Genomic DNA, 113,986 nt, shown 5'->3' on the forward strand with positions numbered 1-113,986 from the left:
CACCCCGCTGGGCATCGGTCACCGACAACGGCGGAATCTTCGGACCCGGACGACTCATACCGAACTAACGCCAAACCTCAGACTCAGGTCACTAGGCCACTGCACCTCTGTCAGCGGTAACGAGGGAAGCGAGCCGTGTCGACGAGCCAGCGCCCCATGGAGACCTTGTCCCCGAACACGTAGCGCCTGTTGGTGCGGTACTGGGGCTCGCCGCTGAGGGTGTCCGGGTCGGTGTGGACGGAGATCGTGCCATCACGCGGGTCGATGATTGCGTAGGCGGGGACGCCCATGCGCGGGTAGTCGCGGAGCTTGGCCACGTAGTCGTTGCCCGGGTTCGACTTGGAAACCACCTCAACGGCGAGATCGACGGTCGGGGCGAACGCCGCGGCGTCGTCGTCCTGTGCGTCGAACGCTTCCTGCGACATGGCGAGGAGGTCGGCGGTGCGGCACAGTCCCAGGCCAGGGTGCTCGACCCTGGTCTCAGCCATGGTGACTGCCTGCTCGTCCTGGCCTTCGATCTGCACCGTCAGCATGCTCACGATGCGTCCGTGACGGGTGGACGGGCTCATCACGATGACGTTGATCCTCTGGTCTGCGATGTCAGCCCGCACCCTAGTGCCTCGCCGGTCCGCCGTGTCGGTGATCTCGTCAGCGAGGTCTCGAAGCTGGTGGTAGGCCGCTTGAGGGGTCGGCTCGACGGGCTGAGCGGTCAACGGTCTGCCTCCTGGCTCCGAGGGAGGGCGGTCACACCCACATCATGTGTGCGTGTCCAACGTACTGCGATGGCCTAGGCCATCGCAGTACGCGCCCTCAGGGCGACCCCCGAGCCCCCTACGGGGCGCTGACAATCGCGTCCCGCAGTGGCGTCGTCCCACGCACCCGATACTCCTGGATCGACCACCCATTGCCATCCGGATCCGTGAAGTACATGAACGTCCCGCCGTCCTGCGGTGAATGCGCCACCGGCTCCGAGACGTCGAGGCCCCGCGCGGTCAGCTCCGCATACGCGGCCTTCGCGTCGGCGACGCACAGTTGGAGGCCCTGGTAGGAACCCGCGGCCGGGGACGGTCCTGCGATCGTCTCCCAGAGGGTGTCGGCGAGGGCGATGGAACAGCCGGAGCCGGGCGGGGTCAGTTGGACGATGCGCATACCCGCCATGACCTCCGCGTCGATGTCCACATGGAAGCCGAGCTTGTCGCGGTAGAACTCCTTGGCCCGGTCGATGTCACTGACGGGAAGCGGGATCACCTCAAGTGTGTATTCCATGAACCGAGTACATCAGGGAGCCACGGGCTTGTCAGCGCGGAAGCGCCACCGCGTCTGGCTGAACGGTTCGCCCTTGCCGAAGCCGAAGGCTGTGCGAGGGGCCACCTCGAAGACGTACGCGTGGCCGGGGCCGTGGTGGAAGCAGCCGTCCCGCACCTCGTAGTGCCAGAAGCTGCCGTATTTCGCCTCCCATGCCGCGGCCAGGCGCCGCAGTCTGTCCTCGGCGGTGATCCGGACCGCGGGGCCCTCGACGACCAGGTCGTACCCCTTGTCCCAGAGGTTGGTGCCCGTGGTCAGGATGGTCTCGGGGTTCGCGGCCAGGTTCCGTGCCTTGCGCTCCTCGGGGCCCGTGCAGAAGTGCAGGGCGTCGTCCAGCCAGACCGCGGGCAGCGGTGTGACGTGGGGGCGCCCGTCGGGACGTACGGTCGAGATCCAGAACAGCTCGGCCGCCTTGAGCTGACGCACGGCGTCGGGCCACGGGGTCGCCGTCGCCCCGGTGCTGCTGTATCGGGCGTCCAGTTCCGTACGAGGTTCCCTGCGGGGCATGGTCCGCCTCCTGATGCTGCCGTGCGCGTTCCCGTCCATGGTCCTGTCCAAGGACGGACTCCGCGCGCGGGCAGAACTCATCGGTCAGGCCGTAGGCTCGGGCTCGGGCCAGGAGTGATCGAACGGAGGCGCGGGGATGACGGTGCCGCAAGGGCGCAGAAGCAGTACGTTCACGCGGCTGCTGCGCCATGGCTTCACTGATCCGTCCGCCGCCGAGCGGCTGCTCGGCGCCCCGGAGCTGTCGGCGGTGCGGTCCGACCCGGTGCTGCTCGACGCCCTGGGCGCCTCCGCCGACCCCGATCTGGCGCTGCTCGGCCTCGTCCGCCTCGTCGAGGGGCAGCCCGACGACCTCAGCCGCCGGGAGCTGCTCGACACCCTCGTCAGCGCCAAGCCGCTGCGCGACCGGCTGCTCGGCGTGCTCGGCGCATCCGAGGCGCTGGCCGACCACCTGGCCAGGCACCCCCGCGACTGGCACGCTCTCGTCACGTACGAAGCGGTCGACCTGCACCCCGGCATCGAGGAGTTCGAGCGTGGCCTCGCCGACGCCACCGACCCGGTCTCGCTCCGCGTCTCCTACCGCCGCTGCCTGCTCGCCATAGCGGCCCGTGACGTCTGCGGCACGACGGACGTGGCCGAGGCGGCGGCCGAGCTCGCGGACCTGGCGACGGCGACCCTGCGCGCCGCGCTCGCCATGGCCATGACGGAGGCCCCCGCGGACGCCGCGCAGTGCAGGCTCGCGGTCATCGCGATGGGCAAGTGCGGTGGCCACGAGCTGAATTACGTGTCGGACGTGGACGTCATCTTCGTCGCCGAGCCCTCAGGCGGTGCGGGGAGTGTGGGCAGCACGGACGGCGCCGACGAGGGCAAGGCCATCCAGGCGGCCACGCGGCTCGCCTCGCACATGATGCGGATCTGCTCGGAGACCAACGTCGAGGGCACGATCTGGCCGGTCGACGCCAACCTCCGCCCCGAGGGCCGCAACGGCCCCCTCGTACGCACCCTCTCCTCGCACCTCGCCTACTACCAGCGCTGGGCCAAGACCTGGGAGTTCCAGGCGCTGCTCAAGGCCCGCCCGGTGGCCGGCGATCTGGAGCTCGGCGCTGAGTACGTGGCCACGCTCGCGCCCCTCGTCTGGCATGCCGCCGAGCGCGACAACTTCGTACCCGATGTGCAGAAGATGCGCCGCCGGGTGGTGGAGAACATCCCCGCGGGTGTGGTCGACCGTGAGCTGAAGCTGGGCCCCGGCGGGCTGCGGGACGTCGAATTCGCCGTACAGCTCCTGCAATTGGTGCACGGCCGCGGCGATACGTCGATCAGGTGCGGCTCGACGCTCAAGGCCCTGGAGGCGCTCGCGTCCGGTGGCTATGTGGGGCGCGTGGACGCGGTCCAGCTCGACGACGCCTACCGCTTCCTGCGTTCCCTGGAGCACCGCATCCAGCTCTTCAAGATGCGGCGCACCCACCTGATCCCCGAGGACGACGCGGACCTGCGCCGCATCGGCCGCTCCCTGGGGATGCGGACGGAACCGATCACCGAACTGAACCGTGCCTGGAAGCGGCACACATCGGTGGTCCGCCGCCTGCACGAGAAGCTCTTCTACCGCCCGCTCCTCGACGCCGTGGCCCAACTGGCCCCCGTCGAGACGCGGTTGAGCACGGAAGCGGCCCGCGAACGCCTCGTCGCCCTCGGCTATCACGACCCCGCGGCCGCCCTGCGCCACCTGGAGGCGCTGGCATCGGGCGTCACCCGCAAGGCGGCGATCCAGCGCACCCTGCTGCCCGTACTCCTCGGCTGGTTCGCGGACTCGGCGGACCCCGACGCGGGCCTCCTGAACTTCCGCAAGGTGTCGGACGCGCTCGGCAAGACGCCCTGGTATCTGAGGCTCCTGCGCGACGAGGGCGCGGCGGCCGAGAACCTGGCCCGCGTCCTGTCCGCGGGACGCCTGGCCCCCGACCTCCTCCTTCGCGCCCCCGAAGCGGTGGCCCTGCTCGGCGATCAGCGGGGCCTCGAACCGCGCGACTACGCCCACCTGGAGCAGGAGACCCTGGCCGCGGTGGGCCGCGCGGACGGCGCCGAAAAGGCGGTGCGGGCGGCCCGAGGTGTCCGCCGCCGCGAGCTGTTCCGTACGGCGGCGGCGGACATCATCGGCTCGTACGGCACGGAGGAGAGCCCGGCCGAAGCGGATCCAGGCACCCTCGTGGACCAGGTGGGCGACGCGATCTCCGACCTGACCGCGGTGACGATCGCGGGCACGCTGCGGGCGGTCGTCCGGGAGGGTTGGGGCGACACGCTCCCGACCCGTTTCGCGGTGATCGGCATGGGCCGCTTCGGCGGCCACGAACTGGGCTACGGCTCGGACGCCGACGTCCTCTTCGTCCACGAGCCGCGCGAGGGCGTCGGGGACGAGGAGGCGGCGAAGGCGGCGGCCCAGGTCGTGTCGGAGATGCGCAGGCTCCTCCAACTCCCCAGCGCCGACCCGCCGTTGCTGATCGACACGGATCTGCGCCCGGAGGGCAGGTCGGGCCCGCTGGTGCGCACGCTCGGCTCGTACGAGGCCTACTACCGCCGCTGGTCCCTCGTCTGGGAGTCCCAGGCGCTGCTACGGGCCGAACCGGTCGCGGGTGACGCCGAGTTGGGTCGCGCCTTCATCGACCTGGTGGACCCTCTCCGCTACCCGCCGGAGGGCCTCGGCGAGGACGCGGTCCGCGAGATCCGCCGCCTCAAGGCCCGGATGGAGGCGGAACGGCTGCCGCGCGGCGCCGACTCCACCCTCCACGCCAAGCTGGGCCGCGGCGGCCTCTCGGACGTCGAATGGACCGTCCAGCTCATGCAGCTGACCCACGGCTGGGCCGAACCGGGCCTGCGCACGACCCGCACCCGGGAGGCCCTCGCGGCGGCCTGCGCGGCCGAACTGATCCCGACGGAGGACGCGGCGATCCTCGATGAGGCGTGGGTCCTTGCCACACGGGTGCGCAACGCGGTGATGCTGGTGCGCGGCAGGGCGGGCGACACGTTCCCGTCGGACGGCCGCGAACAGGCCGCTGTGGGGCGGTACTTGGGGTACGGCCCCGGGCATGTGGGGGACATGCTGGACGACTACCGGCGGATCACGCGGCGGGCGCGGGCCGTGATGGAGGAGAGGTTCTACGGGGCGTAGAGCCGCTATCCGTCACCGTGCGGCAACAGGCACCGCACCTGCTTGCCGACGGGCGTCCGGGTCACGTCCCACCCCGGGGGTCTGGCGCAAGGCATCGGCCAGCGGGTCACGTTCATCGGTGGCGTGACGAAGTAGCGCTACGTACCGTCCGACGCAAGCATGGCCCGCGCATGGGCCAGGAACCCCGCGAGCGCCAGCTCGAAGGCACGGTCGGCGTGGCCCTCCGGCGCCGCGTCCAGCGCTTGTGCGAGGCGCGGTGTCGACGTCTCGTCCGGCAGCTCCCACATGGCCTCCGGCGCCGCCAGGTCGAGCGCCGAGCCCAGGACCGTGTTCTCCAGGGCGATGATCACCGGCATGACGTCGGCGATGGTGAACCCCGCGTCGATGAGCAGCGTCACCGCGCGTTCGTACTGGTCGAGGACGCGCGGTGCCCGCACCGGTGAGGTCATGAGGAGCGGGATCGCCCTCGGGTGGGCCGCGAACGCCGCGCGGTAGGAGCGGGCCCAGTCGGACAGGGCCTCGTCCCAGGGGTGCCGCGGGTCCAGCGTCCCGGCGTCGATCGCCTCGCTCACCCGCTCCCGCAGCAGTTCCACGATGCCCTCGCGGCCATCCACGTGGTGGTACACCGAGCCGGTCTGCGCGCCGAGGCGCTTGGCGATCTGCGGGATGCTGAAGTCGCCCGTCTCGTCGACCAGGGCGAGCGCGGTCGTGGTGATGCGCTCCCTGTCGAGCAGGGGTGTGCGCGGCCGTCCCATGTTTTCGATCTCCCCGTGAAGCCTTCCCGGATGCCCGTCGATGAGGTTACATTGCGAAAACCGAAAGCCTTTAGGTTTCGGGTTCGCGGCGACCACTCCCCCTGCCGTGCCCCCTGCCCCCGCCTGCCGCAGAAGGGCTTCCCTCCGCATGTCCACCACCGCCCCACGACCAGCCGTCGAGGACGAACCCACCCTCAGGACCGGCTCGCTCGGCACCGCCGAAATCGCCTTCTTCGTCGTCTCGGCCGCCGCCCCGCTCACCGTCATGGCGGGCGTCGCCCCCATCGCCATCTCCCTCGGCGGCATCGGCGCCCCCGTCGGCTATCTGCTCGCCGGGATCACGCTCGCCGTGTTCGCCGTCGGATTCACCGCGATGAGCCGCCACGTCCGCAGCGGCGGCGCCTTCTACGCGTACATCACCCGCGGCCTCGGCCGCCCCGCCGGAATCGCCGCCGCGCTCCTCGCCATGCTGGGCTACAACGGCATGGAGATCGGCGTCTACGGCCTGCTCGGCACCGCCACGCAGGACACCGCGCAGGCCCTGTTCGGCGCGGACATCCCCTGGCTGCCGGTGTCCCTCGCCGGGCTGCTCCTGATCTGGTACGCCGGATACCGGTCGATCGACTTCGGCGCGAAGCTGCTCGGTGTGCTGCTCGTCGCCGAGACCGGGATCCTGGTGCTCCTCGCGGGCGGCGTCCTGATCAAGGGAGGCGGCGGGGGCGGACTGAGCCTGGACGGCTTCGCCCCGGGGAACGTCTTCGTGCCCGGCACGGCCGCCGTACTCGCCTTCGCCTTCGCGGCGTTCACCGGATTCGAGTCGACCGTCATCTACCGGAGAGAAGCGCGCGATCCCGACCGTACGGTGCCGCGCGCGACGTACATCGCGGTGGCGTTCCTGGGGCTCTTCTACGCCTTCGTCGTCTGGACGGTGATTCAGGCCTTCGGCGACGAGGCGGTGGTGAAGGCTGCCGGGTCGGACCCGGCCGGGCTCTTCTTCTCGGCCATCACGACGTATGTCGGGGGATGGGCCGCCGACCTGATGCACGTCCTGATCGTGACGAGTGTGCTGGCCTCGCTGCTCGCGTTCCACAACGCCATCAACCGGTACGGGCTCGGGCTCGCGGAGGAGGGTGTCCTGCCGAAGGCCCTTGGCCGGGTGCACGGGCGACAGAAGTCGCCGTATGTGGCGGGGGCGGCGCAGACCCTGCTGGGGGCGGTGGTGGTGCTCGCCTTCGCGCTGGCGGGCGCGGATCCGTACCAGCAGCTGTTGCTGTGGGTCAACACCCCAGGGATGATCGGGTTGTTGGCGCTTCAGTTGGTCGCGGCGATTGCTGTTCCTTTCTACTTCCGGCGAATAAGCCACCGGGAGGGAGTGCTGCGGACGGTGGTGGCTCCCGTGGTCGCGACGGTGCTGCTGAGCGCGGCGCTTGTCCTGGTCGCCACCCACATCGATGTCTTCACCGGAGCGTCGCCCTTTGTGAACACGATCCTGGTGGGCGTTGCTCCCGCAGTGTTCGTCCTGGGGCTCGTCCTCGCGATGCGGCTGCGTCGGCGCCGTCCTGAGGTGTACGAGGGCTTCGCCGGCGAGCCGAACTGATGCGTCCCCGACCCCTTTCCCAGCCCGTCCGGCGCTTGAGAGCCTGTGTCATATCCCCGGTCGGGCGCGCGGGGATATGACACAGGCTCTGAGGACGAACTCGGCGAAGCCGGTGACCGATAACCCACCCACCCGAACGGAGCCCCCCATGCCCCCCGCAGACCTCATCCTCACCGGCGCCCACATCCGCACCCTCGGCCCCAGCCGGCCGCAGGCCACCGCCCTCGCCGTCCTTGACGGACACATCGCGGCAGTGGGCGACGAGGCCGACGTACGCGACTGGCGCGGCCCCGGTACCGAGCTGCTCGACCTCGGCGGAGCCACCCTCACCCCCGGTCTCGTCGACTCCCACAGCCATCCCGTCATGGGCCTGGACATGGCCACCGGCCAGGACCTCAGCGGCGTACGCGATCTCGACGAGCTCCGTTCCGCCCTGCGCACAGCAGCCCGTGTCGACGGGTGGGTCATCGGCTGGGGGCTCGACCACAACGCCTTCGGCGGGCGGCCGGTCCATCGGGATCTCGTCGAGGACGTCCTCGACGGTGCCCCCGCCTTCATCCGCCTCTACGACGGCCACTCCGCCCTCGTCAGCGCCGCCGCCCTCCGCGCGGCCGGCGTGGCGGGGCCCCGCGAGTTCGTCCAGCGGGCGGAAGTCGTCTGCGACGCCGAGGGGAGCCCCACCGGGCACCTCATCGAGCACGCCGCCATGGACCTCGTCACCCCCGTCCTGCCCAGGCCCTCCCGCGCCGAGCGCCGCACCCGCCTGGTCGAGCTGCTCTCCGCGATGGCGGCCACCGGTCTGACCGGCGCCCATGTCATGGACCTCGGCGGCGATGACGTACCCGGACTGCTCGCAGCGGTCGAGGACGAGACGCACCTCCCCCTGCGGCTGCGGTTCGCCCCCTGGTGTATGCCCGGCATCGACAAGGAGGGGATCGAGGAGCTCGTCGCGTTGCAGGCGATGCGCGGCAGGCACTGGCTCGTCGGCGGCGCCAAGTTCTTCATGGACGGCACCGTCGAGGGCGGCACCGCCTGGCTCGAGCACGCGGACTGTCACGGGCAGGGGACGGACGCCTTCTGGCCGGACCCGGCGGCGTACGCGGATGCCGTACGGCAGCTGCACGCGGCCGGGGTGCGCACGGCGACCCACGCCATCGGGGACGCCGCCGTACGGCACGTGCTCGACACCGTCGCCTCGCTCGGCCCCGGCGGGCGTCTCGTCCACCGGATCGAGCACATCGAGACCGTCCCGGACGACACGATCCCGCGCTTCGCGGAGCTGGGCGTCATCGCCTCCATGCAGCCGCCCCACACGGCCTACACCCGTGCCGACCACACCGACGAGTGGTCCAAGCGGCTCGGCGACGTAAGGGCCGCAAGGGCCTGGCGGACCCGCGAGCTGCGAGACGCCGGAGCCGTCGTGGCGCTGGGCTCCGACTGGCCCATCGCGCACTACGACGCACGTCAGGTGCTGACGACCGCGCGTAAGCCTCAGGGGGCGGCTTCAGCGGGGGAAGGGCTCACCGGGCTCATGGCCCTGGAGGGCTGTACCTCCCACGCCGCGATCGCCGCGGGCGAGGCAGGCGTCGCGGGGCGGATCGCCCCGGGGTTCCGGGCGGACCTCACGGCCTTCGGCCTTGATCCGGTGACCGCCCCCGCCGACGAAGTCGCTCAGGCGCCGATCCGGCTGACCGTGTCCGGAGGACACGTCACCTATCGCCAGCCGTGAGAGGTGCAGCCTCAGCCTTTTTCTCGCCCCGCACTTTCTCGCCCCGCACTGCCACCTCACGCGGCAGCTTGTACGGCATGGACCCGTACCAGGCCCACGCCACCGCGAACCCGAACGCCAGGCAGATCATGCCGCCCACCGCGTCCAGCCAGAAGTGGTTGGCCGTCGCCACGATGACGATGAGGGTCGCGGTGGGGTAGAGCAGGCCGAGCACCTTCACCCACGGGACCGAGGCCAGGGCGAAGATCGTCAGGCCGCACCACAGGGACCAGCCGATGTGCATCGAGGGCATCGCGGCGTACTGGTTCGACATGTGCTTGAGGTCGCCGGAGGCCATGGAGCCCCAGGTCTGGTGGACGAGGACCGTGTCGATGAAGTCATGGCCGTTCATCAGGCGCGGGGGTGCCAGCGGATACAGGTAGTAACCGAGCAGGGCCACCAATGTCGTCGCGAAGAGGGCGAGGCGCGTGGCCGCGTACCGGCCGGGGTGGCAACGGAACAGCCACACCAGGACACCCAGAGTCACCACGAAGTGCAGCGTCGCGTAGTAGTAATTCATGCCGACGATGAGCCATGTCACCGAGTTCACCGCGTGGTTGACACTCTGCTCCACGGCGATACCGAGGTGCTGCTCCGCTTTCCAGAGCCAGTCGGCGTTGTGCAGGGCCTGCGACTTCTGTTCCGGCACGGCGTTGCGGATCATGGAGTACGTCCAGTAACTCACCGCGATCAGCAGGATCTCGAACCAGAGGCGAGGGCGTCGGGGCGTACGCATACGGCGCAGGAACCTCCGCCCATTGCGGTCGTCCCGCTCGCCCGCGACGGGTGGCGCTGTGGTGGTCCCCTGCTGGCCCTGCCGGCCTTCCAGTGTCGTCACCGTCATCTCACCCATAGGCACAGAGTCTGCCAGATACCCACCCCTCGACCGATCATCCCAAGGTCTGGTTCAGGTCGCATTCTCTACGTCCTGCGAACGACTGCGACCCCCAGGGGATGAAGCAGTTGAACCCCGAACCACCAGCTCCGGCATGAAGACGAATTCGCTGTGCGGGGCGGGCGTGCCACCGATTTCCTCGAGGAGCGTGCGCACCGCCGCCTGCCCCATCGCAGGCACGGGCTTACGCACCGTGGTCAGGGGCGGGTCGGTGAACGCGATCAGTGGCGAGTCGTCGAAACCGACCACCGAGATGTCGTCCGGGACCTCGAAACCGCGTTGCCGCGCCGCCCGTATCGCCCCCAGCGCCATCATGTCGCTCGCGCACACGACGGCCGTGCAGCCGCGGTCCATCAGCGCGGACGCCGCGGCCTGCCCGCCTTCCAGCGTGTACAGCGAGTGCCGGACCAGATCCGACTCGATCTCCTCGGGGGTGAGTGCGAGCTGGTCCTGCATCGTGCGTACGAAACCCTCGATCTTCCGCTGTACGGGTACGAATCGCCTCGGCCCGAGGGCGAGGCCGATGCGTGTATGACCCAGGGAGATGAGGTGGGTGACCGCGAGGCGCATCGCCGCGCGGTCGTCCGGTGAGATGAAGGGCGCCTGCACCTTGGGGGAGAAGCCGTCGACGAGCACGAACGGCACGCCCTGCGCACGCAGCTGTTCGTAGCGCTGCATGTCGGCCGAGGTGTCCGCGTGCAGACCCGAGACGAAGATGATGCCGGAGACGCCGCGGTCCACCAGCATCTCCGTCAGCTCGTCCTCCGTCGAACCGCCCGGCGTCTGCGTGGCGAGGACCGGCGTATACCCCTGCCGGGTCAGGGCCTGCCCGATGACCTGGGCGAGCGCGGGGAATATCGGGTTCTCCAGCTCCGGCGTGATCAGCCCGATCAGGCCCGCGCTGATCCGGCGGAGCCGCACCGGCCGTTCGTAGCCGAGCACATCGAGTGCGGCAAGCACGGATTGACGGGTGGCCCCGGCGACGCCCGGTTTGCCGTTGAGCACCCGGCTGACCGTCGCCTCGCTGACCCCCGCCTGTACTGCGATGTCTGCCAGCCGCGCGGTCACAGGATTGGACTGTACCGGTCACATCTCAGGCTGCCCACCAGACCGTTGAAATCTCAGGCCGCCCACCAGACCGTTGCATCCGCCGGGATGCTGACCTGACCGGCGGCCCCTACGGATTCCGCGCTCGACAGAAGCACCGTGCCCGGAGCAGCGATCGTGACCGGCTCGGCGGTGAGGTTCACCGTGCAGACGACCGTGCCCCGAGCCGTCGTGCGGCGGAAGGACAGGACGCCATCCGGGGCGTCGAGCCACTCCACGTCGCGGCCCGCCCCGAGGGCCGGGTGCTCGCGGCGCACGGCGAGCGCGCTGCGGTAGAACTCCAGGGTGGACGCGGGGTCGCCCTCCTGGGCCCGGACCGAGAACCTCTTCCAGGAGGCCGGCTGCGGCAGCCAGCTCGGGCCGCCGTCCGCCGGGCCGAAGCCGAACGGCGCCTGCTCCCCGGACCACGGCAGCGGCACCCTGCATCCGTCCCGTGTCCCGTCCTGCCCCGCGCTGCGGAAGAACGCCGGGTCCTGGCGCACCTCGTCCGGCAGCTCGGTCACCTCGGGCAGGCCGAGCTCCTCGCCCTGGTAGATGTACGCAGAGCCCGGCAGCGCGAGCATCAGGAGCGTGGCGGCCTTCGCCCTGCGCAGGCCCCGCGCCTCGTCCCCCTCGGAGAAGCGGGTGGAGTGGCGTACGACGTCGTGGTTGGAGAGCACCCAGGTGGCGGGTGCTGCCACGGAGTTCATCGCGTCGAGGGAGCGGTCGATGACGGCTCGCAGTTCCGCCGCGTCCCAACCGGTCGTCAGATACTCGAAGTTGAAGGCCTGGTGCAGCTCGTCGGGCCGCAGGTACAGCGCGCTGCGCTCCACCGTCGGTGTCCACGCCTCGGCGACGGCGATCCGCTCACCGGCGTACTCCTCGAGGATCCGCCGCCAGCTGCGGTAGATCTCGTGCACGCCGTCCTGGTCGAAGTAGGGGACGGCCTGGCTGCCGAGCAGCTTCACCTGCTCCTCGTGGCCGATGTCGGGCAGGCCCGCCGCCTTGACCAGGCCGTGCGCCACGTCGATGCGGAAGCCGTCGATGCCGAGGTCGAGCCAGAAGCGCAGGATGGAGTGGAACTCGTCGTGCACCGCGCGGTGTTCCCAGTTGAAGTCGGGCTGCTCGGGCGCGAAGAGATGGAGGTACCAGTCGCCGTCCGCCACCCGCGTCCAGGCCGGACCGCCGAAGACGGACTCCCAGTCGTTGGGCGGCAGTTGGCCGTCTTCACCCTTGCCGGGACGGAAGTGGAAGCGTTCCCGCAGCGGCGAATCCCTGCCGTCGCGCAGCGCCTGCTTGAACCACTCGTGCTGCTCCGAGCAGTGGTTGGGCACCACGTCGACGATCACCCGCAGGCCGAGCGCGTGCGCTTCCCGTACGAGAGCGTCGGCGTCCGGCATGGCGCCGAACATGGGGTCCACCGTGCGGTAGTCGGCCACGTCGTACCCGGCGTCGGCCTGTGGCGATGTGTAGAAGGGGGAGAGCCAGACCGCGTCCACGCCGAGCCGCTTCAGGTAGGGGAGGCGGGCCGTGACACCCGGCAGATCGCCCATGCCGTCGCCGTTCCCGTCGGCGAAGCTGCGCGGATAGACCTGGTAGATGACGGCGTCGCGCCACCACTCCCGGTGCGCGATGGTGTTGGAGGTGTCGGGGGTGTGAGCGGTGGTGACGTGCTGGGGCATCGAGGTCCCTTGGGGAGTGGGGGGCGGAGTGCGGAGTAGGTAGTCGGATACTCCGGTGAACGCCCCACGGAAGACGAAGGTCACCGGACGGCGTACCGCGATCTGCTGATGTCCCGTGCGACGGACCCCGCATCCGCCCTCCGTACAGCGAATGGGAACAGCAGGTCACAGCGGCGGCGGGCGCGGATCTTACCGTCAAGCAAGCTGTCTACGAAGGGGGTTCGGGGACCTCTACCGATCCGGGGCGCACTGTCGCAGTCTCCTCCCGGGGTGTGCGGCAGGGCGCTAACTTGGTGAGGCAGGCCCGAGGCGGTCTGTTCCGTCCCGCTCTGAGGGGGCCGCCCCGCGTGAGCGTCATCGGCAAGTCGGTGAGTACGACCAGCACGGTCCTCGTGGTCGACGACGTGGCCGCTAGCAGGTATGCCCTGAGCGCGGTTCTCCGCAGGGACGGACACCGGGTCCTGCTCGCCGCGAATGCGAGCGAGGCCCTCGTCGAACTCGACGTACGGATGCGTGCGGGGGACCTGCCCGATGTGGCGCTCGTCGACGTCGGCCTGCCCGACATGAGCGGCTACGAACTCTGCCGCCGCATGAAGCAGTCGCCCCCCATCGCCGCCCTGCCCGTCGTCCACTTCTCGGCGGCGGCGCGCGCCCCCGCCGACCGGTGCAAGGGGCTCGACGCGGGCGGCGAGTCCTATCTGACGGTGCCCGCCGAACCTGAGGAGATCCAGGCGGTCGTCCGGGCCGCGGCACGCGGGGCACGCTGCCGCGCGGATGCCCAACTCCGGGTGGATCAGCTCGCGTTGCTTGCCGAGACGATCCTCGAGGTGCAGTCCGCGCGCTGCCTCGGCGAGCTGGCCGAAGCGGCGGCGGTGGGCACGGCACGCCTGACCGGCGGTCCCGCCGCCGTGTTCGTACTCGGCGAGGACGGCGAGATCCACCGGGGGCTCTCCCGGCGCCGGACCGCCGCCTCGCTGCCGGACGCCGGGACGCACGAGGCGGTGGCCCGGCTGATGCGGCGTGTCATGGCGGGGCGCACGGGGGTGCGCCGCAGGGTCGTGCCCGCGCCGCTGTGGCCGCCGGGGTTCTTCCGTCCGGCGGGGTCCTTCCGTTCGTCGGGGTCCGCCGGACAGTGGTGCGACAGGACGCCGGAGGACGCCGAGCTCGTCGTGGCCGGGCTGCGCGAGGGCCGCATGTTGGTGTGCCTCACGACGCCCGCGGGCCAGGAGGAGATCCCCCGTGAACCGGGCGACCTCGTGGCCCGGCTCGCCCAGGCCACCGCACTCGCCGCGGAGCCGCTGCTGATGTACGAAGAAGAACGCCACGTCGCTCTGACCCTCCAACGCAGCTTCCTGCCGCAGCGGATGCCGGAACTGCCCGGCGCGGAAGTCGTCGTACGCTACGAACCGGCCTCCCGGCACGCGGAGATCGGCGGCGATTTCTACGCGGCGCTCCCGACGCCCGCCGGTGTCCTCACCGGGATCGGCGATGTCGTCGGGCACTCGCTCGACGCGGCCACCGTGATGGTCGAGATCCGGCACGCACTGCGCGCGTACTGCGTCGAGGACCCGGGACCCGGCGCGCTCGCGCGGCGCATCGACCGGATGCTCCAGCGCTACCACCCGGAGGTGACGGCCACGATGTGCCTGAGCCTCGTCGACCCCGGCACCGGGCTCACGCGCATCGCCAACGCCGGACACATCCCGCCCCTCGTGGTGCGGGACGAGGGGACGGCCGCGTACGTCGACGCGCGAGGACCGCTGCTCGGGCTCGGCCTGGACCGGCCCCCTCCCACGGAGGTGACCCTCGCGCCCACGGACCGGCTCCTGATGGTGACGGACGGGCTCATCGAGACGCGGGGGACCGACCTGGCGGTGTCGATGGAGCAGCTGCGCCGGGCGGCGGAGCGGTCGCCGCTGGGTGTCACGGCCCTCTGCGACACGCTCCTCGCGTGCTTCGGCCGTGAACGCGAGGACGACATCGCGCTGCTCGCGCTGCGCCGCCGCTGAAAAAGAATCCCTCCGCACACACCTGTACCGGCTCCTTACTCATCAGTACATTGACAGCATGTCTAATACGCCGAGCCGGGCGGCCGAGCCCGTCGCGTCCGAGCACATAGCGCTCAAGGCACGCAACGTCTCCTTCTCCTGGGAGAACACCCCGCTGCACTGGGTGCCGGGCGACCCCTTCGCCACGCACACGATCAACGTCCTCCATCTGCTGCTGCCCGCGGGCGAGCGGTGGTTCGTCCATGTGTACAAGCAGGTGCTTCCGTACATACGAGACGAGCGGCTCCGCGAGGACGTGATCGGCTTCATCGGTCAGGAGGCCATGCACGCACAGGCCCACGACGAGGTCCTGCCCCACCTCAAGGATCTCGGCCTCGACCCCACGCCCTACACCGCCCAGGTCGACTGGCTCTTCGAGAAGATGCTCGGCGACAGGACGCTGCCACCGGGCAAGGCCCGCAAGTGGTGGCTGATGGAGCGCGTCGCGATGATCGCGGCCATCGAGCACTACACCGCCTTCCTCGGCAACTGGGTCCTGAACGCGGACGAGCTCGACCGCAGGGGCGCCGACCCGACGATGCTGGATCTGCTGCGCTGGCACGGCGCGGAAGAGGTCGAGCACCGCTCCGTCGCCTTCGACCTCTTCATGCACGTCGACGGCAGCTACCGCCGCCGCGCCCGCACCTGGGCGACGGCCTTCACCGCCCTGGTCTTCCTCTGGCAGCGCGGCGCGCGCTTCTTCATGGAGAACGACCCGACGCTGACCGGCGGCAAGGCATCCTTCAAGGACTTCTACCAGGGCGGCAAGAAGGGCACGCTGCCCACCACGCAGGACATGATCCGCTCCATCCCCCGCTACTTGAGCCGCGCCTATCACCCCTCCCAGGAGGGCAGCACCGCACAGGCCGTGGCCTACCTCTCCTCGTCCCCGGCGGCCACCGCCGCCGAAGCCGCGACGGGCCCGCACCCGCTGCCCGCACCGAAGGGAGCGCGCTGACATGCCCCGCATCCGCACCGTCCTGCTCGTCGCGGGCGCGGCCGTGCTCGCCAAGCGGGCCATGCGCCGCCGCATCGACGCCTCCCCGCTGTGGCCGCTGCCGACCCTCGAAGAGCCCGTATCCGGCCGCCCCCGCTCTCGCGCGCTACGCCTCCTCATCACCCGGCGCGAGACGGTCGCCGAAGGGGTCGTACAACTGCGCCTCGAGGGCGAGAACCTGCCCGCCTGGCAGCCGGGCGCCCACCTGGATCTGGTCCTGCCGTCAGGGCTCGTCCGCCAGTACTCGCTGTGCGGGGACCCGGAGGACACCTCCTCGTACACCGTCGCGACCCGCCTCATCGGCGCGGAGCAGGGTGGCCGCGGCGGTTCGCGCGAGGTGCACGAGCAGCTTCAGGAGGGGGCGGAGATCGAGGTGCGCGGCCCGCGCAACCGCTTCCCGCTGGCCGAAGCCGATGCCTACGTCTTCATCGCGGGCGGCATCGGCATCACCCCGATCCTCCCCATGCTGCGGGCAGTTGAGGCATCGGGACAGGACTGGCGACTGCTGTACGGGGGCCGCTCCCGCGCCTCCATGCCGTTCCTGGAGGACGTGGAGAAACTGGCGGGTGCTGTGGCGGGCCGGGTCACGGTCGTCGCCGACGACGAGGGCGACCGCCCGGACCTCGCGTCCTTCCTCCACGATCTCCCGGCCACCACCGCGGTCCACGTCTGCGGCCCGGAAGGGCTGATGGAGGCGGTGGCGGCGACGCTGCCCGCGGATGCCGACCTGCACCTGGAGCGATTCACGCCCCGCACCTCCACCGACGGCAACGGCCCCTTCGAGGTGGAGCTGCGCCGCAGTGGCCGGACCATCGACGTGCCCGCCGACACCACCGTCCTGTCCGCGGTGCGCGCGGAGCTGCCCAACACCGCGTTCTCCTGCGAGCAGGGATTCTGCGGTACGTGCCAACAGCGGGTCCTGGAAGGGGAGATCGACCACCGGGACGAGCTGCTCACGGACGGGGAGCGCGCCGACTCGATGCTGATCTGCGTATCGAGGGCGAGCGGTGACCGAATCGTCCTCGACATGTGAGGCACGGGACGGAGGCACGGGACGGGAGATGTGAACGGTCGGGGTGGACCGGCCCCTTGGACGGCCGGATCTGCTCGGTAAGGTGTTCGCATGACTACCGGGGTGCGCCGCAGGATGGGTGTCGAGGAGCGGCGGCAGCAGTTGATCGGGGTCGCGCTCGACCTGTTCAGCCACCGCTCGCCCGACGATGTGTCCATCGACGAGATAGCAGCGGCCGCGGGCATCTCGCGCCCGCTGGTCTACCACTACTTCCCAGGCAAACTCAGCCTGTACGAAGCGGCGTTGCAGCGGGCGGCCGACGACCTGTCCGAGCGCTTCGTGGAACCGAAGGAAGGCCCGCTGGGCGCGCGGCTGCTTCGCGTGATGGGCCGCTTCCTGGACTTCGTGGACGGCCACGGTCCCGGTTTCTCCGCGCTGATGCGGGGCGGGCCCGCGGTCGGCTCGTCCACGACCAACGCCATGATCGACTCTGTGCGCCAGGAGGCGTACGTCCAGATCCTCACGCACCTGGGCATCACGGACCCGCCCGCGAGGCTTGAGCTCGTGGTCCGCTCCTGGATCTCCCTTGCCGAGTCCACCGCACTCATCTGGCTCGACGGCCGCCGCATCCCGCGCGTCGAGCTCGAGCTGCAACTGGTCCACGACTTCGCGGCGCTCGCCGCGGTGAGCGCCGCGTACGACGAGGAGATGGCGGCGATCCTGCGCCGCATCCTCGCCGAGGAACCCCCGGAGGGCCCCTTCGGCGAACTGATCACCCGCCTCATCGCCCTGGCCCCGCAGGAGCCGAGCCGTTGACCCACCGCCTCGCTGACGAACGGGACATCCCCACCCTCGTCGCGCTCTACGAAGGCGCCGCGCGCTGGATGCAGGACCGGGGGATCGACCAGTGGAAGCCGGGCGAGAAGGGCGAGGCGCACTTCCGTGGGCGGATCGCATCGGACGAGGTCTGGCTCGCGTACGACGGCGAGAGCGTCGCCGGGGCGTACGAGGTGTGGTGGGCGGACGAGCCCGCCTGGGGCGTGCAGCCACCCGTCGCCGGCTACGTGCACCGCCTGATGACGAGCCGCGGCGCCCCGCCCGGAACGGGCCGCGCGCTGCTTGCCCACGCCGAGCGCCGGATCGCGGAGGCGGGCCGGGAGCGTTGCCGCCTGGACTGCGTGTCGTCCAACCCGCGGCTGCGGGAGTACTACGAGGCGGTGGGCTATGCGGTGGTGGGGGAGCTGCCGGGGAAGGTGGCGGCGGACGGGAGTACGTACGGAGTGATGCTCCTGGAGAAGGAGCTGAAGGGGTTGAAGGAGCTGAGAGGGGCATAGCCGGGGGCTCAACGCAGCGTCGGCACCTTCGTGCCGTCGGCCAGACGTCCCGTGAGCCCGGTGCGCGCGTCCCGCTTCGTAGGGACGGCCAGTGTGTTGCCGGTGGAAGGGACGCCTCCCGACATCGCCACCGAGACAACCCCCCTGCTTCCGCCGCCGAGCAGATACCAGTTCCCGCCCCGCGACTTCCACCGCACTCCCGCGAGCACCAGTGGCTTCCGCGGCCCGCAGGCCGCGGAGTCCTCCGCCTTCGCCGCGACGGCGGCAGCCCCCGCCGCCTTGAACTGCGCGAGCACCCGGCTTCCGGGGCCGCGCCAGGTGTCGGCCCGCGTGCACAGCCATGCCGCCGGGCCGTTCGCCTCGGGGAGCACCTGACGTGCGTACTGCCAGGAGTTCACGGACCGCACTCCGTTCGACCGCGCTGCGGTCAGCGAGCACGCGGTCCCGGACCAGTCCGCCGCGGTCGCCTCGCGCGGGGCCTGCGGGCGGCCCGCGGTCAGGTGGGCGGGGACGAGCTCGCCGAGGTCGGACGAGAGACGGTTCACGCCCGCGTCGTCCCGCAGTTGCAGGGTGTTCCAGGACGTGCACGCGCGGGCCTGCGCCGGACTGGCGAACGGCGCCGTGACACCGTCCCCGTCCCGCTTTACGGGGGTGGCGCCGGCGCCCGGCTTCAGCAGGTCCCGCAGCGAGACACCGCCCACCCAGGGCGCGGTCAGATAGCGCACATTGCCGTCGACCCGGTTCACCACCACGGCACCCGCCTCGGCGCTCGTCGCGCCGTCCACGCGCGCGAAGTCGAGGGCGGCCCCGCTGGTGCCGTCCTTCGGTTCGGCGTACCGCACCACGCGCAGACCGTCGTAGAGCAGGACGACCCGTGCCGCGTCGACCTCGCCCGCGAAGAGGAGCTGGGCGGGTCCTGGCGGCGCACCTGCCGCGGTGCCGGGCGTGGCGGAGACCTGCACCGACTCGCCGGGCCTCGCCCAGACGGCGAGGGCCCGCCGCAGCAGCGCCTCGTCACCGACGAGGCCACCCCTGGCGGGCCACACGGAGAAGTCGGTCCTCGCGGACTGCTTCCACGCGGCGGGGGCGGCCCTCGTCAACTGCCCCGGATCCAGCGCGGCCTGCCCCGCCGGGTTCTTCGCGTAGGGCGGTGCGGCGGCCCCGTCCGGGTTCCACCCGCCGCCCGGAAGACCGAGCAGTGCCCCGCACACCAAGGCGGCCGCGAGCGCGACACCGGCGGCCTTCATGTGCTGCCTGCGCCGCATCAGATCGGTGGGCCTCGCCTGCAGTGAGCAGGGGTCGAACTCGGGTGACTGGAGGAGCTTGTACGACGCGCCGACGCCGTCGGCCTCCGCGAGCGCGGCCGCCGGATCCTCGACGCCCGTGGCGGCGAGCACGTTGCGTACGTCGCTGTCGGTGAGCCGCTCGAGGCCGCGCAGCACGTACGCCGCACGGGCGGGCCCCGAGAGTGCCGAGAGGCCCTGATCCAGGGCGAGTTCGTCGGCACCCCCCGACCTGGGGAAGAGCCGGAGCCCCCACACCTGCGGAAGCAGCGGCGGCAGCTGGGACCGCTTGGGCCAGGCCCTCCACCGCAGCGGAAGCCCGGCGTCGAGGGCTGTGCCGATGACCCGGAGCCGCATGTACGCGTACCCGGGGTCGCCGCTACGCCCGTCCCCGCCCCGCTGCACCGGAATGACCTCGGACTCGCCCGACCTGCGGCTGCGGGGCAGCGCACGCTGGGTGAGCGCGTGGGCGGTCAGGACCCGCCGGTTGCGCCCGAGGCTGGGCGGCAGGACCAGATAGGCGAGCCGCACCAGACGCGGGTAGTGCTCGACGAGGGCGGCTTCGGCCTGCTCGACATCGACGACGCCGGAGAGATCCTGGGACGGGGAGGGTGACTTCACATTCGACGACACGTTCAGCAAAACGAGCGAATCGTCAGATGGTCACCTCTCCGCTCGTCACCTCTCCACGAGCTCCCGCGCATAGTTGCCCATGGACCTCTGGTATCGCGGCAGATGGGGCGCCAGGGCGCCCAGAACCAGGGCGAGACCTTCCCGCTCCCGGCCAAGACCGGCCAAGCACAGAGCCAGGGTCGCGCGAATGGCATCATCCAACTCGTCGTGCGGGGCGTCCAGTTCGGGTGTAAGGAGCGCGACGCCGTCCTCGGGCCGCCCGATGTTCCGGAGCGAACTGGACAGTTGGATCACGGTCCGCCGCCGCCGGTACCCGTCGAGCCCCTTCTCCAGGGCTTCTTGATAAAGGGGCACGGCCCGATCGGAGTGCCCTGTGGAGTCAAACGCACAGGCCTGCTCGAAGGGCGCGATGGGACTGCCGTCGGGCAACTCACCGACCAGTTTGTCGATGACGTCGCGGAAGTCCCCGGCGTGGGCCTCGTCGTATCCGTCGAACGAGGCCCAGGCCTGGGCCAACCGCCGCTCCCAGTCACGATCCATATCCATGGCCACAGCTTCGCATGACGAAGGCGCATGAGCAGGGCGTTCGCACCCTCTTCCTGATCACCCCGCAGTCGGCGGCGCGCCCCCGCCCCCAAGACGCACCCGGTACCGCACCCGGTACCGCACCCGGTACCGGGACCGCCCGCTCAGTCAACCCTCCACCCGCTGAACTCCACCGTCCCGTGCCCCCCACCACCCCCATTGGTCGCACTCATGAACAGCCCCACATCCTGCGCGGCCGCCACCCCCGGCACACTCACACTCGCCACCACCCGCCAACTCTCCCCGCCGTCCGTGGAGCACGCCCCGGTGACCACGTCCCCCGCCCGCCCCAACCGCAGCAGCACCGGCGCCTTGATCCCCGTGATCCGCTTGTAGGTGTCCAGCGTCCCGTCGCCGTTCGTGTCGTACGAGAGCACCACCCCGTTCGCCGGAGTGACCGCGAGGTCGACGAACCCCCGCGACCCCGCCACCCCCATCGCGTTGCGGGCGATGAGGCCCGCCCTCGCCCAAGGCCCCGTCACCGCCTGGGAGTCCACCCGTACCGTCACAGAGACCCCGTCCCGCAACGCGCCATCGCGGTACAGCGCGCCGAACTCCGTCGTGCCCTTCCACAGGTCCGCGCCCGCCCCGTCGATCGCGTAACGCCCCTCCAACTCACCGAAGACAGCCGCACTGTTGGTGTACGTCTTCCATCCCGCACCCAGCGGCCCCGCCTCGAACAGCTGGTCCTCGTGGACGGAGCTGACCCGTTCCTCGCCCTCCGGCCCGTACCGCACTGAGATCTTGTAGGGAAGCGCCCGCAACGGCCGGTCCAGCGGTGTCCCCGGCGCGTTCACCCGCCACGCCACCTTTCCCGTGCCCGCGGGAGCGACCCGGGGCAGGGACACAGGCCCGGAGGGCTCCGCGTCGACCCCGCTCAACTCGAAGTCGACACGCCCCGTGCCCCGCAGCCCGTTGACGTTGCGGAAGACGGCCTCCACGCGCGCGTGCCCGCCGGGCGGCAGCGCCGGCGGCTCCGCGGCCACCTCCAACGCCCCCTGGTAGGGCGCGCGGGCCAGCACGTCACGCACCCGCGAGGCGGTCCGATACGGATCGCCGACGCCCCGCAGGGGATAGTCCTTGCGCTCCCGTGTCCACGGCTCTTCCACCGCGAACCAGTCGACCGCACGCGGCTCCCGCCCAGCGGCCAGCGCGTCGGCCAGCTCATCGAGCCACTTCTGCCACCGAGGCACGTAGAAGTCGGCCATCAGACCGGCCCATTCACGGTTCCCGTACTCGTGCAGGTTCCCGGCGTCGGAGGTCGCCCGACCGCCCCACACCGTGATCAGTACCTTGGCGGTCCGCTCGAACTCGGCACGCTCCGCATCGTTCGTCCCCATCCGCCGGGCCGAAGCCACCCAAGGGCCGAGCAGAAACGCCGAGTTGGTGCCCGCCACCTCCTCCGACAGGCGCATCAGACGGAGCCACAACGTCGACAGGGCACGGAAGGCGGCCTCGTCCTTCCGCCCGTACGCGGCCCGAAGCTGCGGCAGCAGCTGCCGGCTCCGATGAGCCAGGGCCTGCCGGGCCACGTCCACCAGGTCGTACCGGTAGGCGGCGCTGCGCCGCAGCCCGCCACGGACCCCGAGGAGCCCCGAGAGTGCCGCGTCGAACCGCCCCGGGTCGTACGTCAGCGCACGCGGCGCGTACTCGGCGGCACGGTTCGCCGCCAGGTCGGGCCGGGCCGCGAAAAGGGAGTCGTGCGGGTCGCTCCGCTCGACCGCGGTATGCCGATAGGCGGTGTCGGACAGCGCGTCCCACGCCCCCCGCGCATCGGCATCCCGCCCGCCGTACCGGAACCCGGCATAGCCACCGAACCACGCCCCCAGGTCGAACTTCCCCTTGACCCACGCCAGTTCGGAGAAGAGCTCGAAGGCCGCCGGATCACGGTCCGTCGCCTCCGGCATGAACGCCGTACCCGCGAGCGCGCTCCCCTCCTTGTCCCGCCACGCGAAGAACTTCTCGTTCCACACATGGGTCCGCGCGCCGATGGTCGTACGCCCTCCGAAGTTCGGGATGGTCCCGAACGCGTACGGAGTCCCGCCCCAGTCCTTCTCGCGATTGGTGACGCTCGTGTAGCGGTCGGAGACCCCGTCCACGATCAGCATCCGCCGCCGGTCGATCGCGTCGAGCAGCGCGGGCAGCGGATTGGCCTCCCAGCCGAGGATCACCCAGGTCGCGCCGGGGCGGGCCTTGCGCAGGGCCGCCTCGACACCGCGGGCCGCGTCCGGCACCGGGACGTCGCCCGCGGTGCCGCCCTCGTGCAGCAGGTCCATCTTGAAGTGCTCGGCGGCACCGAAGAGCTCTTCCTGGTGCCGGTAGAAGGACGCGGCGACCTTCGCGAAGGACGCGGTCCGCGGGTCGAGCCAGTCGGGCCGCTTGAACCCGTGCCAGTTCCCCTGCGGGACGACCCGCGCGTCCCCGCCGTTACGCGCGACGAAGCCGTCCGGGACATGGCCGTAGTAACCGGGGAGCACCGGCGCCATCCCGAGCTCGCGCAGCCGGTCCACGATCTTGCGGCCCAACTCGGCTCGCTGGGCGATGAGTTCGGGCGACAGTGGGCCGCCGTAACCCGACAGATTCTGCAGCAGCCACCACGCCTGGTGCGTCGGCGCGGGCAGCCACGCGCGCGCCTCGGTGTCGCTGTAGCCGAAGTCCTTGAGCACCCGGTGGTAGACGGCCTCGGCGCCCGCGATCACCAGGACCTCGTTGCAGCCGTGCAGCGCGAGTACGTCGATCATGCGCTCCCAGTACGCCCAGTCGGCGTGCGGCGCGGTGTACCCGTCGTTCGTGTCGTTCAGGGCGAACCGGTGCGGCAGCGCGGTGGACCGCTCCAGCGCCCGTGACGGCGCGGGCAGTCTCCGCGGCAGGTCCAACTGGCTGCCGTTCCAGGCGATATGGGCCCCGCAGACGTACTTCAGATACCAGTGGACGCCGGTGAGCAGTACGGCTGGAGTCGTACCGGACACGTCGATCCGTCCCGTCGTGCCCGTCACCCGGAAACGGTCCACGCCGCCCTCGGCGGGCGTGAGTCTGAGACGGAACTGTTCCGCGTGATGCGGCAGGAGTCTGTTGAGTGCTGAGCGCGCGGAATCCGTATCGAAGGCGGAGGCGGGGCCACCGGCGGTCCCTTCGGCGGCATGGGACGGAACCGCCACCCCGCCGACGGCGGCACTGAGGCCGATGGCCCCGGCGGTGCCGAGCACGGAACGTCGGGACGGATCGGACATGTGTACCCCCTGGGTCGATTGGTGCGGCGCACGGTATCCGTGCGACGGCCCACGCTCAACGGTGCATACGGAGATGGCGAGTTCACCTCGCCTGAAGGGACTGATGGGATCGATGGGACTGATGGGACGATGAGGACAGCGCGGAAGACGCTTATGGGCATGGGTACGGCGGGAGTGCTGCTGACGCTGACGCTGACTCTGGTGGCATGTGGCTCGGACGGCGACGACGCACCGCCGGACACGGCGAGCGGCAGCCTGGAGCAGCTGGCGGCCACGGCGAAGTGCGAGCCCGACATCCAGACGGACGCGGCCGAACTACGGCAGGCCACCTGCGATAAAGGTGCCCGCCGTTACGTCCTCGTAACCTTCGCGACCGCTCGTGGCCAGGCCGAATGGCTGGACGAGGCGAACGACTACGGCGGCACGTACCTCATCGGCAAGAAGTGGGTCGCGGTCGGCGACGGCAAGGTGGTCACGCGGCTGCGCGGCCGGCTCGGCGGGACGGTGGAGAAGTCCTCACACCACTCGGGGAGTAGCGGTGGTGGGGATCACGAGGACGGAAGCCCGGGGCACTCGGGCCACTCCGGTCACCACACGAGCTGACCGCGCAGCGGTACGGGGGTCAGCGCGACAGTTGTTCGGATCGACTCAATTGCAGCGCTGACCACTGTTGATGCATTTGGCCACGCGCTGCATCAACTTGTCGTCGAAGGCATTGATGAAGTCACCGTGATCGGTGACCGGTTTGTGCAGTTGCTCGGGGAACGAGTCCACGGCGAATCCAGGGCCCGGCGGCACGTCGTACACGATGCGCTGCACCAGCTGCGGAATGGCCTTGAACCCTTGCGGGCAGGCGCCGCTCTTGGGGTCGGCGAAGGCCACGTGCGTACGGTGATTGGCGCTGTCGGTGTTCTGACCGTCCCAGCAGCTCTGGAATTTGAAGGACCGGACGACCTGGCTGCCTTCGGGGCAGATCGGATATTTGTCCTTCAGCTGGCGGTCCTCGAAGCCGGTGCAGCTCCAGGACGCGTTGGCGTTCGCGTCACCATTGGTGAGCGCCTTGGCGTCACCGGTGATGATGCGCAGGAAGCGCGGCATCGCGACGACCTTGCTCGTCGCGTTCCCGGCGAATTTCAGCGTGACGGAACTCGGGGTCTGGATCTTGCCGACATTCTGGTCCTTGCCGCCGCCGTCCGCGCCGGCGTCGTTCTCGTTCTCTCCGTTCTGAAGCCTCAGGACCGGCCAGTAATAGGTCGACTTGTCCCCTTGGTTCTGGCACGTGGTGTCGCCGTTCGCGAGATCTTCATCGCTGGAGAAGGCGTCCGTGGCCTGATTTCCTACATAGTCGTGCATATGGTGAGCGCCATTGCTCACGCCGGGCGCGGCGATGACATTGTCCGGATTGAACTTGCCGTTCTCGTTCGTCCCGCATTTCGTGGTGAAGGTTCCGCGCGATGCGCCGCGCTGCTTTCCGGGCCGGTTGACGTTGGGCTGTACGGAGTTGATGTCGACGAAGTCGCCCGCCTCGGGACCATTGCCGTTCTGCTGGTCCGGCGGCTGCTCTGCGCCGTCACCGGGCGGCTGCTGCTGGTCGCCGCCGTCCTGCGGGGGCTGCTCCTGGCCGTCGTCCCCGCCCTGCGGAGGCTGCTGCCCGGCCGAGTCGTCGGCCCGCATGGTGCACGGCGCCATGCCGTCGATCCCCTGGGGCGGCTGACCTCCCGCCTGGTCGATCGAGGAGCCGATGCCCTCGATGGTCGGCCGCCGCTGCTCCTCGAGGGGGCCGAGCACCGCCTCGGCCTGGTCGGTGTCCTTGGAGTCGGCGAACTTCTCGTACGCGGCGGTGATCTGGGTGTCCAGCTCCGCGAGCCGCCGGTCGACGTCCGCGCGGGCACCGTCCGGCACGTCCGACAGCTGGGTGCCGACGTCCGGGCAGCTGATGGTCGCCATCCCCGGCCAGCCGCCCTGCTCGCCGGACTGGGTCTGGGCGGGCGGCGAGCCGTTGCTTTCCTCGGCGTTCGCGTAGACATTCACCGCGACCATTCCGCCGCCGCCCAGGATGAGTGCCGCCGATGCGGCGATCGCGCGCCCGGCGAGTTGTGATCGTTTTCGTGATGTGCGTCGTGGTGTGCGTCCCATGGGACTACGTACGCAACAGGAGTCGGCCCCGTTCAATCACGCACGGAATTGCTCGGCGATCGCAGTGGCGATCTTCCCCGGAATGACCTCAACGCCCTTGATCCAGATAAGCGAGTACGGCAAGAACCCGCCGGTTGTCGTCGTCCGATACCGAAAGGTCCAGTTTCCCGAAGATATTGGAGGTGTGCTTGGCGATCGCCCGTTCCGTGACGACGAGTTCTCCGGCGATCGCCGCGTTCGACCGCCCCTGCGCCATGAGTTCGAGCACCTCGCGCTCGCGCGGCGTCAGTTTGCCCAGCGGCTGGTCCGCCGAGCGCCGCGACAGGAGCTGCTGGATCACCTGCGGGTCCATCGCGGTGCCGCCCGAGGCGACCCGGCGTACGGCGTCGATGAACTGGTCGGCGTCGAAGACCCGGTCCTTCAGGAGATAGCCGACCCCGCCGTTCCCGTCGGCGAGCAGCTCGCGCGCGTACAGCTGCTCCACGTGCTGGGAGAGCACGAGAACGGGCAGGCCGGGCCGGGCCCGCCGCGCGGCGAGCGCGCATTGCAGCCCCTCGTCCGTGTGGGACGGCGGAAGCCGGACATCGACCACGGCGATGTCCGGCTCCAACTCGGCCAGGGCCTTGGTGAGTTCGGGCCCGGTCTCGACAGCGGCGGCGATCTCGAAGTCGAATGCCTCCAGCATCCGGACCAGACCGTCACGCAGCAGGAAGAGATCTTCGGCTAGGACAACTCGCAAGGGATCTCCATGGTCACCATGGTCGGGCCGCCCGCGGGACTGCTGACGGCCAGTACGCCGTCGAATGTACCGAGTCGGCGTTCGATCCCGCTCAGTCCCGACCCCGCCCCGATGGACGCGCCGCCCTTGCCGTTGTCGGTGACCGAGATCCGCAGCATTCCGTCCGCATGGTGCATGTCGACCCAGACGCGGTCGGCGCCCGCGTGCTTGATGGTGTTCGTCAGGGCCTCGCTGACCGCGAAGTACGCGGCCGACTCCACGGGCTCATCGGCCCGGCCGAACAGTTCCACATCGACCTCGCTCTCCACGGGAAGCCGCAGCGCCAGGGCCTTCACCGCGTCACCGAGGCCGCGCTCGGCGAGCACCGGCGGGTGGATGCCGCGGACCAGGTCGCGCAGTTCGGTCAGCGCCTCGCCGGAGTTCTGCCGGGCCCTGCCGATCAGCTCCTTGGCCTTCGCCGGGTCCTTCTCGATCATTGCCTCGATGGTGCCGAGGTCCATGCCCATGGCGACGAGGCGGGCCTGCGCGCCGTCGTGCAGATCCCGCTCGATGCGGCGCAGTTCGGCGGCCGAGGAGTCCACGGCGTCGTGCCGCGTCTCGGTCAACCGGTCGACGCGCTGGGTGAGTTCACGCTCCCGCATGGAGACGGTGGGCGCGAGGAGGGACCGGGTGAGGAGGAAGTGGCCGCGCAGGATGGAGGGGTTGGCGAAGAGGCCGGTGATGCCGAGCGCGGTGCCGAGCAGGGCGGCCATGTTGGCGCTGCTCTGCGAGGTGACGTGGATGAAGCCGAACCAGTCGCCGCCGCCCGCGTCGACGATCGGCCGCCAGACGCCGAGTGCGAGGACATAGCCGTACAGCATGTAGAGCGGCAGCGCGGGCGCGAAGATCACCGTGATGAAGCCCGCGGTCATGTCGACAAGGAGCCACTGGAGGTCACGCCAGGTCGCCGGGTCCTTCAGCATCAGCGAGGTGCGCTCCACCTGGCCGGTGACGCCGCCGCGCAGGTCCGCGGGGAAGGGGCGGTAGGGGGTGGGAATGCGTACGTCCGACCAGGCGGCGGCCTGGGCGCGGCGCAGGTCGGCCCACTTGCGTACGCCGGTCAGGACCACCGGAGTCGTGAAGACACCGATGCCGAGCAGGATGAAGGCGATCGAGAGGACCGACAGCACAAAGAGAGTGATCGAACCGGCGAGCGTGACGATCGCCAGGTAGAGCCCACGGGCTCCCGCGATCACGGATGCACGAACCCTCGTCATTTTCTGATCCCCATCTCTTCCAGCGGCATGGACCCATTCTCGCCGCCGGGAGCGGCGGTGGTCATTGGGTTCCGCACCCGAGCAGGGGTGTACCTGACGACACCCCCGTACCTCTCCTTCTGCTTCAGGCGGTGGGTGTCTCGGCGGCTGGGTGCGCGGGCCGCGGATTTCTAGCGTTGTCCCCGTCAACAACCGGCTTATCCGAAGCTTACTTATGGGGGCGAAACGCCATGGACGCCATGAGGCCGAACCTCGCGGCTCGACTCGGTGTGTGGAGCGCACACCATCGCAAGACAGCCATCCTCGGCTGGCTGCTCTTCGTCGTGCTCGCCACGACCATCGGCGGGGCCTCGGGCATGGTCACCGCGTCCGACGACGAGATGGGGGTCGGCGACTCGGGCAGGGCCGCGTCGATCCTCAAGGACGCGGGCGTCGAAGAACCCGCGGGCGAGCTCGTCATGGTCAGCTCCAAGACCGCGGACGGCTGGCGGGGCGCGGCCGGCGACCTCTCCAAGGCGCTGACCGCGACCGGCGACACACGGGAGATCCAGGCGCCGCTGCCCTCGAAGGACGGCAAGGACGCACTGCTCCGCTTCGAGATGAAGGGCGCGTCCGACGACGCCGCCGACCGCGTGCAACCGGTGCTCGACGCGGTACAGAAGGTGAAGGACAAGGGCGCCCAACAGGGCATCTCCGTCTACCAGTTCGGTGACGCCAGCTCCGAGAAGCAGCTCGGCGACCTGCTCTCGGACGACCTCACCAAGGCCGAGTTCACCGCGGTGCCGCTCGCGCTCGGCATTCTCCTGGTCGCCTTCGGTGCCGTGGTCGCGGCGCTGCTCCCGGTCGGTCTCGCGCTGACCGCGTGCGTGGGCGCCTTCGGCCTGCTCTCCCTGGCCAGTCACCAACTGCACCTGTTCGAGACGACGTACTCGGTGATGTTCCTGATGGGGCTCGCGGTCGGCGTCGACTACTGCCTCTTCTACCTGCGGCGCGAGCGGGACGAGCGGGCGGCGGGACACGACGCCGAGACCGCGCTCCGGATCGCGGCGGCCACCAGTGGTCGTGCCGTGCTTGTCTCCGGCCTGACGGTGATGGTCGCGATGGCGGGCATGTTCCTCTCCGGCCTGCTGCTCTTCAAGGGCTTCGCGGTCGCCACGATCCTGGTGGTGTGCGTGGCCATGCTGGGCTCGGTGACGGTGCTTCCCGCGCTGCTCTCCGCACTCGGCGACCGGATCAACGCAGGGCGGATCCCGTTCCTCAACCGCAAGAACAAGAAGGGCGCGCACGCCAGCGGCGGCATCGCGGGCAAGCTCCTGCACCCCGTCCTGGCCAAGCCGAAGTTCTTCGCCATCGGCGCGACGGTCCTGCTCCTCGCCCTCGCCGCGCCCGCGCTCGGCATGAAGACCGAACAGCTGGGCCTGGAGAAGCAGTTCGGCTCCGACGCCCCGCTCTCGGTCTCCTTCCGGAAGATCACCGACGAGTTCCCCGGCGGCCCCGCCCCGGCCCAGGTGGTCGTCAAGGCGGACGACATCGAGTCGAAGCAGGTGCGGGACGCGCTGGCCGCCGTGGTGCGGGACGCGGGGAAGGGCGCCGAACTCACCGTTCACAGGGGCGCGGGCGTGGCCGAGATCGACATACCGCTGCCCGGTGACGGCAGTGGCGCGGAGTCGAAGAAGGCGCTCGGCGAACTGCGGGACGACGTGGTCCCCGCGGCCTTCGCGGACGTGGACGCCGATGCGTACGTGGGCGGTGACCTGGCCTCGTCCGAGGACTTCAGCGACCAGCTCGGCAAGGGCATCGTGCCGGTGTTCGCCTTCATCGCGGCGGTGACGTTCCTGCTCATGCTGTTCAGCTTCCGCTCGGTGGTGATCGCGGTGACGTCCATCGCGCTCAACCTCCTCTCGGTGGGCGCGGCATACGGCGTGATGACCGCGGTCTTCCAGCACGGCTGGGGTGCGGAGCTGATCGGCTCGGAGAAGGTGGGGGCGGTCGAGAACTGGATGCCGCTGTTCGTGCTGGTGGTCCTGTTCGGCCTGTCGATGGACTACCACGTGTTCGTGGTCTCACGGATCCGTGAGGCGCGGGACCGCGGCCTGGACAACCGCGCGGCGATCCGTGAGGGCATCACACGGACCGCGGGTGCGGTGACCGGGGCGGCCGTGATCATGGTGGCGGTCTTCGGAGTCTTCGGCACGCTGTCCATGCAGGACATGCAGCAGATGGGGGTCGGCCTGGGCGTGGCGGTCCTGCTCGACGCGACGGTCGTACGGATGGTGCTGCTTCCGTCCCTGATGACGCTGCTCGGTGAGCGGAACTGGCGTACGCCGAGGGGGCTTTCCTGGCTGCCGCGGATTTCGCACAGCGAGGGGCCGGTGTCGGGGGCGGCAGTCGATGCGGGGCGTCCGGTTCCCTCGGGCAAGGTGTAAGCACTCCGATGCACCTGCGGGGCGCCGGACGGGCTGTTCATAGCCCGTCCGGCGTTTGAGGACGAACTCGGCGAAGCCGGTGATCGACGGTGCGCCCGAGCCGGCGGAGCCGGGGATTCCGGGAAGGGGCGGGATCGGGGAAAGGAAACTACGCCCCCACCACCTTCGCCTCCTTCTCCGGGGCAAGCCCCACCACCGGCCGGTCCGGCCGCTGCGGAGCCACCCCGCCGATGGACCGGAGCCAGGCCCACGTATCAGCGACCGTCTCCGCAACCGGCCGCGCCCGGAGCCCCGCGGCCACCGCCTTCTCCGTCGAGGACTGGTGCATGGTCTCGTGCAGCTCACCCGGCGGGAGCCACACGGGGAGCTCCATCCACGGCTCGATACCGTGCTCGGCGATCACCGAGGGTTCGGTCCACCGCAGCTCCACATCGGCCGACCCCGCCACGGCCACGCACGCCTCAAGGAACTCCCCCATCGTGGTGTGCGCGATGGGGGAGACGACGTTGTACGCCCCATGCAGCCCCGCGAAGGCCGCATCGAGGACCCACTCCGCGAGGTCCCGCGCGTCGATGTACTGGAGATCCAACTCCCTCGGCCCCGGGGCCAGTACGGGACCGCCACGGGCGACCCGGCGCAGCCACCACGGCAGCCGCCCGATGTTCTCGTAAGGGCCGAGAATCAGCCCCGCACGGGCGAGCACCGTGCGCTCTGCCCCGAACTCCGCCACCGCTGCAAGCTCCCCGCCCCGCTTGTCCTCGGCGTACGCCACCGCGTCCGCGTCGGGATCTCCCTCGACCAAGGGGTAGCTCTCGTCCGAACCCGCCGCTCCCGGATACCGGTACACCGAGCAGCTCGACACATACACGTACCGCCCGGCCCGCCCCGCGAGCAGCCGCGCCGCTTCCCGTACGACATGCGGCGCCCCCGACCAGGTGTCGACGACGACGTCCCACTCCCCGTCGAGGGCGGCGGCGAGCGCGTCCAGGCCGCCCTCGGCCGTACGGTCACCGAGCAGCGACACCGCACCCGCGGGCGCCTCATGACGCCCGCGATGGAAGACCGTCACCTCCCAGCCACGCGCGAGCGCCGCCTCGACGACGGCCCGCCCCACGAACTCCGTACCACCCAGCATCAGAAGTCTCATGCCGACGACTCTGCACGCACCGCCCGGCGGGGGGAACCGGGTTCTGCTAGCGGCAGAGCCCGGCCCCACCCGGGAACCCGGAGGTCAGCGGGACGCCGGCGGTGCGTACTTGTAGCCCACCCGCCGCACCGTCTGGATCGTCTGCCGGTGCTCGGCCCCCAGCTTGCGCCGCAGCCGTGCGATGTGGACGTCGACGGTGCGCCCGTCGCCCACGTGGCCGTACCCCCACACCGTGGTCACCAACTGGTCGCGAGTGTGCACCCGGTGGGGGTGGGCGACGAGATGCGCGAGCAGCTCGAACTCCAGGTAGGTGAGGTCGAGCCCACGGCCGTCGACCTGCGCCGCACGCTGCACGGTGTCGATCCACACGGGTCCCGCGGAAGCCTGCTCGCGGCCGGTCGGCTGAAGGGGCTCGGGCTCGGCGGTGACGGGCTCCTGCCCGGCCGGTACGAGCACCAGGTAGCCGATCATCGGCGGCTGGCCCGGCAGCGTCGGCAGCGTGTGCTGGGGCGCGGGCAGCCAGGTCGCGCCCGGCGGCAGGAAGTCGGTGATCTGCGCCACCTCGTCCGGCGCGACGGCCCGCAGGCGGCCCCGGGCGGGGCTGGGGCTGGGCAGCGGCGTGGCGGTTGCGGTGGCGGTGGATGCCGAGAAGGAACGGGAGTTCGCCATGAAGGTCAGCTCTTTCGCGCGGAGGAGTCGTCGAGGACGTACGTCGTGCGCGTCAGGCGAAGGCCGGGTGAACGGCTTTAGCGGGCCTGCGCGTTCGTCGCGCGGCAACACACCCGGTCGAAGTCATGGTGCTGACGGGAAGGCCAGAACGGCTCGAGGTCGTGGTGACGACCTGTCGCGGTGTTCCCGTAGCTGCCCATGCCCCCATTGAAGCAGATGGGAGGGGCGGTGGTCGTTCCCTCTCGCACGCTGATACGCCTCCTTGGTGAACCCTTGGCGTGAATTCGCCCTTCCCGGCCGCTATGCCGAAGGGGGCGCCCACCGATTCGGCGGGCGCCCCCTTCAGGAACGTACGAGATCACATCAGAAACGTACGGGTTCAGACCTGACCGGCCTTCTCCAGGGCGGTGCAGCACGTGTCGACAAGGAGACGTGTCACGACGTACGGGTCGACGTTCGCGTTCGGGCGGCGGTCCTCGATGTAGCCCTTCTGCTCCACCTCGACCTGCCACGGGATGCGGACGGACGCGCCGCGGTCGGAGACGCCGTACTTGTACTCGTCCCACGGGGCGGTCTCGTGCAGGCCGGTCAGACGGTCGTCGATGCCCGCGCCGTAGTTCTTGACGTGGTCGAGCGGCTTCGAGCCCTCGCCGAGGGACTCGCAGGCGGTGATGATCGGCGCGTAGCCCTCGCGCATCGCCCGCGTCGAGAAGTTCGTGTGCGCGCCCGCGCCGTTCCAGTCGCCCTTCACCGGCTTCGGGTCGAGCGTGGCCGACACCTTGAAGTCCTCGGCGGTGCGGTAGAGCAGCCAGCGGGCGATCCACAGCTGGTCGGAGACCAGGAGCGGCGCGAGCGGGCCGACCTGGAACTCCCACTGTCCGGGCATGACCTCGGCGTTGATGCCGGAGATGCCGAGGCCCGCCTTGAGGCAGTTCTCCAGGTGCGCCTCGACGACGTCACGGCCGAATATCTCGTCAGCGCCGACGCCGCAGTAGTAGCCGCCCTGCGCGGCGGGGAAACCGCCGACGGGGAAGCCGAGCGGGCGGTCGCCCTCGAAGAACGTGTACTCCTGCTCGATGCCGAAGATCGGCTCCTGCGAGCCGAACCGCTCCTCGATCTCGGCGAGCGCGGCACGGGTGTTGGACTCGTGCGGCGTCATGTCCGTGTTGAGGACCTCGCACAGCACGAGTACGTCGTCGCCGCCGCGGATCGGGTCGGGGCAGGTGAAGACCGGCTTGAGTACGCGGTCGGATGCGTGACCCTTGGCCTGGTTGGTGCTGGATCCGTCGAAGCCCCAGGTGGGGAGCTCCGCGCCGTCCGTCATGATCTTCGTCTTCGAACGGAGCTTGGCGGTCGGCGCGGTGCCGTCGATCCAGATGTACTCAGCCTTGAAGGTCACGGGGTCCATCCTTAAAACGCTCGGTACGGCGCAGAACGTGCGGGTGCTGCGGTGCCGTGGTGATGCCGGGGAGCATGTCAACGGGCGATTTCCCGTCCATTGCTCGAATGTGAACCCCGTGTTACCTGCGGTGGATGTGGCTCACGTCACGCACATGCCCCGCTCGTCACTTGATGACCGCGTTGGCCGCCGCGATCAGCAGGCCGATGGCGGCGTCCGCGACGCCGAGCAGCACGGCCGAGCGCCGCCGGTAGCCCGCCCTGAGCGCGGCGAAGGTGCCCCAGCCGAGGAGCAGGGCCGCGTTCAGGAGGAGCACGGTGCAGGTGACGGGCGGCTCGGACCAGCCGAAGGCACCGGCGAGCAGGAGGAGCCCCACAGCGGGCCAGCAGGCGACCACCACCGGCCACTCGTCCATGAGTTCCCGGACCAGTTGCCGCCACCGGTGCAGGCCCGATCCCGGCCGGTGTGTGGACATGTGGTGGGCGTAGCCGTGCGCGAGGGCGGCCGTGCCCGCGGTCACCATGATCCAGGCCGCGTCGTAGTACGGCGTGTAGACCTGCGCCTCCGAGTGCAGCGCCGCGATCAGCGCGCTCGCGAGGATCGTGCCGTATACGCCCTTGGACATCAGGTCCCGCACGGTGCACTCCTTTCCGTTCCCCGGAGCCGTCGTCCGGCCGGCGGTGTGGAGTGCTCAACGCTATGGAGGTATATGTAACGATTTGACAGAGGTTGCTCATCGTTCGGCGGTCATCTGTGCCGCGCTCGGCAGGCGGTCATCTGTGCCGCGCTCGGCAGGCGGTCGTCGGCTCGCTAACGGGACAGCGCGTCCCGTACCGCGTCCTCCGTGCGCGCCACCACGGCCGTGCCGTCGTCGGCGGTGATGATCGGCCGCTGGATGAGCTTGGGGTGTTCGGCGAGCGCCTTGATCCAGCGGTCGCGGCCCGAGGCGTCGCGCGGCCAGGCCTCGCCGTCCTTCAGGTTCAGCTCCTTGGCTGCCGCCTCCTGGGTCCGTGTGATGTCCCAGGGCTCGAGGCCGAGCCGCCCGAGCACGGCACGGATCTCGTCCTCGGACGGGACGTCGTCCAGGTAGCGCCGGACGGTGTAGTCGGCGCCCTCCGCGTCGAGCAGCGTGAGCGCGCCACGGCACTTCGAGCAGGCGGGATTGATCCAGATCTCCATGCCCCACAGGCTACCCGCGACGCCCCGGAGAACCCACCCGTCACACCCCCTCAAAGGCCGTCTGGCCAGCGGCGATTGTCAGTGCCCGGCAGTAGAATTGAAGCAGTGTTCGAGGGTTCCCGACGGGGGGTCCTGACCGCGACAGGAGGATGCCTGTGCCCGCTGCCGCACTTACTTCGAAGTCGTCCAAGCCATCGAATTCGTCCAAGTCATCGACGTCGAAGCGCAACGCTTCGCGGACCGTGCTGATCGACCTGACGTACGCACCACTGGAGAAGAGGCCGCTCCCGGCCGGACGGCCGCGTGAGTGGTACGTCATGCACAACCGGCGCCTGAAGGCCATGCGCCTGGCGATAGCCCTGCTCGACTCGGGCGTCTACATGCCCAACCAAGCGAACAACACCAGGATTCGGAGCATGGCGGAGGACGTGGGAATCCATCCGCCGTCGGACATCACCTGCCATATGGTGCGCGCGCTGATGCGGTACAGCCGCTGAGGCGTTGCGCGGACGCGTGCGGGTGGGCGCCCTCTGGGTTCCCGCCCGCACGCGTGGTTCATGCGTGGTTCATGCTGACCGCATGACTCAGCCGGAATCCGCCCCTTCCCGTCCGGAGCCCGTCGAGGAGCTGCCGCTGCTCGTCACCGCTCAACTCCCGGACGGCGCGCGGTTTCCCATCCGTGCGCTGCGTACGCTTGACGGCGCGTCGGCGGACCCCGCGCCCGCCGTCCTGATCCTCCCCGCCATGGGCACCCCCGCCCGCTACTACCGTGCCTTCGCGCGTCAGTTGCACGCCGAGGGGCTTACCGCCGTCACCGTCGACCTGCGCGGGCAGGGGGAGAGCACCCCGCGGGTGACGGACGCCGACGCCGTGGACCACGGCTACCGCACGATCGTGGAGCAGGACCTCGTGGCGGTCGTCGACGCGATACGTGCCGAACTGGGCCCGGAGCCCCCGCTGTTCCTCCTCGGCCACAGCCTGGGCGGCCAACTGGGTCTCGTCCACGCGGCGTTGGGCATCGGGCCCGGCGTGGACGGGGTCGTGCTGGTGGCCTCCGGTTCCGTCTGGTTCGGCGCGTACGGGCGCCTGCGCGGGCCCTTGCTGCTCCTCGGCGAGCTGTTCGCCGCTGCGACGGCGACGCTGCTCGGCCGGTGGCCCGGCGTGCGGTTCGGCTTCGGCGGCAACCAGCCCAAGGGGGTCATCCGCGACTGGGCGCGCCAGGGGCGTACGGGCCGCTACTCCGCGAAGGGCTCCGCCCACGACTACGAGTCCGCCCTGCACACCCTCGACCTGCCGGTCCTCGCGATCTCCGTCGAGGGTGACACCTTGGCCCCCGCGTCCGCGCTCGACCACCTGGTCGGCAAGGTGCCGCAGGCCCGCGTCACGCGCCGTGACTACACCGGCCAGGAGGCGGGCCGCGGGCTCGACCATTTCGCCTGGACGCGGGCGGGCGGTGCGCTGGCCAAAAAGGTGGCGGCATGGGCGGCGCCCGGCGGGAGCTGAGCCACGGCTCATGGCGGCACGGGTCACCCGTTCGCCGTATCCGGCATGCGTACGCGCCCGTGGCGGCATTGGCTGCTGCTGAGAGGAGGCTGTTGCCGAGAGCTGCCGACGGAGAGGGGAGTGGGGCGATGATGGCTTCGGTCGCGCGCGTGCGGGTGGTCGGGGCGGCTTGCGCGGGGGAGCGGCGGGATCGGTGGTCCTTGCGGGCGGTGCGGGTGAGGGGATGGCTCCATGGCCGCGCCGGCTGATCGCGCTGCTTCGGCTGATCGCGCCGCTCAGGTCGACCGCGCGATATCGGGCCCGCCGGCCTGCTCTTGGTCGGCCTGCTCGCGGCCGGTCCGTTCACGGCCGGTCCGCTCTTGGTCGGCCTGCTCTTGGTCGGTCCACTCACGGCCGGTCCGCTCACGGCCGGTCCGCTCACGGCCGGTCCGCTCGCGGTCGGCTAGCTTGCGGTCGGTCCGCTCTTGGTCGGTCTGCTCATGGTCGGTCCGTTCACGGCCGGTCCGCTCACGGTCGGCCAGTTCGCGGTCGGTCCGCTCTTGGTCGGCCTGCTCGCGGCCGGTCCACCCGCGGTCGGCCTGCTCGCGGTCGGACCGCTCGCAGGCGGGCTGCTTCTCGTGCGTGGTGTGGGCGGCGGGGGAGGGGGCATGAGCATCCCCGCGGCCGAGCGTGCCCGGCAGGGCAAGGCGGCTCGTAAGCGTGCCTCCCGTTCCTCGCACGGTGCCTGGATACCCGCGGCCGATCGCCCCGACCCGGTGGCCGTCCTCGAACGGCAGGGCGCGGACCGCGTCCAGGAGCTCCTGCCCATCCGCTACGCCCGGATGTCCGCATCCCCCTTCGCCTTCCTGCGCGGTGCCGCCGCCGTCATGGCGGGTGACATCGCCGCCCAGTGGCACTCCGGCCTGACGGTCCAACTCTGCGGCGACGCCCACCTGTTGAACTTCGGCCTGTTCGCCTCCCCGGAGCGGGCCCTGCTCTTCGACCTCAACGACTTCGACGAGACCTGCCCAGGACCCTTCGAGTGGGACGTCAAACGCCTGGCCGCCAGCATCGCCGTCGCGTCCCGCGACAACGGCCACCCGGAGAGCGGCACGCGCGATGCGTGCCTCGCGGCGGTGGCGGCGTACCGCACGTCGATGAGGCGTCTGGCGGGGCTCGGTGAACTCGCGGTCTGGTACGAACGCACCGACGCCCACGCCCTGTTGCCCCTCATCGACTCCGCGCGCACACGCGAGCGCGTGACGACGACCCTCGACAAGGCCCGCCGCCGCACGAACATGCAGGCGCTCGGGAAGCTGACGGAAGAGGTGGACGGCGTCCGCCGCATCATCCACGACCCGCCACTCATCGAACCGGCGGCCACCCCCGACCTGGCGGCCGTGCGCAAGATATTCGGCGACTACCGTTCCACGCTCTCCGAGGAGCGCCGACTCCTCCTGGACCGTTACCACTTCGTGGACGCGGCGCGGAAGGTGGTGGGGGTGGGCAGCGTCGGCACCCGCTGCTACATCGTGCTCCTCGTCGGTCGCGACGCCGACGACCCGCTCTTCCTCCAGATCAAGGAGGCGGTCCGCTCGGTTCTCGAGGAACACCTTCCGGCGGGCCCGTACGTCCACCCGGGTCACCGCGTGGTCTCGGGCCAGCGGCTGCTCCAGGCGGCGGGCGACATCTTCCTGGGCTGGATGACGGGACCCCAGGGCCGCGCCTTCTACTGGCGTCAGCTGCGGGACATGAAGGGCTCGGCGGACGTGGAGAGCATGTCCGCCAAGGAACTCCGCTCCTACGCCAAGATCTGCGGCACGGCCCTGGCGCGGGCCCACGCCCGCTCAGGCGACCGCATAGCGATAGCGGCGTACTTGGGCGGCTCGGACACGTTCGACCGGGCGATAGCGGACTTCGCGCTGCGCTATGCGGCGCAGAACGCGGAAGACCACGCGGCACTGACCGAGGCGATCACCTCCGGCGTGGTGAGCGCCGCCGGTCCACAAGACGCCGGTGCCTAAGGCCCTAAGCCACTCCCGCGCAATATCCGAGCACTCCCGTGGAAAGATCGAGCCGTGGCGAATCCAGTGACCGTATTCACGCTAGGCGGCACCATCTCGGCCCAGGGCGGCGGCAGTTCACCGCGGCTGACGGGGGCGCAGCTCCTCGCCGGAGTGTCCCCGGACGTCAAGGTGGACGTACACGACTTCCGCCGGCTCCCCAGCTCGTCCCTCACCATCGAGGACATCGCAGCCCTGGCGGCCCGTATCGACGAGGCCACCGCGGCGGGCCACGGCGCGGTCGTGGTCCAAGGCACCGACACCCTCGAAGAGACCGCCTTCCTCCTCGACCTCACCTGCACCCCGCACCCCCACACCACCGTCGCCGTCACCGGCGCCATGCGCCGCCCGGACCTCCCCGGCGCCGACGGCCCCGCGAACCTGGCGGCGGCCATCGCCGTGGCCGCCGACCCGGCCTGCTCCGGGCTCGGCGTCCTCACCGTCATCGCGGACGAGATCCACGCCGCGCGACATGTACGCAAGACGCACACCACGTCCATCGCGACGTTCGCGTCCCCCGGCGCGGGCCCCCTCGGCACGGTCACCGAAGGCGTGCCCCGCATCCACCTCCGCCCCGCGCACCCCACCGTCCGACGGCCCCTCCGCCTCGGAGCCCCCGCCCGCGTAGCACTGCTCACCCTCTCCATGGGCGACCGCGGCGAACTGCTCGAAGCCGTGGACGACCGCTTCGACGGCCTGGTCGTCGCGGCTTTCGGTGCGGGCCACGTACCGACCTGGCTCGTCGAACCCCTTGCCGCCCTCACCACCCGTATCCCGGTGGTGCTCGCGTCCCGCACCGGCGCGGGCCCGCTGCTCAGCCACACCTACCGCGGCCCCGGCTCCGAGTACGACCTGCTCGGGCGGGGCCTCATCTCCGCGGGCCCCCTGGACGCCCCCAAGGCCAGGCTCCTCCTGCATGCACTCCTGGCGGACGGCGCCGACCGTACGGAGACGGCCGACGCCTTCCTCACCCTGCGGGAGGGACAGGAGAGCTAGCCGATCTCGTCCGGCGTCACCGTCAGCCACCGCTTGTCCGCGGTCACCTTCTGGCCGAGCTCGCGCTGCCGGTCGGCGTTCTTGCGCTTCATGCCGTCCAGCTGCTTCATGTACGAGTCCTTGCGGTTGACCCACACCCGCACACCGCCGTGCGCCACATCCGCCGAGTGGAACATCATCGGGCCGTCGCTGAGCGGGGTGTCGCCCGCGGCGAGGATCGGCTTCTTCCACTCGTCGATGTACGTGTTGATGGCCGCGGGCTTGCCCTCGTACCAGGTCAGCGGCGCCCACAGGTTCGGCGTCAGCTCACGCCCGGCGAGCTTCTTCTCGTCGAAGCGGCCCTCGGCGATCTCCTTGCGGGAGCTGGTGACCTCGCCGGTCTTGCGGTTCTTGAGCTGCATGGAGACGCCGATGACGTTCTCGGGCTTCACGTCGTAGCCGTACTTGGGGTCGCCGAGGACCATCCGCACCAGGTCCTCGCTGGCCGCGCTGACGACGTACACCTCGATGCCGTGCCCCCGCAGCGTCTTGTAGAGCTCCTGCATACCGGGGGAGAACTCGGGCGCCTCGACCTCGGTCTTGGTCAGCTTCCCGTCCTCGTAGTACTCGGCGGGGATCGGCTTGTCGTACGCGAGGAGCTCGTCGACGTAGCCCTTGAGCTGCTTCAGCGTGAAACCGGAGAAGATCTGCGCGGCCCACGGGTAGCAGATCTGGTCGTCGACCTCGCAGAGCCGGTTGTAGTAGCTGTAGAGGCTCTCCTTGTGCTTCGCCGTGTCCTTGAAGGGGATGGTCTTCAGCGACGGGTCCATCGTCTTGCGGGTCAGCACCCCCTTCATCTCCAGGAAGGGGAGGAGGGATTCCTCCAGGTCGTTGCGGTACGTCGTGTTGTCCGCGTCGAAGACGGCGTACGCGCCCTTGTGACCGTTCTTCGCGATGACCTTGCCGAGCTTCTTCGCGACCGGCTCGGGCCAGTGCCGCAGCTCGGTGGCGGCCTTCGCAGCCGCCGCTTCGGTCTTCGCCGAGTCGTCGGCGGCCGTCGCGTCCGTGCTCGGCCAGAGCGCCGTCCCCGCGAGGACGGCCGCGGTGAGCGCACCCGCCGTGCCGAGGACGGCCAGCTTGCCCTTGCCCTTTGCCGTTACTGCCATGGTTTTGTGCCCCCTGAGAGCGGTCTGCGCCCCGTCCGAGGCGGCGGGTCATCGTATGGGGTCAGGCGGCGGATTCCCATGATCGACATCACCGGATGTGGCGGGAGTGGGACGCGGGGGAACGGGTAGCGGCATGGGACGGTCGGCGCTGCCCCGGCGCCCCGCCCGTCGCATACTGACTGCATGGAGAGTGCCGAGACCGCCTCCCGGGAGTTCGTGCGGGCCGTCCCGCGGCTCGACGGCATGGTGGTGTCAGCGGTCGGCTACCGCACCACGGGCGAGCGGCCAGGACTGCACCGCGGACTGCCGTCCCCGTATCTGACGCTGATCTTCTCGCTGGACGGCCCCGTCATCAGCGGCCTCACCCCCGAGCAGGCGCGCGGCAGCGACGCGTTCCGCGCGGACATCGTCACGGGTGGCCTGCACCAGTCCCCGGCGTACGTCGTCAGGCCCGAGCACGAGGCGGGCATCCAGCTCGCCGTGCATCCGCTCGCCGCCCGCGCCCTGCTCGGCGTACCGGCCGGGGAACTGGCGGGCGACCTGGTGACGCCGGGTTCGGAGGTGATGGGGCGACGCGCCGCCGACGTACGGGAGCTGCTGTGCGAGCAGTCCGGCTGGGAGGAGCGCTTCGCTTCCCTGTCCGCCTACTTGAGGCAGCGGGCGGCGGACGCCGATGCCGACTCCGGCGGCAGGGCTTCCGTACGCCCCGAGGTCGCCGAGGCGTGGGCCTGGCTGGCCCGGCACCGGGGCGTGGGCACGCTGCGCGGCCTCTCCCGGCATGTCGCGCTCAGCGAGCGCCGCCTCACCACGCTCTTCCGCGCCGAGACGGGCCTGAGCCCCAAGCAGGCCGGTCGTCTGATGCGTTTCCACCGCGCACGGAACGCCGTCGTACGTCCCGTGGCCGCGGGCACCGCCCCTGACCTGGCCCGCGTGGCAGCCGACTGCGGCTATTACGACCACTCCCACCTGGTGCGGGACTTCCAGCAGTACACCGGCGTCAGTCCCAGCGGCTGGCTGGCCGAAGAGTGCCGGAATATCCAAGCCGGAAGCTACGGAGGGGGAGAAGAGTAGGTCCCATGGACACCACCGAGAAGCAGCAGCAGCCCCAGTCCGCCTCCACCTCCGCCCCTGCCTCCGCCCCTGCCTCCGCCTCTGCCGGGCGTGCGCCCGACGTCTGGCCGACGCTCCAGGCCAATGACGCCCCCGCCCTGATCGACTTCCTGGTCGGCACGGTCGGCTTCCTGCGTACCGCCGTCTACGAGGACGGCGACCGCGTGGCGCACGCCGAGCTCGACTGGCCCGAGGGCGGTGCCGTGATGCTCGGCTCGTACGACGAGAAGTCCCAGGACTGGTGCCTGAAGCCGGGCACCTTCGGCGCGTACGTAGTCACCGACCACGTGGACGACCTCTACCAGCGCCTCACCGCCGCCGGGGTCGAGATCATCCGCGAGATCGAGGACCAGCCGTACGGCAGCCGGGAGTTCGCGATCGCCGACCCCGAGGGCAACAAATGGTCCTTCGGCACGTACCGCGGCGCACCGAGGCCCGAGCAGCCGTCCTGACCCTGCGTGATAGCTTGCGAGCGCCAGTCAACCCACACCAGGGCCAGGGAATCCGGTGCGAATCCGGAACTGACGCGCAGCGGTGAGGGAGGACGGGCGGGGCCATAGCCACTGGGCGTCCATGGACGCCTGGGAAGGCGTCCCGTCCGGCCGATCCCCGAGTCCGAAGACCTGCTGGCGCCTTCGCCCCCGCACCGGGCGGCGGAGGTGATGAAGCAGGCCAGGCTCCGCGTATGAGCCGTGAGACTCAAGGGATCGTGTGTCCTCCACAGCCCGTCGCGTATCAGTCCGTCGCGCATCAGTCCGGCGCGTATCAGCCCGTCGCGCATCAGCCTGGCGCGTACGTATGCCCGTCCTCGTCGCCGCAGGCCTGGCCGTCACGCTGACGTCCTGCGGCGGCTCGCAGGCCACCTCCACCACGGAAGAGAAGGCGGCAGGCTACCCGCTGACCCTCACCTCCTGCGGCAAGAAGGCGGAGATCAAGGCGCCGCCCAGGCGGGCGGTCTCCCTCGACCAGGGCTCCACCGAGATCCTGCTCTCCCTGGGCCTCGCGGACCGCATGGCAGGCACCGGCACCTGGACGGACCCGGTGCTGGAGGGCCTGGAGAAGGAGAACGACAAGGTCGACCGCCTTGCTGACAGCTACCCCTCCTTCGAAAAGGTGCTCGCCAAGGAGCCGGACTTCGTCACCGCGTCCTTCCTCGCGACGGTCAGCAAGGGCGGCGTCGCCGACCGCGCCAAGTTCGCCGAACTCGGCGTACCCGCCTATGTCTCGCCCTCCGACTGCGCGGGCAAGGACAACAGCGGCGACGGCGACGGCAGCCGCGACAAGACGCTGACCATGGACACGGTGTACGGCGAAGTGCGGGACCTAGCACGGGTGTTCGGCGTGGAGAAGCGCGGCGAACGCCTGATCGCGGAGCTCAAGGGCCGGGTGGCGAAGGCCATGAAGAACATCAACGCCTCCGACACGACGCTCCTTTACTGGTTCGCCAACTCCGACGCCCCCTACATGGCGGGCTGCTGCGGAGCGCCCGGCATCATCACCCGCGAACTGGGCGCGAAGAACGTCTTCGACGACACCCGCGAGGAGTGGCCCCAGATCAACTGGGAGACGGTGGCCGACCGTGACCCGGACGTCCTCGTCATCGGCGACCTCACGCGCAAGTCGCAGACGGCCGAGAGCGCGAAGAAGAAGATCGAGTTCCTGGAGTCCGACCCGGTCACCAAGAACCTGACCGCGGTGAAGAAGAAGCGGTACGTGCTGCTGAGCGGCCAGGCGATGAACCCGACGATCCGCACGGTGGACGGCGTGGAACAAGTCGCGGACGCACTGCGGAAGTTCGGGCTGGCCAAGTGAGGAGAGCCGTCCCGGGCGGTATAGGCCACGCCCTGCTCTGGACGACGGGCATCGGCGCCCTCCTCCTCTCCGTGGCGGTGGCCGTCACCATCGGCCCCGCGGACATCTCCGTACCGGACGTATGGTCGGCGGTGGCGGCTCACCTGGGCTGGGGAGAGGCGGAGCTGACGCCCATCAGGGACGGCATCGTCTGGAACCTGCGGATGCCGCGCACGCTCCTCGCGGCGGTCTGCGGCGCCGGCCTGGCCGTCTGCGGAACGGTCCTCCAGTCCCTCCTGCGCAACCCCCTCGCGGACCCCTTCGTGCTCGGCGTCTCCTCGGGCGCGTCCACGGGGGCGGTCGCGGTCGTCGTCCTGGGGGTCGGCGGGGGAGCGGTGTCGGTCTCGGCGGGCGCTTTCGCGGGGGCGGTCTGCTCGTTCGCACTCGTGCTGCTGCTCAGCCACACCCTGGGCGGGAGCGCGGACAGGGTGGTGCTCTCCGGGGTGGCGGCGATGCAACTCTTCTCCGCGATCACCTCGTTCGTGATCATGACGGCGGGCGACGCGGAGACGACGCGCGGGGTCCTGTTCTGGCTGCTCGGCTCGCTGAGCGGGGTGGGCTGGACCGACGTCTGGATGTGCGGGGCGGTCCTGGCTGTGACGCTGACCGTCTGCCTGACGCAGTCCCGCACGCTGGACGCGTTCGCGTTCGGCCAGGACGCGGCGGCGACGCTGGGCGTGCACGTCGCCCGTACCCGCCTGATCCTGCTCTCCACCACGGCCCTGCTGACGGCGGCCCTGGTCAGCAGCGCGGGCGCCATCGGTTTCGTAGGCCTCGTCCTGCCGCACGCGGCGCGCATGTTGGTCGGTTCGGGCCATGCGCGGCTGCTCCCGGTCACGGCACTGGCGGGCGCGGTGTTCCTGGTATGGGTGGACACGCTGGCGCGCACGGTCCTGGACCCGCAGGAGGTCCCGGTGGGAGTGGTGACGTCCCTGATCGGGGTCCCGGCATTCGTCCTGGTCCTCTACCGCACGCGGAAGACGACATGATTCCGGCGGCTCCCAGGGCCGATGGCCTACGGGCCGACCGGGTGAGCAGGACGGCCGGCGGCAACTTCATAGTCGACGGAGTGACCCTGGCCCCACCCCCCGGATCCACGGTCGGCCTCCTGGGCCCCAACGGCTCGGGCAAGTCCACCCTCCTCCGCATCCTGGCGGGCGTCCTGGCCCCGGCATCGGGAGTGGTCACCCTGGACGGCCACCCGCTGAGGGAGGTCGGCCGCCGCACGGTGGCACGCAGGGTGGCGGTGGTGGACCAGGACGCCACGACGCAGGTCGAGCTGTCGGTGGAAGAGGTCATACGCCTGGGTCGTATCCCGCACCGAAGGGCGTGGTCGCCCTCAACTCCCGCGGACGAGGAGGCGGTTCGCGATGCCCTGACCCGAACGGGCCTGTCCGACCGGGCCGCCCAGTCCTGGCACACCCTCTCGGGCGGCGAACGCCAACGAGTCCAAATAGCCAGGGCCCTGGCCCAGACCCCCCAGGAACTCCTCCTGGACGAACCGACCAACCACCTGGACATCCAACACCAACTGGACCTCCTCTCCCTGGTGGCGGACCTCCCCCTGACCAGCGTGATCGCCTTGCACGACCTCAACTTGGCGGCGATGTTCTGCGACCACGTGCTCGTCCTGCGCGAGGGGGTGGCGTACGCGTCGGGCACACCGGCGGATGTGATCACGGAGGAGCTGATAGCGAAGGTCTACGGGGTGAGGGCGGTGGTGACGACGGAGGACGAGGGCCGACGCCCATCGATCCGCTTCCTACGAGGCTGAGTTCCCCTCTGTCAGGCCAGCTGAAGACGGTCGGCGAGCCCTGCGGCGGCGAAGGCGGAAGCCAACTCCTCGCGCCCTTCGGTGAAGTGGGCCCAGCTGTCGAAGTGGACGGGAACGACGCGGCGCGCCCCGAGGATCTTGGCGGCTTCGGCGGCCTGGGCGCTGTCGAGGACGATGGGCGCCCCGTCGAAGAGGAACGGGAAGCGGGGAGCACCGGCGAAAAGGACGGCGGTGTCCACGGGCCCGAACCGTTCGGCGATCTCTTTGACCGCGGTGAGCGAGGCGTTGTCGCCGCTGACGTAGACGGTGGGAAGGCCATCACCGGTCAGGACGAAGCCGACAACCTCGCCGGTGATCGCTTCGACGTCCTCGCGCCTGCCGGGACCGTGGACGGCGGGCACGCCCGTCACGGTCACCTGCCCGCCGCCGGGCCGGTCGAGCTCGACGGACTCCCAGTCGCCGAGATCCTTCACTCTGTCCCCCAGGCTGTCGCGCAGGCGGCGTCCGCCACCGGGGGTGGTGAGGGTGAGGGGTATGTCGGCGAGCAGAGAACGGCCGGATTTATCGAGATTGTCGGGGTGTTCGTCGTGCGAGAGCAGGACCACGTCGACGGTGCCAAGATCGGAGAGGGTGCCTGCGGCGGGCGCGGTCTTGGTCAGGCCGGGGCGGCCGGGCGCCGGGTAGTCGCCGGGCGCATCGAAGGTGGGGTCGGTGAGGAACCGCAGGCCGCCGAACTCGAAGAGGGCGGTAGGCCCGCCGAAGACGCGTACGGGAACCTGCTCATTACTTGTGCTGCCGGAAGTAACCATGACAGAGAACACCACACCTCACGGATGGGGATCGAGTTATCCGTGAGGAACGGTAGTCGCTTCTCACGGATGAAGGCAAGGCGTACCATGAGATGCGTGACCGAAACCGTGACTGTGGACGTGACCGCGACTGCCGCCGAACCGGCACCACCGCAGGCGCCGGGCGCGGAGCGGTACGCGGCACTCGACTTCGCCAACAGCGCGATCGCCCTGCCGGGAGGCCAGTTCATCGACCTGCTGGGCACGCCTTCGGCCACGAACAGCTGGCTCACGGAGCGGGACCTGGCACCGCCCGACGCGGGCCTTCAGGAGATGTGCACGGCACAACTGCGAACCCTGCGGGAGCAGATCCGTTCGCTGCTGGCAGCCCGGGTGGACGGGTGCGAACCCCCGCCGAGCGCGCTCGCCGCCATCAACGAGGCCTTGACCAGGGCCCCCGCGGCCTCCCTCCTGAACTGGAACCCGGCCCGAGGCCTGTACCGCGCCGCCTCCCACCCCACAACGCAGATCGTGGAACACGCTCTGGCGACGCTCGCGGCCGACGTGGCGGACCTGCTCACAGGCCCGGACGCCGACCGCCTCACGGCCTGCGGCTCCCCGCCCTGCAACCGCTACTTGCTGCGCCACGGCCGCCGCCACTGGTGCTCCACGCGGTGCGGGGACCGGGCTCGAGCGGCGCGGGCTTATGCGCGGCGGGTGGGGGCGAAGGGGGACTGAGCCGCCCCGTGAACGCCCTCTCGGCTGAGCCCGTGGTCACCTGAGCCCGTGGTCACCTGAGCTGTTCGGCCCCGGGGGGCGCAACTCGGCCCCCGGGGGGCGCAAGTCGCGCGGGCAGGAGGCGTCCGGGCAGGAGACGTCCGGGCAGGAGACGTCCGGGCAGGTTCAGCCTTCCGGGAGACCCATCACCATGAGAATGATCAATAGCTGGGGTGCGATCGCGAGCATCGCGACCCACCGCCGCCGCACGACATGGCGAACCCTCCGAGGCAGCGCCCAGCAGATGACCAGTGAAACCAAGCTCACCAGTCCGCCGATGGGCAACAGCACGAAGATCGCGTCCAGGGTGCCCATGAGCTGAGGCGAGCAGTCATCCGGGCCGCAACTGTCCGTGGCCATGACCGAAAGTCCGGCAAGGCCGAACGCGATCGGTGCAAGGAGCATGAGCGCCAGCGTGGTCAGGAACGGCACCCACCAGGCCCCGCTCTCCCGAGCGTCAGGGTGCCGAGGCGCAACTGACGGCTGATAGTTCGCGGCGGCCCAGTCGGCACGCAGCTCAGCATCCGTGCGCGAGTCCAGGCCGGTTCGCGAGCTCTCTTCAGTCATACGGCCAGCCAACTACGGTCTGCCCAAGGGTGTATGCGCGCAGATACTCATATGCCAGACCGCTGCTACTCACCGCGAGCGGCGTTGATATCGAGGTGGACGACCGCCCGGCAACCCCCAGCTTCCGTCGCGGTCCGACGGAAGTTCAGACAGCGAGGGCCGCTTCCTCCGGGATCAGATCCGGAAGAAGCGGCCCTCGCTGCTTTTCTGACGTCAAGTCAGGGGACTGGCTGATCGGCGCACATCCGAGCCTCCCGCCCAGCTCACCCGACCCCGCGTTTTAGATGTCGAAGTACAGCTCAAACTCATGCGGGTGCGGCCGCAGCTGGATCGGCGCGATCTCGTTCGTCCGCTTGTAGTCGATCCACGTCTCGATCAGGTCGGGGGTGAAGACACCGCCGGCCAGCAGGTACTCGTGGTCCGCCTCGAGCGCGTCGAGGACCGCCGGGAGGGACGTGGGGACCTGGGCGACGCCCGCGTGCTCCTCGGGGGCCAGCTCGTAGAGGTCCTTGTCGATCGGCTCCGGCGGCTCGATCTTGTTCTTGACGCCGTCGAGGCCTGCCATCAGCAGCGCCGAGAACGCCAGGTACGGGTTCGAGGACGGGTCCGGCGCGCGGAACTCGACGCGCTTGGCCTTCGGGTTCGAGCCCGTGATCGGGATACGCATGGCAGCCGAGCGGTTGCGCTGCGAGTAGACCATGTTGACCGGGGCCTCGAAGCCGGGAACCAGGCGGTGGTACGAGTTCACCGTCGGGTTCGTGAAGGCCAGGAGGGACGGGGCGTGCTTGAGGATGCCGCCGATGTAGTAGCGCGCCATGTCCGAGAGGCCGGCGTAACCCTGCTCGTCGTAGAAGAGCGGGATGCCGTTCTGCCAGAGGGACTGGTGAACGTGCATCCCGGAGCCGTTGTCACCGAAGATCGGCTTCGGCATGAAGGTCGCGGTCTTCTCGTTGCGCCAGGCGACGTTCTTCACGATGTACTTGAAGAGCATCAGGTCGTCGGCCGCGGCGAGCAGCGTGTTGAACTTGTAGTTGATCTCGGCCTGGCCGGCCGTGCCGACCTCGTGGTGCTGGCGCTCGACCTGGAGGCCGTTCTTGTCCAGCTCCAGGGAGATCTCCGCGCGGAGGTCCGCGAAGTGGTCGACCGGCGGGGTCGGGAAGTAGCCGCCCTTGTAGCGGACCTTGTAGCCGCGGTTGTTCTCCGTCGACCCGGTGTTCCAGGCGCCTGCCTCGGAGTCGATGTGGTAGAAGCTCTCGTTCGCCGACGTCTGGAAGCGGACGTTGTCGAAGACGTAGAACTCGGCCTCGGGGCCGAAGTACGCGGTGTCCGCGAAGCCGGTCGACGCGAGGTAGGCCTCGGCCTTCTTGGCGATGTTGCGCGGGTCACGGCTGTACTGCTCGCCCGTGATCGGGTCGTGGATGAAGAAGTTGATGTTGACCGTCTTGTCCTTGCGGAACGGGTCAACACGCGCCGTCGACAGGTCCGCGCGCAGCGCCATGTCGGACTCGTGGATGGCCTGGAAGCCGCGGATCGACGAACCGTCGAAGGCGAGCTCCTCGTTCGGGTCGAACGCCGCTGCCGGGATCGTGAAGTGCTGCATCACTCCGGGCAGGTCGCAGAACCGGACATCTACGAACTTCACGTCCTCGTCCGCGATGAACTTCTTTGCGTCGTCGGCGTTCTGGAACATCCAACTCCTCCTACTCCCGGCCCCCAGGCGGGGACGGGGTTGCAGCTCGTTGTGCGGCCAGTGCGGTGGCACACGCTGGGACCCGACCATAGGGACGGGGGGTTTCTCAAGCATGACCCATTTGTTTCGCCGAAGTTAACCGAGCCGGGTTCGGGTCAGGTGTCATTCGCCCTACCGGCGCCCCACCGGCGCCGTCCCGGTACGACCCCGTACGCCCCACCCCACCCGTCCTCGTACGAAATCGGGCGCAGTACCGTGGACGCGTGGACAACAGGCAAGCAATCGGATCGTGGCTCTCCGGCCCTCGTGCGGCAGCAGAGGACGCGGGCGTGGACTTCGGCTACCGGGGCGAGCAGCTCGGCCTGCCGGAGGAGGGGCCGGGCTCGATCGCGCGGCCGGGGCGGCGCATCGGCGCCATCGTCGTCGACTGGGCCCTGTGCATGCTCATCGCATACGGCCTGTTCGCTCGCGGTGACCAGCAGGCGATGGGCAACTGGGCGCTCGGAATCCTCTTCGTCATGGCCGTCCTGACCGTCGGCACGGTCGGCTGCACCCCCGGCAAGGCCCTCTTCAGGCTGCGCGTCATCGCCGAGGGTGGCGGACGGCTCGGTATCGTCCGCGTCGTCATCCGCAGTGCGCTGCTCTGCGTCGCCATCCCGGCCCTGATCTGGGACCGAGACGGCCGCGGCCTCCATGACCGCCTCGCCCGCGCCGTTCAGGTGCGGATCTAAGGTCCAACAGGCCGGTCTGGCCGGTCTGGCCGGTCTGGCCGGTCTGGCTGGTCTGAGCCAGGGCGCTCAGACCAGTTCCGGCTGCGGTTCCAGTTTCTGATCCGGTGCGCCCTTCGGGTCCCACAGCTTGGTGGTCCGTACGTAGCCGTGGATCACTGAGATCATCGCCAGTACGAGAAGTGGTCCGAACACCCACGGATGGTGGGCCATCTGCATCGGCAGATAGCGATACGACACCAGGAGCGCGGCGAAGACCGTCGCACCGTAGGCGACCAGCTGGATTCCTGGGCGGTCCCAGCCGCGGTCGAGCGAGCGCAGCGCCGCGTCGACCGTGAAGGCGAACACCACACCGGCGATGAGGTCCGCGCCGTAGTGGTAGCCGAAGCCCAACGTCGCGCCGAGCGTGGCGACCAGCCAGAACACGCCCGCGAAGCGCAGAAGGCGTGGGCCCTTGCGTGAGTGGATGAAGATCGTGGTCGCCCATGCCGTGTGCAGGCTGGGCATGCAGTTACGAGGGGTGAGCTCGTCGAACGGCATCGACTGCGGGGCACTGATCGTCGGCGGAGTGTTCGGCCAGAGGTCGGCCACCGCCCACTGCAGGCCGCCGGTGCCGGAGGCGCCAGGACCGTAGGCGAAGACGGGTCCGACCACCGGGAAGATCATGTAAATGGCGGGTCCGAGCAGGCCGATGACTATAAAGGTGCGCACCAGGTGGTGGCCCGGGAATCGGCGCTCGGTCGCCACATTGCGCAGCTGGTACAGCGCGACGACGACCGCGGCCACGGCGAGCTGAATGTAGACGTATTCGAGAACATGCGTGCCGACCGAGCCGGTGGCCGAGACGATCCGGCCCACCAGCCACGACGGGTTGCCCAGCGCGTGATCGGCGGTCGCCACGTACTGGTCGAGCACCGTCGGCCGGGTCTTCCACGTGATGAGCAGCCAGGTGTCGCCCACCTTGCGGCCGGCGACCAGGAGCAGGCCGAGGCCGACGCCCTTCAGTAGAAGGGTGCGTTCCTGGCCGGTGCGGCGCGTGAAAGCGATGACCGCGCAGCCCAGGATCACCCACAACGCGCCGTTGCCGAACATCATCTTGGCGTCGACGGCCCATCGCACCAGAAAGAAGACGATGTCGATACCGACCGCGATACCGGCCGCGATGAACCGCTGCCGCCAGGTCAGCACCACCATCATCAGCGCCATGGACGCGTACAGCAGCGGCCCCGACTTGGGGGCGAAAACGATCTCTTGCGCCTGATTGGTGAGCGGCCCCGGTTCGCCGTAGTGACGCGCGACGATCTCCAGCGCGATGACGAATCCGAGAGCCACGGCGCTCGCCGCGGCCCACAGGGCGAGTCTGCTGTTAATCCGCGAAGACACCCGCGGTGCAATAGATATCAATGTTTTTGGCCGATTTGTTAGTTGTTGTCAGCTGGTGTCAGCTGTTGTTAGTTATTGGCTAAATAAGTCAATCTCCACGCCGGATGGCATGGTTTTCTGGTTCGAACATGCTAACGGAGCGGTGTGGGTGGGGTTTTGAAGATGCTCGAGGGTCTGCGACCTGGCCGGGGGACTGCGCGTGGGAGCGCGTCAAGGCGGGCTGCGGCGAGGTTCCCAGGAGGGGGTTCCCGGGAGGGGGCTCTCGGGCGGGGGTTCGCGGGCGGGACTTCCGAAGCGGCAGCGGGGCGCACAAATAGCGAGGCCTCGTTCTCTTCCGTCCACGGATACGGATACGGATTCCGTGGACGGAAGAGAACGAGGCCTAGTGCCCAGCTGTCTTGGTGGTCATCCTCGCGGCATACGAGGCGTGCGACCTCGCCCCGCACCCTTCGGCATCGGGCCCTTCGGCAACGGCATGTTGCTCATCAGGTCACCCATCGCCCGGAGCCGGTCGTTCGTCGCCGTGACCTGCGGGCCCGGGAGAAGGCGAGGCAGCTTCAGAAGCGTCGTACGCAGCTTCTTGAGCGGGACCTGGCCCTCGCCGGTGCCGACGATGATGTCGTTCACCGGAACGTCCGAGACCACGCGCGCCATCTTCTTCTTCTCGGCGGCCAGCAGGCTCTTCACCCGGTTCGGGTTGCCCTCGGCGACGAGCACGATGCCCGCCTTGCCGACCGTGCGGTGCACGACGTCCTGGCTGCGGTTCATCGCCACCGCCGGAGTCGTCGTCCAGCCGCGGCCGATCTTGTCGAGCACCGCGGCCGCCGCACCGGGCTGGCCTTCCATCTGCCCGAAGGCCGCACGCTCTGCCCTGCGCCCGAAGACGATCGCCATCGCGAGGAAGGCGAGCACAAAGCCGAGAATGCCGAGATAGATCGGGTGACCGATCAAGAAGCCGATCGCGAGGAAGACACCAAAGGTGACGATTCCCACAGCCGCGATGATGAGACCGATCCGCGGATCGGCCCTGCGGGTCATCTTGTAGGTCTGAGCGATCTGCTTGAGTCGCCCGGGGTTCGCGGCGTCCGCCGCGGTTTCCTTCCTCGCCATGCCGTGAAGTCTACGTGTCCCTGGAAGTGACTACGACGTGCGGGTTGTCATCGCCTCTTCGAGCACGCGCAGCGCCTCTGCCCGGTCCTTGGCGCGACGCCGGTCGTCGAGCACGGACGTCCAGGCGTTTCGGCGTGCGGTGCGCTGGCCGCCGCTCATGAGAAGCGACTCGACGGCACGCAGTGCGTCGGTGACGGACGGGATGGCGGTGGCGCGTACGGGCGCGGCCTGCATGGTGGGGCCCTCCTGGGCGGCTATGGCTCGAGCGGCTATGGGTAAGGCTGTACGTGGGGTAATTCCAGGGTCACTGATTGGTGTTACCAGGGCGTGACCGACCGGTCAAACACCGATGAAGCCTTGACGCCGAGCCCCAAAACAATGACGCGGCCCATACGGTCCCCTCACCTGCGGGGACCGCGTGGGCCGCGTCATCTCGGCCACTACTCGCCGGTAGTCACTTGTGCGCTGATTCACACAGTCGGGCTCTCCCTGGAGGGATCACTGCTCTCCCTGAAGGGATCACACCGCCTGCGACGCCACGTACGCCCCGCGCTTCTCGACCGCCATCTGGAAGAGCCGCCCCGCGCGGTACGAGGAGCGGACCAGCGGCCCGGACATGACCCCGGAGAAGCCGATCTCCTCGGCCTCCTCCTTCAGCTCCACGAACTCCGCCGGCTTGGCCCAGCGCTCCACCGGGTGGTGCCGCGGCGTCGGGCGCAGGTACTGCGTGATCGTGATGAGCTCGCAGCCCGCGTCGTGCAGCGCGTGCAACGCCTCGCTGATCTCCTCGCGCTCCTCACCCATGCCGAGGATGAGGTTCGACTTGGTGACCAGGCCGGCCTCACGAGCGCGGGTGATGACCTCGAGCGAGCGCTCGAAGCGGAAGCCGGGGCGGATCCGCTTGAAGATGCGCGGCACGGTCTCCACGTTGTGCCCGAGGACCTCGGGGCGGGAGGAGAAGACCTCGGCCAGCTGGTCGGGGTCCGCGTTGAAGTCGGGGATGAGCAGCTCGACCTTGGTCTGGCCCTCCGCGCGGTCCGCCGTCATCGCGTGGATCTGGCGCACGGTCTCCGCGTACAGCCAGGCGCCGCCGTCCTCCAGGTCGTCGCGGGCGACGCCGGTGATCGTGGCGTAGTTCAGGTCCATCGTGACGACGGACTCGCCCACGCGGCGCGGCTCGTCGCGGTCCAGGGCCTGCGGCTTGCCCGTGTCGATCTGGCAGAAGTCGCAGCGCCGGGTGCACTGGTCGCCGCCGATGAGGAAGGTGGCCTCGCGGTCTTCCCAGCACTCGTAGATGTTGGGACAGCCCGCCTCCTGGCAGACCGTGTGCAGGCCCTCGCTCTTCACGAGGTTCTGCATCTTGGTGTACTCGGGGCCCATTTTCGCCCGGGTCTTGATCCACTCGGGCTTGCGCTCGATCGGGGTCTGGGCGTTCCGGACCTCAAGGCGCAGCATCTTGCGTCCGTCGGGTGCGACTGCGGACACATCGGCTCCCTGTAGCTTCGATTCTTCGGCGCACACCAGGGTACGCCCGTGATGTCGTTGGGCTTACGCTCGGCCAACCTCTGGCCGACGGGGTGCATTCCCCAGGGCCCCGGCTGATCCCAGCTGACCCCGGCTGACCCCGGCTGTCTAGGTGGTCGCCTTCTCGGCTTCCGGATTCGTAACCGTCTTCTCGGCTGTGTTCTCCGCGGTCTTCTCAACGGCCCGCGGCTTGAGTTCCGCGTTCTCGAGGACCTCCCGCAGGTGCTTCTCGGCGACAGGCAGGACGTCGGCGATCGTGACCTCGCGGCCCAGTTCGTACGAGAGCGACGTCACACCCGCGTCACGGATGCCGCACGGGATGATCTTGTCGAACCAGGTGTTGTCCGGGTTCACGTTGAGCGCGAAACCGTGCATCGTCACGCCCTTGGCCACGCGGATGCCGATGGCCGCGATCTTGCGGTCCTCACGGCGCTGGCCCGCGTTCGACGGGGCGTACTCCGGGCCGTTGAACCGAGCGTCGAACTCGTCGTCCTGCAGTCGCGGGTCGAGGTCGAGGCTCAGGCCGCCGAGCGCCGGGCGCTGCTCCACCGGGTCACCGAGGACCCATACGCCGCTTCGGCCCTCGACCCGGCTGGTCTCCAGGCCAAACTCCGCACACGTACGGATAAGTGCCTCTTCCAGGCGGCGCACATGTGCTACGACGTCCACCGGGCGCGGCAGCTTCTGGATCGGGTAGCCGACGAGCTGCCCGGGGCCGTGCCAAGTGATCTTGCCGCCGCGGTCGACGTCGACGACGGGAGTGCCGTCAAGCGGGCGTTCGCCGGCCTCGGTGCGGCGGCCCGCCGTGTAGACCGGCGGGTGCTCGAGCAGCAGACATGTGTCCGGGAGTTCGTCGGCGAAGCGGGCGGCGTGCACGCGGCGCTGCTCGTCCCAGGCTTCCTGGTACTCGACCGAGTCCGGGCCGAAGCCAAGACGGACGAACTGAAACTCACTCACGGCAAGTGCCTCCCTAGAACCTGCACCAGAACCTGCACCGTGCACATATCGCGCTCCCAGCCACCAAGCCACTGTACGGGCAGCGGATTCTCGTCAGTCCGCCGGTCAATCCTCACACGATCGGATGAATGCGGGTCGAAGGCCGCGATAAGGCCGGTGAGGGCCGCTACATTCACGCCGTTCACAGAGCCATAAGGGCTGCTCAAGGCAACGCCCGAAAGGCAGGAGACCGCACAGCTGATGACGGAACGACCTCCGCAGCGCACCCCCAACCGCCAGCTAGCCGCGCTCATCTCAGAAGCCGGTTTCTCCAATGCGGGGCTCGCGCGCCGCGTCGATCAGCTGGGGCTCGAGCACGGTCTCGATCTGCGGTACGACAAGACATCGGTGACCCGCTGGCTGCGCGGGCAGCAGCCACGCGGCACCACCCCCGCCCTCATCGCCGAGGTCTTCACACGGCGGTTAGGCCGCCGCCTCTCCGCACAGGATCTCGGGCTCGACGCGTGCGCGCCGGTGTACGCCGGGCTCGAGTTCGCGGCGAGCCCCGAGGAGGCCATCGACATCGTCGGCGGACTCTGGCGCAAGGACTCCGGAAGCCATGCCGAACTGCGGAAGATCGCGTTCACCCCGGCAGGGCTCGTAGTCCCCAGCAGGGACTGGCTGATCGGCCGTGCCGACGACCGGGTGGGACGCGGCGACCACGGACCGGGCGCCGCCCGCGTGCCCACGCAGGGCCGCCCGGCCATACCGCGCCAGCGCAAGGAACCCGAGCGCGGCGTCGGGGCGAAGGTGACCAGCGGCGACATCGCTGCCCTGCGCTCCGTCGGCGAACTCTTCCGCGCGCTCGACCACGCGTACGGCGGCGGCCACGCCAGGCAGGCCCTGGTCCGCTATCTGGAGCACGAGGCCGAGCCGATGCTGCGCGGCACGTACGGCGAGCAGGCCGGGCGGCGGCTCTTCGCCGCAGCCGCCGACCTCACCCGGCTCGCGGGCTGGACCTCGTACGACATCGCGGCGCACGGGCTCGCCCAGCGCTACTACGTCCAGGCGCTGCGCCTCTCGCAGGCGGCGGGCGACCGCGCGTACGGCTCGTACGTCCTGGTCACGATGAGCCGCCAGGCCGTCTATCTCGGACACGGCCGGGAGGCGGTGCAACTGGCGCGGGTGGCCCAGCAGGGCGTCGGCTCTTCGGCGCCGCCCGTCGTACAGGCCCTGCTGCACTCGGTCGAGGCGCGCGGGCACGGCGTGCTCGGCGAGGTGCGGGCGTGCACGGCTTCCATGGTGCGGGCCGAGCGTGCCCTGGAGACTGCGCGGCCCGGCGACGAAGTCCCGCACTGGGCGCGGTTCTTCGACGAGGCGCAGCTGGCGGACGAGTTCGGGCACTGCCACCGGGACCTCCAGCAGTACCGCGTGGCCGCCCAGCACGCGGAGCGCTCGCTCCAGCTGCGCGCCCCCGGGTACGCCCGCAGCCGCCTGTTCTGCCGCGTGGTGCTCGCCTCCGCGCGCCTGGGCCTCGGCGAGCTTGAGCAGGCCTGCCAGCTGGGCGCGGAGGCGGCGCAGGCGGCGGGGGAGATGCGGTCGGTGCGTGCGATCGAGTACGTACGCGAATTCGAGCGGCGGCTCGAGCCGTACCGGGACGCTGCGCCGGTGCGGGGGTATCGGGACCGGGTGGCGGCGCTGGGGTGAGGGCCTGCCCCGATTGGGCGCATGTGTAAGGGGCGGGCCTGCGCAGGCCCGCCCCTTACACATGGCTCAGCTCACGACATATGGCTCAGCGCAGGCGCGCGACCTTCTCCGGCGACAACGCCTCGTCCCACGTCATGAGTTCGTCCAGGTCGCCCCGCAGGCTCGCCTTCTCCGTGCCGATGGACCGCAGGGGCAGCGGAATCGACGCGTCTATGGTGCCGACCCGCTCCCCGTCGGCGTACAGAACGGTGTGGCCCGGCGAAGTCACCCAGGTCAGCCGCGTCCAGCGGTCGAGCGGCACCGTGTAGTCGAAGCTGTGGTCGGCCTTGCCGTACCGCGTGAATCCGACCTTCCCCGTGCCGTGCTGCATCAGTTTCAGGGCGCCTGCCTTCGAGCTGAGCAGCACCTGGTCATCGGTCCGCGCCGTGGGCTTCACCTGCACCGAGACCGTCCACGGCTCGGCGACGTCGAGACCGCCGAAGCCGACGCCGTCCCGGTCGGAGTCGAAGCGCCAGGCCTGGCCGTGCCCACTGTCCACGCCGTCGACGGGAGTCGGGTTGTTGATGATGTATGAGGTGCCGGGGAGGCCGCCCGCCACGTCCTCGGCGAAGAGCGTGTTGCCGGGGCTGCCCGCGTATGTCCAGCCGCTGGGGTAGGACGCGTCGTCGAACGTCCAGTGGTGGCTCGGGCGCCCCTCGACCCTCGGCGGTACGGGTGCGGGCGTCGTGCCCGGAGGGTCGCCGATGCGGGCGGTGCGGGCCCTGAAGTCGGTGAGGGTGTCCGGCGTCGTGGACTTGTTCCAGGTGCGGTCGGCGAGGATCGCGCGGGCGCCCGCCATGCTCTGCTCGAAGTAGCCGTCGTCGGCCCAGAAGTTGTAGTCGGCCCAGTTGGTGACGCCGGCGCCGAGCATGTCGGGGGCGGAACTCGGCGGCCAGCTGTCGTACATCCAGGACTCGTCCGGATACAGGTGGTGGTAGTTGTTCGGGGTGTCGTAGAACGGGCCGATGGCGATCTCGTCGTGGCCGGGGATCTCCGGCTCGGCGCCCGTGCCCTCCCAGGTGAGGAAGACGACCGGGTCGTGGACCTTCTGCTGGGGCGCGGAGAGGTGCTCGGAGCCGTTGTATACGGCCGTGCGCTTGCCGTGCGAAGCGACCACGTCGTCAAGGGTGTTGATGTAGCGGTTGAGGAGGTCGCCGAGCGTGGACACGTCGGGCGCGCTCGCCAGATAGTCCGTCACGCGGGGGCACTGGGCGAGCTGGCCGGGAACCTCCTCCGCGCCGATCGAGAACAGCGGCGCGTCGAACCAGCCCGCGAACTCGTCCACGATCTGCTTCGACTTCTCGATCGCCTTGTCGCTGGTCATGTCGATGATCCAGTCGGGCGTGAGGTGCGAGTGCGTGTGCGCGCCCGTGCAGGGATTCGTGCCGGACCCGAAGCCGATGCCGAACGCCTCACTGATCGCGGTGGCATGGCCGGGGAGCTCCAGGCCGGGCATCAACTGGACATGATGGCGGGCCGCGAAGGCCTTCAGATGCTCGATGTCGGCGCGGCTGTAGCTGTGGTCGGGGTCGGCGAGGCCCGGGAACTTCGGGCTGTAGAGGCGGAAGCCCTCCGACTCGGAGAGGTGCAGGAAGAGGGTGTTGAGCTTCTGGTCGCCCATCCTGCGGATCAGGTTCTCCAGGTAGGAGATCTTCCAGTACTTGCGGCCCGCGTCCAGGTGGACCATGCGGACGGCCTGCGCGGGGCGGTCGGTGGAGCGGGCGCGGGGGACGGCGCGATGGTCGTCGGCCGTGGCGCGCAGGAGCTGGAGGAGGGTGCGGGCGCCGTAGTAAAGGCCGTGGGTGGAGGCGGCTTCGACGCGGATCGGGCCCGCGCTGTCGAAGGTGTAGCCCTCGGCGCCGAGTTGGCCCTTGGCGGTGAGCCCGAGCGCGATGTCACCGTCGGCCGGCCGGCCCGTGTCGGGGGCGATCCGGGGTGTGATGCCGGTGACCTGCTTGATCTCCGTACGGAGCTGGGTGGCGAGCTCGCGTACGGATTGGTGGGCGGGGCCCGGGAGTTCGCCGCGGCCCGACGGGAGCTCGGCGGCCGATGCGGCGCGCGGGTCGATCAGGATGCGGGTGCGCTCGGTGAGCTTCGTACGGCCGTCGAGCGCGGTCCAGTCGGTGGGGCGGGGGACGACTGAGGGCACTTCGGGGGCGGTGGCTCCCGTGGTTCCGGCTGTTCCGGCTGTTCCGGTTGTTTCGGCGTGGGCGGTTGGCAATGCTAGACCTCCCATGAATAGGCCGAGGATGAGCGATACCGCCGGCATGGTGCGACGCACGTGAGTCCTCCCGCAGCTTGGCGATCCGGTGGGACCGTAGCTGTGGGATACCGGTGTGGCAAGGGGTGTTGCAGGGGGTGCGTGAGCTTCTGACGGTCGTACGGAGATGTCGTACGGAAGTGCCGTGCGGGAGAGGCGGATGGCCTATAGGTCGGATGGATCAGATGGGCGTGTCCGTCAGGCCACCAGCGGCAGGGGATACGCCCTGTACGCGGGATCCACGCCGAGGTCGGCGAGCGCGGCCCGCGCCGCGCGGCGGCCCGAGTACAGGGCCCCCTGCACCGTGCTGGTGTCCCGGTGGTCCCCGCACACGTAGAGCCCGGCGAGCAGGCGTACCGGGCGGCGCAGATCGTGCGGGGGCGGCATCGCGGGCACCGCCTCGCGCGTGTGGTGGACGGCGAGGGACTCCCAGCGGGCGGTCGATGTGCCGTACAACTCGCCGAGATGGGCGAGGACGGCGCGCTCGTCCGGCGGCGGGCCGAGGACCGTCGACGAGACGAGAGCGCGGCCCGCGGGCGCGCGTGAGGGGTCCACGTGGCTGATCACGGCCGTGTGCGCGACCGGACCCGAACGGTCGGCGTCGAGGAGCAGCGCGGCCTCGGCGAGCGGTGGCTCGGGGGCCGCGTGGTGCAGCACGGTCACCGGGTGGAAGGTCGGCACGCGCAGGCCGGGCAGCAGCTCGGCGGCGGCGCGGGCGTCGGTGGCGAGCAGGACGGCGCGGCAGCTCAGTTCGCCGTGGTCGGCGGTCGTGATCGAGGTGGTGGAGACGGCCGTGACGCGTACGCCGGTGCGCACCGTCCCCGGTGGCAGCGAGGCCGACAGGAGCTCGGGCAGCATCTCGGCGCCGCCCTCCGGCAGACACAGGCGGCCGCGTGCGAAGGCGTGCAGGGCGAGGTCCGCGCACCGGCTCGACGTCGTCAGGTTTGGGTCGCAGAGGAGTGCCGAAAGCAGTGGGCGCAGGAAGCCGTTGACGGTGCGCGAGGGCAGGCCGCGGGCGAAGAGGGCGTCCGCCGCGGGGAGTTCGGGGCGGGCCAGGAGGCGGTCGACGGGGGTTGCCGAGAGCCGGGCGAGTGCCGCGCCGAGACGGGCCTGGTCGAGGGCGCCGCCGAGGGGAGCGGCGCGGGACGCGGTCCGCGTGGCCCGCGGAACCCTGGGGGCGCTTGCGAGGGCGCGCGCAGCGCTGAGTGCGCCTCTTGCGCGCCGGGCGCTCGTGGGCTCGACGGAGCGATGGTGCCGACCGTCACTGTGCACCAGGATGCCGGGCACGAAGGGCCGCAGTACGAGTGCGTCGAGCCCCGGTGTGTTCCGCAGCTCGGGATAGGACGTGGTGAGCAGCTGTCCGATCCTGTCGAGCCGGAACCCGTCGACCTTCTCCGTCGACATGCGCCCACCGACGTAAGGGGCGGCCTCCAGGACGACGGTCGTTACACCAGCACTGGTCAGGCGGTGAGCGGCCGACAGTCCAGCGACCCCCGCTCCCACGATGACGACATCCGCATGGTGCGCAGGCTCTAGCACGTGCCCCTCCCGGAGGTTGCGCCGTTGCTGAGGACGTCATGCCCTCAACAAGGCCCCGGAATACCCGAGTTCCGCCCGAGAGTAGGAGTCGAAACGGTCAGCGGCAGTCGCGCATCGACCGGGCACGGTCGCACGACGGTCGCACACGCGAAGAAAGTGATCGGCCGAGGTGCTGCTCCCTGAGGTGTCGCCTGCCTCGACGCCGCTTACCGCAGGGCCGCGCGGATCGACTCCTCGATCCCCGGGAACGCGAACGAGAATCCCGACTCCAGGAGCCGGGTCGGAAGGACCCGCTGGCTGCCGAGCACGTCCCCGGCCATTTCGCCGAGTACGACGCGCAGCGCGGGCCTCGGCGCCGTGAAGAGCGTGGGCCGGTGCAGCACTCGCCCCATCGCGGCCGTCACCTCACGGTTGGTGAGCGGGTCGGGCGCCGTCAGATTGACCGGCCCCGACAGCTCCTCCGTGTCGAGGACGTGCCGCAGCGCGGCGACCGCGTCGTGCAGCGCGATATGGCTCCAGTACTGCCGGCCGTTGCCGAGGCGCCCGCCGAGCCCCGCCTTGAAGAGCGGGAACATCCGCCCCCAGGCCCCGCCCTCGCGCGCCACCACCAGGCCGTTGCGCGCGAAGACCGTGCGGATCCCCGCTTCCTGTGCCGCGGCCGCCGCACCCTCCCACTCCACGCACAGGGACGGCAGGAAGCCCTCTCCGGGAGGGGCGCTTTCGTCCACCGCGCGCTGACCGGTGTCTCCGTAGTAGCCGATCGCGCTCGCGCACAGGAACACCCGAGGCGGCTCGTCGAGCGAGGCGGCGGCCTCGGCGAGCGCCGCGGTGCCGAGCACCCTGCTGTCCCGGATCTCCTGCTTGTAGGCGGCTGTCCAGCGATGATCGCCGACGCCTGCTCCGGCCAGGTTGACGAGCGCGTCGCAGCCCGCGAGCCCCGCCACGTCGACGTACCCCTCCTTGGGGTCCCATCGCACCTCGTACTTCGTACGAGGTGCCCGGCGCACGAGCCGCACCACCTCGTGACCGTCGTCGGTGAGGGCGCGGGTCAGGGCCGTTCCGATGAGGCCGGAGGCACCGGCCACGGCGATACGGGACGGTCGCACGGGGGACGGTCGCACGGGCGGGGCTGACTGCTCGGGCTCGGTGGGCTCCATGACGCCATCCTGCCGCGAAAATCCGCCCAGAGGCGCCATGTGGCCGTCGTACAGTGACGCCCATGCCGGACACGCACATACGTACCGCTCTGCCGGACGACGAGGAAGCCCTCGGCCGCATCGACCGCGCCACCTGGTCCACGCTGCACGCGGTCCAGCCGGCCCCGCGGCCCCCGCACCCGCCGTTCTTCAGTGAACGCTTCGGCCCTCACGCCCACTTGGTCGCCGTGACGCACGGCGAAGTCGTCGGCTATATAAGGCTCGGTTTCCCCACCTCCCTCCTCGCCAACGCCCACGTACGCCAGATCCTGGGCTTCGCCGTCGCCGAGGGGGTGCGCGGCAAGGGCGTCGGCCGCCGCCTCGTCAGGGCCGCGGTGGACGAGGCCCGCCGTCAGGGCGCGCGGCGCATCACGCTGCGGGTGCTCGGCCACAACACTCCGGCGCGGACGCTCTACGAATCGGAGGGCTTCGTGGTCGAGGGGGTGCTGCCGGGGGAATTCTTGCTCGACGGCGTGTACGTGGACGATGTGCTCATGGGGCGCGTGCTCTGACAACCCTCCGTCCGGCCGGGACGCTCACGGGGCAGGCACCCGACGGACCGGCCCGGCGTGCGGTGGCCACGCGCGCGTAGGAGCGTGAGAAGGGCGGCTGGAAGGAGCGAACCGATGTTCAGGACCGCTGCTGCCAGTCGGCGGGACCGCGTGGAGCCGGGCTGGCTGCGCGGCGCGCCGCCGCCCCACTGGGTGCGCTGGCCCCCACCGGTGCTCCTGGTCGTGCTCTGCGTCATCCAGCTGTCCACTCCGGAGACGGTCGACCTCAGCTTCCTGCTCGCCGCCGTGCCGCCGCTCGCCGCGCTCTCGTACGGCGCCTCCGCCACGGCCCTCTTCGGCGGCACCGTGATCATGCTGCTCTCCCTGCCTGAGTTCGAGCTCGGCCGCCCCGGGAACAGCGATCTCCTGACCATCACCTTCGTGTCACTGCTCAGCATCGTGTTCGCCTGGGTACGCGGCCGGCGCGACGCCCAGCTCGTCACCGTCCGCACGGTCGCGGAGGCCGCCCAGTTCGCCGTCCTGCCGCCGCTGCCGGAGCGCGTGGGCCCGGTGCGCTGCGCGGGCCTCTATCGCGCGGCACAGCGCGGGACACTGGTCGGCGGCGACCTCTTCGACGTACGCAAGGGCCCCTGTGGCGTGCGGGCACTGGTCGGCGATGTGCAGGGACACGGGCTCGCGGCCGTGGGCACGGTCGCCGCGCTGCTCGGTGCCTTCCGGGAGGCGGTGCTCGACCAGCCCGACCTGGAGGGGGTCGCAGCCCGGCTCGACCGTCGTCTGGTGATCGACTCCGAGCAGGCCGAGCACACCGAACTGTTCGCCACCGCCATGCTCCTCGAGTTCCGGGGCGACGCTCCGGAGCTGCGGCTCGTCTCCTGCGGTCACCCGCCCCCGTTCCTGCTGCGCGGCGGGACCGTCGAGGAGCTCGCCGTGGCTCCGGGCGCCCCGCTGGGTCTGGGGATCGCCGACATCGCCACGCCCGACGAGGTGACCGTGGACCTGAAGCCCGGCGACCGGCTCCTGGTGGTGACCGACGGGGTGACCGAGGCGCGGGACGCGTCCGGCGCCTTCTACCCGCTGGCCGAGCGCCTGTCGCTGCTCCCCGCCGACGTACTGGACGACCCGGCGGTGCTGACGTCCGCGATCTGGAGGGATCTGATGCGGTTCTGCGGAGGGGTCGGGGACGACGTGGCACTGCTGGCGTTCTCGCTGGAGCCGGTGCTGGAGCAAGGGCCTATGGCGGGGCTGGAGCAGCGCTAGCCGTACGTCACCGCGCCGGGCGCCCGGTGTCCAGCAGCCGCAGCCCGCCCGCCAGCTCACGCAGGCAGCGCACCGCCAGGGCGGCAGGGGAGCCGGGGCCGTCGGTGGGCGCGTCGGTCGTGGCCCAGGTCTCCAGGGCGAGGCGGATGGCGTCCGTGGCGGCAGCCGCCGCCAGCCGTACGTCCAGCGCGTCGGCGCCGTCCCCGGCAAGGCGGGCGAGCACGGGGACGAGCTGCTCCTCCGACTCCTGGTTCACGCGGTACCAGACGGCGCGCAGCGCCGGATCGTCCTGTGCGGCGCGCAGGAGGCCCCGGGTCCGCTCCATGGCCTCGGCCGCACGGTCGTCCGCCGCCGTGAGGGCGTCCGCGATGGACTGCTCCAGGGCGGTCGGCACTCCGGCTGCCGGGTCGAGCTCCGCCAGGTGGGCACGCCACTCGTCCGCGCCGCCCGCCAGGAGCGGCGCGACCGCGTCCTGCTTGTTGCGGAAGTACCGGTAGAAGGTGCGCAGCGCCACTCCGGCCCGGCCCGCGATCTCTTCGGCGGTGGTGCCGTCAGGGCCGCGCTCCGCGAAGAGCTCGGCTGCGGCGCGGGCGATGTCGAGCTGCGTGGCCGCTTTGCGGCGCTCGGTCAGCGATGGCTGCGACGAAGGCTGCGACGGCGGCTGCGGGGGCTGCGAAGGCCGCGGCGGTTGGGTGCTCACCCCCGCAGCCTACGCGCGTTTCTCACCCTGATACATGAATTGCCTGCCTGGCAAAACGTGCCAGGCGGGCGTACATTGAAATCAGACCGGAAAGGCCGGGTCCATGGGCGGACCCGGGAGCCCGGAGTTGATCGGAGGCATTTCATGAACCGCTACGCAGACCGTCGTGCACTCATCACCGGCGGTGGCTCGGGCATCGGGCAGGCCGCCGTCCTTCGGATCCTCGAGGAGGGCGGCAAGGTCGTGGCCGCCGACGTCAGCGAGGCGGGCTTGAAGGACACCCTCGAGAAGGCGGGCGCCGCGGCCGACCGCCTCACCACCCTCGTGGTCGACATCTCCGACGAGACCTCGGTGCGCGAGGGCGTCGCCGCCGCGGTGACCGCGCTCGGCGGCCTGGACGTCCTGGTGAACGCGGCGGGCGTCCTGCGCTCCTCGCACACGCACGAGACCAGCCTCGATTCCTTCAACCGCGTCATCCAGGTCAACCTGGTCGGCACATTCCTGATGATCCGCGAGGCGATCCCGGCCCTGCTCGAAGGCGATGACGCCGCCGTCATCAACTTCAGCTCCACCTCCGCGATGTTCGCCCACCCGTACATGGCGGCGTACGCGGCCAGCAAGGGCGGCATCCAGTCCATGACACACGCGCTGGCCTCCGAGTACGGCAAGCAGGGCATCCGCTTCAACTCCGTCCAGCCCGGCTCCATATCCAGCGGCATGACCGACGGCAGCGGCGCCAGCAAGCAGAGCGTGGGCCCCGGCCTGCCCGAGGACGCCGACATGAGCCTGTTCGTGAAGCTGGCCCCCGCCATCGGTCAGGGCTTCGCGGGACCGGAGTCCGTGGCCTCCGTGGTCGCGATGCTGGGCTCGCAGGACGGCAAGTTCATCACCGGCACGGAGGTCCGGGTCGACGGCGGCACCCACTTCTGACAGATGGCGACGGTCGCGACGGCTGCGACGGCTGCGGCAACTCGGCGCCCCGGAGCGTCAGATCAGGCACTTCGGGGCCGCCCGGTCGCGTCGGGTTCGCCACCCGGAGCAACCGAGCCGACTGCGTCCACGCACCCGTGGCAGGGCGGGTGAATGGCGACTGGCAGAGTGGGCGAATGACGACGAACCGCAGGTATCCAGCCGATCTCACGCCGTGGCGGGACACCACCGCGGCCCACGGAGATCTCATTGCGGCGAAGGAGCTCGTCTACGACCCCTGCGGGTTCACTGGCTCGCAGCCTGTGCCCGAAGCAGAGGGTGCCGCTTACGCCGCTCACGAGTTCACTCTTGACGGCCTCTCCGTCCGGTTCCGCGCAGCCAAGACGACCCCCACCAAGGTCGGCCAGTTCGTCACCGTCTGGAAGAGGTCTCCGGACGGGCCCATCCAGCCCTTCGACGCCACGGACCCCATCGACCTCGTTGTCGTCAGTGCCCGCGATCATGACAGTGCCCGCGATCATGACCACTTCGGTCAGTTCGTCTTCCCCCTGGACGCGCTCCGTGAGCACGGTGTCGTATCCGTAAACGGATCCGGTGGGAAACGCGCCTTCCGTGTCTACCCGCCCTGGGTGATCACCACGAACCGCCAGGCCGGCAGCGCGCAGGCATGGCAGGTGGACTTCTTCCTGGACCTGCACCAGGAAGGGCCCATCGGCCTGGCTGCCCGCGCCCGAGAGCTCTACCACCCGACACGCGATCGCTGATCGTCTACGACGACCACTCGTCCGCCAAATGGCGGCCCATGGATCGCGTGCGGCGGGGATGGGCCGGAGGGTCGGACCATGCGTGTCTTCCGTGGAGTGTCCGCGACGCGCGTGCCGGTGGTGGTGCGTGCGGTGGGGGCGCGCGTGGCAGCCACGACCTGGGGTGGTCGTGCCGCCCGCGCCGCCCGTGTGGTGCTGTGCTGCGTGCCCGGTGTCGCGGCCGTGGGGATTCTGCTGATGTGCGCGGTGTTCGTGGGACCCGGAGCGGCGGGAAAATCGGGCGACGGTCCGGTGCGCAGGGTGGTAGGCCATGCGGCGGCGCAGCCGCGGATCGTGCCGCGCGCCGAGTGGCTGGGCGGTGAGGTGCCTCATCAGCCGCCCGCCCGGTATGCCGACCGGGTCCACGCGGTGTTCGTGCACCACACGGACTCGCCGAACGGCTACGACTGCGCGGACGTCCCACGCCTCATCCACTATCTCTACGCCGGTCAGACGGAGGGCAGGCAGTGGGACGACATCGGTTACAACTTCCTCGTCGACCGCTGCGGGACCATCTACGAGGGGCGTGCGGGCGGCATCGATCGAGCCGTGATGGGGGCGCACACGCAGGGCTTCAATCAGGGGTCGGTGGGGATAGCGGCGATCGGGACGTTCACGGCCGGGACGCCTGTTCCTCGGGCGATGACCGATGCGGTGGCGGCACTGGCCGCGTGGAAGCTCGGCCTTTCGGACGTGGACCCGCGTGCCACGGTGCGGATGGTGTCGACGAACAGCCTCAGCAAGTACCGGGCGGGGACGAGCGGCCAGTTCAGCGCGGTGTCCGGACACAACGACGGCTACTACACGCAGTGCCCGGGTGCGGCGCTGACCGCCGCGCTCCCCAGGATCCGGGAGGAGGCGGCACGGCTACAGAGGCGGTAGGTGGTAGGTGGTAACAGGAGCCGAAGGATGGGGGCGGTCCCTCACTTGCCCCCTCAGTCGCTCAGTCAGCCGACCCCTCAGTCGACCCCGCCGAACCGCTCCCAGAGCTGGGGATAGCGCTGGGCCAGCGTCGACTGGTTCTCGAAGTCGAGCGGCGTTCCCGCCGGTTCCGCGGGGGCGGGTGCGATGCCGAGGGCGGGGGTGACGACGCCGGTGAGCTGTTCGTAGGCCTCGTCGGCGGCGTAGCCCAGCTCCTCGCCGTCGCCGTCGATCTCCTCGTCGAAGTCCTCGAGGAGGTCCGCGAGCGAGTCGGGGTCGTGCAGGGCGCCCTCGAAGACCTCCCGGCCCTGGCCGATCAGCCAGCAGCGGAAGTAGTCGAAGGCGTCGTCGCTGGCACCGTCGAGGAGGATCCAGGCCGCGCCCCAAAGATCCCAGCGGTACGCGCGGTTGTAGCGGGCCTCGAAGTGACGGGCGAAGTCGAGCACCATGTCGGGCTCGAGCTCGAGCAGTCTCTCGGTGAGCAGGTCGGCGTGGTCCTCGGGGTCGCCCTCGGCGGCCACGCGGGTGCGGTCCACGATCTCCCAGAACTCCGTCTCGTCCATCACGGGACAAGCATCGGTCCTGAGGGGTGGGTACGCACGCGGAGTGCGGCGGATGCGGCTGTGTCGTTATGCGTGCACATGCCCATGGAAAACCCGACAGCAGATGTCGGCATTGGGTGGCAGCCTCGGAGGCATGGACAGCACGCCAGAACTTTCGTCGGAGAACTCGCACGCACTGACCGGAAAGGTCGCCCTCGTCGCCGGTGCCACCCGTGGCGCGGGCCGGGCCATGGCCGTGGAGCTCGGCCGCGCCGGAGCCACCGTCTACGCGACGGGGCGGACGACCCGCGGGCACAGCAGCGAGGTGGGCCGAACCACCGAGACCATCGAGGAGACCGCGGAGCTGATCACCGCCGCAGGCAGGGAAGCAGGCGGAACAGGCGGAACAGGCGGAACAGGAACAGGCGGAACAGGAACAGGCACCGGAATCGCCGTACCCACCGATCATCTCGAGCCCGAGCAGGTCGAGGCCCTCGTCGAGCGGATCGACCGGGAGCAGGGCCGTCTGGACATTCTGGTCAACGACATCTGGGGCGGCGACGTCCACGTCGAGTGGGACAAGAAGATGTGGGAGCACGACCTCGACAAGGGGCTGCGCCTCATGCGCCTCGGCATCGAGACCCACATCGTCACCAGCCGGTACGCGCTGCCCCTGCTCATCAAGAACCCCGGCGGCCTGGTCGTCGAGGTCACGGACGGTACGGACGAGTACAACAACCACAACTACCGCAAGCCCTTCTACTACGACCTGACCAAGGCAGCCCCCCTGCGGATGGCGCGCAACCTCGCCGAGGAGATCGAGGAGTACGGCTGCACGGCGCTCTGTCTGAGCCCCGGCTGGCTGCGCTCCGAGGCGATGCTCGACACCTACTTCAAGGTCACCGAGGAGAATTGGCTCGACGGCCGCGAGCAGAACCCGCACTTCGCGATCTCCGAGACCCCGACGTTCGTGGGCCGGGCCCTCGTCGCGCTCGCCTCCGACCCCGAAGTGGCCCGGTGGAACGGCAAGTCGCTCTCCAGCGGCGGCCTCGCCAAGGAGTACGGCTTCACGGACGTGGACGGTTCGGCGCCCGACGCCTGGCGCTACATCACGGAGGTCGACCAGGAGAGCAAGGAGGCGGACGTCACCGGCTACCGCTAGCGGCATCATGGGGACATGCGCGCTGCACGCCTCATCAAGATGGTGCTTCTGCTCCAGGCCAGGCCCTCCATGACCGCCGCGGAGCTCGCGGGCGAGCTCGAAGTGTCCGAGCGGACCATCACGCGGGACGCACAGGCCCTTTCGGAGGCGGGAGTCCCGGTCTACGCGGACCGCGGGCGGACCGGCGGCTACCGCCTCATCGGCGGCTACCGGACCCGCCTCACCGGCCTCGGACGCAGCGAGGCGGAGGCACTGTTCCTGTCCGGTGTGCCCGGCGCACTGCGGGAGATGGGCCTGGAGGACGCCTCGTCCGCGGCCCGCCTGAAGGTGTCGGCGGCCTTGATGCCCTCCCTGCGCGACGCGTCGCAGAGCGCGTCGCAGCGGTTTCATCTGGACGCACCGGGGTGGTTCAGGGACATTCCGGCGCCGGAGCTGTTGCCTCCGTTGGCGGACGCGGTGTGGGACGACCGCCGCGTCACCGCCCGCTACCGGCGCCAGGACGACGAGGTGGAGCGGGAGTTGGAGCCCTACGGACTCGTGCTCAAGGCGGGCGTCTGGTACCTGTGCGCGCGGGTGCAGGGTATGCCGGACACGGGCTCGTTCCGCGTCTACCGCATCGACAGGTTCACCGCGATCGCCGCCGGTGAGGCCCGCTTCGTACGCGACGAGGAGTTCGATCTGCCGGGCTTCTGGGACGAGCGGGCCGCGCAGTTCGCGAGGGCGATCCTGCGCTCCGAGGTCGTGCTCCGCCTCTCCGGGCCGGGCGTAAGACAGCTTCCGTACGCCATCGATGTCGTGTCCGTACGTGAGGCACTCGAGAGCGCGAGCGAGCCGGACGCGGAGGGCTGGGTGACGGTCACCTTGCCGGTGGAGAACGAGGAGATCGCGTACACCCAGCTCATGTCCCTGGGCCCAGAGGCAGAGGTCCTGGCCCCGGCAACGCTGAGGGAGCGTTTCGCAGCGGCGGCAACGCACATGGCCAGCCGCTACGAGTAGCCGAAAGCGGGCCCCCGCCACCCAGGCAGGGACCCGCTCTCACATCAAGCACATCAGGCACATCAGGCCGAAGGTCTACAGACCGTACTTGGCCCGAGCCTCCTTCACCGCCGCGGCGGGCACCTCACCGCGACGGGCAAGCTGCGCGAGCGCGGCCACGACGATCGACTCGGCGTCGATGCCGAAGTGGCGACGCGCCGCATCACGCGTGTCCGAGAGCCCGAACCCGTCCGCGCCGAGCGACGAGTAGTCCTGCTCGACCCACTGCGCGATCTGGTCGGGAACCTGCCGCATGTAGTCGGAGACGGCAAGCACGGGACCCTGCGCACCTTCAAGCGCGCTCCGCACGTACGGAGTCCGCTCCTCGCCGCGCAGGATCGCCTCGTCCGCGTCGAGGGCGTCGCGCCGCAGCTCGGTCCAGGAGGTCGCGGACCACACGTCGGCGGCCACACCCCACTCCTCGGCGAGCATCTTCTGCGCGGAGAGGGTCCAGTGGATGGCCGTACCCGAACCGATCAGCTGGATGCGCGAGGCGTTCGCGGCGGGGGAGTGACCCGCCGTCTCGGCCGTGTTGAAGCGGTACAGACCGCGCACGATGCCCTCGTCCACACCCGCGGGCTTCGCGGGCTGCGGCATCGGCTCGTTGTAGACGGTGAGGTAGTAGAAGACGTTCTGGTCCTCACCGGGGGCCGCCTCGCCGTACATCCGGCGCAGACCGTCCTTGACGATCGTCGCGACCTCGTAGGCGAACGCCGGGTCGTACGACATGGCGGCGGGGTTCGTCGCGGCGATCACCGGCGAGTGGCCGTCCGCGTGCTGGAGACCCTCACCCGTCAGCGTCGTACGACCGGCGGTGGCGCCGACGAGGAAGCCGCGGCCGAGCTGGTCGCCGAGCTGCCACATCTGGTCGGCGGTCCGCTGCCAGCCGAACATCGAGTAGAAGATGTAGAAGGGGATCATCGCCTCGCCGTGCGTCGCGTACGACGACGAAGCGGCGATGAAGTCCGCCATGGAACCGGCCTCGGTGATCCCCTCGTTGAGGATCTGGCCGTCCTTGGCTTCCTTGTAGTACATCAGCTGGTCGCGGTCGACCGGCTCGTACGTCTGACCCTTGGGCGAGTAGATGCCGAGCGACGGGAAGAGCGACTCCATGCCGAAGGTGCGCGCCTCGTCGGGGACGATCGGCACCCAGCGCTTGCCGGTCTCCTTGTCCCGTACGAGATCCTTGACCAGGCGTACGAACGCCATGGTCGTCGCCATCGACTGGCTGCCGGAGCCCTTGTCGAACGCGGCGAACGACTTGTCGGCCGGGGCGGGCAGCGGGGAGAGGGGCTGCGTGCGACGGGCCGGGGCAGGACCGCCGAGGGCGGCACGGCGCTCCTGGAGGTAGCGGACCTCGGGGGAGTCGGCACCCGGGTGGCCGTAGGGCACCTGGCCGTCGATGAACTGGCTGTCGGAGATCGGCAGCTCAAGGAGGTCACGCATGTCCTTGAACTCGTCCACCGAGAGCTTCTTCATCTGGTGGTTGGCGTTCTTGGACTCGAAGCCCTTGCCGAGCGTGAAGCCCTTGACCGTCTGCGCGAGGATCACGGTAGGCGCGCCCTTGTGGGTCACCGCCGCACGGTAGGCCGCGTAGACCTTGCGGGCCTCGTGGCCGCCGCGCGAGAGGTGGAAACACTCGCTGATCTTGTCGTCGCTCAGCAGCTGGCCGAGGGCGACGAGCGCGGGCTCGGCGCCGAAGAAGTGCTCGCGGATGTACGTGGCGTCGCGGGTCGCGTACGTCTGGAACTGCGCGTCCGGCACCTCACGCAGGCGGCGGACGAGGGCGCCCGTGGTGTCGAGCTTGAACAGCTCGTCCCAGGCGTTGCCCCACAGGACCTTGATGACGTTCCAGCCCGCACCGCGGAACTGGGCCTCCAGCTCCTGCACCACGCGGAAGTTGGCGCGGACGGGGCCGTCGAGGCGCTGGAGGTTGCAGTTGATGACGTACGTGAGGTTGTCGAGACCCTCACGCGCGGCGAGCGCGAGGGCTGCCGTCGACTCGGGCTCGTCCATCTCGCCGTCACCGAGGAACGCCCACACGTGCGAGGCGGAGACGTCCTTGATGTTGCGGTTGGTGAGGTACCGGTTGAACCGGGCCTGGTAGATCGCCGACAGCGGGCCGAGGCCCATCGATACGGTCGGGAACTCCCACAGCCAGGGCAGGCGGCGCGGGTGCGGGTAGGAGGGGAGGCCGTCGCCGCCCGACTCGCGGCGGAAGTTGTCGAGCTGCGCCTCGTTCAGACGGCCGTCGAGGAAGGCGCGGGCGTAGATGCCGGGGGAGGCGTGGCCCTGGATGTACAGCTGGTCGCCGGAGCCGTCCCCCTCCTTGCCCTGGAAGAAGTGGTTGAAGCCGGTCTCGTACAGCCAGGCGGCGGAGGCGAAGGTGGCGATGTGGCCACCGACGCCGTACTTGCTGCCCCGGGTCACCATCGCGGCCGCGTTCCAGCGGTTCCACGCGGCGATCCGCTGTTCCATCGCCTCGTCGCCCTCGACCGCGGGCTCGGCGGAGGTGGGGATGGTGTTGACGTAGTCGGTCTCAAGGAGCTTGGGCAGCGCCAGGCCCGCGCCCTCGGCGCGCTCCAGCGTGCGCCGCATCAGATATGCGGCTCGGTGCGGCCCGGCCGCCTGGGTAACGGCGTCCAGGGAGGCCTGCCATTCGGCGGTCTCCTCGGGGTCGCGGTCCGGGAGCTGGTCGAGCTCGCTCGGCTGGATTGCGGAGGGGTCGGTCATGTCGCCGCCTTCCTGAGTCGGAGGGGGTCCCCTGTTCGGTAAGGGGTGGGGTTGCCCTAGGTCTTTGGCAGGACAGGGCGCGAGGCTCGGGTGAGAGCCCGTCGAAGACTGTAACTCCGTGATCGATGATCGATCAAAGGGTTGAAGGCGAAAACTCCTCAATATCAAGAAAGTAGGCATCCGGTGCCAGTAAGGCGGGCACGCGGTGCCTTCGATTCAAAGGGTCCGTGCAGGCATCTGTGCAGGTGAGAGCACGTATGAGCGCCTTCACGCTCCTACGGTGTCCGGGGTTCAGATGGTGCTCAGCGAGTGTCAGGCGCGCGGTGCGCAGCCCAGCACATGGGCCTTCACCAGCTCCGCGATCGCCGGATCCCGCCGCCGGAAAGCGGAGACCAGAGCCTCGTGCTCCTCCGCGTACGACTGCTGAACCGTCCCGAGCCACCGGATCGAAAGGGCGGTGAAGACCTCGATGCCGAGCCCTTCCCACGTGTGAAGGAGCACGGAGTTGTTCGCGGCCCGCACCAACTCCCGGTGGAAGCCCACCGTGTGCCGCACCTGGGAGGTCCCGTCGGAGGCCCGGTCGGCTTCGTACAGGGCCGCCACATGGGGTTCGAGGGCCGAGCAGTCCTCGGCCAGGCTCGCGGCCGCGAGCTCGGCGGCGATCGCTTCCAGGCCCGCACGGACGGGATAGCTCTCCTCGAGATCCGCCGCCGTCAGATTCCGCACCCGTACGCCCTTGTTGGGTGCGGACTCGATGAGCCGCAGCGTCTCCAGCTCCCGCAGGGCTTCGCGGACGGGAGTCTGCGAGACCTCCAGCTCAACGGCGATCCGCCGCTCCACGATCCGCTCGCCCGGCTGCCAGCGCCCGCTGACGATTCCCTCCACGATGTGCTCGCGGATCTGTTCGCGCAGCGAGTGAACAACGGGCGCGGTCATGTGGGCTCCTCCGGCGGGGGCAGCGCCCCAGGGCGTGGTGACCCCTAGACAATACGGCGACGCCCCCGTCCGGAAACCTCCGGACGGGGGCGTACGCGCTGATGAGACGAGTCTTACAGCCCTACGGGCCGAAGAACCGCGGCAGAACTACAGGCCGAGCTCGACCTCGAACTCGCCGGCCTCCAGGATCGCCTTGACCGTGGTCAGGTAGCGGGCGGCGTCCGCGCCGTCCACCAGACGGTGGTCGTAGGAGAGCGAGAGGTACGTCATGTGGCGGACGGCGATGGTCTCGCCGAGCTCCGGGTGGTCGATGACGACCGGACGCTTCACCGTGGCACCGATGCCCAGGATCGCGGCCTGGTTCGGCGGCACGATGACCGTGTCGAACAGGGCACCGCGCGAACCGGTGTTGGAGACCGTGAAGGTGGCGCCGGACATGTCGTCCGGGGTGAGGCCACCGCCACGGGCCTTGCCCGCGAGCTCGGCGGTCTTCTTGGAGATACCGGCGATGTTCAGGTCGCCCGCACCCTTGATGACCGGCGTCATCAGACCCTTCTCGGCGTCAACGGCGATGCCGATGTTCTCCGAGTCGAAGTACGTGATGGTGCCTTCGTCGTCGTTGATCCGGGCGTTGACGACCGGGTGGGCCTTCAGCGCCTGGGCGGCGGCCTTGACGAAGAACGGCATCGGGGACAGCTTGACGCCCTCACGGGCGGCGAAGGCGTCCTTGGCCTTGTTGCGCAGCTTCATCAGCTTCGTGATGTCGACCTCGAGGACCGAGGTCAGCTGGGCCTGCGAGTGCAGCGCCTTCATCATGTTGTCGCCGATGACCTTGCGCATACGGGTCATCTTGACCGTCTGACCGCGCAGCGGGGACACCTCGAGGGCCGGGGCCTTCGAGGCGGCCGGGGCGGCAGCGGCGGGAGCCGGGGTGGCCTTCGCGGCCTCGGCGGCGGCGACGACGTCCTGCTTGCGGATGCGGCCACCGACGCCGGTGCCCTTGACGGACGCCAGGCTCACGCCGTGCTCGTTCGCGAGCTTGCGCACGAGCGGCGTGACGTACGCGCCCTCGTCCTCGGCAGCGGCCGGGGCAGCCGGAGCGACCGGAGCGACCGGAGCCGGAGCGGACGGCGCGACCGGGGCGGGCGCGGCCGGAGCAGCCGGAGCCGGAGCCGGAGCGGCGGGAGCAGCCGGGGCAGCAGGCGCGGCCGGGGCCGGAGCAGCGGCCGGAGCAGCGGGGGCGGCCGGAGCCGCAGCCGCCGGAGCGGCACCAGCGGCGCCGACGACGGCGAGCCTGGCGCCGACCTCGGCGGTCTCGTCCTCGCCCACGACGATCTCGAGCAGCACGCCCGCGACCGGGGAGGGGATCTCGGTGTCGACCTTGTCGGTCGAGACCTCGAGCAGCGGCTCGTCCTCGGCGACCTCGTCGCCGACGGCCTTCAGCCACCGGGTGACGGTGCCTTCGGTGACCGACTCACCGAGGGCGGGCAGCGTGACGTCGGTGCCGGAGGCGCCACCGGCCGGGGCTGCCGGAGCGGCAGGGGCCTCGGCGGCGGGAGCCGGAGCCGCGGGGGCTTCGGCAGCCGGGGCCGGAGCCTCGGCCTGCGCGGGCTCGGCGGCCGGGGCGGACTCGGCAGCGGGCGCACCGCTGCCGTCGTCGATGACGGCCAGCTCGGCGCCGACCTCGACGGTCTCGTCCTCGGCGACCTTGATGGAGGCCAGGATGCCGGCGGCAGGGGAGGGGATCTCGGTGTCGACCTTGTCGGTCGAGACCTCGAGCAACGGCTCGTCGGCCTCGACGCGCTCGCCCTCGGCCTTCAGCCAACGGGTGACAGTGCCCTCAGTGACGCTCTCGCCGAGCGCCGGAAGGGATACGGAAACCGCCATGGTTTCAGTTGCTCCTTACGAAAATTGCGGAAGTCTAGGTCGTCGCGCCCGTGTGACTGAAAGGTCAGTCGTGGGAGTGCAGAGGCTTACCCGCGAGGGCCAGGTGAGCCTCGCCCATCGCCTCGTTCTGCGTCGGGTGGGCGTGGATGAGCTGGGCGACCTCTGCGGGCAGCGCCTCCCAGTTGTAGATCAGCTGCGCTTCGCCGACCTGCTCGCCCATGCGGTCGCCGACCATGTGGACGCCGACCACGGCACCGTCCTTGACCTGGACGAGCTTGATCTCGCCCGCGGTCTTGAGGATCTTGCTCTTGCCGTTGCCCGCCAGGCTGTACTTGAGGGCGACGACCTTGTCCGCGCCGTAGATCTCCTTGGCCTTGGCCTCGGTGATGCCCACGGAGGCGACCTCGGGGTGGCAGTACGTCACCTTCGGCACGCCGTCGTAGTCGATCGGGACGGTCTTGAGACCGGCCAGGCGCTCCGCCACCAGGATGCCCTCGGCGAAGCCGACGTGCGCGAGCTGGAGGGTCGGCACCAGGTCGCCCACGGCCGAGACGGTCGGGACGTTGGTCTGCATGTACTCGTCGACCAGGACATAGCCGCGGTCCATCGCGACGCCCTGCTCCTCGTAGCCGAGACCGGCGGAGACCGGGCCGCGGCCGATGGCGACCAGAAGCACCTCGGCGTCGAAGGTCTTGCCGTCGGCGAGGGTCACGCGGACGCCGTCCTGCGTGTACTCGGCCTTCTCGAAGAAGGTGCCGAGGTTGAACTTGATGCCGCGCTTGCGGAACGCGCGCTCAAGAAGCTTGGAGCTGTTCTCGTCCTCGACGGGCACAAGGTGCTTGAGGCCCTCGACGACGGTCACCTCGGCTCCGAAGGACTTCCACGCCGAGGCGAACTCGACGCCGATGACGCCGCCGCCCAGGATGATCGCGGACTTCGGGACGCGGTCCAGGACCAGCGCGTGGTCCGAGGAGATGATGCGGTTGCCGTCGATCTCCAGGCCCGGCAGCGACTTCGGCACGGAGCCGGTCGCGAGAAGCACGTGGCGGCCCTGGACACGCTGGCCGTTCACATCCACCGAGGTCGGGGACGAAAGCTTGCCCTCGCCCTCGATGTACGTCACCTTGCGCGAGGCGATGAGTCCTTGCAGGCCCTTGTAGAGGCCCGAGATCACGTCGTCCTTGTACTTGTGGACGGCCGCCATGTCGATGCCCTCGAAGGTGGCCTTCACGCCGAACTGGTCGGCTTCGCGTGCCTGGTCGGCGATCTCACCGGCGTGCAGCAGCGCCTTCGTCGGGATGCAGCCGTTGTGCAGGCAGGTGCCGCCGACCTTGCCCTTTTCGATCAGGGCGACGTCGAGGCCCAGCTGCGACGCGCGCAGTGCCGCGGCGTAACCGCCGCTACCGCCGCCGAGGATCACTAGGTCGAAAACGGTGCTGGCGTCGTTCGCCACGTCACGTCCTCCATGCATGTGCGCCGTACGCCGGACCGCTCTTCCCGGTGGGACGCGGTCGGTCGGCTGGTATTCGGCCGCTCTTGTTTCGGCCCTGTGGTGGGGGCCCTGTCCTGCCGAGAACCCATCTTCGCACTTGTCGGCGACAGGTGGGACGGCGGGCCGGGCTGTGAGACGTCTGATTCGCCACGTCCGGGGGATACGACCCCGTACGAACATACGTATTTCGTCGAGGGCGAAATCGGTCGGGGCCCGGACATCTGGACGTCCGGGCCCCGACTTCACGTACGGCGGATCAGCCGAGGTCGCCCGCGGCCGTGCGCTCCGCGAGGCGGACCAGGGTGCGGACCGCGGTGCCGGTGCCGCCCTTGGGCGTGTAACCGAACGCGCCGCCCTCGTTGTAGGCCGGGCCCGCGATGTCCAGGTGCGCCCAGGTGATGCCCTCGCCGACGAACTCCTTCAGGAAGAGGCCGGCCACCAGACCGCCGCCCATGCGCTCGCCCATGTTGGCGATGTCGGCGGTGGGGGAGTCCATGCCCTTCATCAGGTGCTCGGGCAGCGGCATCGGCCAGGAGTCCTCGCCCGCCTCCAGGGAGACGTCGTGGATCGCGGCGCGGAACGCGTCGTCGTTGGCCATGATGCCGAAGGTGCGGCTGCCGAGCGCCATCATCATCGCGCCGGTCAGCGTGGCGACGTCGACGATCGCGTCGGGCTCGTCCTCGGAGGCCTTGGCGATCGCGTCGGCCAGGACGAGACGGCCCTCGGCGTCCGTGTTGAGCACCTCGACGGTCTTGCCGCTGTACATCCGCAGGACGTCGCCGGGGCGGGTCGCGGAGCCGGACGGCATGTTCTCGGCGAGTGCGAGCCAGCCGGTGACGTTCACCTCGAGGCCGAGGCGCGCGGCGGAGACGACGGCGGCGAAGACGGCCGCGGCACCGGCCATGTCGCACTTCATCGTCTCGTTGTGCCCTGCGGGCTTGAGCGAGATGCCGCCCGAGTCGTACGTGATGCCCTTGCCGACGAAGGCGAGGTGCTTCTTCGCCTTGGACGACGTGTACGAGAGCTTCACCAGGCGCGGCGGGGCGTCCGAGCCGACGCCGACGCCGAGGATGCCGCCGAAGCCGCCCTTGGCGAGCGCCTTCTCGTCCAGGACCTGGACCTTGATGCCGTGCTCCTTGGCGGCCGCGGTGGCGACCGCGGCGAAGGCCTCGGGGTTCAGGTCGTTCGGCGGGGTGTTGATGAGGTCGCGGGCGCGGTTGAGCTCCTCGGACACGGCGGTGGCGCGCTCGACTGCGGCCTTGAACGCCTTGTCGCGGGGCTTGCCGCCCAGGAGGGCGATCTCGGCGAGCGGACCCTTGGCGTCCTTGCCGTTCTTGCCCTCCTTCCCCTTCGCGGAGCCGTTGTCCTTGTAGGCGTCGAAGGAGTACGCGCCGAGCAGGGCGCCCTCGGCGATCGCGCCGGTGTCATCGGCGTCCTCGGAGGGGAGCGCGAACCCGGCCTTCTTCGCGCCGGTCAGGGCGCGCGCGGCGGTGCCGGCGGCGCGGCGCAGGGCGTCCGTGCCGTACGTCTCGTCCTTCTCCGGCACCGAGCCGAGACCGACCGCGAGGACGACGGGCGCCTTGAAGCCGGAGGGCGCGGGCAGCTTGGTCACTTCGCCCTCGCCGCCCGTGGCGCCGAGGGTCTCCAGGACGGAGGCGAGCTTGCCGTCGAACGCCTTGTCCACGGCTTCGGCGCCCGGAGCGACGACCGGCCCCTTGGCGCCCTTGGCGACGCCGACGACGATCGCGTCGGCACGCAGGCCGGACGCGGCGGCGGTGCTGAGAGTCAGAGCAGTCACGGTGGTGAATTCTCGCTTCCGTTGAGTTCTTCGGCCGATGGGGTGGGTCGACCGGCCCGGCGCCAGCCTAGAACGGGCCGGAAGGGCGCCGAACATGAGCCTACGCGCGTCGCGCCCATTCGATCGCGCTGGTGGAGATTCATCCGTTCGTGGCGCAACATTTATGTTTGAAAGAGGCGATCCCCGTACCGTGACCCTGTGTCATTTGATCTACGTGTCGCGGCCCACAGCCCCCGCGGAAGCGCCCTCCTCCTCGCGCTGCTCGTGCTCCTGGCAGGCTGTTCGGCACCCGCGGACAACGCCGACGAACCATCGGGCTCCCGGTGGCAGCCGCGTCCGGGGACCGACTGGCAGTGGCAACTCAGCGGCAGGCTCGACCCTTCCGTCGACGCGCCCGTCTACGACATCGACGGGTTCAACCACTCCAAGGCGACGGTCACCGACCTGCACAAGCGCGGCCGTAAGGTCATCTGCTACCTCTCCACGGGCGCCTGGGAGGAGTTCCGCCCTGACGCGGGCAAGTTCCCCAAGTCGGTCCTTGGCAAGGGCAACGGCTGGGGCGGCGAGCGCTGGCTCGACATCCGCCGCACGGACGTCCTCGAACCCCTGATGGCCGAGCGCATCGAGATGTGCCGCAAGAAGGGCTTCGACGCGGTCGAGCCGGACAACATGGACGGCTACGCCAACCGCACCGGCTTCCGGCTCACCGGCACGGATCAGCTCCGCTACAACCGCCTGATCGCGCGTCTCGCGCACGATCGCGGGATGGCCGTGGGCCTGAAGAACGATCCGGACCAGATCCCGAGCCTGGTGGAGGACTTCGACTTCGCGGTCAACGAGCAGTGTGCGCAGTACGACGAGTGCGCGCGCTGGAAGCCGTTCATCGAGGCGGGGAAGGCGGTGTTCCACGTCGAGTACGAGCTGCCGACGCGCGAGTTCTGCCCCCAGGCGCGGAAGCTGAAGCTGTCCTCGATGCTGAAGAAGTACGAACTGGGCGTGTGGCGCGAGGCCTGCGGCGGCTCAGCCGAGGGCTAGGACCACCAGGGCCGCTGTGGCGGCGGTCTCGGCGAGCGCGCCGAAGACGTCACCGGTGATGCCACCGAAGCGGCGGACGCAGTGGCGCAGGAGCAGTTCGGCGGCGCAGACGGCGAGGACGACGGCGGCCGCGAACCGCACGATGTCGTACGCCCCCCAGGGCGCGGCGGCGGCTGCCGCGGCGACGGTCACCGCGGCGGCGATGAGCAGGGCGGAGCCCTTGCCGACCGTCCCGGCCACCGCTGCTCCAAGGCCCTCCGGGCGGGCCGGGGGGATGCCGTCGCGGGCGGCCAGGGTGAGCGCGAGGCGGGCGGCGGTCGCCGAGACGACGGCGGCGAGTGCTCCCCGGCTCCAGGAGGCGTCGTACAACTGAAAGAGAACGGCAACCTGGGCGAGCAGGGCGAAAAGCAGCGTGATGACGCCGAAGGGACCGACGTCGGACTGCTTCATGATGCGGAGGGCCTGGTCGGCGGGTCTGGCACTGCCGAGCCCGTCGGCGGTGTCGGCGAGGCCGTCCAGGTGCAGGCCCCTGGTGAGCACGGCGGGCACGGCGGCGGTCGCCACTGCCGCGAGGAGCGGTTCCGCTCCCAGAGCCATGAGAACCCCGCCGATCGCTGCGGCGCAGAGGCCGACCACCAGCCCTGCCAGTGGGGCGCAAAGCATCCCGGAGCGGGCTGCTTCGCGGTCCCAGCGGCTGACTCTGACGGGGAGCGCGGTGAGGGTGCCGAAGGCGAAACGGAGGCCGTCGGCGGGGGATGTTCTGGGCACCGCGGCAGGCTACAGGGGGCATCCGCAGGTGCGGCGCACCCGCTCGCGCCCGAGGATGGCCCCATGGGTGACTGGTGGTACCGGAACATCGTGGAGCCAGGGAAGCTCCCGCTCCTCCTGGCCCTGCTCTCCTTCGTGGGCTCGTTCCTCGTCACCCGCACCATCACGCGCCTCATCCGTGCCGGAAAGGGCCCCTTCCGGAACATCAGCTCCGGCGACGTGCACATCCATCACGTCGTACCCGGCATCTTCCTCATGCTCGTAGGCGGTTTCTGGGCGGTCGCCGCAGGCAGCCACGGCCTCGCCTCGATGCTCGCGGCGGTCTTCTTCGGCGTCGGCGCCGGCCTCGTACTCGACGAGTTCGCGCTGATCCTCTACCTCGACGACGTCTACTGGAGCGAGCAGGGCCGCAAGAGCGTCGAGGTCGTGATGCTCACGGCGGCCCTGGTCGTCCTCGTGCTCACCGGCTTCACCCCGTTCGGCGTGAACGACCTGACGCCCGATGAGCGGAGCAACCGCGCGGGCCTCGCCCTGAACGTCGCCGTCAACTGCTGCTTCGCCCTGGTCGCCCTGGCCAAGGGAAAGCTGCGGACAGCCCTCATCGGCATGGTGATCCCGCTCGTGGCGATCGTGGGTGCGGTCCGCCTCGCCCGCCCCGGATCGGCATGGGCCAGACGCTTCTACCGCAACCGGCACCGCGCCCGAGCCCGAGCGGGCCTGCGCGCCTTTCACCACGATCGTCGCTGGGCAGGCCCGCGCCGCAAGGTTCAGGACTGGATCGGCGGCAAACCCGACCCGGAACTCGCCCGCCCGCGCCGCTGAAGCACCGTCGAGCAGACGCACAGCACGACCACCGCCGCGATCGCGGCCACGTGCTCCTTGCCCGCGAGGTTGTTCTTGACGAGCACTTCGACGACCATCACGGCGATCACGAGTCCGGCCGTGAACCAGGCCCGGTGGCGCCAGCACACGTAGACCGCGAGCCCGACGACGGCGGCGGACGGACCGGTGTCGACGACCTGGGCGTCCGAGGCCGGGAGCCCCAGCGGGTTGCCGGGCCCCCACTCGATGCCCACGCGCGCGTAGAGCGTGCCCGCGAGGGTCGCCGCGTAGCCGACGACGAGCGTGCGCCACCAGCCGACGCAGATCTCCGCGATGCCGAACACCAGCAGGATCTGCGCGAGCGCACCCCAGACGGGCAGGTCGAGCGCGGGTACGAAGAGGGAGAGCGGGGTGCGGAGCAGGGCGAGCCAGAGCGGGTCCTCGGCCCGTACGGAGCCGATGTTCTGGACGAACTGATAGCCCCAGGACTGGTTCTGCACGAACTGGAAGAGGGCGGTGAGACAGACCGCCGCCAGCGTCATCGGGGCGGCCCGCCACCGCCGGGAGACGATTCCGTCGCGCACGGTGCCGTACAGGTCGTAAAGAGAGCCCCACTCGGCACGCGCCAGACGGGCCAGCCGCGCCAGGGGCGTAAGGCGGGGCGGCCGCGGCGGCCGGCCAATGGCCAGGAAACTCATCTACGGGACTCCAGATGCTTGCGGTGCAGCCACTTCGGCAGGCCCGGCGCCTCCAGGAAGCCCTCCGCGCGGGCCGACGCGATGCCGATGCGCGGCAGGTCACCGCTCTTCTCGAAGAGCAGGAAGCGGGGCTCCCAGATCGGCCGGTACTTCGCGTTGGCGCGGTACAGCGATTCGATCTGCCACCACTTCGAGAAGAAGCTGAGCAGCGAACGCCACAACCGCAGGACAGGGCCCGCGCCGAGCCGCGAGCCACGTTCGAAGACCGACCTGAACATCGCGAAGTTGAGCGACACCTGAGTGATCCCGATCTCGGCCGCGCGCTGGAGCAGCTCGATGACCATGAACTCCATCAGCCCGTTCTCGGAGCCGCGATCGCGCCGCATCAGATCAAGCGAGAGCCCCCGGGGCCCCCACGGCACGAAGGACAGGACAGCCCGCAACTGCCCCTCCCCGTCCGTGCATTCGAGCATCACGCACCGCCCGTCGGCGGGATCTCCGAGCCGCCCGAGAGCCATGGAGAAGCCGCGTTCGGTGGCCCCGTCACGCCAGTCGTCGGCACGCTCGAGCAGGTAGGTCATCTCATCCGCCGGAATGTCTTCATGACGGCGGATCCGCACCTCATAACCGGCCCGCTTGACCCGGTTGTACGCCTGACGGACGGTCCGCATGGCCCGCCCCTCCAGAGTGAACTCCGCGATCTCGACAATCGCTTCGTCGCCCAGCTCAAGCGCATCGAGGCCATGCCGGGCGTAAATAGTCCCGGCCTCCTCGCTCGCGCCCATCACGGCAGGCAGCCACCCGTGCTCGCGCGCGTCGGCGAGCCAGGGCTCGATGGCGCCGGGCCAGGCCTCCGGGTCGCCGATGGGATCGCCGGAGGCCAGTGAGACGCCCCCGACCACCCGGTAGGCGACCGCCGCCTTGCCGCTCGGCGACCACACGACGCTCTTCTCACGGCGCAGCGCGAAGTAGCCGAGCGAGTCGCGCTCGCCGTACTTGTCGAGCAGCCTGTGCAGCCCCCGCTCGTCCTCCTCGGTGAGCGGATCGACCGCCCTGCGCGAGCGGAACGCGGCGTACAGGACGGCCAGGAGGAGAAGCGTGCTGAGCCCGTTGATGGTGACGTTGACCCAGCCGGGCGTGGTGATGCCCTCGAACCGCTTGTCGTCGGCGGCCAGCGAGACCAGGCGCATCGTGCCGTAGCGCCAGCGGTCGATGAAGGACGAACGGAAGTCGTCGTGCGCGCGGTTGGTGACGGTGACCAGGAGCGCGGCGACCAGCGAGGTCACCAGAAGACCGCCGACGGCGACGGCCGCGGCGAGCTTCGGATTGGAGCGGTCGCCCTTGGCGTAGAACTCCCGGCGTCCGATGATCAGCGAGCCGACGAAGGCGGCGGTGAGGGCGAGGGAGATCCAGTTCTGCGCGTACTGGCGGATCTCCGGGAAGATCATCGCGAACGCGAGGAGGAGCAGGAAGAGCCCACTGAGTACGAGGTTGAGAATCCAGGCGGCGCGTTTGCGGCGGCGCATCGTGATCGCCAGGAACATCGTGAACGCACCGGAGGCGAAGCCCGCGGTGAGCAGATATGGCGTGAAGTAGTTCTCGGTGTTGTGCCGCCGCAGATCCTGCCCGAGGGAGACCCAGACCGCGCTCAGAAAGTTGATGAAGGTTACGGCGCGGAGGTACCAGACACTAAAGGCTGCGGCGACACGCTGACGGCGCCCGGCAACAGATTGCTCGTCTCCCATGAAAAGGGATCATATGGGCCATGCCGGGCCAACTCCGGCTGTATCCAGCCGCGCCTCTACTCGGCTTCGGGCTGGGCGCCAGGCTCAGCGTCGACCTCGGCCTCGACCTCAACTTCGACCTCAACCTCAACTTCCGGCAGCTCAGCCGAAAGCGCGGCCGCGGCCCGCACCAGCGGCAGGGCGAGCAGCGCGCCGAGCCCCTCGCCCACCTGCACGCCCTGCTCAAGGACCGGATCGAGCGCCATCCGGTCCAGCGCCTTGGCCTGCGCGGGCTCCCCGCTGCTGTGCCCCGCGAGCCACCAGTCCGGCGCCCGGAAGGCGACCCGCTGGGCGACAAGGGCCGCGGCCGATGCGACCACGCCGTCAAGGATGACCGGCGTACGCCGCACCGCACACTGCAACAGGAACCCGGTCATGGCGGCGATGTCCGCCCCGCCCACGGTCGCGAGCAGCTCCAGCTGATCCCCGAGGACGGGCCGGGCGCGCCGCAGAGAATCCCTGACCGCCGCGCACTTACGCATCCACGCCAGGTCGTCGATCGGTGAACCGCCCCGCCCGGTGACCACCGACGCGTCGGTCCCGCACAGCGCGGCGACCAGCGTCGCCGCGGGCGTGGTCCCTCCGACGCTCACATCGCCGAGTACGACCAGGTCGGTCCCGGAGTCCGCCTCCTCGTCGGCGACGGCCATCCCGGCCCGCACCGCGGCCTCGGCCTCGTCGGCCGTCAGCGCGTCCTCGATGTCGACGCGACCCGAGCCGCGCCGCACCCGGTGCCCCGCCACCTGCGCGGGAAGGTCGGCCGGGTCGCAGTCCAGGGCCATGTCGACGACCCGGACGGGCACGTCGAGGCGGCGCGCGAGGACGGCGACGGGGCTCGCGCCGGAGAGTGTGGAGCGGACGAGCTCGGCCGCGCTGCCCGCGGGCCTCGCGGACACATCGAGGCGGGCGACCCCGTGGTCGCCCGCGAACAGGACCACGCGCGGGCGCTCGACCGGCTTGACGGGCACCGATGACTGGGCCGCGGAAAGCCACTCCGCCAGCTCGTCGAGGCGGCCGAGTGCCCCGGGCGGCACGCTCTGCCGCTCCCTGCGCTCCTCGGCGTCGCGGCGTATTCCGCCGTCGGGCCGCTCGATCAGGTCCGTGAAGTCATCGAGATTCAGCGAGCTCATTCGCCGAACAGTACCGGCAGGGTCAGGCCGCGGATCGGACGGCCCGGCACGGTGTCGTTACGCCGGTGCCGATGATCCGTTACGTACCGTCTGAACCGAGTTGTCGTGCCCTTTGTCCAGGCACGCCCGCACTGCCCGACAGAGGAGCCCGCCACGCCCATGGACGCCGCTCAGGCCGCCGCCACCCAGGCCGAGAAGATCTTCGACGTCCCGCGGGCCACCCGCCGCCACCGGGCACGCGCCCGTGCGATGGGCCGGGTCGCCGAGCCCGAGAGCTGGCTCGACATCGACACCGGACACGGGCACTTCCCCGCCGCCGCACAGCAGGTGCACCCGTACACCGCCTTCGACGGCCTCGACCTCACCGAGCGCGTGGAAGAGGGCCGCGGAGCAGGCCGCGTGGAGGAGGCCCACCGTGGGCTCCTCGCCGATCTGGCACCGAAGCTCGCGGGGCGCTACGACGCGCTCAGCATGTTCCACTACCTGGAGCGCAGCGCCGACCCGCGCATCGAACTCATCGCCGCCCGCACGGTGTTGCGCCCCGGCGGCCATCTGATGATCGAGGTCCCCGTCCCGGAGAGCCGGTACGCCGGATTCCTCGACAAGGGCCGGCTCGGACCCGAACCCCACCACCGCATCCCGATCACCGCACTGTGCCGCGATCTCGAGAGCCTCGGCTACACCGTCGTCGCCACCGACCGGCGCGAGGCGCACATCCCGCTCGACCTGACGGCGGGCCTCGCCGCCGTCCTCGGCCGCGTCCGTGCCACGGCCCGCGTCGCGGCCCCGCTCCTCGCCGCCGCGGCCCTGGCCGACCGCCTGCTCGCCCCTGTCGTCAGCCGCACCCGGTTCTCCAACGCCCACCGAGTCATCGCCCGCAGGAACCCGTAACCAGCCTCATCACCCTCATCATCTTCATTAGCCTCATCAGCCCCGCAGGACGACCGCCTGCCCCGCCACGACCATGATCACGTGCTCGCACTCCGCAGCGAACGCCGCGTTCAGACGGCCCAGTTCATCGCGGTAGCGGCGGCCGGACGCGGTCGCGGGGACGATGCCGGAGCCGACCTCGTTCGAGACGGCCACGACCGTACGCCGCGTCGCGCGCACCGCGTCCGTGAGTTCGGCGATCCGCTTGCGCAGCGCCCGCTCGCCGCCGCCCGCCCATTCGTCGTCGTCCCACGCGTTCACCTCGTCCATGGCGTACGTCAGCCACAGCGAAAGGCAGTCGATGAGCAGCGGGGGCCCGTGCTCGGTGAGCAGGGGCACCAGGTCGCAGGTCTCGGTGGTGCTCCACGACCCGGGGCGCCGCTCACGGTGGGCGCTCACCCGGTCCGCCCACTCGGCGTCGCCGTTCCTGGTCCCGCCCGTCGCCACGTACAGCACTTCGGGGAAGGCTTCGAGCCGCCGCTCGGCCTCCACCGACTTCCCTGACCTGGCGCCGCCGAGCACGAGGGTGCGGCGCGGCACGTCCGGTACGTCCTCGTAGGCGCCGACCACCAGCGTCGTCCCGTCCGGCACGGCCCGCGCACCGGCCGCGGCCAGCCTGCGGGTCAGCTCCGCGCCGGGCGGCACCTCATGGTCCAGGTGGACGGCGACGACGTCCGTGGTCGGCCCGATCGCCCCTGCCGCCCGGAGCCGCGCGAGTCCGTCGGGACGCCCGATGACATCGGCGACAACCATCTCGTAGGCGGGATGTCCGTCCGGGACCCCGGCGGGAGCACCGCCCGGCGGCAGGTACAGCAGCCGCTCGCCGCCGGGACCCACCACCTCGTACCCCGTGCCCGGATGGTCCATCGCCACCGCGCGTACCCGGTGCCCGGTCAGGAGCGCGAGCTCCCGCCCGTCGGGCACCCGGCCCGGCTGCGGAAGACCGGCCGGGACCTCCACCGAGGGTCCTTCGTGCGGATGGGAGAGCAGAACCTGGCGTACGCCGCCGAGCGAGTGCCCGGCGCGGGCGGCCGCGAAGGCGGCACCAGGGGTGAGGTCGAGCAGCAGGACGCCGTCCACCAGGAGCGCCGTCGCGCCGCGCGTGGCGCCGCCGAGCGCGGTCGCACAGGCCGCGCAGGGGCAGCCGGGACGGGGCAGGCCTTCAGGGGCACCGGTGCCGAGCAGAGTCAGTTCCACGAGAAGATCCTCCCGCGTCGCCGCGAGCGGCGCTCGCCCGGCTAGGCTTCAAGCGGCTTCACACAGCTGTCGGACCATCGGGAGGCTGGCATGACGGCATGGATTTGGCGGTTCGAGAAGGCGGACGGGACTGAGGTCCAGCCCGCTCTGACGCCGGAAGAGTTCACGACTCAGGGGGACGCGGAGTCCTGGGTCGGCGAGTACTGGAAAGAGCTCGCGGAAGGCGGCGCCGACCAGGTGTCGCTCTTCGAGGACACGAACAAGATCTATGGGCCGATGAGCCTGCACGCGGAGGACGCGGCGCAGGGATGAGTGACGCCTGAACGCGAGGGGGTGGCCGCACCGGCGGCCACCCCCTCGCGGCGTTCCTGCCTCTCCGCCCCTAAATTTCGCCCAGCGTGACGTCGGCGGTCTTGTCGGCGCCGTCGCGTGTGTACGTCACCTTCGCCTTGTCGCCCGGCTTCTCCCCGGCGAGGACCTCGGAGAGCGAGGTGATCGTGGTGATGTCGGCATCGCCCACCTTGGTGATGATGTCGCCCGCCTCGATGCCCGCATCGGCCGCCCCGCCGCCCTTCCGCGCCTCGACGACGGCCACGCCCGCGGGCTTGTAGTCGTCACCGAGGACCGTACGTCCCGTGATGCCGAGGGCGGCCCGGCCCGAGTCGGTGACCTTGCCGTCCTTGATGATCTGGTCGGCGACCGTCTTCACCATCGTGGACGGGATCGCGAAGCCGATGCCGGGCGCCGCGCTGTCGCCCATGTCCGGGTCGGTCGCGGCGAGCGTCGGAATGCCGATGACCTCGCTGTCGAGATTGACCAGGGCGCCGCCGCTGTTGCCCGGGTTGATGGCGGCGGACGTCTGCACCATGTTCGCGATGGTCGCCCCTGTGGCCCCGCCGGTGCGGCCTTCGCTGACGGTCCTGCCGGTCGCGGAGACGATGCCCTGCGTGACGCTTGACGACAGGCCGAGCGGCGAACCCATGGCGAGCACGATCTGCCCGACCTCGGCCTTCTCGGAGTCACCGAACTTCGCGGCCTTGAGCCCGCTGGGCACGTTGTCGAGCTTGATGACGGCGAGATCCTGCTCGGGATACGCGGCCACGAGCTTCGCGCCGAGCGTCTGCTCGCCGGTGGCCGTCGTCACCTTGAAGTTCTTTTCCTTGCCCACGACATGGGCGTTGGTGACGATATGGCCCTTGTCGTCGTAGACGACGCCGGAGCCGAGACTGTCGGATGCGTCGATCTGTACGACCGACGGCAGGACGTCCTTGATCACCTGCTGGTAGCCGTCCTGGAGGTCGCCCTTCGCCATGGGCGCGGCTTGAGTGGTGGATTCACCGGAGTCCCCGGAACCGGGGCTTGAGCAGCCCGCGACGATGAGTGCGGCGGCAAGGGAGGCGGTCACGGTGACGGCACGGGTACGCGAGGCATTCATGCCCCGAGTGTCGCTTTCGCCCCCATACGGCGCCCTGAATTGCGGGGCAATCGAGTGGGTGGGCGGGAAACATCCGCCGCGAAGCGGCGGCTCGGTCAGTCCCGCACACCACAGACGTGCAGCAACGCGGCCACCCGTCGATAGGGATCAGTACGCCCGGCCCGCTCCTCGGCAGCCAGCAGCGCCCCCCACTCCGCGTCCCCCGGCGCAGCCGCGTCGTCCGCCGCGACATCGGTGAAGACCCGCACCCCGTACCAGGCGTGCAACGGCGCCGCGATCCCCGCGAGCGAGGCGGACACCGTATCGATCCTGGCCGCACGCACGGCGGCACCGGGCTCGTCCCGATCCGTATCGGCGTCGAAGGCGGCAAGCGCCCCGCTCCAGTCCCCGCCGAGCCCCGGCCGCATGGCCACGGACTCCGCGTTCCTGACGAGCAGCGAGAGGAGCCCCCCGGGCGCCAGCATCCGAGCGAGCCCCGCGAGCAGCGCGTCCGGCTCCTCCACCTGCATCAGGCCGCCATGACAGAGCACGACGTCGAAGCTCCCGGGCAGGAAATGAACCCCCGTGTCCCGCCCGTCGCCCTCGATGATCCGTACCCGCCCCCGGATCCCCTCGGGCTCCGCGGCGAGCGCGGCACGAGCGGCGGCCACCAGGCCGGGATCCTGCTCGACGCCGGTCACCTTGTGACCGGCGCGAGCGAGCCGCAACGACTGCGCGCCGCGCTCCATGCCGACATCGAGCACGCGCAGCCGCTGCCCCACGGGGAAGCGCGCGGCTATCTGCTCATCGAGCTGCCGGGCCACGAGCTCCTGACGCACGGCATCGCGCAGGCGCGGCAGGCTCAGGGCCGCTCTCCGCGCTTGACCTGCGGCTTCGGGAGCCTGAGGCGGCGCATCTGGAGCGTACGCATCAGGGCGTAGGCGACCGCGCCCTTCTTGCTCTCGCTCGGGAAGCGCTCGTTCAGGCGCTTCTTCAGACGGATCGCCGTCGCCACCGAGTCCACGATGATCAGGACGATCACGAAGAGCCAGAGCAGCAGCGCGATGTTCTGCAGCTGCGGGATCCGGACCATGCTCAGTACGAGGATGATCACGGCGAGGGGCAGGAAGAACTCGGCGATGCAGAACCGCGAGTCCACGAAGTCACGCGCGAACTTGCGCACGGGGCCCTTGTCGCGGGCGGGCAGATAGCGCTCGTCACCGCTGGCGAGCGCCTGGCGCTGCTTGTCCATCTGGACGCGGCGATCACTGCGCTGCCGCTTCGCCGCCTCCTTGCGCGTCGCAGGCGTGTTGGCCACGCTGCGGCGCTGGGTCTGGGCCTCACTGCGCTTGGGCGTGGGGCGGCCCTTGGGGGCCTCGGGGTCACGGGGCTGCTGGGAGTCGGTCACCGGGGCTTTGCTCGCCGGGGCCTTCTCGTCCTTGGATCGGCTACGGAACACAAAACCCAAGGGTACGGGGTGCTGACGCATGGACCTTCGCCGGACGGGGAACGATCCGGCAACACCGGGCGTCTTGATTATGTGCCTAGGGGGACGTTCCGGGCGGTTTGCCGGCGCTTCCCCGTCGGTTCCCGGGCGGTTCCCGGGGGTGCACCTACTCCCTACGCCGGAGCGGAGCGGGACGCAGTCGTCCTTGGGGATGAGCGCATCCGCCCGCGAACAGTGCGGTAATGGATGCAGGGCCCGTACTGTGGGTTCTGTTGCAGTACCTGAGAGCTGGAAGTCGTCAGAAGGGGGCGCGCGAAGCCCATGAGCGGTGTCATGAAGCGTATGGGGATGATCTTCCGCGCGAAGGCGAACAAGGCCCTTGACCGGGCCGAGGATCCGCGCGAAACCCTCGATTACTCGTACCAGAAACAGCTCGAGCTGTTGCAGAAGGTGCGCCGCGGTGTCGCCGATGTGGCGACCTCGCGCAAGCGCCTCGAGCTGCAGTTGAGCCAGCTCCAGAAGCAGTCCTCCACCCTGGAGGACCAGGGCCGCAAGGCGCTTGCCCTCGGCCGTGAGGACCTCGCACGCGAGGCGCTTTCACGCCGTGCGGCGCTCCAGCAGCAGGTGACCGACCTGGAGACACAGCACCAGACGCTCCAGGGCGAGGAGGAGAAGCTCACCCTGGCGGCGCAGCGCCTCCAGGCCAAGGTCGACGCCTTCCGTACGAAGAAGGAAACGATCAAGGCCACGTACACCGCGGCGCAGGCGCAGACCCGGATCGGCGAGGCCTTCTCCGGCATCTCCGAGGAGATGGGCGACGTCGGCATGGCGATTCAGCGTGCCGAGGACAAGACCGCGCAGCTCCAGGCGCGGGCCGGCGCGATCGACGAACTCCTCGCCTCCGGCGCCCTCGACGACTCCTCCGGGCTCGCCAAGGACGACATCCAGTCCGAGCTGGATCGCCTCTCCGGTGGTACTGATGTAGAGCTGGAACTGCAGCGGATGAAGGCGGAACTGGCGGGTGGCTCTTCGGCGACGCCGAAGCAGGCCATCGAGCCGGGTCAGGGACAGTCCCAGACGCCGACGCCGCAGGACACTCCGCGCTTCGACAAGCAGTAACACCGCTCACGTCCGAGGAGGGCGACATGATCGTACGGATCATGGGGGAGGGGCAGGTGGAGCTGGCCGACAGCCACTTCACCGAACTGAACAAGCTGGACGACGAGTTGCTCGCCGAGATGGAGAGCGGCGACGAGTCCGGCTTTCGCCGGACGCTGACGGCGCTGCTGGACAAGGTCCGGCAGCTGGGCACTCCGTTGCCCGACGACGCCCTTGAACCCTCCGAGCTGATCCTCCCGTCCCCGGAGGCGACGCTGGACGAGGTCCGCGAGATGCTGAGCGATGACGGGCTGATCCCCGGCTAGTCCTGGCCGGGGGCCTTTTGCGGCGGCGACGCCTGGCTCTCGGCTGAGCGCAGCTTCGCGCCAGAGCTGGGCTGAGCTCCGTCCGCACGGCCGTCCTGTCCCGACGCTTCGCGCCGGATGTGTCCCACCCACCCGCCCGATTACCCGGCGGTGCTCGGGCGGGCTGCGGAACCCGATGCGGGGCAAACGGGCGGGTGGGCGGGAAAGATCCGGCGCGAAGCGCCGGGACAGGACCACCACGCCCCGGCACGGGTCAGTGCACCGAGGGCTGGTCGGCAAGCCCCGGCACGGGTCAGCGCACCGAGGGCTGGTCGGCAAGCCCCGGCACGGGTCAGTGCACCGAGGGCTGGGCGGCAAGCCCCGGCACGGGTCAGTGCACCGAGGGCTGGGCGGCAAGCCCCGGCACGGGTCAGTGCACCGAGGGCTGGTCGGCAAGCCCCGGCAGGGGTCAGCGCACCCAAGGCCGGGCGGCAAGCCCCGGTGGCGGCGCCGAACCGCAGGGCGGTGCCGCAAGACCGGTCCCCGCAGCCCGCAGGGCCCCGTACCGTTCAAGGTGTGACCACTCTCGTGCGAGGCCGCTGTTGGGCCAAGGAGCATCCCCTGGCCGTGGACGCCGCCCTCGCCGCGGCCGTACTTGTCTGCATGGTCACCAGCTCCTTCGTCGAGCCGTACGCCCATGACGGCGGCCCCCGTTGGGGCACCCGCACCCCGGGCACGCTGAGCGTCGTCCTGATGCTGCTCGGCGCCGCCGCGCTGGTCTTCCGCCGCAGAGCCCCCCGCATCGTGCTCGCCGCGACCGGCGCGGTGTCCGTCCTCGACCTGGTCACGGGCGAGTTCCGGGGCGCCGTCGTCATGAGCGCGGTCATCGCGCTCTACACCGTCGCCGCCACCACCGACCGCCCCACCACGTGGCGCATAGGCGCGGTCACCATCACGGGTCTCACCGGGGTCGCGATGCTGGCGGGCCCCCTGCCCTGGTACGCCCAGGAGAACCTCGGCATCTTCGCCTGGACCGGCATGGCCACCGCGGCGGGCGACGCCGTCCGCAGTCGGCGGGCCTTCGTGGACGCCATCAGGGAGCGTGCCGAGCGCGCGGAACGTACCCGTGAGGAAGAGGCGAGACGGCGCGTCGCCGAGGAGCGGCTCCGCATCGCCCGCGATCTGCACGACGTCGTCGCCCACCACATCGCCCTGGTCAACGTGCAGGCAGGGGTGGCGGCCCATGTCATGGACAAGCGGCCCGACCAGGCCAAGGAAGCCCTCTCTCACGTACGGGACGCCAGCCGCTCCGCGCTCAATGAACTCCGTGCCACTGTGGGCCTGTTGAGGCAGACCGGCGATCCCGAGGCGCCCACCGAACCGGCCCCTGGCCTGGCCCGTCTCGACGACCTCGTCGACACCTTCCGGCACGCGGGCCTCCCCGTGGAGGTGACCTGCGGCGACGCGGCGGCGCAGCTGCCCGCCGGAGTCGACCTGGCCGCCTACCGCATCATCCAGGAGGCCCTCACGAACGTGCAGAAGCACGCGGGGTCGGGCGCCAAGGCCGAGGTCAGCGTCGTCCGCGTAGGACCGAACGTCGAGGTCACGATCCTGGACGACGGCGCGGGCGAAAAGAACGCGGGCGAAAAGAACGCGGGCGACAGGAAACCGAGCACCGGGGAGAGCGAAGGCGGCGGGCACGGCCTCCTCGGTATGCGCGAGCGCGTCAGCGCGGTCAACGGCCGCTGCACCGCGGGACCCCGCTACGGCGGCGGTTTCCGCGTCCATGCGATCCTGCCGGTCACGTCGAAGCCGGTCAGCCCGGCAGAGGGAGGGACCGCGTGACGATCCGGGTGCTGCTCGCGGACGACCAGGCACTGCTGCGCAGCGCGTTCAAGGTGCTCGTCAATTCGGAGCCGGACATGGAGGTCGTCGCCGAGGCGTCGGACGGCGCGGAGGCCGTCGAGCTCGCCAGGTCGCAGGCCGCCGATGTCGTGCTCATGGACATCCGGATGCCCGGCACGGACGGTCTCGCCGCCACCCGCCTCATCAGTGCCGACCCCGCCCTGGCCCACGTACGCGTGGTCATGCTGACGACCTTCGAGGTCGACGAGTACGTGGTGCAGTCGCTGCGCGCCGGTGCCTCCGGCTTCCTCGGCAAGGGCGCGGAGCCGGACGAACTGCTCGGCGCGATCCGGATCGCGGCGGCCGGCGACGCCCTGCTCTCCCCGGCGGCGACGAAGGGTCTGATCGCCAAGTTCCTCGCGCAGGGCGACAGTTCGGACGGCGACGGGGTGCGCAGCGAGCGGCTCGACGCGCTCACCGTGCGCGAGCGCGAGGTCCTCGTCCAGGTCGCGGGCGGGCATTCGAACGACGAGATCGCCGAGCGGCTCTCGGTCAGCCCGCTCACCGTGAAGACCCATGTGAACCGCGCGATGGCGAAGCTGGGCGCCCGTGACCGGGCACAGCTCGTCGTCATCGCGTACGAATCCGGCCTGGTACGTCCAAGGGTGGAGTGAGCGCGGGGGCGATGTACTGCGCCCGCAGTATGTGCGACATAAGAACGGGTCCTCGGAGTGACGATTCCTGCCTTGGACATGGCAGATCGTGTAGGAGGCACCGACCTGCCGGTGCCCGTTCCTGCGCAGTACGCCACAGAGAGAGACCACCATGTCCTGGCTGTCCCGCTTCAGCCTCGCCCAACGGGCCCTTGTCGGGCTGATATCGATCATCGCCCTCGTCTTCGGCGCGATCGCGATCCCTCAGCTCAAGCAGCAGCTGCTGCCCTCCATCGAACTCCCGATGGTGTCCGTCCTGGCCCCTTACCAGGGCGCGTCCCCCGATGTGGTCGAAAAGCAGGTCGTCGAACCCCTCGAATCCTCGATCGACGCGGTCGACGGCATCACCGGCATCACCTCCACGGCGAGCGAGGGCAACGCCGTGATCATGGCCCAGTTCGACTACGGCAGCGGCTCCAAGCAGCTCGTCGCCGATGTCCAGCAGGCCGTGAACCGCGCCGGGGCCGAACTCCCCGACGACGTCGACCCGCAGGTCATCGCGGGCTCCACGGACGACATCCCCACCGTGGTCCTCTCCGTCACCTCCGACAAGGACCAGCAGGCGCTCTCGGACCGGCTCGACCGCACGGTCGTCCCCGTCCTCGAGGACATCGACGGCGTAGGCCAGGTCACCGTCGACGGCGTGCGCGACCTCCAGGTCGATGTCACCCCCGACGACAAGAAGCTGGCGAAGGCGGGCCTGACCCCGGCCGCGCTCGGCCAGGCGCTCCAGGCAGGCGGCGCCACGCTCCCCGCGGGCTCCTTCGACGAGGACGGCAAGAACCGCACCGTCCAGGTCGGCGGCGGCTACACATCGCTGAAGCAGATCCAGGACCTGATGGTCACCCCCGAGGCCAAGCCGGGTTCCCCGGCGGGCGCGGGCAAGGGCAAGCCGGTGCGCCTCGGTGACCTCGCCACGGTGAAGCAGCAGCCGTCGGACGCCACGTCCATCACACGGACGAACGGCAAGCCCAGCCTGGCCCTCTCGATCACCATGGACCAGGACGGCAGCGCCGTCGCCATCTCCGACGCGGTCAAGGACAAGCTGCCCGACCTGCGCAAGGACCTGGGGGCCGGATCGGACCTGACCGTCGCGAGCGACCAGGGCCCGGCCGTCTCCAAGTCCATCGAGGGCCTCACCACGGAGGGCGCGCTCGGCCTGGTCTTCGCGGTCCTGATCATCCTGGTCTTCCTGGCGTCGATCCGCTCGACGCTGGTCACCGCGGTCTCCATCCCGCTCTCGGTCGTCCTCGCCCTGATCGTGCTGTGGACGAGGGACCTCTCCCTCAACATGCTCACGCTCGGCGCGCTGACCATCGCCATCGGCCGGGTCGTCGACGACTCGATCGTGGTCCTGGAGAACATCAAGCGCCACCTCGGCTACGGCGAGGAGCGCGAGGCCGCGATCATCAAGGCGGTCAAGGAGGTCGCGGGCGCCGTGACGTCCTCGACCTTGACCACGGTCGCGGTATTCCTCCCCATCGGCCTGGTCGGCGGCATGGTGGGCGAGCTCTTCGGCTCCTTCTCGCTGACGGTGACGGCGGCGCTCCTGGCGTCCCTGCTCGTCTCGCTGACGGTCGTGCCGGTCCTCTCGTACTGGTTCCTGCGTCCCCCCAAGGATGTGCGCGGCGCCGACCCGGAGGAGGCCCGCCGCAAGGCGGAGGAGAAGGAGGCGAAGAGCAGGCTCCAGCGCTTCTACGTCCCCGTCCTGCGCTTCGCGACCCGTCGCCGCCTCACCAGCCTCACCATCGCGATCGTGATCCTCGTGGGTACGTTCGGCATGGCACCGCTCCTCAAGACCAACTTCTTCGACCAGGGCGAGCAGGAAGTCCTGACCATCAAGCAGGAGTTGAAGCCGGGCACCAGCCTGGCGGCGTCCAACGCATCGGCCAAGAAGGTCGAGAAGATGCTGGACGGTCTCGACGAGATCAAGGACTACCAGGTCACGGTCGGCTCGTCCGGTTTCATGGCTGCCTTCGGCGGCTCCACGGACACCAACCAGGCCTCGTACACCCTGACGCTCAAGGACAAGTCCTCGTACGACACGACGCAGGACAAGGTCGAGGAGGAGCTCGGCAAGCTCTCCGGCATCGGTCAGACGTCCATCGCGGCCGGTGACGGCTTCGGCAGCCAGGATCTGAGCGTGGTCGTCAAGGCCGCCGACGGGGATGTGCTGCGCAAGGCGTCCGAAGAGGTGCGCGACGAGGTCGCGAAGATCGACGACGTCACGGACGTCCAGAGCGACCTGTCGCAGAGCATTCCGCGGATCTCGGTCAAGGCCAACTCCAAGGCGGCGGCAGCCGGTTTCAACGACACCACCCTCGGCCAGGCCGTCGCCCAGGCGGTCCGCGGCACCGAGAGCGGCAAGGCGATCCTCGACGACACCGAGCGCGATGTCGTGGTGAAGTCGGCGCAGCCCGCGAAGACGCTCGCCGAGCTGCGGAAGCTGAACCTCGGCTCCGTGAAGCTCGGTGAGATCGCCGACGTCAAGCTGGCCGACGGTCCTGTCTCGATGACCCGCATCGACGGTGCGCGCGCCGCGACGATCACCGCGAAGCCGACCGGCGAGAACACGGGCGCGGTCAGCGCCGACCTCACCAAGAAGCTCGACGCGCTGAACCTGCCGGACGGCGCCACGGCGTCCATCGGCGGTGTCTCCGAGGACCAGGACGAGGCGTTCGCGTCGCTGGGCCTCGCGATGCTGGCGGCGATCGCGATCGTCTTCATGCTGCTCGTGGCGACGTTCCGCTCGCTGATCCAGCCGCTGATCCTGCTGGTCTCGATCCCGTTCGCGGCCACCGGCGCGATCGGCCTGCTGATCGCGACGGACACCCCGATGGGCGTCCCGGCGATGATCGGCATGTTGATGCTGATCGGCATCGTGGTGACCAACGCGATCGTCCTGATCGACCTGATCAACCAGTACCGCAGGCAGGGTCACGGCGTCGTCGACGCGGTCATCGAGGGCGGCCGCCACCGGCTCCGCCCGATCCTGATGACGGCCCTCGCGACGATCTTCGCCCTGCTCCCGATGGCCCTCGGCATCACGGGCGAGGGCGGCTTCATCGCCCAGCCGCTCGCGGTGGTGGTCATCGGCGGTCTGATCACATCGACGCTCCTGACCCTCCTCCTCGTCCCGACGCTGTACGCGATGGTGGAACTCCGCAAGGAGAAGAGGCGCGCGAAGCGCGAGGCGAAGCGGGCCAAGAAGGCCGGGGGCTCGCCGCAGGCGGGTTCCGAGTCGGACGACCCGGAACCGGCCCAGGTCTGAGCCTGTGGGCCGGTGGGGCTGATCGCGCAGTTCCCCGCGCCCCTTACGTGGCTACGGGGCGCCCCTCATCCAGAGGGGCGCCCCGTCCACGTACGGCCTACGGCAGTGCCAGCATCCGCTCGAGCGCCAGCTTCGCGAACTGCTCGGTCTCCCGGTCGACCTCGATCTGGTTGACCAGCTTGCCCTCGGCCAGGGACTCGAGCGTCCAGACCAGGTGCGGCAGGTCGATCCGGTTCATGGTCGAGCAGAAGCAGACCGTCTTGTCGAGGAAGACGATCTCCTTGTCATCGGCGGCGAAACGATTCGCCAGGCGGCGTACGAGATTCAGCTCGGTCCCGATCGCCCACTTGGAACCGGCGGGAGCCGCCTCCAGGGTCTGGATGATGTGCTCCGTGGAGCCCACATAGTCGGCAGCGGCCACGACTTCGTGCTTGCACTCGGGGTGCACCAGGACGTTGACGCCGGGAATCCGTGCGCGCACGTCCTCCACGGACTCCAGCGAGAAGCGCCCGTGCACCGAGCAGTGCCCGCGCCACAGGATCACCTTCGCGTCCCGCAGCTGCTGAGGCGTCAGGCCGCCGTTCGGCTTGTGCGGGTTGTAGAGGACGCAGTCCTCGAGCGTGAGGCCCATGTCGCGGACGGCGGTGTTCCGGCCGAGGTGCTGGTCGGGCAGGAAGAGGATCTTCTCGCCCTGCTCGAAGGCCCACTCCAGGGCTCGCTTGGCGTTGGACGAGGTGCAGATCGTCCCGCCGTGCTTGCCGGTGAAGGCCTTGATGTCGGCCGACGAGTTCATGTATGAGACGGGCACGACCTGCTCGGCGATCCCGGCATCGGTCAGCACGTCCCAGCACTCCGCGACCTGCTCGGCGGTGGCCATGTCGGCCATCGAGCAGCCTGCGGCCAGGTCGGGCAGGACGACCTTCTGGTCGTCGCCCGTCAGGATGTCGGCGGACTCGGCCATGAAGTGCACACCGCAGAAGACGATGTACTCGGCCTCCGGCTTGGCGGCCGCGTCCTTGGCCAGCTTGAAGGAGTCGCCGGTGACATCCGCGAACTGGATGACCTCGTCGCGCTGGTAGTGGTGGCCGAGCACGAAGACCTTGTCCCCGAGCTTCTCCTTGGCGGCGCGGGCGCGCTCCACCAGGTCGGGGTCGGAGGGCGACGGCAGATCGCCGGGGCACTCCACGCCGCGCTCGCTCTTGGGGTCGGCCTCGCGGCCGAGCAGCAGCAGGGCGAGCGGCGTCGGCTGGACGTCGAGGTCCACGAGTTCCACGGGGGACTGGGCGGTGGTCACGAGACACGCACCCTTTCTCTTCTACAGACGAGCCTTTTCGTCTAATTGACGTTATCTATCATAACCGCTTCACGTCAGTTTGACGATGGCCATAGTGTCGATGTGACGCGTTCGCCTTTCATGGGCCCGTGCCCCACGGGATGGCATGTGCGAGCATGAAGGGACAGACAGCCGAGAAACACAGCACTCGGCCCGGAATGAATCCGCGGCCCTGGCGGTTTCAACCGTCGGCAAGCAGTCTCCGTACAACCCGGGAGAGAAGCAGATGTCCGTATCGGACGAGACCACCACCGTGAGCGACGGCATCCTCCTGTCCGACGCCGCCGCGGCCAAGGTCAAGGGCCTTCTTGAGCAGGAGGGCCGGGACGACCTCGCGCTGCGCGTCGCCGTTCAGCCCGGCGGCTGCTCCGGCCTTCGCTACCAGCTGTTCTTCGACGAGCGCTCGCTCGACGGCGACGTGCTCAAGGACTTCGACGGCGTGAAGGTCGTCACCGACCGAATGAGCGCTCCCTACCTGGGCGGCGCCTCCATCGACTTCGTCGACACCATCGAGAAGCAGGGCTTCACGATCGACAACCCGAACGCCACGGGTTCCTGCGCCTGCGGCGACTCGTTCAGCTAAGCCTGTACGACAACGGCGGCCCCCGAAGCACTTCGGGGGCCGCCGTCGTAGTTCCTGCGTTCCTGCGTTCCTGCGTTCCTGCGTTTTCCGCGGGCTGCTGCTGTTTCTTCTTCTGCCGCTTCTGCTACTTCTGCCGCACTGTCCCGCCGCCCGTCGCGTCCACGACCTTGCGGTCGCCGAGCGGCTGGTCGAGCTTCACGGTCTCCGTGAACTCCTTGGCGATCATGATGCAGACCTCGCCCTTCTTATGGGTTTCGGTCACCTTCACGCGCACGCTGTCCTTGCTCTCGTCGGCCGACGCCGCGTAGTCACTGCAGACGCCGCCCCAGAAGTGCAGCGTCAGCGACTTGCCATCCGCCGCGTAGGACTCGACGTGCACCTTCGGGCTCGGGCTCGTGCCCGGCTTCTCGGTGGGCGTCGGGGTGGGCGAAGGCTTGCTCGGCGTGGTCAGGAACTTCGGCTCCACCGCGGGATGCGTCACGGTGAAACTGTCCTTGGCGCCCTGCGGCTTCACATCGAACAGCCAGGAGGGCACGAGCGTCTGACGCCCGTCCACGAACTGCACCGCGAGGCCGAACGTCGCGCCCTTCACCGTGACCGGCTGCGGCTTCGGAGGCGCCGAGGAGGGCTCCTCGCACGGAGCCTGCGTCTTGGTGCCGGCGGCGGGGTTGCCGGCGGTGTCGTCGTTGGGTACCGCCGTGGCGCAGCCGCCGATGCCGACGCGGCCATCGCCGCTGCCGCTGCCGGACTTGTTGAGCTGGTCCAGGGTTTCCTGGGCGCCGATCACCGGGTACGTCGCACCCTTCTCCGGTGCCTTCAACTGGCCGCTGCCGCCGACCACTTGGCCGTCGGTGCCGACCTGGATGCCGGTCGACCAGCCGTACGTCGGGAGGCCGCCCACCTTCGGGTCGGCATTCACCACCCGTACGGCACCCATGAGTTGGCGCGCGTCCAGCTTCGCGTCGTCCTGGCCGACGGCCTTGAGGATCGGCGCCGCCGCCTTCTTCGCCGCGCTTTCACCGACCGCGTCACCCTTGCCGTTCGGAGCGGTGGAGGTGCCCGAAGACGTCTCCGAACAGGGCTTGCCCTTCTGGCAGTTGTCGCTGCCGCCCGTCGCGTGCCGGGTGAACGTCCAGGTGCCGGGGGCCTGCTTGCCCACCTGGAGCGAGGGTCCCGAGCCGTCCTTGGTGGGGCCGATCTTCCAGGCACCCTCTTGGGAAGTGGGCTTCCCCGTGACGCCGAGGGCCTTGGCCAGCTCGGCCACCTGCGCCTCGGTGACCGTGCCCCGCGCGTGATAGACGGGGGCCGAATCAGGGCCGCCGGGCAGCTTGCCCTCGGCGCGGTAGGTGGCGCCGCTCGGGTCGGGCTCGCCGGGGGCGATCCCTTGCGTGCTGCCTTCCTGCCGGTCGCCGTCCGTGTATCCGTCGAGGGCGAGCGGCGGAGGCGTACCGCCGTCGCTGCCGGGAGAACTCTCCTTGCCGCCACCGCTGCCGCCGGACGCGGTCGCGGCGAAGTAGGCGCCGCCGCCACCGACGAGCAGCACCGTGGCCGCCACCGACGCGACGGCAAGGCGGGAACGCCGCCGCTGCGAATCGGCCGCGTCTTGAACGGATCGGTCGGTGCTCACCGCATCGCTCCTTCGACTGCACTGCTGTCCCTGGAGGCCCGTGCGTGGGCCTCGTTCGTATCCCGCATCCCCTTTACGGGGGACAGCGGTGGGACGCGGCGGGGGAGCGCGCGGTTCCCTTCGCGCGCGCCGATGCCCCGGGACCAGTCTCCGGCCGAGCTCTTGTTTCAGCCGTTTCAGCCGTCTCAGTCGCCGTATTCAGACATTCCGTCGATCAGTCGTGCGGAGGCGGGCGGGACGGAGATGCCGTGGATCAGTGCGGGCGACACAGGGGCGGCCGGGGCGCCGGCGGGAGCGGTGGGAGCCACCCAGTGCGGGGCCATGCGGGCGCAGTCGCCACGCAGCGTCTCCATGTTCTCGATGGTCTCCGGGGGATCGACGGGACGTGTCGTGAGGACATGCTTCGAGATAACGGCCATATCCGCACCGTACGCATCGCACACCCCGCGAAAAAAGACCTACTATCGGGTAGTTTTGCCTCTTCAGCGGGGGTGCCCTGACCCGGTAGCGTGAACTGTCAATCCCTTGCCTCTCCTCCACAGGAGCATGCCGTCGTGCGTATTGCAGTCACCGGCTCCATCGCCACTGACCACCTGATGACCTTCCCCGGCCGCTTCGCCGACCAACTGGTCGCGGATCAGCTGCACACGGTTTCTCTCTCATTCCTGGTCGACGCCCTGGACGTACGAAGGGGAGGCGTCGGCGCCAACATCTGCTTCGGCATGGGCCAGCTCGGCACCGCCCCGGTCCTGGTCGGAGCCGCGGGCTCGGACTTCGGCGAGTACCGCGCCTGGCTCGACCGGCACGGCGTGGACACGGCATCGGTCCGCATCGCCGAGACGCTGCACACGGCCCGCTTCGTGTGCACCACGGACGCCGACCACAACCAGATCGGCTCGTTCTACACGGGGGCCATGAGCGAGGCCCGCCTCATCGAACTGAAGACCGTGGCCGACCGCGTGGGCGGTCTCGACCTGGTCCTCATCGGCGCGGACGACCCCGAGGCGATGATGCGCCACACCGAGGAGTGCCGGACGCGCGAGATCCCCTTCGCCGCGGACTTCTCCCAGCAGATCGCGCGTATGGACGGCGAGGAGATCCGTACGCTCCTCGACGGCGCCACCTACCTCTTCTCGAACGAGTACGAGAAGGGGCTCATCGAGTCCAAGACCGGCTGGACCGACGCCGAGATCCTCTCGAAGGTCGGCCACCGCGTGACGACCCTCGGCTCGCGCGGCGTGCGCATCGAGGCCACCGGACAGGACCCGATCGAGGTCGGCGTCCCCGAGGAAGAGGCGAAGGTCGAGCCGACCGGCGTCGGCGACGCCTTCCGCGCGGGCTTCCTGTCGGGCCTCGCCTGGGGCGTCTCCCACGAGCGCGCGGCGCAGGTCGGCTGCATGCTCGCCACGCTGGTCATCGAGACCGTCGGCACGCAGGAGTACGAGCTGCAGCGCAGCAACTTCATGGACCGCTTCACCAAGGCGTACGGCCATGAGGCGTCGTCCGAGGTCCGGACCTTCCTGGTCTAGTCCCGCTCCACCGGGTCACGAGCTCCGGCGGACCACATAGGCAGAACCGCGGTCCGCCGGCCGCTCGCCCACGTACTCCTGGCCCCGCATCTCGCACCACGCCGGGATGTCGAGCCGTGCCGCCTCGTCGTCCGCGAGGACCGTGACGGTGCCGCCGACCGGCACATCCCCGATGACCTTCGCGAGCTCGATGACGGGGAGCGGGCAGCGCTTGCCGAGCGCGTCGACGACCAGCGAGGCGGATTCCGCACGCGCCGTCGGCGCCACCGGCGCGCCCAGCTGCTCGCGGACCCCGGCCACCACGCCGGGCAGCACCTCCAGGAAGCGCTCCACCTCCGCCTCCTGCGTCCCTCGTGGGAGTGAAACCCGGACGTTGCCCTCGCTCAGTACGCCCATCGCCTTCAGGACGTGGCTCGGGGTCAGCGTCGAGCTGGTGCAGGACGAGCCGGATGAGACCGAGAATCCCGCCCGGTCCAGTTCGTGCAGGACGGTCTCCCCGTCGACATAGAGACACGAGAAGGTCACCAAGTGGGGCAGGCGCCGCACCGGATCGCCCACCACCTCCACGTCCGGCACGAGCCCCGGCACCCGCGCCCGGATCCGCTCCGTCAACTCCCGCAGCCGGGCGCCCTCCTCGGCGGCATCGGCCTGTACGGCACGGAGCGAGGCCGCGGCGGCGACCACCGCCGGGATGTTCTCGAAGCCGGGGGAGCGCCCCGACTCCCGCTCGTCGGCCGGGCCTTGCGCGGCGAACCGCACCCCCTTGCGCACGACGAGCAGCCCCACGCCCGCGGGCCCGCCCCATTTGTGGGCGCTCGCGGCAAGCAGCGACCAGTCCCCTTCGACCTTCCCCCACGGCAGCGACTGGGCCGCGTCCACGAGGAGCGGCACCCCGGCGGCCCGACACGCCGAAGCGACCTCGGAGACCGGCTGCTGAGTGCCTACCTCGTGGTTGGCGGACTGGAGGCAGGCGAGGGCCGTGTCGGGGCGCAGAGCGGCGGCGTACGACGCTGACGACACCGCCCCCGACCGGTCCACCGGGACCTCCGTCACCGTCCCGCCGTCCGCTTCGAGGGACGCCGCCGCGTGGAGCACCGAAGAGTGTTCGACCGCCGACGCCACCAGATGCCGCCCGACACGCCGACGCCCGGCGAGCGCCCCGGCCATTCCGGAGTGCACCGCGCGGGTGCCTGACGAAGTGAAGACGAGCTCGTCCGGGCGACACCCCACCGCCTCGGCGGCGGCCTCACGCGCGGCATCGAGCAGCAGCCTGGCCCGCCGCCCCTCCCGATAGAGCCGCGCGGGATCGGCCCACCCTTCATCGAGCGAGGCCTGCAGAGCCTGACGGGCCACGGGATGAAGGGGCGCGGAGGAAGCAGCATCAAAGTAGGACACGCCGCCAACGCTAAAGCGTCAGCTCGCGGAAACGCCCCGGGGGTAGCGCCCGGGGGTAGCGCCCGGGGTAGCGCCCCGAAGGGGCGCGGGGAACTGCGCGACAAGCCACGACGAACCTGCGGTCGCAGACCAAGAGGTCGGCCCGAGCTGTCGGGCGCCCAAACCCCCCGTCAGAAAGCCCCTACCGGCAGGGTGTCCCACCCTCCCGAGTGACCCGCGGCGCGTTAGGCACCCTCCCCGCGCGACCCCAAATAGCGTCCAGTAAGGTTTGGCCCGCATAAACATCCAAACCCCTGCCCGCTGCAGGGCGGCGACCGACCACCGAGAAGGCCGCAGCCGAAGCGCGGGCCGAGACTCTCGGGAAGGCGCTACGTGAGTCCCAACGGCTCCGACCGCTCGTCGCGGCGCCCGATGCGGCGGAAGCTGCCGCAGGTGCTGACTGCGGGCCTGATCCTTGCAACCGCCACCGGTTGCACATACAAGGACTTTCCCCGCCTTGGTATGCCCACCCCCGTAACGGAAGAGGCTCCGCGGATCCTCTCCCTCTGGCAGGGCTCGTGGGCGGCTGCGCTCGCCACGGGCGTGCTGGTCTGGGGTCTGATCCTGTGGAGTGTGATCTTCCACCGGCGCAGCCGCAGCAAGGTGGAGGTACCTCCGCAGACGCGTTACAACATGCCCATCGAGACGCTTTACACGGTGGTTCCTCTCATCATCGTCTCGGTGCTCTTCTACTTCACGGCACGTGATGAGTCGAAGCTCCTCAAGCTCGACGAGAAGCCCGCCCACACGGTCAACGTGGTCGGCTTCCAGTGGAGCTGGGGCTTCAACTACGTGGAGAACGTGGACGGTGATCCGGCCACGGGCTACTCGTACAAGGCGAAGAAGACCGAGGACGAGAAGCTCTCCAAGCAGAACACCGTCCCGAAGGAGCTCTCCAGCATTCCGGAGCGCTTCCTGAAGCAGTTCCCGAAGGGTGCGGACGGTGTCTACGACGTCGGCACACCCGGTCAGCGGAACCCGCAGAACGGCAACCCCGGTCCGACCCTCTGGCTCCCCAAGGGCGAGAAGGTCCGCTTCGTACTGTCTTCCCGTGACGTCATCCACTCCTTCTGGGTGGTGCCGTTCCTCATGAAGCAGGACGTCATTCCGGGCCACACCAACGCCTTCGAGGTGACTCCCAACAAGGAGGGCACCTTCATGGGCAAGTGTGCCGAGCTCTGCGGTGTCGACCACTCCCGGATGCTCTTCAACGTGAAGGTCGTTTCCCCCGAGCGCTACCAGAAGCACCTCGAGGACCTCGCGAAGAAGAACCAGACCGGATACATCCCGGCCGGCATCGAGCAGACGCCACACGAGAAGAACCGGGAGACGAACAACCTGTGAGCATCCTCAACGAACCTCAGGGTGCCGAGGCAGCGGAAGACTCGTACGAGAACGAGCTGCCGGTACGGCGCACACAGCCCGGCGCTGTGGTCATCAAGTGGCTCACCACCACCGACCACAAGACGATCGGCACGCTCTACCTGGTCACGTCGTTCGCGTTCTTCTGCATCGGCGGAGTGATGGCGCTCTTCATGCGCGCCGAACTCGCTCGTCCCGGCTCGCAGCTCATGTCGAACGAGCAGTTCAACCAGGCGTTCACGATGCACGGCACGATCATGCTGCTGATGTTCGCGACGCCGCTGTTCGCCGGATTCGCGAACTGGATCATGCCGCTGCAGATCGGCGCGCCCGACGTGGCGTTCCCGCGGCTGAACATGTTCGCGTACTGGCTGTACCTCTTCGGCTCGCTCATCGCGGTGGCCGGCTTCCTCACCCCGCAGGGTGCGGCCGACTTCGGCTGGTTCGCCTACTCCCCGCTGTCGGACGCCGTCCGCTCACCGGGCATCGGCGCCGACATGTGGATCATGGGTCTGGCCTTCTCCGGCTTCGGCACGATCCTCGGCTCGGTCAACTTCATCACCACGATCATCTGTATGCGCGCGCCTGGCATGACGATGTTCCGGATGCCGATCTTCGTGTGGAACGTCCTGCTGACCGCCGTGCTGGTCCTGCTGGCCTTCCCGGTCCTGGCCGCCGCGCTGTTCGCCCTGGAGGCGGACCGAAAATTCGGTGCCCATGTCTTCGACGCGTCCAACGGCGGCGCGTTGCTATGGCAACACCTCTTCTGGTTCTTCGGCCATCCAGAGGTGTACATCATCGCTCTACCATTCTTCGGAATCATTTCCGAAGTGATCCCGGTCTTCTCCCGGAAGCCGATGTTCGGCTACATGGGCCTGATCGGCGCGACGATCGCGATCGCGGGTCTCTCCGTGACCGTGTGGGCGCACCACATGTACGTCACAGGTGGCGTGCTCCTACCGTTCTTCTCCTTCATGACGTTCTTGATCGCCGTGCCAACGGGCGTGAAGTTCTTCAACTGGATCGGAACGATGTGGAAGGGCTCACTGAGTTTCGAGACACCGATGCTCTGGGCCGTCGGCTTCCTGATCACCTTCACCTTCGGTGGTCTGACCGGCGTCATCCTGGCCTCGCCGCCGATGGACTTCCACGTCTCGGACTCGTACTTCGTGGTCGCGCACTTCCACTACGTCGTCTTCGGCACCGTGGTGTTCGCGATGTTCTCCGGCTTCCACTTCTGGTGGCCGAAGTTCACCGGCAAGATGCTGGACGAGAAGCTCGGCAAGATCACCTTCTGGACGCTGTTCGTGGGCTTCCACGGCACGTTCCTGGTGCAGCACTGGCTGGGCGCGGAGGGAATGCCGCGTCGTTACGCGGACTACCTCGCGGCCGACGGCTTCACCGCTCTGAACACGATCTCGACGATCTGCTCGTTCCTGCTCGGCCTGTCGATCCTGCCGTTCTTCTACAACATCTGGAAGACCGCCAAGTACGGCAAGAAGGTCGAGGTCGACGACCCGTGGGGCTACGGCCGTTCGCTCGAGTGGGCGACGTCCTGCCCGCCGCCGCGGCACAACTTCCTCACCCTGCCGCGGATCCGTTCCGAATCCCCGGCATTCGACCTGCATCACCCTGAGATCGCGGCTCTCGACCAGCTCGAGAACAGCGGCCACGGTGACAAGGCGCTCGCGGGCAGCAAGGAGGCCGGCAAGTGAAGGTTCAGGGCAAGTTGTTCATCTGGCTGGCCGTCTTCGTGCTCATCATGGCGGTCGTCTACGGCTGGTGGTCCAAGGAGCCGGCCGGTACGACCGCGCTCTTCCTGGCCTTCGGCCTGTGCATCATGATCGGCTACTACCTGGCCTTCACGGCCCGGCGGGTCGACGCCTCCGCGATGGACAACAAAGAGGCGGACGTCGCGGACGAGGCCGGCGAAGTGGGCTTCTTCAGCCCGCACAGCTGGCAGCCGCTCTCCCTGGCCATCGGCGGCGCGCTCGCCTTCATGGGTGTCGTCTTCGGCTGGTGGCTGCTGTTCTTCTCGCTGCCGGTCATCCTGATCGGCCTGTTCGGCTGGGTCTTCGAGTACTACCGCGGCGAGGGCCAGACCCAGTGAGTCTGTAGCTTCCGGCCGTAACCGAGGGGCCCGGACACTCCGTCAGGAGCGTCCGGGCCCCTCGGCGTGTCGCGGCCGACCCTCGTACGGGTCACTCGGCGCGCCGTTGCTGATGAATCTTCATACCTTGTGCATATGAGCCACTCACCGCGAATCCGCACGGTACTGAGCTGCACCTTGCTGGTGGCCGCCCTCGGGGTGGGAACCACGGCATGTGGCTCCGACGGCCATCCGCTCTCGGCTAAGCCGTACGACGCGGCAGGCCAGATCGCCTTCAACAGCCCGGCGGGCAGCAAGAAGGCGGATCCGGACAAGCCCTTGGAGGTCACCGCCCAGGGCGAGGACGGGCGCATCACCGATGTGACGGCCACCGACGCCCTCGGACGGTACGTCGGCGGCGAACTGGCGGCCGACGGCGCCCGCTGGCACAGCACGGCGCCCCTGGCGGCCGACGCGCACTACACGGTGCGCGTCAGCACCGAGGACGAGGACGGCGCACCGGGCCGCAAGGTCATGACCTTCGACACCGATGCCCCGGCCAAGAAGAAGCGGCTCGACGTCACCTTCGGCCCCGAGTCCGGCAAGTACGGCGTGGGGCAGCCCGTCACGGCCGAACTCAGCGCCAAGGTGAAGGGCAAGAAGGCCAGGTCCCTCGTGGAACGCGCCCTGAAGGTCGAGACGCAGCCCTCCACGGACGGCGCCTGGCACTGGGTGGACAGCAAGACGCTGCACTACCGCCCCAAGGAGTACTGGCCCGCGGGCACGAGCATCGCCGTACGGAGCAACCTCGAAGGCATCAAGGTCGGCGAGAAGCTCTGGGGCGGCGACGCCAAGCCGCTGAAGCTGACCATCGGCGACCGCCTGGAGGCCGTGACGGACGCCGGGTCGCACTACATGACGGTCTACCGCAACGGCGAGGAGATCAACTCCATGCCGGTGACCACGGGCAAGCCCGGCTACTCCACGCGCAACGGCGTCAAGGTGGTGCTCGGCAAGGAGTACTCCGTACGTATGACCAGCGCCAGCATCGGCTCATCGGACTTCTACGACAAGATGGTCTATTACGCGACGCGGGTCACCGACTCCGGTGAGTACGTGCACGCGGCGCCCTGGTCGGTCGGCTCGCAGGGCTACGCGAACACCAGCCACGGCTGCACCGGCATGAGCACCGACGACGCCGCCTGGTTCTTCGACACCGTCCGGCGGGGCGACATCGTGAAGGTCGTCAACAGCGAGGGCGCGGACATGGATCCGTTCGGCAACGGGTTCGGCGACTGGAACGTCGGCTGGAAGCAGTGGCGCAAGGGCAGCGAGCTGCTCGCAGGGGCCAAGGAGGGCCCCGCAGCGGTCGACGCGGCCAGACTGCGGCCGCAGGTCTGACAGCGCCACAGGACAGCACAGAGGCCCCGCACGAAGGTGCGGGGCCGCCGGCCGTGCCTGTCGTACCGTCAGGCCTCCACGGCCAGCCTGGCGCGCAGCAGAGCGGCCAGGGAGTTCGCGAACTCGACCGGATCGACCGGAAGGGTCACGGCCGCCTCCGCGCGGCTCCAGGTGGCCAGCCAGGCGTCCTGCGGGCGTCCCATGAGCAGGAGCACGGGCGGGCACTGGAAGATCTCGTCCTTGAGCTGGCGGCAGACGCCCATCCCACCGATGGGCGTGGCCTCGCCGTCCAGGACGCAGGCGTCGATGCCGCCGCGGTCGAGCTCCTTCAGCACGGCGGGAAGCGTCGCGCACTCGATGATCTCGACCGCGGGAACGTCCGCAGCCGGCCTGCGTCCGGTGGCCAACCGGATCTGCTCGCGGGTGCTCGCGTTGTCGCTGTAGACCAGCACCGTGGCGGTCGGCTGCATTGTTCCTCCGCATCGTTGAGGGCGTTCGGCCGGGAACCGATGCGCGGATGCTACTCCTCCGGACACCCCGTCAACAGCGGTTCGGACAGCCCTTCGATGGGCCATACGGGCAGGACACACCCCGTAGACACTCCGAACGGCACCCCCCGGGGTGAGGGCGGGATAAGCGACCGACATAATGTCGGTCGTGGCGACAGCAACGACAGTAGATACCGGGCACGCGCACCCGCCGGTCAATCGGCCGAACCTCACCAGCGTCGGAACCATTATTTGGCTCAGTTCCGAGCTGATGTTCTTCGCGGCCCTCTTCGCGATGTACTTCACCCTCCGCTCGGTGACCGGGCCAGATCACTGGAAGGAAATGGCCGAGTCGCTGAACGTCCCGTTCTCAGCGACGAACACCACGATCCTGGTGCTCTCTTCTCTGACCTGCCAGCTCGGCGTGTTCGCCGCCGAGCGCGGCGACGTGAAGAAGCTCCGGATGTGGTTCATCGTCACCTTCATCATGGGTGCGATTTTCATCGGCGGTCAGATCTTCGAGTACACCGAGCTGGTCAAGAAGGACGGGCTCTCGCTCTCCTCCGACCCGTACGGCTCGGTGTTCTACCTGACCACCGGCTTCCACGGCTTGCATGTGACAGGTGGCCTCATCGCCTTCCTGCTGGTCCTAGGCAGGACCTATGCGGCCAAGAGGTTCACTCATGAGCAGGCGACCGCAGCCATCGTCGTGTCCTATTACTGGCACTTCGTCGATGTGGTCTGGATCGGCCTTTTCGCCACGATCTACCTGATCAAGTAGTCGGGCTCAACGCCCGATCCATTGCAAGCATCGACGCTGAAGATCCTGACACCGGGGTAATCCGTGAAAAAGCTCTCCGCACGACGACGCCATCCGCTGGCGGCGGTCGTCGTCCTACTCCTCGCGCTGGCGGCCACCGGGGGGCTGTACGCCGCGTTCGCACCCGCGGACAAGGCGCAGGCCGACGACACCGCCCAGTCTCTTGCCATCGACGAAGGCAAGAAGCTCTACTCCGTGGGCTGCTCAAGCTGCCACGGAACCGGCGGTCAGGGGTCCTCCGACGGTCCGAGCCTGGTGGGCGTCGGCGCAGCCGCCGTCGACTTCCAGGTCAGCACCGGCCGGATGCCGCTCCAGCAGCCGGGCGCCCAGGCGCCGAAGAAGAAGGCCATCTACAACCAGGCCCAGATCGACCAGCTCGCGGCGTACATCGCCTCGCTGGGCGCGGGCCCGACCGTTCCCACCGCGAAGCAGTACAGCCCGGAAGGAGCGGACATCGCCAAGGGTGGCGAGCTGTTCCGCACCAACTGCGCGCAGTGCCACAACTTCACCGGTGAGGGCGGCGCGTTGACGAAGGGCAAGTTCGCTCCTTCGTTGGAGGATGTCTCCCCGAAGCACATCTACGAGGCCATGACGACCGGCCCGCAGAACATGCCGTCCTTCCCCGACACGACGCTGCCGGAGAAGAACAAGAAGGACATCATCGCGTACCTCGACGCGGTCAACGGCAAACAGTCCGAGAGCCCTGGCGGCCTCAAGCTGGGTGGCCTGGGTCCGGTCAGTGAAGGCCTGTTCGGCTGGATCTTCGGTCTCGGCTCGCTGATCGCGGTCGCCGTGTGGGTCGCCGCTCGGACCGCAAAGGCCAAGAAGTCATGAGTAGCCAAGAGAATCAAGAAGAGAACCTGCCCAGCGTGCAGGAGACCGAGCACGGCTCGGTGGCGGTCCCGGACGAGAATCCGTTCGCCGACCCGGGGCTTCCGCCCCACGAGCATCGTGTCCAGGACATCGACGAGCGGGCCGCCAGGCGTTCCGAGCGTGCGGTCGCCTTCCTGTTCACGCTCTCGATGCTGTCGACGGTCGGCTTCATCGCCTCGTACGTGGCGTTCCCGGTCGACAAGATCGTCTACATCTGGCCGATCGGCCACATCAGCGCGCTGAACTTCTCCCTGGGCATGACCCTGGGCATCGCGCTCTTCTGCATCGGCGCGGGGGCGGTCCACTGGGCCCGCACCCTGATGTCCGACGTGGAGGTCGCCGACGAGCGGCATCCCATCGCGGCCGAGCCCGAGGTCAAGGCCAAGGTCCTGGCCGACTTCAAGGCCGGTGCCGCGGAGTCGCAGTTCGGCCGGCGCAAGCTGATCCGCAACACGATGTTCGGCGCGCTGACCCTGGTGCCCCTCTCCGGCATCGTCCTGCTGCGTGACCTCGGGCCGCTGCCCGAGGACAAGCTCCGGCACACGCTCTGGGGCAAGGGCAAGCTGCTCGTGAACATGAACACGAACGAGCCGCTGCGCCCGTCGGACGTCGCGGTCGGTTCGCTGACCTTCGCCAAGCCCGAGGGCCTGGAGGAGGACGATCACGACTTCCAGGTGCAGATCGCCAAGGCGGCCCTGATGATCGTCCGGATTCAGCCGGACAACATCAAGGACAAGCAAGAGCTCGAGTGGTCGCACGACGGTGTCGTCGCGTACTCGAAGATCTGCACCCACGTCGGCTGCCCGATCTCTCTGTACGAGCAGCAGACGCACCACGTCCTCTGCCCGTGCCACCAGTCCACCTTCGACCTCTCCGACGGTGCCCGAGTGATCTTCGGCCCGGCCGGTCACGCACTGCCGCAGCTGCGCATCGGCGTGAACGAAGAGGGCTACCTCGAGGCGCTCGGCGACTTCGCTGAGCCCGTCGGTCCTGCTTTCTGGGAGCGCGGATGAGCACTAAGCCGACCGATACACGTAAGGAAGCGCCCGCCGGTGAGCGGGTCGCCGACTGGGCCGACAGCCGTCTGGGCATCTACGGCCTGGCCAAGGCCAACATGCGCAAGATCTTCCCGGACCACTGGTCCTTCATGCTGGGTGAGGTCGCGCTCTACAGCTTCATCGTCATCATCCTCACGGGTGTGTACCTGACGCTGTTCTTCCACCCGTCGATGAACGAGGTGGAGTACCACGGCAGCTACATCCCGCTGCAGGGTCAGCTGATGTCCGAGGCCTTCAACTCGACCATGCACATCAGCTTCGACGTCCGCGGTGGTCTGCTCATCCGGCAGATCCACCACTGGGCGGCGCTGATCTTCGTCGCGGCGATGATGGTCCACATGATGCGCGTCTTCTTCACGGGCGCGTTCCGCAAGCCGCGTGAGATCAACTGGCTCTTCGGCTTCCTGCTGTTCGTCCTGGCACTGTTCACCGGCTTCACCGGTTACTCGCTCCCGGACGACCTGCTGTCGGGTACGGGTGTCCGGTTCATCCAGGGTGTGCTGCTGTCCATCCCGGTCGTCGGTACGTACATCTCGATGTTCGTCTTCGGCGGGGAGTTCCCGGGCGGCGACTTCGTGGCCCGGTTCTACTCGGTCCACATCCTGCTGCTGCCCGGCATCATGCTGGGCCTCCTGGTGGCCCACCTGATCCTGGTGTTCTTCCACAAGCACACGCAGTTCGCGGGCCCCGGCAAGACGAACAAGAACGTCGTCGGTATGCCGCTGCTTCCGGTCTACATGGCGAAGGCGGGAGGCTTCTTCTTCCTGGTCTTCGGCGTCATCGCGATCGTCTCGGCGATCGCGACGATCAACCCGATCTGGGCGATCGGCCCGTACCGTCCGGACCAGGTGTCCACCGGCGCCCAGCCAGACTGGTACATGGGCTTCGCCGAGGGTCTGGTCCGCGTGATGCCGGGCTGGGAGATCAACGCCTGGGGTCACACACTCGTCCTGGGTGTGTTCATCCCGATCGTGATCTTCCCGCTGGTGCTCGTGGCGATCGGCGTCTACCCGTTCATCGAGTCCTGGGTCACCGGCGACAAGCGCGAGCACCACATCCTGGACCGCCCGCGCAACGCCCCGACCCGTACGGCCTTCGGTGTCGCCTGGCTGACCGCGTACTTCATCATGCTGGTCGGTGGTGGAAACGACCTGTGGGCCACCCACTTCCACCTGTCGATCAACTCGATCACCTGGTTCGTCCGTATCGGCTTCTTCGTCGGACCGGTCCTCGCCTTCATCGCCACCAAGCGGATCTGCCTGGGTCTGCAGCGGCGCGACAAGGACAAGGTCCTGCACGGGCGCGAGTCCGGCATCATCAAGCGCCTGCCGCACGGTGAGTTCATCGAGGTCCACGAGCCGCTCGACCAGGAGCAGCTGCACACGCTCACCGCGCACGAGCAGTACGCGCCGGTCGAGATCGGCCCCTCGGTCGACGAGAACGGTGTCGAGCGCAAGGTGTCCGGCTCGCAGAAGCTCAGGGCCAAGCTCTCCAAGGGCTACTACGGGGAAGACAGCCAGATCCCCAAGCCCACCACTGAGGAGTACAAGGAGATCACGAGCGGCCACGGCCACCACTGATCCCCGGACGCTCTGACGTTCTGATGTTCTGACCCCATGGTCGCCACGGCGAGAGCCCCGTCTCATGCATCCACTGCATGGACGGGGCTCTTTGCCGTCACCTGAGCTGGATAAGGTGTTCCTGTCCTACGCGTATACGACCCCAGGAGCGGCAGATGAGCGCTGTGACCCCCGCAGGAGGCAACACCGCGGCGGCCCGTTCCTGGCCGGGTGTGCTGAACGGCCTGCTCGACGGCAACGACCAGAGCGCCGACGACACCGCCTGGGCCATGGACCGCATCATGCGGGGCGAGGCCACCGAGGCGCAGATCGCCGGATTCGTGGTGGCGCTGCGGGCCAAGGGCGAGACCGTGGAGGAGATCTCAGGGCTCGTACGCACCATGTACGAGCACGCCAATGTGATCGAGGTGCCGGGGCGGACCGTCGACATCGTCGGCACGGGTGGTGACGGTGCCAAGACCGTCAACATCTCCACGATGTCCGCGATCGTCATCGCCGGCGCGGGCGCGAAGGTCGTCAAGCACGGCAACCGTGCCGCGTCGTCGGCGAGCGGCGCGTCCGACGTCCTGGAGAAGCTCGGTGTGAATCTCGAACTCACACCGCGGCGGGTCGTCGAGGTCGCGGAGGAAGCGGGGATCACCTTCTGCTTCGCGGTGAAGTTCCATCCGGCCCTGCGGTACGCGGGCGCCGCGCGCAGCCAGCTGGGGATCAGGACCGTCTTCAATCTCCTCGGTCCGCTCACCAACCCCGCCAGGGTGCGCGCCCAGGCCGTCGGCGTCGCCGACGCGCGGATGGCGCCCATCGTGGCCGGGGTCTTCGCCGAGCGCGGGCACTCCTCGCTCGTCTTCCGTGGCGACGACGGTCTCGACGAGCTGACGACGACGGCGACATCCCGGGTCTGGGTCGTACGGGACGGCGCCGTGCGCGAGGAGTCCTTCGACCCGCGCGACGTCGGCATCGACCTGGTCCCCGTGGAGGCGCTGCGGGGCGCCGACGCCTCGTACAACGCCGAGGTGGCGCGACGCCTCCTCGACGGCGAGACCGGGCCCGTACGGGACGCGGTGCTGCTCAACTCGGCGGCGGCCCTGGTGGCCCTCTCGCCGGGCGAGGGGAGCCTGGTGGAGCAGATCAGGGCCGGTATCGCGCAGGCAGGC

At 69.7% G+C, this 113,986-nt stretch carries 100 protein-coding genes and 1 riboswitch (1 of these 101 cut by a window edge); of the genes, 49 read left to right on the forward strand and 51 right to left on the reverse strand.

The window, feature by feature from the left end; all coding sequences use genetic code 11:
- Positions 1–110: 110 nt before the first annotated feature.
- The 3 genes from ACGFSB_RS13690 to ACGFSB_RS13700 form a co-directional block, all read right to left on the reverse strand.
- Complete coding sequence (locus tag ACGFSB_RS13690) at positions 111–713, reverse strand: Uma2 family endonuclease (RefSeq protein WP_393398098.1); 603 nt, start codon at positions 711–713, stop codon at positions 111–113.
- 118 nt (positions 714–831) lie between these two features.
- Positions 832–1,266 carry a VOC family protein gene (locus tag ACGFSB_RS13695; RefSeq protein ID WP_393398099.1) on the reverse strand — a complete coding sequence of 145 codons (435 nt, stop codon included), beginning with the start codon at positions 1,264–1,266 and terminating at the stop codon, positions 832–834.
- Positions 1,267–1,278: 12 nt separating this feature from the next.
- A complete protein-coding gene (locus ACGFSB_RS13700) occupies positions 1,279–1,812 on the reverse strand; it encodes a pyridoxamine 5'-phosphate oxidase family protein (protein ID WP_393398100.1) in 534 nt (177 codons plus the stop codon).
- 136 nt (positions 1,813–1,948) lie between these two features.
- Between ACGFSB_RS13700 and ACGFSB_RS13705 the strand changes: the two genes are divergently transcribed.
- Positions 1,949–4,969 (forward strand): bifunctional [glutamine synthetase] adenylyltransferase/[glutamine synthetase]-adenylyl-L-tyrosine phosphorylase, encoded by a 3,021-nt coding sequence (locus tag ACGFSB_RS13705; protein ID WP_393398102.1) that lies wholly within the window; start codon positions 1,949–1,951, stop codon positions 4,967–4,969.
- Between the two features lie 137 nt (positions 4,970–5,106).
- Here the strand turns inward: ACGFSB_RS13705 and ACGFSB_RS13710 are convergent, their stop codons facing one another.
- Positions 5,107–5,724, reverse strand: coding sequence for a TetR/AcrR family transcriptional regulator (locus ACGFSB_RS13710; protein ID WP_393398104.1), 618 nt, complete (start codon positions 5,722–5,724; stop codon positions 5,107–5,109).
- Positions 5,725–5,872: 148 nt separating this feature from the next.
- Here ACGFSB_RS13710 and ACGFSB_RS13715 point away from each other — a divergent pair, with 148 nt between their 5' ends.
- Entirely contained in the window at positions 5,873–7,321 is a 1,449-nt protein-coding gene (locus ACGFSB_RS13715; RefSeq protein ID WP_393398106.1) for an APC family permease, read from the forward strand.
- Positions 7,322–7,469: 148 nt separating this feature from the next.
- Positions 7,470–9,050, forward strand: a complete 1,581-nt coding sequence (locus tag ACGFSB_RS13720; protein WP_393398108.1) for an amidohydrolase — start codon at positions 7,470–7,472, stop codon at positions 9,048–9,050.
- Here the strand turns inward: ACGFSB_RS13720 and ACGFSB_RS13725 are convergent.
- The 3 genes from ACGFSB_RS13725 to ACGFSB_RS13735 are packed head-to-tail and all read right to left on the reverse strand — an operon-like array spanning position 9,031 to position 12,752.
- Positions 9,031–9,942, reverse strand: coding sequence for a phosphatase PAP2 family protein (locus tag ACGFSB_RS13725; protein ID WP_393398110.1), 912 nt, complete (start codon positions 9,940–9,942; stop codon positions 9,031–9,033). The two genes, ACGFSB_RS13720 and ACGFSB_RS13725, sit on opposite strands and share 20 nt — an antisense overlap.
- A gap of 54 nt (positions 9,943–9,996) precedes the next feature.
- Positions 9,997–11,052, reverse strand: coding sequence for a LacI family DNA-binding transcriptional regulator (locus tag ACGFSB_RS13730; protein ID WP_393398112.1), 1,056 nt, complete (start codon positions 11,050–11,052; stop codon positions 9,997–9,999).
- Between the two features lie 53 nt (positions 11,053–11,105).
- Positions 11,106–12,752, reverse strand: a complete 1,647-nt coding sequence (locus ACGFSB_RS13735; protein ID WP_393398114.1) for a glycoside hydrolase family 13 protein — start codon at positions 12,750–12,752, stop codon at positions 11,106–11,108.
- 347 nt (positions 12,753–13,099) lie between these two features.
- On the opposite strand from ACGFSB_RS13735, the gene ACGFSB_RS13740 reads away from it, so the two are divergent.
- The 5 genes from ACGFSB_RS13740 (at position 13,100) to ACGFSB_RS13760 (ending at position 18,143) form a co-directional block, all read left to right on the forward strand.
- The gene (locus tag ACGFSB_RS13740; RefSeq protein ID WP_393398116.1) at positions 13,100–14,761 is read left to right on the forward strand and encodes a SpoIIE family protein phosphatase; all 1,662 of its coding nucleotides are present in this window, start codon (positions 13,100–13,102) and stop codon (positions 14,759–14,761) included.
- Positions 14,762–14,819: 58 nt separating this feature from the next.
- A complete protein-coding gene (locus ACGFSB_RS13745) occupies positions 14,820–15,758 on the forward strand; it encodes a metal-dependent hydrolase (RefSeq protein ID WP_393398118.1) in 939 nt (312 codons plus the stop codon).
- Position 15,759: 1 nt separating this feature from the next.
- Entirely contained in the window at positions 15,760–16,830 is a 1,071-nt protein-coding gene (locus ACGFSB_RS13750) for a PDR/VanB family oxidoreductase (protein WP_393398120.1), read from the forward strand.
- A gap of 90 nt (positions 16,831–16,920) precedes the next feature.
- Entirely contained in the window at positions 16,921–17,625 is a 705-nt protein-coding gene (locus ACGFSB_RS13755; protein ID WP_393398122.1) for a TetR/AcrR family transcriptional regulator, read from the forward strand.
- Positions 17,622–18,143, forward strand: coding sequence for a GNAT family N-acetyltransferase (locus tag ACGFSB_RS13760; RefSeq protein ID WP_393398124.1), 522 nt, complete (start codon positions 17,622–17,624; stop codon positions 18,141–18,143). The genes ACGFSB_RS13755 and ACGFSB_RS13760 overlap by 4 nt, the downstream gene beginning before the upstream one ends.
- 8 nt (positions 18,144–18,151) lie before the next feature.
- On the opposite strand, the gene ACGFSB_RS13765 is transcribed toward ACGFSB_RS13760, so the two are convergent.
- The 3 genes from ACGFSB_RS13765 to ACGFSB_RS13775 all read right to left on the reverse strand — a co-directional run bounded on the left by ACGFSB_RS13765 (position 18,152) and on the right by ACGFSB_RS13775 (position 23,874).
- Positions 18,152–20,047, reverse strand: coding sequence for a hypothetical protein (locus ACGFSB_RS13765; RefSeq protein ID WP_393398126.1), 1,896 nt, complete (start codon positions 20,045–20,047; stop codon positions 18,152–18,154).
- 57 nt (positions 20,048–20,104) lie between these two features.
- A complete protein-coding gene (locus ACGFSB_RS13770; RefSeq protein ID WP_393399009.1) occupies positions 20,105–20,599 on the reverse strand; it encodes a tetratricopeptide repeat protein in 495 nt (164 codons plus the stop codon).
- 149 nt (positions 20,600–20,748) lie between these two features.
- The gene (locus tag ACGFSB_RS13775; protein WP_393398128.1) at positions 20,749–23,874 is read right to left on the reverse strand and encodes an alpha-N-acetylglucosaminidase TIM-barrel domain-containing protein; all 3,126 of its coding nucleotides are present in this window, start codon (positions 23,872–23,874) and stop codon (positions 20,749–20,751) included.
- Positions 23,875–24,033: 159 nt separating this feature from the next.
- Between ACGFSB_RS13775 and ACGFSB_RS13780 the strand changes: the two genes are divergently transcribed.
- The gene (locus ACGFSB_RS13780; RefSeq protein WP_393398130.1) at positions 24,034–24,477 is read left to right on the forward strand and encodes a hypothetical protein; all 444 of its coding nucleotides are present in this window, start codon (positions 24,034–24,036) and stop codon (positions 24,475–24,477) included.
- A 45-nt stretch (positions 24,478–24,522) separates the two neighbouring features.
- Here ACGFSB_RS13780 and ACGFSB_RS13785 read toward each other — a convergent pair whose 3' ends face one another.
- From ACGFSB_RS13785 to ACGFSB_RS13795, 3 genes are all read right to left on the reverse strand, one after another.
- Complete coding sequence (locus ACGFSB_RS13785) at positions 24,523–26,010, reverse strand: DUF1996 domain-containing protein (RefSeq protein WP_393398132.1); 1,488 nt, start codon at positions 26,008–26,010, stop codon at positions 24,523–24,525.
- An 88-nt stretch (positions 26,011–26,098) separates the two neighbouring features.
- Positions 26,099–26,749: a LuxR C-terminal-related transcriptional regulator gene (locus tag ACGFSB_RS13790; protein WP_393398134.1), complete on the reverse strand. Its 651-nt coding sequence runs from the start codon at positions 26,747–26,749 to the stop codon at positions 26,099–26,101.
- Positions 26,734–28,005 (reverse strand): sensor histidine kinase, encoded by a 1,272-nt coding sequence (locus tag ACGFSB_RS13795; RefSeq protein WP_393398136.1) that lies wholly within the window; start codon positions 28,003–28,005, stop codon positions 26,734–26,736. Before ACGFSB_RS13795 ends, ACGFSB_RS13790 begins: the two co-directional genes overlap by 16 nt.
- A gap of 239 nt (positions 28,006–28,244) precedes the next feature.
- Here ACGFSB_RS13795 and ACGFSB_RS13800 point away from each other — a divergent pair, with 239 nt between their 5' ends.
- Positions 28,245–30,431 (forward strand): MMPL family transporter, encoded by a 2,187-nt coding sequence (locus ACGFSB_RS13800; protein WP_393399011.1) that lies wholly within the window; start codon positions 28,245–28,247, stop codon positions 30,429–30,431.
- A gap of 148 nt (positions 30,432–30,579) precedes the next feature.
- Here ACGFSB_RS13800 and ACGFSB_RS13805 read toward each other — a convergent pair whose 3' ends face one another.
- From ACGFSB_RS13805 to ACGFSB_RS13825, 5 genes are all read right to left on the reverse strand, one after another.
- The gene (locus ACGFSB_RS13805; protein WP_393398138.1) at positions 30,580–31,578 is read right to left on the reverse strand and encodes an NAD-dependent epimerase/dehydratase family protein; all 999 of its coding nucleotides are present in this window, start codon (positions 31,576–31,578) and stop codon (positions 30,580–30,582) included.
- An 84-nt stretch (positions 31,579–31,662) separates the two neighbouring features.
- Complete coding sequence (locus ACGFSB_RS13810) at positions 31,663–32,247, reverse strand: winged helix-turn-helix domain-containing protein (protein ID WP_393398140.1); 585 nt, start codon at positions 32,245–32,247, stop codon at positions 31,663–31,665.
- Between the two features lie 379 nt (positions 32,248–32,626).
- A complete protein-coding gene (glnII, locus tag ACGFSB_RS13815; protein ID WP_393398142.1) occupies positions 32,627–33,646 on the reverse strand; it encodes a glutamine synthetase in 1,020 nt (339 codons plus the stop codon).
- Positions 33,647–33,812: 166 nt separating this feature from the next.
- Positions 33,813–34,283, reverse strand: a complete 471-nt coding sequence (locus ACGFSB_RS13820) for a hypothetical protein (protein ID WP_393398144.1) — start codon at positions 34,281–34,283, stop codon at positions 33,813–33,815.
- Between the two features lie 173 nt (positions 34,284–34,456).
- Entirely contained in the window at positions 34,457–34,825 is a 369-nt protein-coding gene (locus ACGFSB_RS13825; RefSeq protein ID WP_393398146.1) for an arsenate reductase family protein, read from the reverse strand.
- A gap of 155 nt (positions 34,826–34,980) precedes the next feature.
- Between ACGFSB_RS13825 and ACGFSB_RS13830 the strand changes: the two genes are divergently transcribed.
- Both ACGFSB_RS13830 and ACGFSB_RS13835 read left to right on the forward strand, forming a co-directional pair.
- Positions 34,981–35,322: a hypothetical protein gene (locus ACGFSB_RS13830; RefSeq protein WP_393398148.1), complete on the forward strand. Its 342-nt coding sequence runs from the start codon at positions 34,981–34,983 to the stop codon at positions 35,320–35,322.
- 82 nt (positions 35,323–35,404) lie between these two features.
- Positions 35,405–36,328, forward strand: coding sequence for an alpha/beta fold hydrolase (locus ACGFSB_RS13835; RefSeq protein ID WP_393398150.1), 924 nt, complete (start codon positions 35,405–35,407; stop codon positions 36,326–36,328).
- Between the two features lie 275 nt (positions 36,329–36,603).
- Here the strand turns inward: ACGFSB_RS13835 and ACGFSB_RS13840 are convergent, their stop codons facing one another.
- The gene (locus ACGFSB_RS13840) at positions 36,604–37,047 is read right to left on the reverse strand and encodes a hypothetical protein (protein WP_393398152.1); all 444 of its coding nucleotides are present in this window, start codon (positions 37,045–37,047) and stop codon (positions 36,604–36,606) included.
- Here ACGFSB_RS13840 and ACGFSB_RS13845 point away from each other — a divergent pair.
- Positions 36,976–38,331 carry a DUF2252 domain-containing protein gene (locus ACGFSB_RS13845; protein WP_393398154.1) on the forward strand — a complete coding sequence of 452 codons (1,356 nt, stop codon included), beginning with the start codon at positions 36,976–36,978 and terminating at the stop codon, positions 38,329–38,331. The two genes, ACGFSB_RS13840 and ACGFSB_RS13845, sit on opposite strands and share 72 nt — an antisense overlap.
- 54 nt (positions 38,332–38,385) lie before the next feature.
- Positions 38,386–39,366, forward strand: a complete 981-nt coding sequence (locus ACGFSB_RS13850; RefSeq protein WP_393398156.1) for an asparaginase — start codon at positions 38,386–38,388, stop codon at positions 39,364–39,366.
- Here the strand turns inward: ACGFSB_RS13850 and ACGFSB_RS13855 are convergent.
- Positions 39,363–40,511 carry a haloacid dehalogenase-like hydrolase gene (locus tag ACGFSB_RS13855; protein WP_393398158.1) on the reverse strand — a complete coding sequence of 383 codons (1,149 nt, stop codon included), beginning with the start codon at positions 40,509–40,511 and terminating at the stop codon, positions 39,363–39,365. The genes ACGFSB_RS13850 and ACGFSB_RS13855 overlap by 4 nt on opposite strands.
- Before the next feature lie 183 nt (positions 40,512–40,694).
- Here ACGFSB_RS13855 and ACGFSB_RS13860 point away from each other — a divergent pair, with 183 nt between their 5' ends.
- The 5 genes from ACGFSB_RS13860 (at position 40,695) to ACGFSB_RS13880 (ending at position 45,246) form a co-directional block, all read left to right on the forward strand.
- The gene (locus ACGFSB_RS13860) at positions 40,695–41,582 is read left to right on the forward strand and encodes a helix-turn-helix domain-containing protein (RefSeq protein ID WP_393398160.1); all 888 of its coding nucleotides are present in this window, start codon (positions 40,695–40,697) and stop codon (positions 41,580–41,582) included.
- Between the two features lie 5 nt (positions 41,583–41,587).
- Positions 41,588–42,073: a VOC family protein gene (locus ACGFSB_RS13865; RefSeq protein ID WP_393398162.1), complete on the forward strand. Its 486-nt coding sequence runs from the start codon at positions 41,588–41,590 to the stop codon at positions 42,071–42,073.
- A 7-nt stretch (positions 42,074–42,080) separates the two neighbouring features.
- Positions 42,081–42,267: riboswitch (cobalamin riboswitch) on the forward strand.
- Positions 42,268–42,419: 152 nt separating this feature from the next.
- Positions 42,420–43,433, forward strand: coding sequence for an ABC transporter substrate-binding protein (locus ACGFSB_RS13870; protein ID WP_393398164.1), 1,014 nt, complete (start codon positions 42,420–42,422; stop codon positions 43,431–43,433).
- Entirely contained in the window at positions 43,430–44,461 is a 1,032-nt protein-coding gene (locus ACGFSB_RS13875) for a FecCD family ABC transporter permease (protein WP_393398166.1), read from the forward strand. Before ACGFSB_RS13870 ends, ACGFSB_RS13875 begins: the two co-directional genes overlap by 4 nt.
- Complete coding sequence (locus tag ACGFSB_RS13880; protein ID WP_393398168.1) at positions 44,458–45,246, forward strand: ABC transporter ATP-binding protein; 789 nt, start codon at positions 44,458–44,460, stop codon at positions 45,244–45,246. The genes ACGFSB_RS13875 and ACGFSB_RS13880 overlap by 4 nt, the downstream gene beginning before the upstream one ends.
- A gap of 11 nt (positions 45,247–45,257) precedes the next feature.
- Here ACGFSB_RS13880 and ACGFSB_RS13885 read toward each other — a convergent pair whose 3' ends face one another.
- Positions 45,258–46,055, reverse strand: a complete 798-nt coding sequence (locus ACGFSB_RS13885; protein ID WP_393398170.1) for an MBL fold metallo-hydrolase — start codon at positions 46,053–46,055, stop codon at positions 45,258–45,260.
- Positions 46,056–46,142: 87 nt separating this feature from the next.
- Between ACGFSB_RS13885 and ACGFSB_RS13890 the strand changes: the two genes are divergently transcribed.
- Positions 46,143–46,772, forward strand: a complete 630-nt coding sequence (locus tag ACGFSB_RS13890; RefSeq protein ID WP_393398172.1) for a CGNR zinc finger domain-containing protein — start codon at positions 46,143–46,145, stop codon at positions 46,770–46,772.
- Positions 46,773–46,937: 165 nt separating this feature from the next.
- On the opposite strand, the gene ACGFSB_RS13895 is transcribed toward ACGFSB_RS13890, so the two are convergent.
- Both ACGFSB_RS13895 and glnA read right to left on the reverse strand, forming a co-directional pair.
- Positions 46,938–47,243 carry a hypothetical protein gene (locus ACGFSB_RS13895; protein ID WP_393398174.1) on the reverse strand — a complete coding sequence of 102 codons (306 nt, stop codon included), beginning with the start codon at positions 47,241–47,243 and terminating at the stop codon, positions 46,938–46,940.
- Between the two features lie 415 nt (positions 47,244–47,658).
- The gene (gene glnA, locus ACGFSB_RS13900) at positions 47,659–49,068 is read right to left on the reverse strand and encodes a type I glutamate--ammonia ligase (RefSeq protein ID WP_393398176.1); all 1,410 of its coding nucleotides are present in this window, start codon (positions 49,066–49,068) and stop codon (positions 47,659–47,661) included.
- A 263-nt stretch (positions 49,069–49,331) separates the two neighbouring features.
- Between glnA and ACGFSB_RS13905 the strand changes: the two genes are divergently transcribed.
- A complete protein-coding gene (locus tag ACGFSB_RS13905; protein ID WP_393398178.1) occupies positions 49,332–49,799 on the forward strand; it encodes an RDD family protein in 468 nt (155 codons plus the stop codon).
- Between the two features lie 66 nt (positions 49,800–49,865).
- Here the strand turns inward: ACGFSB_RS13905 and ACGFSB_RS13910 are convergent, their stop codons facing one another.
- From ACGFSB_RS13910 to lipB, 5 genes are all read right to left on the reverse strand, one after another.
- A complete protein-coding gene (locus ACGFSB_RS13910; protein WP_393398180.1) occupies positions 49,866–51,179 on the reverse strand; it encodes a phosphatase PAP2 family protein in 1,314 nt (437 codons plus the stop codon).
- Between the two features lie 405 nt (positions 51,180–51,584).
- The gene (locus ACGFSB_RS13915; protein WP_393398182.1) at positions 51,585–52,289 is read right to left on the reverse strand and encodes a DUF4191 domain-containing protein; all 705 of its coding nucleotides are present in this window, start codon (positions 52,287–52,289) and stop codon (positions 51,585–51,587) included.
- Positions 52,290–52,319: 30 nt separating this feature from the next.
- Positions 52,320–52,523, reverse strand: coding sequence for a hypothetical protein (locus ACGFSB_RS13920; protein WP_135328862.1), 204 nt, complete (start codon positions 52,521–52,523; stop codon positions 52,320–52,322).
- Between the two features lie 285 nt (positions 52,524–52,808).
- Complete coding sequence (locus ACGFSB_RS13925; RefSeq protein WP_393398184.1) at positions 52,809–53,774, reverse strand: lipoyl synthase; 966 nt, start codon at positions 53,772–53,774, stop codon at positions 52,809–52,811.
- A 147-nt stretch (positions 53,775–53,921) separates the two neighbouring features.
- Positions 53,922–54,770 carry a lipoyl(octanoyl) transferase LipB gene (gene lipB, locus ACGFSB_RS13930; RefSeq protein ID WP_393398186.1) on the reverse strand — a complete coding sequence of 283 codons (849 nt, stop codon included), beginning with the start codon at positions 54,768–54,770 and terminating at the stop codon, positions 53,922–53,924.
- A 240-nt stretch (positions 54,771–55,010) separates the two neighbouring features.
- Between lipB and ACGFSB_RS13935 the strand changes: the two genes are divergently transcribed.
- Positions 55,011–56,456, forward strand: coding sequence for a regulator (locus ACGFSB_RS13935; RefSeq protein ID WP_393398188.1), 1,446 nt, complete (start codon positions 55,011–55,013; stop codon positions 56,454–56,456).
- An 85-nt stretch (positions 56,457–56,541) separates the two neighbouring features.
- Here ACGFSB_RS13935 and ACGFSB_RS13940 read toward each other — a convergent pair whose 3' ends face one another.
- The 3 genes from ACGFSB_RS13940 to ACGFSB_RS13950 all read right to left on the reverse strand — a co-directional run bounded on the left by ACGFSB_RS13940 (position 56,542) and on the right by ACGFSB_RS13950 (position 61,400).
- A complete protein-coding gene (locus ACGFSB_RS13940) occupies positions 56,542–58,644 on the reverse strand; it encodes a family 20 glycosylhydrolase (protein WP_393398190.1) in 2,103 nt (700 codons plus the stop codon).
- 309 nt (positions 58,645–58,953) lie between these two features.
- The gene (locus ACGFSB_RS13945; RefSeq protein WP_393398192.1) at positions 58,954–60,294 is read right to left on the reverse strand and encodes an NAD(P)/FAD-dependent oxidoreductase; all 1,341 of its coding nucleotides are present in this window, start codon (positions 60,292–60,294) and stop codon (positions 58,954–58,956) included.
- Between the two features lie 206 nt (positions 60,295–60,500).
- Entirely contained in the window at positions 60,501–61,400 is a 900-nt protein-coding gene (locus ACGFSB_RS13950) for a TIGR01777 family oxidoreductase (protein ID WP_393399013.1), read from the reverse strand.
- A gap of 113 nt (positions 61,401–61,513) precedes the next feature.
- Here ACGFSB_RS13950 and ACGFSB_RS13955 point away from each other — a divergent pair, with 113 nt between their 5' ends.
- Positions 61,514–62,002 (forward strand): GNAT family N-acetyltransferase, encoded by a 489-nt coding sequence (locus tag ACGFSB_RS13955; RefSeq protein ID WP_393398194.1) that lies wholly within the window; start codon positions 61,514–61,516, stop codon positions 62,000–62,002.
- A 114-nt stretch (positions 62,003–62,116) separates the two neighbouring features.
- Positions 62,117–63,259: a PP2C family protein-serine/threonine phosphatase gene (locus ACGFSB_RS13960; RefSeq protein ID WP_393398196.1), complete on the forward strand. Its 1,143-nt coding sequence runs from the start codon at positions 62,117–62,119 to the stop codon at positions 63,257–63,259.
- Between the two features lie 7 nt (positions 63,260–63,266).
- Here ACGFSB_RS13960 and ACGFSB_RS13965 read toward each other — a convergent pair whose 3' ends face one another.
- Positions 63,267–63,959, reverse strand: coding sequence for a TetR family transcriptional regulator (locus tag ACGFSB_RS13965; RefSeq protein WP_393398198.1), 693 nt, complete (start codon positions 63,957–63,959; stop codon positions 63,267–63,269).
- Between the two features lie 144 nt (positions 63,960–64,103).
- Between ACGFSB_RS13965 and ACGFSB_RS13970 the strand changes: the two genes are divergently transcribed.
- The 3 genes from ACGFSB_RS13970 to ACGFSB_RS13980 all read left to right on the forward strand — a co-directional run bounded on the left by ACGFSB_RS13970 (position 64,104) and on the right by ACGFSB_RS13980 (position 66,574).
- Positions 64,104–64,889 (forward strand): SDR family NAD(P)-dependent oxidoreductase, encoded by a 786-nt coding sequence (locus tag ACGFSB_RS13970; protein WP_393398200.1) that lies wholly within the window; start codon positions 64,104–64,106, stop codon positions 64,887–64,889.
- Between the two features lie 176 nt (positions 64,890–65,065).
- Positions 65,066–65,653: a MepB family protein gene (locus ACGFSB_RS13975; RefSeq protein WP_393398202.1), complete on the forward strand. Its 588-nt coding sequence runs from the start codon at positions 65,066–65,068 to the stop codon at positions 65,651–65,653.
- A 78-nt stretch (positions 65,654–65,731) separates the two neighbouring features.
- Positions 65,732–66,574, forward strand: a complete 843-nt coding sequence (locus tag ACGFSB_RS13980; RefSeq protein ID WP_393398204.1) for a peptidoglycan recognition protein — start codon at positions 65,732–65,734, stop codon at positions 66,572–66,574.
- Positions 66,575–66,651: 77 nt separating this feature from the next.
- Here ACGFSB_RS13980 and ACGFSB_RS13985 read toward each other — a convergent pair whose 3' ends face one another.
- Positions 66,652–67,176 (reverse strand): DUF4240 domain-containing protein, encoded by a 525-nt coding sequence (locus tag ACGFSB_RS13985; RefSeq protein WP_393399016.1) that lies wholly within the window; start codon positions 67,174–67,176, stop codon positions 66,652–66,654.
- Positions 67,177–67,309: 133 nt separating this feature from the next.
- Between ACGFSB_RS13985 and ACGFSB_RS13990 the strand changes: the two genes are divergently transcribed.
- A complete protein-coding gene (locus ACGFSB_RS13990; RefSeq protein ID WP_393398206.1) occupies positions 67,310–68,317 on the forward strand; it encodes an SDR family oxidoreductase in 1,008 nt (335 codons plus the stop codon).
- 15 nt (positions 68,318–68,332) lie between these two features.
- Positions 68,333–69,313, forward strand: a complete 981-nt coding sequence (locus ACGFSB_RS13995) for a helix-turn-helix transcriptional regulator (protein WP_393398208.1) — start codon at positions 68,333–68,335, stop codon at positions 69,311–69,313.
- A 75-nt stretch (positions 69,314–69,388) separates the two neighbouring features.
- Here the strand turns inward: ACGFSB_RS13995 and aceE are convergent, their stop codons facing one another.
- The 5 genes from aceE to ACGFSB_RS14020 all read right to left on the reverse strand — a co-directional run bounded on the left by aceE (position 69,389) and on the right by ACGFSB_RS14020 (position 78,198).
- A complete protein-coding gene (aceE, locus tag ACGFSB_RS14000) occupies positions 69,389–72,085 on the reverse strand; it encodes a pyruvate dehydrogenase (acetyl-transferring), homodimeric type (protein WP_393398210.1) in 2,697 nt (898 codons plus the stop codon).
- Positions 72,086–72,397: 312 nt separating this feature from the next.
- Entirely contained in the window at positions 72,398–73,021 is a 624-nt protein-coding gene (locus ACGFSB_RS14005; RefSeq protein WP_393398212.1) for a GntR family transcriptional regulator, read from the reverse strand.
- Between the two features lie 147 nt (positions 73,022–73,168).
- Positions 73,169–74,908: a 2-oxoglutarate dehydrogenase, E2 component, dihydrolipoamide succinyltransferase gene (gene sucB, locus ACGFSB_RS14010; RefSeq protein ID WP_393398214.1), complete on the reverse strand. Its 1,740-nt coding sequence runs from the start codon at positions 74,906–74,908 to the stop codon at positions 73,169–73,171.
- Between the two features lie 64 nt (positions 74,909–74,972).
- Entirely contained in the window at positions 74,973–76,361 is a 1,389-nt protein-coding gene (lpdA, locus tag ACGFSB_RS14015; RefSeq protein WP_393398216.1) for a dihydrolipoyl dehydrogenase, read from the reverse strand.
- A 295-nt stretch (positions 76,362–76,656) separates the two neighbouring features.
- On the reverse strand, positions 76,657–78,198 hold the full coding sequence (locus ACGFSB_RS14020) for a leucyl aminopeptidase (RefSeq protein ID WP_393398218.1): 1,542 nt from the start codon (positions 78,196–78,198) through the stop codon (positions 76,657–76,659).
- 198 nt (positions 78,199–78,396) lie between these two features.
- Here ACGFSB_RS14020 and ACGFSB_RS14025 point away from each other — a divergent pair, with 198 nt between their 5' ends.
- Positions 78,397–79,233, forward strand: a complete 837-nt coding sequence (locus ACGFSB_RS14025) for an endo alpha-1,4 polygalactosaminidase (RefSeq protein ID WP_393398220.1) — start codon at positions 78,397–78,399, stop codon at positions 79,231–79,233.
- Here ACGFSB_RS14025 and ACGFSB_RS14030 read toward each other — a convergent pair.
- Entirely contained in the window at positions 79,219–80,001 is a 783-nt protein-coding gene (locus ACGFSB_RS14030) for an adenosylcobinamide-GDP ribazoletransferase (protein WP_393398222.1), read from the reverse strand. The genes ACGFSB_RS14025 and ACGFSB_RS14030 overlap by 15 nt on opposite strands.
- Before the next feature lie 63 nt (positions 80,002–80,064).
- On the opposite strand from ACGFSB_RS14030, the gene ACGFSB_RS14035 reads away from it, so the two are divergent.
- Positions 80,065–80,823 (forward strand): hypothetical protein, encoded by a 759-nt coding sequence (locus ACGFSB_RS14035; protein ID WP_393398224.1) that lies wholly within the window; start codon positions 80,065–80,067, stop codon positions 80,821–80,823.
- On the opposite strand, the gene ACGFSB_RS14040 is transcribed toward ACGFSB_RS14035, so the two are convergent.
- The 3 genes from ACGFSB_RS14040 to cobT are packed head-to-tail and all read right to left on the reverse strand — an operon-like array spanning position 80,769 to position 84,435.
- Positions 80,769–81,521, reverse strand: a complete 753-nt coding sequence (locus tag ACGFSB_RS14040) for a hypothetical protein (protein WP_393398226.1) — start codon at positions 81,519–81,521, stop codon at positions 80,769–80,771. The genes ACGFSB_RS14035 and ACGFSB_RS14040 overlap by 55 nt on opposite strands.
- Positions 81,518–83,266 (reverse strand): phosphatidylglycerol lysyltransferase domain-containing protein, encoded by a 1,749-nt coding sequence (locus ACGFSB_RS14045; protein WP_393398228.1) that lies wholly within the window; start codon positions 83,264–83,266, stop codon positions 81,518–81,520. Before ACGFSB_RS14045 ends, ACGFSB_RS14040 begins: the two co-directional genes overlap by 4 nt.
- Before the next feature lie 56 nt (positions 83,267–83,322).
- Entirely contained in the window at positions 83,323–84,435 is a 1,113-nt protein-coding gene (gene cobT / locus ACGFSB_RS14050; protein ID WP_393398230.1) for a nicotinate-nucleotide--dimethylbenzimidazole phosphoribosyltransferase, read from the reverse strand.
- Between the two features lie 159 nt (positions 84,436–84,594).
- Here cobT and ACGFSB_RS14055 point away from each other — a divergent pair, with 159 nt between their 5' ends.
- On the forward strand, positions 84,595–85,326 hold the full coding sequence (locus ACGFSB_RS14055) for a class I SAM-dependent methyltransferase (RefSeq protein ID WP_393398232.1): 732 nt from the start codon (positions 84,595–84,597) through the stop codon (positions 85,324–85,326).
- Positions 85,327–85,362: 36 nt separating this feature from the next.
- Here ACGFSB_RS14055 and ACGFSB_RS14060 read toward each other — a convergent pair whose 3' ends face one another.
- Entirely contained in the window at positions 85,363–86,562 is a 1,200-nt protein-coding gene (locus ACGFSB_RS14060; RefSeq protein WP_393398234.1) for a bifunctional adenosylcobinamide kinase/adenosylcobinamide-phosphate guanylyltransferase, read from the reverse strand.
- Between the two features lie 90 nt (positions 86,563–86,652).
- On the opposite strand from ACGFSB_RS14060, the gene ACGFSB_RS14065 reads away from it, so the two are divergent.
- Positions 86,653–86,874: a hypothetical protein gene (locus ACGFSB_RS14065; protein ID WP_393398236.1), complete on the forward strand. Its 222-nt coding sequence runs from the start codon at positions 86,653–86,655 to the stop codon at positions 86,872–86,874.
- 70 nt (positions 86,875–86,944) lie between these two features.
- Here the strand turns inward: ACGFSB_RS14065 and ACGFSB_RS14070 are convergent, their stop codons facing one another.
- From ACGFSB_RS14070 to ACGFSB_RS14080, 3 genes are all read right to left on the reverse strand, one after another.
- Positions 86,945–87,997 carry a S1C family serine protease gene (locus ACGFSB_RS14070; RefSeq protein ID WP_393398238.1) on the reverse strand — a complete coding sequence of 351 codons (1,053 nt, stop codon included), beginning with the start codon at positions 87,995–87,997 and terminating at the stop codon, positions 86,945–86,947.
- 95 nt (positions 87,998–88,092) lie between these two features.
- Entirely contained in the window at positions 88,093–88,815 is a 723-nt protein-coding gene (locus ACGFSB_RS14075) for a class I SAM-dependent methyltransferase (RefSeq protein ID WP_393398240.1), read from the reverse strand.
- Between the two features lie 23 nt (positions 88,816–88,838).
- Positions 88,839–89,465: a DUF3043 domain-containing protein gene (locus ACGFSB_RS14080; RefSeq protein WP_393398242.1), complete on the reverse strand. Its 627-nt coding sequence runs from the start codon at positions 89,463–89,465 to the stop codon at positions 88,839–88,841.
- Positions 89,466–89,744: 279 nt separating this feature from the next.
- On the opposite strand from ACGFSB_RS14080, the gene ACGFSB_RS14085 reads away from it, so the two are divergent.
- From ACGFSB_RS14085 to ACGFSB_RS14105, 5 genes are all read left to right on the forward strand, one after another.
- On the forward strand, positions 89,745–90,542 hold the full coding sequence (locus ACGFSB_RS14085; protein WP_393398244.1) for a PspA/IM30 family protein: 798 nt from the start codon (positions 89,745–89,747) through the stop codon (positions 90,540–90,542).
- Between the two features lie 26 nt (positions 90,543–90,568).
- Positions 90,569–90,847 carry a hypothetical protein gene (locus ACGFSB_RS14090; protein ID WP_393398246.1) on the forward strand — a complete coding sequence of 93 codons (279 nt, stop codon included), beginning with the start codon at positions 90,569–90,571 and terminating at the stop codon, positions 90,845–90,847.
- A 555-nt stretch (positions 90,848–91,402) separates the two neighbouring features.
- Positions 91,403–92,671, forward strand: a complete 1,269-nt coding sequence (locus tag ACGFSB_RS14095) for a sensor histidine kinase (RefSeq protein WP_393398248.1) — start codon at positions 91,403–91,405, stop codon at positions 92,669–92,671.
- Positions 92,668–93,345, forward strand: coding sequence for a response regulator (locus tag ACGFSB_RS14100; RefSeq protein WP_393398250.1), 678 nt, complete (start codon positions 92,668–92,670; stop codon positions 93,343–93,345). Before ACGFSB_RS14095 ends, ACGFSB_RS14100 begins: the two co-directional genes overlap by 4 nt.
- A gap of 151 nt (positions 93,346–93,496) precedes the next feature.
- Positions 93,497–96,655, forward strand: coding sequence for an efflux RND transporter permease subunit (locus ACGFSB_RS14105; protein WP_393398252.1), 3,159 nt, complete (start codon positions 93,497–93,499; stop codon positions 96,653–96,655).
- Between the two features lie 97 nt (positions 96,656–96,752).
- Here ACGFSB_RS14105 and nadA read toward each other — a convergent pair whose 3' ends face one another.
- Positions 96,753–97,949, reverse strand: a complete 1,197-nt coding sequence (gene nadA, locus ACGFSB_RS14110) for a quinolinate synthase NadA (protein ID WP_393398254.1) — start codon at positions 97,947–97,949, stop codon at positions 96,753–96,755.
- Positions 97,950–98,214: 265 nt separating this feature from the next.
- On the opposite strand from nadA, the gene ACGFSB_RS14115 reads away from it, so the two are divergent.
- Positions 98,215–98,571 carry an iron-sulfur cluster assembly accessory protein gene (locus tag ACGFSB_RS14115; RefSeq protein ID WP_363307246.1) on the forward strand — a complete coding sequence of 119 codons (357 nt, stop codon included), beginning with the start codon at positions 98,215–98,217 and terminating at the stop codon, positions 98,569–98,571.
- Between the two features lie 124 nt (positions 98,572–98,695).
- Here ACGFSB_RS14115 and ACGFSB_RS14120 read toward each other — a convergent pair whose 3' ends face one another.
- A complete protein-coding gene (locus tag ACGFSB_RS14120) occupies positions 98,696–100,198 on the reverse strand; it encodes a hypothetical protein (protein ID WP_393398256.1) in 1,503 nt (500 codons plus the stop codon).
- Positions 100,199–100,383: 185 nt separating this feature from the next.
- Entirely contained in the window at positions 100,384–100,617 is a 234-nt protein-coding gene (locus tag ACGFSB_RS14125) for a hypothetical protein (protein ID WP_393399066.1), read from the reverse strand.
- A gap of 135 nt (positions 100,618–100,752) precedes the next feature.
- On the opposite strand from ACGFSB_RS14125, the gene ACGFSB_RS14130 reads away from it, so the two are divergent.
- Positions 100,753–101,727 (forward strand): carbohydrate kinase family protein, encoded by a 975-nt coding sequence (locus ACGFSB_RS14130; protein ID WP_393398258.1) that lies wholly within the window; start codon positions 100,753–100,755, stop codon positions 101,725–101,727.
- Between the two features lie 15 nt (positions 101,728–101,742).
- On the opposite strand, the gene ACGFSB_RS14135 is transcribed toward ACGFSB_RS14130, so the two are convergent.
- Positions 101,743–103,122: a cysteine desulfurase/sulfurtransferase TusA family protein gene (locus ACGFSB_RS14135; RefSeq protein ID WP_393398260.1), complete on the reverse strand. Its 1,380-nt coding sequence runs from the start codon at positions 103,120–103,122 to the stop codon at positions 101,743–101,745.
- 372 nt (positions 103,123–103,494) lie between these two features.
- On the opposite strand from ACGFSB_RS14135, the gene coxB reads away from it, so the two are divergent.
- From coxB to ACGFSB_RS14155, 4 genes are all read left to right on the forward strand, one after another.
- A complete protein-coding gene (gene coxB / locus ACGFSB_RS14140; RefSeq protein ID WP_393398262.1) occupies positions 103,495–104,505 on the forward strand; it encodes a cytochrome c oxidase subunit II in 1,011 nt (336 codons plus the stop codon).
- Entirely contained in the window at positions 104,502–106,238 is a 1,737-nt protein-coding gene (gene ctaD / locus ACGFSB_RS14145; protein ID WP_393398264.1) for a cytochrome c oxidase subunit I, read from the forward strand. The genes coxB and ctaD overlap by 4 nt, the downstream gene beginning before the upstream one ends.
- Positions 106,235–106,633 (forward strand): cytochrome c oxidase subunit 4, encoded by a 399-nt coding sequence (locus ACGFSB_RS14150; RefSeq protein WP_393398266.1) that lies wholly within the window; start codon positions 106,235–106,237, stop codon positions 106,631–106,633. Before ctaD ends, ACGFSB_RS14150 begins: the two co-directional genes overlap by 4 nt.
- A 135-nt stretch (positions 106,634–106,768) precedes the next feature.
- A complete protein-coding gene (locus ACGFSB_RS14155; protein WP_393398268.1) occupies positions 106,769–108,013 on the forward strand; it encodes an Ig-like domain-containing protein in 1,245 nt (414 codons plus the stop codon).
- Positions 108,014–108,081: 68 nt separating this feature from the next.
- Here the strand turns inward: ACGFSB_RS14155 and ACGFSB_RS14160 are convergent, their stop codons facing one another.
- The gene (locus ACGFSB_RS14160) at positions 108,082–108,483 is read right to left on the reverse strand and encodes a hypothetical protein (protein ID WP_393398270.1); all 402 of its coding nucleotides are present in this window, start codon (positions 108,481–108,483) and stop codon (positions 108,082–108,084) included.
- A gap of 178 nt (positions 108,484–108,661) precedes the next feature.
- Between ACGFSB_RS14160 and ACGFSB_RS14165 the strand changes: the two genes are divergently transcribed.
- From ACGFSB_RS14165 to trpD, 5 genes are all read left to right on the forward strand, one after another.
- Positions 108,662–109,282 carry a heme-copper oxidase subunit III gene (locus ACGFSB_RS14165; RefSeq protein ID WP_393398272.1) on the forward strand — a complete coding sequence of 207 codons (621 nt, stop codon included), beginning with the start codon at positions 108,662–108,664 and terminating at the stop codon, positions 109,280–109,282.
- A 63-nt stretch (positions 109,283–109,345) separates the two neighbouring features.
- Positions 109,346–110,155 carry a c-type cytochrome gene (locus tag ACGFSB_RS14170; protein WP_393398274.1) on the forward strand — a complete coding sequence of 270 codons (810 nt, stop codon included), beginning with the start codon at positions 109,346–109,348 and terminating at the stop codon, positions 110,153–110,155.
- Entirely contained in the window at positions 110,152–111,207 is a 1,056-nt protein-coding gene (locus tag ACGFSB_RS14175; protein ID WP_393398276.1) for a Rieske 2Fe-2S domain-containing protein, read from the forward strand. The genes ACGFSB_RS14170 and ACGFSB_RS14175 overlap by 4 nt, the downstream gene beginning before the upstream one ends.
- Positions 111,204–112,832, forward strand: a complete 1,629-nt coding sequence (locus ACGFSB_RS14180) for a cytochrome bc complex cytochrome b subunit (protein ID WP_393398278.1) — start codon at positions 111,204–111,206, stop codon at positions 112,830–112,832. The genes ACGFSB_RS14175 and ACGFSB_RS14180 overlap by 4 nt, the downstream gene beginning before the upstream one ends.
- 155 nt (positions 112,833–112,987) lie before the next feature.
- Positions 112,988–113,986, forward strand: the 5' portion of a protein-coding gene (trpD, locus tag ACGFSB_RS14185; protein ID WP_393398280.1) for an anthranilate phosphoribosyltransferase. The gene runs 66 nt beyond the window's last position; the window shows 999 of its 1,065 coding nt (coding positions 1–999); it begins with the start codon at positions 112,988–112,990; its stop codon lies off the right edge, out of view.

The sequence above is a fragment of the Streptomyces sp. NPDC048441 genome, assembly GCF_043200235.1.
Lineage (GTDB): Bacteria > Actinomycetota > Actinomycetes > Streptomycetales > Streptomycetaceae > Streptomyces.

Coding starts and splice junctions, on each gene's coding strand:
- ACGFSB_RS13695 (WP_393398099.1), bottom strand. CDS start 1,266: ATGGAATACACACTTGAGGTGATCCCGCTTCCCGTCAGTGACATCGAC.
- ACGFSB_RS13700 (WP_393398100.1), bottom strand. CDS start 1,812: ATGCCCCGCAGGGAACCTCGTACGGAACTGGACGCCCGATACAGCAGC.
- ACGFSB_RS13705 (WP_393398102.1), top strand. CDS start 1,949: ATGACGGTGCCGCAAGGGCGCAGAAGCAGTACGTTCACGCGGCTGCTG.
- ACGFSB_RS13710 (WP_393398104.1), bottom strand. CDS start 5,724: ATGGGACGGCCGCGCACACCCCTGCTCGACAGGGAGCGCATCACCACG.
- ACGFSB_RS13715 (WP_393398106.1), top strand. CDS start 5,873: ATGTCCACCACCGCCCCACGACCAGCCGTCGAGGACGAACCCACCCTC.
- ACGFSB_RS13720 (WP_393398108.1), top strand. CDS start 7,470: ATGCCCCCCGCAGACCTCATCCTCACCGGCGCCCACATCCGCACCCTC.
- ACGFSB_RS13725 (WP_393398110.1), bottom strand. CDS start 9,942: ATGGGTGAGATGACGGTGACGACACTGGAAGGCCGGCAGGGCCAGCAG.
- ACGFSB_RS13735 (WP_393398114.1), bottom strand. CDS start 12,752: ATGCCCCAGCACGTCACCACCGCTCACACCCCCGACACCTCCAACACC.
- ACGFSB_RS13745 (WP_393398118.1), top strand. CDS start 14,820: ATGTCTAATACGCCGAGCCGGGCGGCCGAGCCCGTCGCGTCCGAGCAC.
- ACGFSB_RS13750 (WP_393398120.1), top strand. CDS start 15,760: ATGCCCCGCATCCGCACCGTCCTGCTCGTCGCGGGCGCGGCCGTGCTC.
- ACGFSB_RS13755 (WP_393398122.1), top strand. CDS start 16,921: ATGACTACCGGGGTGCGCCGCAGGATGGGTGTCGAGGAGCGGCGGCAG.
- ACGFSB_RS13770 (WP_393399009.1), bottom strand. CDS start 20,599: ATGGATCGTGACTGGGAGCGGCGGTTGGCCCAGGCCTGGGCCTCGTTC.
- ACGFSB_RS13775 (WP_393398128.1), bottom strand. CDS start 23,874: ATGTCCGATCCGTCCCGACGTTCCGTGCTCGGCACCGCCGGGGCCATC.
- ACGFSB_RS13780 (WP_393398130.1), top strand. CDS start 24,034: ATGGGTACGGCGGGAGTGCTGCTGACGCTGACGCTGACTCTGGTGGCA.
- ACGFSB_RS13785 (WP_393398132.1), bottom strand. CDS start 26,010: ATGGGACGCACACCACGACGCACATCACGAAAACGATCACAACTCGCC.
- ACGFSB_RS13795 (WP_393398136.1), bottom strand. CDS start 28,005: ATGACGAGGGTTCGTGCATCCGTGATCGCGGGAGCCCGTGGGCTCTAC.
- ACGFSB_RS13800 (WP_393399011.1), top strand. CDS start 28,245: ATGAGGCCGAACCTCGCGGCTCGACTCGGTGTGTGGAGCGCACACCAT.
- ACGFSB_RS13805 (WP_393398138.1), bottom strand. CDS start 31,578: ATGAGACTTCTGATGCTGGGTGGTACGGAGTTCGTGGGGCGGGCCGTC.
- ACGFSB_RS13810 (WP_393398140.1), bottom strand. CDS start 32,247: ATGGCGAACTCCCGTTCCTTCTCGGCATCCACCGCCACCGCAACCGCC.
- ACGFSB_RS13825 (WP_393398146.1), bottom strand. CDS start 34,825: ATGGAGATCTGGATCAATCCCGCCTGCTCGAAGTGCCGTGGCGCGCTC.
- ACGFSB_RS13835 (WP_393398150.1), top strand. CDS start 35,405: ATGACTCAGCCGGAATCCGCCCCTTCCCGTCCGGAGCCCGTCGAGGAG.
- ACGFSB_RS13845 (WP_393398154.1), top strand. CDS start 36,976: ATGAGCATCCCCGCGGCCGAGCGTGCCCGGCAGGGCAAGGCGGCTCGT.
- ACGFSB_RS13855 (WP_393398158.1), bottom strand. CDS start 40,511: ATGGCAGTAACGGCAAAGGGCAAGGGCAAGCTGGCCGTCCTCGGCACG.
- ACGFSB_RS13860 (WP_393398160.1), top strand. CDS start 40,695: ATGGAGAGTGCCGAGACCGCCTCCCGGGAGTTCGTGCGGGCCGTCCCG.
- ACGFSB_RS13865 (WP_393398162.1), top strand. CDS start 41,588: ATGGACACCACCGAGAAGCAGCAGCAGCCCCAGTCCGCCTCCACCTCC.
- ACGFSB_RS13870 (WP_393398164.1), top strand. CDS start 42,420: ATGCCCGTCCTCGTCGCCGCAGGCCTGGCCGTCACGCTGACGTCCTGC.
- ACGFSB_RS13880 (WP_393398168.1), top strand. CDS start 44,458: ATGATTCCGGCGGCTCCCAGGGCCGATGGCCTACGGGCCGACCGGGTG.
- ACGFSB_RS13885 (WP_393398170.1), bottom strand. CDS start 46,055: ATGGTTACTTCCGGCAGCACAAGTAATGAGCAGGTTCCCGTACGCGTC.
- ACGFSB_RS13890 (WP_393398172.1), top strand. CDS start 46,143: ATGAGATGCGTGACCGAAACCGTGACTGTGGACGTGACCGCGACTGCC.
- glnA (WP_393398176.1), bottom strand. CDS start 49,068: ATGTTCCAGAACGCCGACGACGCAAAGAAGTTCATCGCGGACGAGGAC.
- ACGFSB_RS13915 (WP_393398182.1), bottom strand. CDS start 52,289: ATGGCGAGGAAGGAAACCGCGGCGGACGCCGCGAACCCCGGGCGACTC.
- ACGFSB_RS13920 (WP_135328862.1), bottom strand. CDS start 52,523: ATGCAGGCCGCGCCCGTACGCGCCACCGCCATCCCGTCCGTCACCGAC.
- ACGFSB_RS13935 (WP_393398188.1), top strand. CDS start 55,011: ATGACGGAACGACCTCCGCAGCGCACCCCCAACCGCCAGCTAGCCGCG.
- ACGFSB_RS13955 (WP_393398194.1), top strand. CDS start 61,514: ATGCCGGACACGCACATACGTACCGCTCTGCCGGACGACGAGGAAGCC.
- ACGFSB_RS13960 (WP_393398196.1), top strand. CDS start 62,117: ATGTTCAGGACCGCTGCTGCCAGTCGGCGGGACCGCGTGGAGCCGGGC.
- ACGFSB_RS13970 (WP_393398200.1), top strand. CDS start 64,104: ATGAACCGCTACGCAGACCGTCGTGCACTCATCACCGGCGGTGGCTCG.
- ACGFSB_RS13975 (WP_393398202.1), top strand. CDS start 65,066: ATGACGACGAACCGCAGGTATCCAGCCGATCTCACGCCGTGGCGGGAC.
- ACGFSB_RS13980 (WP_393398204.1), top strand. CDS start 65,732: ATGCGTGTCTTCCGTGGAGTGTCCGCGACGCGCGTGCCGGTGGTGGTG.
- ACGFSB_RS13985 (WP_393399016.1), bottom strand. CDS start 67,176: ATGGACGAGACGGAGTTCTGGGAGATCGTGGACCGCACCCGCGTGGCC.
- ACGFSB_RS13990 (WP_393398206.1), top strand. CDS start 67,310: ATGGACAGCACGCCAGAACTTTCGTCGGAGAACTCGCACGCACTGACC.
- ACGFSB_RS13995 (WP_393398208.1), top strand. CDS start 68,333: ATGCGCGCTGCACGCCTCATCAAGATGGTGCTTCTGCTCCAGGCCAGG.
- aceE (WP_393398210.1), bottom strand. CDS start 72,085: ATGACCGACCCCTCCGCAATCCAGCCGAGCGAGCTCGACCAGCTCCCG.
- ACGFSB_RS14005 (WP_393398212.1), bottom strand. CDS start 73,021: ATGACCGCGCCCGTTGTTCACTCGCTGCGCGAACAGATCCGCGAGCAC.
- sucB (WP_393398214.1), bottom strand. CDS start 74,908: ATGGCGGTTTCCGTATCCCTTCCGGCGCTCGGCGAGAGCGTCACTGAG.
- ACGFSB_RS14035 (WP_393398224.1), top strand. CDS start 80,065: ATGGGTGACTGGTGGTACCGGAACATCGTGGAGCCAGGGAAGCTCCCG.
- ACGFSB_RS14040 (WP_393398226.1), bottom strand. CDS start 81,521: ATGAGTTTCCTGGCCATTGGCCGGCCGCCGCGGCCGCCCCGCCTTACG.
- ACGFSB_RS14045 (WP_393398228.1), bottom strand. CDS start 83,266: ATGGGAGACGAGCAATCTGTTGCCGGGCGCCGTCAGCGTGTCGCCGCA.
- cobT (WP_393398230.1), bottom strand. CDS start 84,435: ATGAGCTCGCTGAATCTCGATGACTTCACGGACCTGATCGAGCGGCCC.
- ACGFSB_RS14055 (WP_393398232.1), top strand. CDS start 84,595: ATGGACGCCGCTCAGGCCGCCGCCACCCAGGCCGAGAAGATCTTCGAC.
- ACGFSB_RS14065 (WP_393398236.1), top strand. CDS start 86,653: ATGACGGCATGGATTTGGCGGTTCGAGAAGGCGGACGGGACTGAGGTC.
- ACGFSB_RS14070 (WP_393398238.1), bottom strand. CDS start 87,997: ATGAATGCCTCGCGTACCCGTGCCGTCACCGTGACCGCCTCCCTTGCC.
- ACGFSB_RS14080 (WP_393398242.1), bottom strand. CDS start 89,465: ATGCGTCAGCACCCCGTACCCTTGGGTTTTGTGTTCCGTAGCCGATCC.
- ACGFSB_RS14085 (WP_393398244.1), top strand. CDS start 89,745: ATGAGCGGTGTCATGAAGCGTATGGGGATGATCTTCCGCGCGAAGGCG.
- ACGFSB_RS14090 (WP_393398246.1), top strand. CDS start 90,569: ATGATCGTACGGATCATGGGGGAGGGGCAGGTGGAGCTGGCCGACAGC.
- ACGFSB_RS14105 (WP_393398252.1), top strand. CDS start 93,497: ATGTCCTGGCTGTCCCGCTTCAGCCTCGCCCAACGGGCCCTTGTCGGG.
- ACGFSB_RS14115 (WP_363307246.1), top strand. CDS start 98,215: ATGTCCGTATCGGACGAGACCACCACCGTGAGCGACGGCATCCTCCTG.
- ACGFSB_RS14125 (WP_393399066.1), bottom strand. CDS start 100,617: ATGGCCGTTATCTCGAAGCATGTCCTCACGACACGTCCCGTCGATCCC.
- ACGFSB_RS14155 (WP_393398268.1), top strand. CDS start 106,769: ATGAGCCACTCACCGCGAATCCGCACGGTACTGAGCTGCACCTTGCTG.
- ACGFSB_RS14160 (WP_393398270.1), bottom strand. CDS start 108,483: ATGCAGCCGACCGCCACGGTGCTGGTCTACAGCGACAACGCGAGCACC.
- ACGFSB_RS14165 (WP_393398272.1), top strand. CDS start 108,662: ATGTCGGTCGTGGCGACAGCAACGACAGTAGATACCGGGCACGCGCAC.
- ACGFSB_RS14175 (WP_393398276.1), top strand. CDS start 110,152: ATGAGTAGCCAAGAGAATCAAGAAGAGAACCTGCCCAGCGTGCAGGAG.
- ACGFSB_RS14180 (WP_393398278.1), top strand. CDS start 111,204: ATGAGCACTAAGCCGACCGATACACGTAAGGAAGCGCCCGCCGGTGAG.